General features: G+C 55.6%; 93 protein-coding genes and 1 pseudogene (1 of these 94 running past the window's edge). 51 read left to right on the top strand and 43 right to left on the bottom strand.

Annotated elements, in window-relative coordinates; genetic code table 11:
- From artQ to ACESQ2_RS22060, 4 genes are all read right to left on the bottom strand, one after another.
- Positions 1–320 carry the 5' end (the start) of an arginine ABC transporter permease ArtQ gene (artQ, locus tag ACESQ2_RS22075; RefSeq protein WP_004100599.1) on the bottom strand. Its footprint begins 397 nt before the window's first position, so the window shows 320 of its 717 coding nt (coding positions 1–320); it begins with the start codon at positions 318–320; its stop codon lies off the left edge, out of view.
- Between the two features lie 6 nt (positions 321–326).
- Positions 327–1,058, bottom strand: coding sequence for an arginine ABC transporter substrate-binding protein ArtI (artI, locus tag ACESQ2_RS22070; protein ID WP_004130868.1), 732 nt, complete (start codon positions 1,056–1,058; stop codon positions 327–329).
- Between the two features lie 19 nt (positions 1,059–1,077).
- Complete coding sequence (gene artP / locus ACESQ2_RS22065) at positions 1,078–1,806, bottom strand: arginine ABC transporter ATP-binding protein ArtP (RefSeq protein WP_004111834.1); 729 nt, start codon at positions 1,804–1,806, stop codon at positions 1,078–1,080.
- A 227-nt stretch (positions 1,807–2,033) separates the two neighbouring features.
- Positions 2,034–2,549: a lipoprotein gene (locus tag ACESQ2_RS22060; protein WP_004849391.1), complete on the bottom strand. Its 516-nt coding sequence runs from the start codon at positions 2,547–2,549 to the stop codon at positions 2,034–2,036.
- Positions 2,550–2,666: 117 nt separating this feature from the next.
- Between ACESQ2_RS22060 and ACESQ2_RS22055 the strand changes: the two genes are divergently transcribed.
- Positions 2,667–2,990, top strand: a complete 324-nt coding sequence (locus ACESQ2_RS22055; protein WP_373171285.1) for a heavy metal-binding domain-containing protein — start codon at positions 2,667–2,669, stop codon at positions 2,988–2,990.
- Positions 2,987–3,817: an N-acetylmuramoyl-L-alanine amidase gene (locus ACESQ2_RS22050; RefSeq protein WP_014228608.1), complete on the top strand. Its 831-nt coding sequence runs from the start codon at positions 2,987–2,989 to the stop codon at positions 3,815–3,817. The genes ACESQ2_RS22055 and ACESQ2_RS22050 overlap by 4 nt, the downstream gene beginning before the upstream one ends.
- Here the strand turns inward: ACESQ2_RS22050 and ACESQ2_RS22045 are convergent.
- The 4 genes from ACESQ2_RS22045 to poxB all read right to left on the bottom strand — a co-directional run bounded on the left by ACESQ2_RS22045 (position 3,814) and on the right by poxB (position 9,242).
- Positions 3,814–4,827 carry an NAD(P)-dependent oxidoreductase gene (locus ACESQ2_RS22045; RefSeq protein WP_009653274.1) on the bottom strand — a complete coding sequence of 338 codons (1,014 nt, stop codon included), beginning with the start codon at positions 4,825–4,827 and terminating at the stop codon, positions 3,814–3,816. The genes ACESQ2_RS22050 and ACESQ2_RS22045 overlap by 4 nt on opposite strands.
- A gap of 96 nt (positions 4,828–4,923) precedes the next feature.
- Entirely contained in the window at positions 4,924–6,357 is a 1,434-nt protein-coding gene (locus tag ACESQ2_RS22040; RefSeq protein WP_373171283.1) for a DUF2867 domain-containing protein, read from the bottom strand.
- A gap of 10 nt (positions 6,358–6,367) precedes the next feature.
- Positions 6,368–7,369, bottom strand: coding sequence for a low-specificity L-threonine aldolase (ltaE, locus tag ACESQ2_RS22035; protein WP_032694256.1), 1,002 nt, complete (start codon positions 7,367–7,369; stop codon positions 6,368–6,370).
- 154 nt (positions 7,370–7,523) lie between these two features.
- On the bottom strand, positions 7,524–9,242 hold the full coding sequence (gene poxB / locus ACESQ2_RS22030) for a ubiquinone-dependent pyruvate dehydrogenase (RefSeq protein WP_046877697.1): 1,719 nt from the start codon (positions 9,240–9,242) through the stop codon (positions 7,524–7,526).
- A gap of 152 nt (positions 9,243–9,394) precedes the next feature.
- Here poxB and ACESQ2_RS22025 point away from each other — a divergent pair, with 152 nt between their 5' ends.
- On the top strand, positions 9,395–9,829 hold the full coding sequence (locus tag ACESQ2_RS22025; protein WP_014228613.1) for a DoxX family protein: 435 nt from the start codon (positions 9,395–9,397) through the stop codon (positions 9,827–9,829).
- A gap of 39 nt (positions 9,830–9,868) precedes the next feature.
- Here ACESQ2_RS22025 and hcr read toward each other — a convergent pair whose 3' ends face one another.
- The 4 genes from hcr to aqpZ all read right to left on the bottom strand — a co-directional run bounded on the left by hcr (position 9,869) and on the right by aqpZ (position 14,366).
- Positions 9,869–10,837 (bottom strand): NADH oxidoreductase, encoded by a 969-nt coding sequence (hcr, locus tag ACESQ2_RS22020; protein WP_014228614.1) that lies wholly within the window; start codon positions 10,835–10,837, stop codon positions 9,869–9,871.
- Between the two features lie 10 nt (positions 10,838–10,847).
- Complete coding sequence (gene hcp, locus ACESQ2_RS22015; RefSeq protein WP_025108293.1) at positions 10,848–12,500, bottom strand: hydroxylamine reductase; 1,653 nt, start codon at positions 12,498–12,500, stop codon at positions 10,848–10,850.
- A gap of 145 nt (positions 12,501–12,645) precedes the next feature.
- On the bottom strand, positions 12,646–13,545 hold the full coding sequence (locus ACESQ2_RS22010) for a lysine exporter LysO family protein (protein ID WP_014837946.1): 900 nt from the start codon (positions 13,543–13,545) through the stop codon (positions 12,646–12,648).
- Between the two features lie 125 nt (positions 13,546–13,670).
- Positions 13,671–14,366 carry an aquaporin Z gene (gene aqpZ, locus ACESQ2_RS22005; protein WP_014228617.1) on the bottom strand — a complete coding sequence of 232 codons (696 nt, stop codon included), beginning with the start codon at positions 14,364–14,366 and terminating at the stop codon, positions 13,671–13,673.
- 382 nt (positions 14,367–14,748) lie between these two features.
- On the opposite strand from aqpZ, the gene ACESQ2_RS22000 reads away from it, so the two are divergent.
- The 3 genes from ACESQ2_RS22000 (at position 14,749) to macB (ending at position 19,641) form a co-directional block, all read left to right on the top strand.
- Positions 14,749–16,407, top strand: a complete 1,659-nt coding sequence (locus ACESQ2_RS22000; protein WP_032748892.1) for an ATP-dependent endonuclease — start codon at positions 14,749–14,751, stop codon at positions 16,405–16,407.
- 175 nt (positions 16,408–16,582) lie between these two features.
- Positions 16,583–17,698: a macrolide transporter subunit MacA gene (gene macA / locus ACESQ2_RS21995; RefSeq protein ID WP_014228619.1), complete on the top strand. Its 1,116-nt coding sequence runs from the start codon at positions 16,583–16,585 to the stop codon at positions 17,696–17,698.
- Positions 17,695–19,641: a macrolide ABC transporter ATP-binding protein/permease MacB gene (gene macB, locus ACESQ2_RS21990; RefSeq protein WP_025108294.1), complete on the top strand. Its 1,947-nt coding sequence runs from the start codon at positions 17,695–17,697 to the stop codon at positions 19,639–19,641. The genes macA and macB overlap by 4 nt, the downstream gene beginning before the upstream one ends.
- 68 nt (positions 19,642–19,709) lie before the next feature.
- On the opposite strand, the gene cspD is transcribed toward macB, so the two are convergent.
- Entirely contained in the window at positions 19,710–19,940 is a 231-nt protein-coding gene (cspD, locus tag ACESQ2_RS21985; protein ID WP_004100627.1) for a cold shock-like protein CspD, read from the bottom strand.
- Between the two features lie 324 nt (positions 19,941–20,264).
- Here cspD and clpS point away from each other — a divergent pair, with 324 nt between their 5' ends.
- Positions 20,265–20,582 carry an ATP-dependent Clp protease adapter ClpS gene (gene clpS, locus ACESQ2_RS21980; protein WP_004100628.1) on the top strand — a complete coding sequence of 106 codons (318 nt, stop codon included), beginning with the start codon at positions 20,265–20,267 and terminating at the stop codon, positions 20,580–20,582.
- A gap of 30 nt (positions 20,583–20,612) precedes the next feature.
- Positions 20,613–22,895: an ATP-dependent Clp protease ATP-binding subunit ClpA gene (clpA, locus tag ACESQ2_RS21975; RefSeq protein WP_046877699.1), complete on the top strand. Its 2,283-nt coding sequence runs from the start codon at positions 20,613–20,615 to the stop codon at positions 22,893–22,895.
- A 137-nt stretch (positions 22,896–23,032) separates the two neighbouring features.
- On the opposite strand, the gene infA is transcribed toward clpA, so the two are convergent.
- The 5 genes from infA to trxB all read right to left on the bottom strand — a co-directional run bounded on the left by infA (position 23,033) and on the right by trxB (position 28,845).
- Positions 23,033–23,251, bottom strand: a complete 219-nt coding sequence (infA, locus tag ACESQ2_RS21970) for a translation initiation factor IF-1 (RefSeq protein ID WP_002211347.1) — start codon at positions 23,249–23,251, stop codon at positions 23,033–23,035.
- 279 nt (positions 23,252–23,530) lie between these two features.
- Entirely contained in the window at positions 23,531–24,235 is a 705-nt protein-coding gene (gene aat / locus ACESQ2_RS21965) for a leucyl/phenylalanyl-tRNA--protein transferase (RefSeq protein ID WP_009653303.1), read from the bottom strand.
- Between the two features lie 38 nt (positions 24,236–24,273).
- Positions 24,274–25,995 (bottom strand): cysteine/glutathione ABC transporter ATP-binding protein/permease CydC, encoded by a 1,722-nt coding sequence (gene cydC, locus ACESQ2_RS21960; RefSeq protein WP_373171260.1) that lies wholly within the window; start codon positions 25,993–25,995, stop codon positions 24,274–24,276.
- Complete coding sequence (cydD, locus tag ACESQ2_RS21955; RefSeq protein WP_046877701.1) at positions 25,996–27,762, bottom strand: cysteine/glutathione ABC transporter permease/ATP-binding protein CydD; 1,767 nt, start codon at positions 27,760–27,762, stop codon at positions 25,996–25,998.
- 114 nt (positions 27,763–27,876) lie between these two features.
- Positions 27,877–28,845: a thioredoxin-disulfide reductase gene (gene trxB, locus ACESQ2_RS21950; protein ID WP_004849433.1), complete on the bottom strand. Its 969-nt coding sequence runs from the start codon at positions 28,843–28,845 to the stop codon at positions 27,877–27,879.
- 531 nt (positions 28,846–29,376) lie between these two features.
- Here trxB and lrp point away from each other — a divergent pair.
- From lrp to ACESQ2_RS21905, 9 genes are all read left to right on the top strand, one after another.
- Positions 29,377–29,871, top strand: coding sequence for a leucine-responsive transcriptional regulator Lrp (lrp, locus tag ACESQ2_RS21945; protein ID WP_002439523.1), 495 nt, complete (start codon positions 29,377–29,379; stop codon positions 29,869–29,871).
- A gap of 135 nt (positions 29,872–30,006) precedes the next feature.
- The gene (gene ftsK / locus ACESQ2_RS21940) at positions 30,007–33,993 is read left to right on the top strand and encodes a DNA translocase FtsK (RefSeq protein ID WP_373171257.1); all 3,987 of its coding nucleotides are present in this window, start codon (positions 30,007–30,009) and stop codon (positions 33,991–33,993) included.
- 121 nt (positions 33,994–34,114) lie between these two features.
- Positions 34,115–34,726: an outer membrane lipoprotein chaperone LolA gene (gene lolA / locus ACESQ2_RS21935; RefSeq protein WP_004130911.1), complete on the top strand. Its 612-nt coding sequence runs from the start codon at positions 34,115–34,117 to the stop codon at positions 34,724–34,726.
- 8 nt (positions 34,727–34,734) lie between these two features.
- Positions 34,735–36,078, top strand: coding sequence for a replication-associated recombination protein RarA (rarA, locus tag ACESQ2_RS21930; protein ID WP_004849446.1), 1,344 nt, complete (start codon positions 34,735–34,737; stop codon positions 36,076–36,078).
- 91 nt (positions 36,079–36,169) lie between these two features.
- Positions 36,170–37,462, top strand: a complete 1,293-nt coding sequence (gene serS / locus ACESQ2_RS21925; protein ID WP_009653254.1) for a serine--tRNA ligase — start codon at positions 36,170–36,172, stop codon at positions 37,460–37,462.
- A 200-nt stretch (positions 37,463–37,662) separates the two neighbouring features.
- Positions 37,663–40,101, top strand: a complete 2,439-nt coding sequence (gene dmsA, locus ACESQ2_RS21920; protein WP_032720981.1) for a dimethylsulfoxide reductase subunit A — start codon at positions 37,663–37,665, stop codon at positions 40,099–40,101.
- Between the two features lie 10 nt (positions 40,102–40,111).
- Entirely contained in the window at positions 40,112–40,729 is a 618-nt protein-coding gene (locus ACESQ2_RS21915) for a DMSO/selenate family reductase complex B subunit (RefSeq protein ID WP_009653301.1), read from the top strand.
- A gap of 1 nt (position 40,730) precedes the next feature.
- A complete protein-coding gene (locus tag ACESQ2_RS21910) occupies positions 40,731–41,594 on the top strand; it encodes a dimethyl sulfoxide reductase anchor subunit family protein (protein ID WP_025107512.1) in 864 nt (287 codons plus the stop codon).
- A gap of 274 nt (positions 41,595–41,868) precedes the next feature.
- A complete protein-coding gene (locus tag ACESQ2_RS21905) occupies positions 41,869–43,017 on the top strand; it encodes an MFS transporter (protein WP_009653261.1) in 1,149 nt (382 codons plus the stop codon).
- 39 nt (positions 43,018–43,056) lie between these two features.
- Here the strand turns inward: ACESQ2_RS21905 and ACESQ2_RS21900 are convergent, their stop codons facing one another.
- From ACESQ2_RS21900 to ACESQ2_RS21880, 5 genes are read right to left on the bottom strand one after another with little or no spacing between them, the layout of a single operon-like run.
- Positions 43,057–43,494 (bottom strand): PTS sugar transporter subunit IIA, encoded by a 438-nt coding sequence (locus ACESQ2_RS21900; protein ID WP_373171256.1) that lies wholly within the window; start codon positions 43,492–43,494, stop codon positions 43,057–43,059.
- Positions 43,495–43,547: 53 nt separating this feature from the next.
- Positions 43,548–44,459: a transketolase family protein gene (locus tag ACESQ2_RS21895; protein ID WP_064379254.1), complete on the bottom strand. Its 912-nt coding sequence runs from the start codon at positions 44,457–44,459 to the stop codon at positions 43,548–43,550.
- Entirely contained in the window at positions 44,459–45,256 is a 798-nt protein-coding gene (locus tag ACESQ2_RS21890; protein WP_373171255.1) for a transketolase, read from the bottom strand. The genes ACESQ2_RS21895 and ACESQ2_RS21890 overlap by 1 nt, the downstream gene beginning before the upstream one ends.
- Before the next feature lie 12 nt (positions 45,257–45,268).
- Positions 45,269–46,534, bottom strand: coding sequence for a PTS ascorbate transporter subunit IIC (locus ACESQ2_RS21885; protein WP_373171253.1), 1,266 nt, complete (start codon positions 46,532–46,534; stop codon positions 45,269–45,271).
- 17 nt (positions 46,535–46,551) lie between these two features.
- The gene (locus ACESQ2_RS21880; protein ID WP_014228635.1) at positions 46,552–46,827 is read right to left on the bottom strand and encodes a PTS sugar transporter subunit IIB; all 276 of its coding nucleotides are present in this window, start codon (positions 46,825–46,827) and stop codon (positions 46,552–46,554) included.
- 122 nt (positions 46,828–46,949) lie between these two features.
- On the opposite strand from ACESQ2_RS21880, the gene ACESQ2_RS21875 reads away from it, so the two are divergent.
- Positions 46,950–47,807, top strand: a complete 858-nt coding sequence (locus tag ACESQ2_RS21875; RefSeq protein WP_014837957.1) for a MurR/RpiR family transcriptional regulator — start codon at positions 46,950–46,952, stop codon at positions 47,805–47,807.
- Positions 47,808–47,861: 54 nt separating this feature from the next.
- Here ACESQ2_RS21875 and pflA read toward each other — a convergent pair whose 3' ends face one another.
- The 4 genes from pflA to ycaO all read right to left on the bottom strand — a co-directional run bounded on the left by pflA (position 47,862) and on the right by ycaO (position 54,143).
- Positions 47,862–48,602, bottom strand: coding sequence for a pyruvate formate lyase 1-activating protein (gene pflA / locus ACESQ2_RS21870; RefSeq protein WP_004871674.1), 741 nt, complete (start codon positions 48,600–48,602; stop codon positions 47,862–47,864).
- A 203-nt stretch (positions 48,603–48,805) separates the two neighbouring features.
- Complete coding sequence (gene pflB, locus ACESQ2_RS21865; RefSeq protein ID WP_014228637.1) at positions 48,806–51,088, bottom strand: formate C-acetyltransferase; 2,283 nt, start codon at positions 51,086–51,088, stop codon at positions 48,806–48,808.
- Between the two features lie 51 nt (positions 51,089–51,139).
- Positions 51,140–51,997 (bottom strand): formate transporter FocA, encoded by an 858-nt coding sequence (focA, locus tag ACESQ2_RS21860; protein ID WP_004849465.1) that lies wholly within the window; start codon positions 51,995–51,997, stop codon positions 51,140–51,142.
- Between the two features lie 385 nt (positions 51,998–52,382).
- Positions 52,383–54,143, bottom strand: coding sequence for a 30S ribosomal protein S12 methylthiotransferase accessory factor YcaO (gene ycaO / locus ACESQ2_RS21855; RefSeq protein ID WP_014228638.1), 1,761 nt, complete (start codon positions 54,141–54,143; stop codon positions 52,383–52,385).
- A gap of 114 nt (positions 54,144–54,257) precedes the next feature.
- Here ycaO and ACESQ2_RS21850 point away from each other — a divergent pair, with 114 nt between their 5' ends.
- From ACESQ2_RS21850 to ACESQ2_RS21790, 13 genes are all read left to right on the top strand, one after another.
- A complete protein-coding gene (locus ACESQ2_RS21850) occupies positions 54,258–54,950 on the top strand; it encodes a DUF421 domain-containing protein (protein WP_014228639.1) in 693 nt (230 codons plus the stop codon).
- A gap of 186 nt (positions 54,951–55,136) precedes the next feature.
- Positions 55,137–56,225: a 3-phosphoserine/phosphohydroxythreonine transaminase gene (gene serC / locus ACESQ2_RS21845; protein ID WP_004849472.1), complete on the top strand. Its 1,089-nt coding sequence runs from the start codon at positions 55,137–55,139 to the stop codon at positions 56,223–56,225.
- Between the two features lie 72 nt (positions 56,226–56,297).
- The gene (gene aroA, locus ACESQ2_RS21840; protein WP_373171250.1) at positions 56,298–57,581 is read left to right on the top strand and encodes a 3-phosphoshikimate 1-carboxyvinyltransferase; all 1,284 of its coding nucleotides are present in this window, start codon (positions 56,298–56,300) and stop codon (positions 57,579–57,581) included.
- A 292-nt stretch (positions 57,582–57,873) separates the two neighbouring features.
- Positions 57,874–58,557 carry a (d)CMP kinase gene (cmk, locus tag ACESQ2_RS21835; protein WP_004849475.1) on the top strand — a complete coding sequence of 228 codons (684 nt, stop codon included), beginning with the start codon at positions 57,874–57,876 and terminating at the stop codon, positions 58,555–58,557.
- Between the two features lie 137 nt (positions 58,558–58,694).
- Positions 58,695–60,368 carry a 30S ribosomal protein S1 gene (rpsA, locus tag ACESQ2_RS21830; RefSeq protein ID WP_004100702.1) on the top strand — a complete coding sequence of 558 codons (1,674 nt, stop codon included), beginning with the start codon at positions 58,695–58,697 and terminating at the stop codon, positions 60,366–60,368.
- 150 nt (positions 60,369–60,518) lie between these two features.
- Positions 60,519–60,806 carry an integration host factor subunit beta gene (gene ihfB / locus ACESQ2_RS21825; protein WP_004100704.1) on the top strand — a complete coding sequence of 96 codons (288 nt, stop codon included), beginning with the start codon at positions 60,519–60,521 and terminating at the stop codon, positions 60,804–60,806.
- 215 nt (positions 60,807–61,021) lie between these two features.
- Entirely contained in the window at positions 61,022–63,277 is a 2,256-nt protein-coding gene (locus tag ACESQ2_RS21820) for a ComEC family protein (RefSeq protein WP_046878177.1), read from the top strand.
- 45 nt (positions 63,278–63,322) lie between these two features.
- The gene (gene msbA / locus ACESQ2_RS21815; protein ID WP_014228642.1) at positions 63,323–65,071 is read left to right on the top strand and encodes a lipid A ABC transporter ATP-binding protein/permease MsbA; all 1,749 of its coding nucleotides are present in this window, start codon (positions 63,323–63,325) and stop codon (positions 65,069–65,071) included.
- Positions 65,068–66,048: a tetraacyldisaccharide 4'-kinase gene (lpxK, locus tag ACESQ2_RS21810; protein WP_046878176.1), complete on the top strand. Its 981-nt coding sequence runs from the start codon at positions 65,068–65,070 to the stop codon at positions 66,046–66,048. Before msbA ends, lpxK begins: the two co-directional genes overlap by 4 nt.
- A gap of 45 nt (positions 66,049–66,093) precedes the next feature.
- Positions 66,094–67,323, top strand: coding sequence for a winged helix-turn-helix domain-containing protein (locus tag ACESQ2_RS21805; RefSeq protein ID WP_046878175.1), 1,230 nt, complete (start codon positions 66,094–66,096; stop codon positions 67,321–67,323).
- Positions 67,324–67,375: 52 nt separating this feature from the next.
- Positions 67,376–67,558, top strand: a complete 183-nt coding sequence (ycaR, locus tag ACESQ2_RS21800; protein ID WP_004130952.1) for a protein YcaR — start codon at positions 67,376–67,378, stop codon at positions 67,556–67,558.
- Complete coding sequence (kdsB, locus tag ACESQ2_RS21795) at positions 67,555–68,301, top strand: 3-deoxy-manno-octulosonate cytidylyltransferase (RefSeq protein ID WP_032748911.1); 747 nt, start codon at positions 67,555–67,557, stop codon at positions 68,299–68,301. Before ycaR ends, kdsB begins: the two co-directional genes overlap by 4 nt.
- A 141-nt stretch (positions 68,302–68,442) precedes the next feature.
- A complete protein-coding gene (locus ACESQ2_RS21790) occupies positions 68,443–69,336 on the top strand; it encodes a YcbJ family phosphotransferase (RefSeq protein WP_014228646.1) in 894 nt (297 codons plus the stop codon).
- Here the strand turns inward: ACESQ2_RS21790 and elyC are convergent.
- Positions 69,313–70,092: an envelope biogenesis factor ElyC gene (elyC, locus tag ACESQ2_RS21785; protein ID WP_014228647.1), complete on the bottom strand. Its 780-nt coding sequence runs from the start codon at positions 70,090–70,092 to the stop codon at positions 69,313–69,315. The genes ACESQ2_RS21790 and elyC overlap by 24 nt on opposite strands.
- Before the next feature lie 121 nt (positions 70,093–70,213).
- Between elyC and cmoM the strand changes: the two genes are divergently transcribed.
- The 7 genes from cmoM (at position 70,214) to ACESQ2_RS21750 (ending at position 80,942) form a co-directional block, all read left to right on the top strand.
- Positions 70,214–70,993 carry a tRNA uridine 5-oxyacetic acid(34) methyltransferase CmoM gene (gene cmoM / locus ACESQ2_RS21780; RefSeq protein ID WP_004849490.1) on the top strand — a complete coding sequence of 260 codons (780 nt, stop codon included), beginning with the start codon at positions 70,214–70,216 and terminating at the stop codon, positions 70,991–70,993.
- Positions 70,994–70,996: 3 nt separating this feature from the next.
- The gene (gene mukF, locus ACESQ2_RS21775) at positions 70,997–72,319 is read left to right on the top strand and encodes a chromosome partition protein MukF (protein ID WP_014228648.1); all 1,323 of its coding nucleotides are present in this window, start codon (positions 70,997–70,999) and stop codon (positions 72,317–72,319) included.
- Complete coding sequence (gene mukE, locus ACESQ2_RS21770; protein WP_049083181.1) at positions 72,300–73,004, top strand: chromosome partition protein MukE; 705 nt, start codon at positions 72,300–72,302, stop codon at positions 73,002–73,004. The genes mukF and mukE overlap by 20 nt, the downstream gene beginning before the upstream one ends.
- Positions 73,004–77,452: a chromosome partition protein MukB gene (mukB, locus tag ACESQ2_RS21765; protein WP_373171248.1), complete on the top strand. Its 4,449-nt coding sequence runs from the start codon at positions 73,004–73,006 to the stop codon at positions 77,450–77,452. The genes mukE and mukB overlap by 1 nt, the downstream gene beginning before the upstream one ends.
- A gap of 183 nt (positions 77,453–77,635) precedes the next feature.
- Positions 77,636–79,429 (top strand): L,D-transpeptidase, encoded by a 1,794-nt coding sequence (gene ldtD / locus ACESQ2_RS21760; protein WP_004849493.1) that lies wholly within the window; start codon positions 77,636–77,638, stop codon positions 79,427–79,429.
- Between the two features lie 300 nt (positions 79,430–79,729).
- A complete protein-coding gene (locus ACESQ2_RS21755; protein ID WP_004130967.1) occupies positions 79,730–80,281 on the top strand; it encodes a YcbK family protein in 552 nt (183 codons plus the stop codon).
- 13 nt (positions 80,282–80,294) lie between these two features.
- The gene (locus tag ACESQ2_RS21750) at positions 80,295–80,942 is read left to right on the top strand and encodes an MBL fold metallo-hydrolase (RefSeq protein WP_014837967.1); all 648 of its coding nucleotides are present in this window, start codon (positions 80,295–80,297) and stop codon (positions 80,940–80,942) included.
- Between the two features lie 59 nt (positions 80,943–81,001).
- On the opposite strand, the gene ACESQ2_RS21745 is transcribed toward ACESQ2_RS21750, so the two are convergent.
- The 4 genes from ACESQ2_RS21745 to pncB all read right to left on the bottom strand — a co-directional run bounded on the left by ACESQ2_RS21745 (position 81,002) and on the right by pncB (position 86,963).
- The gene (locus ACESQ2_RS21745; RefSeq protein WP_373171246.1) at positions 81,002–82,192 is read right to left on the bottom strand and encodes an amino acid aminotransferase; all 1,191 of its coding nucleotides are present in this window, start codon (positions 82,190–82,192) and stop codon (positions 81,002–81,004) included.
- 187 nt (positions 82,193–82,379) lie between these two features.
- Positions 82,380–83,465: a porin gene (locus ACESQ2_RS21740; RefSeq protein WP_014228653.1), complete on the bottom strand. Its 1,086-nt coding sequence runs from the start codon at positions 83,463–83,465 to the stop codon at positions 82,380–82,382.
- Positions 83,466–84,056: 591 nt separating this feature from the next.
- Positions 84,057–85,457, bottom strand: coding sequence for an asparagine--tRNA ligase (asnS, locus tag ACESQ2_RS21735; protein WP_004849497.1), 1,401 nt, complete (start codon positions 85,455–85,457; stop codon positions 84,057–84,059).
- Between the two features lie 303 nt (positions 85,458–85,760).
- Entirely contained in the window at positions 85,761–86,963 is a 1,203-nt protein-coding gene (gene pncB, locus ACESQ2_RS21730; RefSeq protein ID WP_025107499.1) for a nicotinate phosphoribosyltransferase, read from the bottom strand.
- Between the two features lie 327 nt (positions 86,964–87,290).
- Between pncB and pepN the strand changes: the two genes are divergently transcribed.
- A complete protein-coding gene (gene pepN / locus ACESQ2_RS21725) occupies positions 87,291–89,906 on the top strand; it encodes an aminopeptidase N (protein WP_014228655.1) in 2,616 nt (871 codons plus the stop codon).
- Between the two features lie 65 nt (positions 89,907–89,971).
- Here pepN and ssuB read toward each other — a convergent pair whose 3' ends face one another.
- The 3 genes and pseudogenes from ssuB to ssuE form a co-directional block, all read right to left on the bottom strand.
- On the bottom strand, positions 89,972–90,745 hold the full coding sequence (gene ssuB / locus ACESQ2_RS21720) for an aliphatic sulfonates ABC transporter ATP-binding protein (RefSeq protein WP_014837971.1): 774 nt from the start codon (positions 90,743–90,745) through the stop codon (positions 89,972–89,974).
- Positions 90,742–91,533 (bottom strand): aliphatic sulfonate ABC transporter permease SsuC, encoded by a 792-nt coding sequence (ssuC, locus tag ACESQ2_RS21715; protein ID WP_004849501.1) that lies wholly within the window; start codon positions 91,531–91,533, stop codon positions 90,742–90,744. Before ssuC ends, ssuB begins: the two co-directional genes overlap by 4 nt.
- A 56-nt stretch (positions 91,534–91,589) precedes the next feature.
- A pseudogene (gene ssuE, locus ACESQ2_RS21710) lies at positions 91,590–92,165 on the bottom strand (NADPH-dependent FMN reductase).
- Positions 92,166–92,413: 248 nt separating this feature from the next.
- Between ssuE and pyrD the strand changes: the two are divergent.
- Positions 92,414–93,424 (top strand): quinone-dependent dihydroorotate dehydrogenase, encoded by a 1,011-nt coding sequence (gene pyrD, locus ACESQ2_RS21705; RefSeq protein WP_373171244.1) that lies wholly within the window; start codon positions 92,414–92,416, stop codon positions 93,422–93,424.
- A gap of 168 nt (positions 93,425–93,592) precedes the next feature.
- Positions 93,593–94,135 carry a cell division protein ZapC gene (gene zapC / locus ACESQ2_RS21700; protein ID WP_004849504.1) on the top strand — a complete coding sequence of 181 codons (543 nt, stop codon included), beginning with the start codon at positions 93,593–93,595 and terminating at the stop codon, positions 94,133–94,135.
- On the opposite strand, the gene ACESQ2_RS21695 is transcribed toward zapC, so the two are convergent.
- On the bottom strand, positions 94,132–95,241 hold the full coding sequence (locus tag ACESQ2_RS21695) for a YcbX family protein (protein ID WP_201162563.1): 1,110 nt from the start codon (positions 95,239–95,241) through the stop codon (positions 94,132–94,134). The two genes, zapC and ACESQ2_RS21695, sit on opposite strands and share 4 nt — an antisense overlap.
- 98 nt (positions 95,242–95,339) lie before the next feature.
- On the opposite strand from ACESQ2_RS21695, the gene rlmKL reads away from it, so the two are divergent.
- The 6 genes from rlmKL (at position 95,340) to rmf (ending at position 103,261) form a co-directional block, all read left to right on the top strand.
- Positions 95,340–97,445: a bifunctional 23S rRNA (guanine(2069)-N(7))-methyltransferase RlmK/23S rRNA (guanine(2445)-N(2))-methyltransferase RlmL gene (gene rlmKL, locus ACESQ2_RS21690; RefSeq protein WP_046878169.1), complete on the top strand. Its 2,106-nt coding sequence runs from the start codon at positions 95,340–95,342 to the stop codon at positions 97,443–97,445.
- A gap of 12 nt (positions 97,446–97,457) precedes the next feature.
- Positions 97,458–99,365 carry an ABC transporter ATP-binding protein gene (locus ACESQ2_RS21685; protein ID WP_004849507.1) on the top strand — a complete coding sequence of 636 codons (1,908 nt, stop codon included), beginning with the start codon at positions 97,458–97,460 and terminating at the stop codon, positions 99,363–99,365.
- A 14-nt stretch (positions 99,366–99,379) separates the two neighbouring features.
- Positions 99,380–100,648 (top strand): membrane integrity-associated transporter subunit PqiA, encoded by a 1,269-nt coding sequence (gene pqiA, locus ACESQ2_RS21680; protein WP_014228659.1) that lies wholly within the window; start codon positions 99,380–99,382, stop codon positions 100,646–100,648.
- Positions 100,638–102,275, top strand: coding sequence for an intermembrane transport protein PqiB (gene pqiB / locus ACESQ2_RS21675; RefSeq protein WP_046878168.1), 1,638 nt, complete (start codon positions 100,638–100,640; stop codon positions 102,273–102,275). The genes pqiA and pqiB overlap by 11 nt, the downstream gene beginning before the upstream one ends.
- Positions 102,275–102,838: a membrane integrity-associated transporter subunit PqiC gene (gene pqiC, locus ACESQ2_RS21670; RefSeq protein WP_004849513.1), complete on the top strand. Its 564-nt coding sequence runs from the start codon at positions 102,275–102,277 to the stop codon at positions 102,836–102,838. The genes pqiB and pqiC overlap by 1 nt, the downstream gene beginning before the upstream one ends.
- Positions 102,839–103,093: 255 nt before the next feature.
- Positions 103,094–103,261 (top strand): ribosome modulation factor, encoded by a 168-nt coding sequence (gene rmf, locus ACESQ2_RS21665; RefSeq protein WP_004100764.1) that lies wholly within the window; start codon positions 103,094–103,096, stop codon positions 103,259–103,261.
- 64 nt (positions 103,262–103,325) lie between these two features.
- Here the strand turns inward: rmf and fabA are convergent, their stop codons facing one another.
- Both fabA and ACESQ2_RS21655 read right to left on the bottom strand, forming a co-directional pair.
- Positions 103,326–103,844, bottom strand: a complete 519-nt coding sequence (gene fabA, locus ACESQ2_RS21660) for a bifunctional 3-hydroxydecanoyl-ACP dehydratase/trans-2-decenoyl-ACP isomerase (protein ID WP_004849514.1) — start codon at positions 103,842–103,844, stop codon at positions 103,326–103,328.
- A gap of 69 nt (positions 103,845–103,913) precedes the next feature.
- On the bottom strand, positions 103,914–105,671 hold the full coding sequence (locus tag ACESQ2_RS21655; protein ID WP_049082164.1) for a Lon protease family protein: 1,758 nt from the start codon (positions 105,669–105,671) through the stop codon (positions 103,914–103,916).
- Between the two features lie 184 nt (positions 105,672–105,855).
- Between ACESQ2_RS21655 and matP the strand changes: the two genes are divergently transcribed.
- Entirely contained in the window at positions 105,856–106,308 is a 453-nt protein-coding gene (matP, locus tag ACESQ2_RS21650; RefSeq protein WP_014228663.1) for a macrodomain Ter protein MatP, read from the top strand.
- Positions 106,309–106,410: 102 nt separating this feature from the next.
- Here the strand turns inward: matP and ompA are convergent, their stop codons facing one another.
- Complete coding sequence (ompA, locus tag ACESQ2_RS21645) at positions 106,411–107,481, bottom strand: porin OmpA (protein ID WP_004849520.1); 1,071 nt, start codon at positions 107,479–107,481, stop codon at positions 106,411–106,413.
- A 353-nt stretch (positions 107,482–107,834) separates the two neighbouring features.
- Positions 107,835–108,344 carry an SOS-induced cell division inhibitor SulA gene (gene sulA, locus ACESQ2_RS21640; protein ID WP_032720963.1) on the bottom strand — a complete coding sequence of 170 codons (510 nt, stop codon included), beginning with the start codon at positions 108,342–108,344 and terminating at the stop codon, positions 107,835–107,837.
- Between the two features lie 462 nt (positions 108,345–108,806).
- Here sulA and ACESQ2_RS21635 point away from each other — a divergent pair, with 462 nt between their 5' ends.
- The gene (locus ACESQ2_RS21635; protein WP_046878167.1) at positions 108,807–109,430 is read left to right on the top strand and encodes a TfoX/Sxy family DNA transformation protein; all 624 of its coding nucleotides are present in this window, start codon (positions 108,807–108,809) and stop codon (positions 109,428–109,430) included.
- On the opposite strand, the gene yccS is transcribed toward ACESQ2_RS21635, so the two are convergent.
- Together yccS and ACESQ2_RS21625 are read right to left on the bottom strand one after the other, a co-directional pair.
- Complete coding sequence (gene yccS / locus ACESQ2_RS21630; protein WP_046878166.1) at positions 109,418–111,553, bottom strand: YccS family putative transporter; 2,136 nt, start codon at positions 111,551–111,553, stop codon at positions 109,418–109,420. The genes ACESQ2_RS21635 and yccS overlap by 13 nt on opposite strands.
- A 17-nt stretch (positions 111,554–111,570) precedes the next feature.
- Positions 111,571–112,017, bottom strand: coding sequence for a YccF domain-containing protein (locus ACESQ2_RS21625; RefSeq protein ID WP_004849527.1), 447 nt, complete (start codon positions 112,015–112,017; stop codon positions 111,571–111,573).
- 122 nt (positions 112,018–112,139) lie between these two features.
- On the opposite strand from ACESQ2_RS21625, the gene helD reads away from it, so the two are divergent.
- On the top strand, positions 112,140–114,194 hold the full coding sequence (helD, locus tag ACESQ2_RS21620) for a DNA helicase IV (protein ID WP_032695058.1): 2,055 nt from the start codon (positions 112,140–112,142) through the stop codon (positions 114,192–114,194).
- Between the two features lie 28 nt (positions 114,195–114,222).
- On the opposite strand, the gene mgsA is transcribed toward helD, so the two are convergent.
- Entirely contained in the window at positions 114,223–114,681 is a 459-nt protein-coding gene (mgsA, locus tag ACESQ2_RS21615) for a methylglyoxal synthase (RefSeq protein ID WP_014228668.1), read from the bottom strand.
- A 154-nt stretch (positions 114,682–114,835) separates the two neighbouring features.
- Here mgsA and ACESQ2_RS21610 point away from each other — a divergent pair, with 154 nt between their 5' ends.
- Positions 114,836–115,249, top strand: a complete 414-nt coding sequence (locus ACESQ2_RS21610) for a CoA-binding protein (RefSeq protein ID WP_014228669.1) — start codon at positions 114,836–114,838, stop codon at positions 115,247–115,249.
- Positions 115,250–115,343 lie beyond the last annotated feature (94 nt).

Raw genomic sequence — 115,343 nt, 5'->3', positions numbered from 1 at the left:
CCGCAGAGGAACGGACTGACGTCGAAGTTTTCAATCTGCATCTGTACCGGGATCTGCACAATGCCGAGATTGATCGTAAAACCGTCAGAAAGGGTCAGCAGCAGCTGTGAGGAACCAAAATAGATAAACAGAACCACCAGAATTTCCGGTAGTCCGCGCAGAAGGGTGACAATGCCGGTTGCGAGCCAGGCGACCGGACGCAGCTTTACCGACTCGAGGACGGCAAACAGCATCGCCAGCACCAGGCCGATGATCAGGGCGCAAACGGCAAGGCCGACGGTCATCCCGGCGGCGCTTGCTAATGGAAAAAATTCGTTCATTCAGCGTTACTTCTGGAACCATTTGTTATAGATAGACTGGTAAGTCCCATCGCTTTTCACTTTTTCCAGCGCAGCGTTAAATTTCTGCTGCAGTTCGGTATTGCCCTGGCGCAGCGCAATGCCGAGACCGGTGCCGAAGTAGTCTTTATCGGTCACCTTGTCGCCCACCGCGGCCAGCTTCGGATTGCTCTTCAGCCATTCGGTCACCACGGCGGTATCGCCGAATACGGCATCAATACGGCCGTTCTGCAGGTCCAGCTTCGCATTCTGGTAGCTGTCGTAAGGAACGGTCGTGATTTCCGGGTGTTTGTCGGTGATGAATTTCTGGTGAGTGGTGCCGTTCTGCACGCCGACTTTCTTGCCTTTCAGGGCGTCAATGCTGGTGAATTTACCCTGCTGGCCGACGAACAGCGCGGAGTTTTCATAGTACGGGGTGGTGAACAGCACCTGTTTTTCACGCTCAGGAGTGATGTCCATCCCTGCCATGACCGCGTCGAAACGGCGGAACTTCAGGCTGGGGATCAGGCTGTCGAAAGCCTGGTTGGTAAAGGTGCAGGTGGCATCAATCTCTTTACACAGCGCGTTCGCCAGATCGACATCAAAGCCGACAATTTTGTTATTGGCGTCGATCGATTCAAACGGAGGGTAGGAGGCCTCGGTAGCGAAACGAATGGTCTGGGCTGCGGTAGCGGAGAGGCTCATGCCCGCAAGAAGAGCGGCAATCAGTACTTTTTTCATCGTCATTTCCCCGAAAACATCAATGTGAAAGATAGTTTTTAAACGCGTCGGTCTGCGGATGCGCGAAGCAGCCGGCATCACCTTGTTCAACGATATGGCCATTTTCCATATAGACCACGCGGCTGGCTGTTTTGCGCGCCACTTCCACTTCGTGGGTGACGATAACCTGCGTAATACCGGTTTCAGCCAGTTCGCGGATAATACTGACGATCTGGGCGGTGATTTCTGGATCGAGCGCCGCCGTGGGTTCATCGAACAGCAGAACCTGCGGTTCCATCATCAGGGCGCGGGCTATGGCGACGCGCTGCTGCTGGCCGCCGGAAAGATGCAGCGGGTAGCGATCGCTATAGGGTTTCAGGCGCAGACGTTCGAGCAGCTTTTCAGCGCGGGCGAGAGCCTGATCTTTGCTCAAACCGAGCACGCGGCAGGGAGCTTCAATCAGATTTTGCTGCACGGTCAGATGCGGCCACAGATTGTACTGTTGGAACACCATACCCACGTTCTGGCGCAGCTCGCGAATGGCTTTGTCAGAAGGCGCTTTGGTAAAGTCGAAATGATTTCCGGCGATATGCAGCGTACCGGAACGCGGCATCTCCAGCAGATTAAGGACGCGCAGCAGCGAGCTTTTACCGGCACCGCTTGGGCCGAGCAGCACCAGCGTTTCCCCCTGCGGGCAATCCAGCGTGATGTCGAACAGCGCCTGGTGTGCGCCGTAGAAGCAATTAATGCCGTTTAATTTTATGCTCATCTGGGCAGTCTGATACATATAGCAATTGAGGCCGCAAATAGTACCTTTGGCAGAATAGTTATGCAATATTTATGCGTTAAAAGTTAAATGTAAACCATGTTTACATTTAAAGTTAGCACAAAATATGGCTTCGTGAAGGTGGGATAAGTCAATGTCGGCATTACCAGCGGAGATGCCGACATTTTACCGGGGTTATTTCATTCGGCCCGAGCGGCCCAACGCCTGGATTAGCGTTTTTCCAGACTCTGACGCAGGGTGCCCGCCGGCGCATGGGCGTTGTTGCCGAGGTAGCGCACGTCATCCACGGCCCAGCACTGGCCTTCCTGAATCATCAGCACTTCGTCTTTCCAGCTTTGGGTGCCCTGTTTCAGCTCCACGCGCAGGGGAATATTGCGCGCGTCGCGATTAGGGATGGTGGAGGCGCTGGCGACATCGGCGCTGTCGGCTGGCGTTGTGCTACTGGAGAAAAGATTTGACTGCAGCAGGGCGTTGTTAGACGGGTCCTGACGCGCGTCGTTCAGCAGTTTTGCCAGACCGTCGCTCAGGTATGGGCGCAGCGCGGTTAAATCGCTGTTGCGGTGCTGTACCTGATAGTCATAAAACTTCTGCGCTACGTCATCCGGGCCGCCTTCGATGCAGGGGCCGCTGCGGGTGCCGTTATCTTTGTACGCAGGCGTGACGGTAGTACAGGCGCTGAGCGCCAGCGCGCAGGGGAGGACTAATGCAAGAACTTTGTAGCGCATGATGATTTCCTTATGAGCTCACTACGTTAGAATATCTTTTCAAGCATAGTGTATCAGATAGGGATTGTGCTTGACCCTTAGAGCTAACGCATTGAACGCTAAAGAAGGAGTTTCATCATGCAATTTTCCACCACTCCGACCCTCGAAGGTCAGCCCATCATTGAATACTGCGGCGTCGTCACGGGGGAGGCGATTCTGGGCGCCAACGTATTCCGCGATTTTTTCGCCAGCATCCGCGATATCGTCGGCGGTCGTTCCGGCGCCTATGAAAAGGAGCTGCGTAAGGCCCGTGAAATTGCGTTTGAAGAGCTGAGCGAGCAGGCGAAGGCGCTGGGCGCCAATGCGGTGGTCTGGATTGATATTGACTACGAAACCGTCGGTAAAGATAGCAGCATGCTGATGGTCAGCGTTAGCGGCACCGCGGTGAAGACCCGCCGATGAGAACTTGCCGGGCAGGCGTACTGCTGGCGCTGCTGCTGGCGGGCTGCGCCAGCGAAAAAGGTATTATCGATCGCGATGGCTATCAGCTGGATACGCGCCATCCGGCGCAGGCGGCATATCCGCGCATCAAAGTGCTGGTGATTCACTACACCGCCGACGATTTCGACGTTTCGCTGGCGACGCTGACGGATAATCAGGTGAGCTCTCACTACCTGATCCCGGAGAAACCGCCGCTGCACGGAGGTAAACCGCGGATCTGGCAGCTGGTGCCGGAAGAGGAACTGGCCTGGCATGCGGGCGTCAGCTTCTGGCGCGGCAGCACGCGCATTAACGACACTTCGATTGGCATCGAGCTGGAGAACCGCGGCTGGCAAAAAACGGCGGGGGTGAAAAGCTTTACGCCGTTTAATCCGGCGCAGATTGACGCCCTGATCCCGCTGGCGAAAGATATTATCGCCCGCTACCACATCGCGCCGCAGAACGTGGTCGCCCATGCGGATATCGCGCCGCAGCGCAAAGACGATCCGGGGCCGCTGTTCCCGTGGCGCAGGCTGGCCGAGCAGGGGATTGGCGCATGGCCTGATGCCCGGCGCGTGGCATTTTATCTGCAGGGCCGTCCGTCATACGAGCCGGTAGACGCCGCAGCGCTGCTGGACGTCCTGGCGCGCTACGGCTATCAGGTGACGCCGGAAATGACGCCAGCGCAGCAGAAGCGGGTCATTATGGCTTTCCAGATGCACTTCCGTCCCGCGCGCTGGGACGGGGTTGCCGATGCGCAAACCCTGGCGATAGCCGAAGCGCTGCTGGAAAAGTACGGGCGCGGTTAATAGTGCAGCTTGCCGTGGTCCTTCAACCACGCGGCGGTGCGGAGAATCCCTTCATCCATCGTGATGACCGGCTGATAGCCTAGCTCCTGCTGGGCGCGGGAGATATCAAGAGTAAAATCAAAGTTCAGCTTAGAGACGCCGTAGTGGGTAAAGGCGGGCTCTTTCGCTGACTTATTGCCAAAGCGCTCCATGCTGCGGGCGATGATATCCAGCATGGGATAGGGAACCGAACGGATGCGGCACTTAATCCCCAGCTCGTCGATGAGCTTCTGCACAATGCTGTGCAGGGTTTGCGGTTCGCCGTTAGTAATGTTGTACGCGCGGGCCGAGGGCAGAAGGTCACTCTGCGGCTGGCTGGCGAGCCACATCGCGTGTACCGCGTTTTCATAGTAGGTCATATCCACCAGCGCGCTGCCGCCGCGCGGCAACAGGACGCTGCCGTAGTGCTGCATCATCTGCGCCAGGCGCGGGATAAACACTTTATCATGCGGGCCAAACAGGCTTTGCGGACGCAGGATTGTAAAACGGGTATTTGGGTTGGCCTGCGCCAGCAGATTGATCACATCTTCGCTTGCCGCCTTGCTGCGGGCGAATTCGTTGGCGAAACGCTGCGGGCGGAAATCCTCCGCAACATCGCGATGATGGTGATAATCAAAATAGAGCGACGGCGAAGAGATATGCACGAAGTTGCGCACGCCCCAGGCAACCGCCCACTCGCCGAGACGCCGGGTCGCGCGCACGTTAGCTAAATCGAAGGCCTGCTGGGTGCCCCACGGCGAGGTAAAGCTGGAACAGTGCCACAGGGTATCGATACCGGCGAGCATCACTTTGGCCTGCGAAGAGACCAGCTCGGTTAAGTCCGCAGGGACGAACTCTGCGCCCATTTTGCTCAGAAGCTTGCCCATCGCTTCGTTGCGCCCGGTCGCTCTGACGCTAATGCCCCTGTTACGCAGATATTCCACCGCGTTGCGGCCCAATCCGCTGGTCGCACCGGTAACCAGTACCTTCATATCGATCCACTGTTTAACAAAAGAATTTCGTGCGCATTTTTCCGTGATTCTGACTACGATGCAATGAGAATCATGAAAGAATTCTGCACCTATACTCTATTTGATGGTGATTTGCTCCGCCAGGTGGGCGATGCGTCGCGCCATACCGCGAAAAATAAACAGATGCGCCGGGATCATCAGCAGCCAGTAGAAAAGCCCCGGCATACCGTGCGGGTGCCACCAGGCGCGCACGTCCAGTTCGCGATGATCGCCTTTATCGCGCAGGGTAAAGCTCAGGCGGCCAAGGCCGGGCGCTTTCATGCCGAATAACAGCGTCAGCTGCTTTTCCGGCTCGACGATAATCACTTTCCAGCTGTCCACCGCGTCGCCGGTTTGCAGATACGCCTTTTCCGGACGACCTTTTGCCAGCCGATGGCCGACCAGCAGGTCCATCGCCCCGCGCGTTTTCCACAGAGCGTTGCCGAAGAAATAGCCCTCTTTACCGCCAATTTGGTTGACCACCTGCCATAGCGCGGCAAGGCTTGCGGAAGTGTTAACGGTACAGCCTGCCTGTTTCGGGTAGTAGCCGTACTCTGGCCGCCAGCGGGCGAAGGCCTGCGCATCGTAGCCCCAGTCGCTGGAGTTCACCAGCTGCTCCTCTTCTTTAAGCGTAAGCCGCACCGCTTCATCAAACGCGATAAGCGGTTGAGGAATTAAGGCCCGCAGGGCCCGATCGTCGGCAATCAGATCGTGCTTTAGCCCCTGGATCAGCGCTTTGGCCGTGGTTGGCGGCACTGAGGTAATGACGTTGAGAAACCACACCGAAATCCAGCGGGTCGGGAAAGGGATGGGGATCAGCGGGCGGCGTTTGCCGCTGACCGCCATAAAGCGGATGAACTGCTGCTGATAGCTCAAAATTTCCGGTCCGGCGGCTTCAAACACCCGATGCTCGCGGGCCGGATGGTTTAGCAGCTGCAGCAGATAGTAGAGTAAATTTTCCAGCGCAATCGGCGTGGTGCGCGAGCGCACCCAGCGCGGCGGCGTCAGCACCGGCAGGTTGTAGACCATATCGCGCATCACTTCGAAGGCGGCGGAACCGGCGCCGACGATAATGCCGGCGCGAACTTCCGCTACCGGAACGCCTGATTCGCGCAGCAGATCGCCGGTGATCTGGCGGGCGCGCAGATGATCGGATTGCTCCTGCTTCTCCACCTGTAAGGAACCGAGAAAGATGACTTCGTTCACCGGCGACTTGCGCAGCGCGTCGCGAACGTTGAGGGCGACCCGCCGTTCGTGGCGGATAAAGTCCCCGCCTTCGCCCATCCCGTGCACCAGATAGTAAACGGTATCAGCCTGCGCCAGCAGGGCGGGTAGCGCGTCCGGCTGGTTTAAATCGAGCGAATAGCACTCGACGCCGGGGAGCTGCTGTTTTTTAAGCCTGTCGATGTGGCGTGCCGCCGCCAGCACGGTGAAGCCCTGCTCGCTGAGCCTTTTCACCAGATGCTGGCCGATATAACCGCTGGCGCCAAGCACCAGAATTCGCTGTGACACGCCGGACTCCTTAACGGTTTAAAAATGCCTGCCAGTGGCTAACCACCTCGGTGAGCTGCTGGCGGTTAACGTCAATATGCGTCACCAGGCGCACGATGGGCGAGGCGTTGATCAGCACCCCGCGTTCGCGCAGATACTCGCCCAGCGCGGCGGCGCGCGCTTCACCGACGCGAACAAACAGCATATTGGTATCATGACGCGTCACCTCGGCGCCGGCGGCGCGCAGCTGCTCCGCCATCCACGCGGCGTTGTCGTGATCCTCTTTTAAGCGCGCGACGTTGTTCTGCAAGGCATACAGGCCCGCGGCCGCCAGAATCCCGGCCTGACGCATCCCGCCGCCGACCATTTTCCGCCAGCGGATAGCGCGGTGAATGTACTCTTCGCTCCCCACCAGCAGTGAGCCTACCGGCGCGCCGAGTCCTTTAGACAGGCAGATGGTGAAGGAGTCGCAGTAGCGGGCGATCTCGCGCAGCGCGCAGCCGTATTCCACGACGGCGTTAAAAATACGCGCCCCGTCAACGTGCAGCCCCAGGCCGCGCTGGCGCGTAAACTCCCAGGCATCTTTGAGATATTCACGCGGCAGCACTTTGCCGTTATGGGTGTTTTCCAGCGACAGCAGCCGGGTAGGGGCGAAATGGATATCGTCCGGTTTGATTTTGGCCGCGACTTTATCCAGCGGCAGGGAACCGTCCGCTGCGGCATCGATTGGCTGCGGCTGGATGCTGCCAAGCACCGCCGCGCCGCCGGCTTCGTAGAGATAGTTATGCGCGCCCTGGCCGACGATATACTCTTCGCCGCGCTGGCAGTGGCTGAGCAGGGCGACCAGGTTGGCCTGGGTGCCGCTAGGCAGGAAGATAGCGGCCTCTTTGCCCGCCAGGTCGGCGGCAAAGCGCTGGAGTTCGTTAACGGTCGGGTCATCGCCATATACGTCATCCCCGACCGGGGCGGCCATCATGGCTTCCAGCATGGCGCGGCCCGGACGGGTAACGGTATCGCTGCGTAAATCTATCATGTCATATCCTTATACACTTCATCCTTCGCGCTGCCCCGGCGTTGGCTGCTCCCTCAAACCCCGGTCACAGAGTTATCTCTGCGCCCGGGGGTTTTCGGCCTTGCCGCCTTGAGGCAACACGAATAATTTTGCGTATGAATTGAAAAGGATATTTTTACCTTAGCCAGTTAGTTTTCGCCAGTTCGATAACTTCGTCGCCGCGGCCGCTGATAATCGCGCGCAGCATATAAAGGCTGAAACCTTTGGCCTGCTCCAGTTTAATTTGCGGCGGCATCGCCAGCTCTTCACTGGCGACGACCACATCTACCAGGACCGGGCCATCGGTAGCGAAAGCGGTTTGCAGCGCTTCATCAACCTCTGACGCGCTTTCAACACGTATGCCCTTGATGCCGCACGCTTCGGCGATGCGGGCAAAGTTGGTGGCGTGAAGTTCAGTGCCGTCTGTCAGATAGCCCCCGGCCTTCATCTCCATCGCCACGAAGCCCAGGACGCTGTTATTGAAGATAATGATCTTCACCGGCAGCTTCATCTGCGCCAGCGAGAGAAAATCCCCCATCAGCATGCTGAAGCCGCCGTCGCCGCACATTGCCACAACCTGACGGTCAGGGGCGGTGGCCTTCGCACCGATGGCCTGCGGCATGGCGTTAGCCATTGACCCATGGTTGAACGATCCGAGCAGGCGGCGCTTACCGTTCATCTGCAAATAGCGCGCGGCCCAGACGGTCGGCGTACCCACGTCACAGGTAAAGATGGCATCGTCGTCGGCATAGTGGCTGATGCGCTGCGCCAGATACTGCGGATGAATTGTTTTTTCGCTGGGCTTCGCCAGGTCATCAAGCCCCTTGCGCGCGTCGCGATAGTGTTCCAGCGCTTTATCGAGGAACTTACGGTCGGTTTTCTCCTCAAGATGCGGCATCAGCGCGCTGAGGGTCGATTTAATATCGCCGACCAGCGCCATATCCACTTTACTGTGGGCGCCAATACTGCCGGGATTGATATCAATCTGAATGATTTTCGCGTCCGTCGGGTAGAAAGCGCGATAGGGGAACTGGGTGCCGAGCAGCACCAGGGTGTCGGCGTTCATCATGGTGTGGAAGCCGGAGGAGAAGCCAATCAGTCCGGTCATCCCCACATCATAAGGGTTGTCGTATTCTACGTGCTCTTTGCCGCGCAGCGCGTGAACGATAGGCGCTTTGAGCTTCGCGGCGAAGTCTACCAGCTCTTTATGCGCCCCGGCGCAGCCGCTGCCGCACATCAGGGCGATGTTGCTTGAATAGCGCAGCAGCTGGGCCAGCTTTTTCAGCTCTTCTTCCGCCGGCGTCACCTGCGGCAGCGGCGCGTGGTACCAGTGGCTGCTGGCGCTTTCCGGCGCGGCTTTCAGCGCAACGTCGCCGGGAAGCACCACTACCGAGACGCCGCGGTTAATCACCGCTTTGCGCATGGCGATGGCCAGCACCTGCGGGATCTGTTCCGGGGTGGAGACCAGTTCACAGTAGTGACTGCATTCCCGGAACAGCTCCTGTGGATGCGTTTCCTGAAAATAGCCGCTGCCGATTTCGCTGGAAGGAATATGGGCGGCGATGGCCAGAACCGGAACGTGATTGCGGTGGCAGTCGAAAAGGCCGTTAATCAGATGCAGGTTGCCCGGCCCGCAGGAGCCTGCGCAGACCGCCAGTTCGCCGGTAAGCTGCGCTTCCGCCCCGGCGGCGAAGGCGGCCACTTCTTCATGGCGCGTGGGCATCCAGTCGATGGTCCCCATACGGTTCAGGCTGTCGCTTAAGCCGTTGAGCGAATCCCCGGTTACGCCCCAAATACGTTTAACGCCAGCCTGTTCAAGAGTTTTGGCAATGTATGCCGCCACGGTCTGTTTCATGGTTCTCCATCTCCTTTTTGTGATAACGCTTACAAGCTTAGATGAAACTGCCAGTTACGCTCGCTTTCACCTCTCATTTTCCGCTGGTTTTTTTCAGCGAAAACTTCGCATAATCTGAGCTCACATAAAGTGGTAAACAGGAATCATTTCAAATGGTTAAATCGCTGTTAAATGCTGTTAATAAACTGCTATCCCATGACGATTTCGGCAAACTCTTGTTACGACTTGCCGTTGGCGGGCTGATGCTGTTTCACGGGTTGCATAAGCTATTTGATGGCGTAGGGGGAATCAGCAATATGCTGGTAGCAAAAGGATTGCCGGGGTTTATCGCTTATGGGGTTTTAGTGGGCGAGGTGGTAGCGCCTTGCCTGCTGATTCTGGGAGTGCTTACGCGTCCGGCGGCGCTGGTGCTGGCGTTTACGATGGTCGTGGCCTGGCTGATGGTGGGGACGGGCAAAACCTTTGCGCTGGATGCGGTAGGCGCGTGGGCGATTGAGAGCCTGGTCTATTTCTTTGTTGGCGCGCTGGCGATTGCCTTCCTCGGGGCAGGGCGCTATGCCATCGGCGGCAATTCGGCCTGGCGGTAAACATTGCCGGACGGCGTTGCGCCATCCGGCAGCTGAGGGTTAAGCCAGTACCAAATCACCCTGCGGGTGGCAGGAGCAGGCCAGCACGTAGCCTTCAGCGATTTCCGCATCGGTTAACGTCATGGTACTGCTGACGGTATATTCTCCGGAAACCACTTTGGTTTTGCAGCAGCCGCAGACGCCTGCGCGACAGGCGACGGTAACCGGCACCTTATTGCTTTCCAGCGCTTCGAGCAGCGTGGTGCCGACCGGCGCGTAGAACGCTTTCGCCGGCTGCAGTTTGGTGAACTTCAGGCCGCTGGTAGCGGCTTCGGCTACCGGAGTAAAGAACTGCTCTTTAAAGAAACGCGTCGCGCCCAGCGCTTTCACCTCCTGCTCAACCCAATCCATATACGGCGCCGGGCCGCAGGTCATCACGGTACGAGAGGTCAGATCCGGTACGCTTTTCAGCAGATCGGTCGTCAGTCGGCCAGAAACAAAACCGTGGGTGGCATTGTTTTCAGCGACTAAGGTCACCGGATATTCGCGCCATTCGTCGGCAAAAATAACATCTTGCGGTGAACGAACGTTAAAGATCACCTGCACATCGGCCTGCGGGCGGTACTTTGCCAACCAGCGACGCATTGACATGATTGGCGTAACGCCGCAGCCAGCAGCCAGCATCAGGAACTTATCTTCAGCCTTATCTTCACAGGTAAATTCACCCATGGCATCGGACAGCCAGATATAGTCGCCGCGCTTCACGTCGCGGGTCAGCCACTGTGAGCCTGCGCCATCGTCAATCCGACGGATGGTCAGCGTGATGTACTCGCTTACTCCCGGCGTCGATGAAATGGTGTAAGCACGCAGCGTCTCCGCTGAATTACGTACGCTGACCAGTGCATACTGCCCGGCACGGTACGGATAATAGTCGTGGCACAGCAACGAAATTGTCCATACATCCGGCGTTTCCTGATGGATGTGATGAACCTGCATCCGCCATGGGCACTGATGAGTTGGCATTGTCATTCTTTACTCCTTACGCGCTCAGCAGCTGCTTCATGTCTTCTTCAACGGTGGTCACGGAACGCAGACCGAATTTCTCGTTGAGAACGGCCAGCAGGTCCGGCGTGAAGAAGCCCGGCGCCGTCGGGCCGGTGACGATATTTTTCACGCCCAGCGACAGCAGGGTCAGCAGAATAACAATCGCTTTCTGTTCAAACCAGGAGAGCACCAGAGACAGCGGCAGGTCGTTCACGCCGCAACCCAGTTTCTCAGCCAGGGTGACCGCCAGGATGATGGCAGAGTAAGCGTCGTTACACTGACCGGCATCGACCAGACGCGGTAGACCTTCGATATCGCCGAATTCGAGTTTGTTGAAACGGTATTTACCGCAGGCCAGGGTCAGGATCAGGCAGTCGTCCGGTACGCTGGTGGCGAAATCGGTGAAGTAGTTACGTTCGCCGCGCGCCCCGTCGCAGCCGCCCACCAGGAAGATATGGCGCAGTTTTTCACGGCTCACCAGGTCGATCAGCGTATCAGCCGCGCCCAGCAGGGTCTGACGACCGAAGCCAACGGTGATCAGGTGCGGGATCTCGCTGTACGGGAAGCCCGCCATCTGCTGCGCCTGGGCGATAACCGGGGCGAAATCTTCGCCTTCCAGATGATTGACGCCTGGCCAGCCGACGATGCTGCGGGTCCAGATACGGTCGTCATAGGCGCCGACGGTTGGGTCGATGATGCAGTTAGAGGTCATCACAATCGGGCCAGGGAAGCGGGCAAACTCAACCTGCTGGTTTTGCCAGCCGCTGCCGTAGTTACCAATCAGATGCTTGAATTTACGCAGTTCCGGGTAACCGTGCGCTGGCAGCATTTCACCGTGGGTGTAGACGTTAACCCCGGTACCTTCGGTTTGCTCCAGCAGGTTGTACAGATCTTTCAGGTCATGGCCGGAAATCAGAATGCATTTGCCTTCGGTCGCTTTGACGTTGACCTGAGTCGGGGTGGGGTGACCATATTTAGTGGTCTCACCAGCGTCCAGAATGCTCATCACTTTGAAGTTCATCTGGCCGATTTCCATCGAGCACTCCAGCAGCGCGTTCATATCGGCAGGCCAGGTACCGAGCCACGCCATGATTTTATGGTACTGGGCGTAGATGTCGTTGTCGTACTGACCCAGAACGTGCGCGTGCTCCATATAAGCCGCAGCGCCTTTCAGGCCGTACAGGCACAGCAGGCGCAGGCCGAGAATGTTCTCGCCGATGGCCGCTTTGTCTTTGTTCGGGGTGAATTCCGCCGCCTGGCGCTGCAGGTCGCCAAGATCGTCGCTCGCCAGCTGCAGATCGGCCATCGGGTTGTTAACCGTCGCGTGGGCATCAATGTTCAGGCACTGGGCTTTCAGCGCTTCACGCAGGGTGATGGCCTCGCGCGCATAGCCAACGATACGCGGGGAATCGAAGTTAACGTTGGTCAGCGTGGAGAAAAAAGCGCGCGGCGCAAAGCTGTCGATGTCGTGGTCGATGATGCCGTATTCACGGGCTTTAAGCGCCCAGGCGGAGAGCCCCTGCAGAGAGGCAATCAGCAGATCCTGCAGATCGGACGTTTCGGCCGTTTTCCCGCACATACCCTGCGCGTAAGAGCAGCCGTTCCCTGCCGGGGTACGGATGGTTTGTTCACATTGCACACAAAACATGGTCACACCTTTTTTAAAGTTATATTTAATATACATGTTTAAGGTTATGCCCGAGCGCGAGAAGAGAAAAGGTATTTCTGATACAACTTACGGGGAGATTGATTTAGCGCAAAATTGGCGGCAGGAGACTACCGCCAGAGAGGTATTAAGCGGAGAAGAAAGCCATCAATATGGGCACCAGCAGACTGAGAATGAAGCCATGAACGATGGCCGCCGGCACAATCTCCACCCCGCCAGAGCGTTGCAGTACCGGCAGCGTAAAGTCCATTGATGTCGCGCCGCAAAGGCCCAGCGCGGTGGAACGGCTGCGGCGCACCAGTCCGGGGATAAGCATTATCGCCAGCAGCTCGCGGGCAAGATCGTTAAAGAAGGCCGCGCTGCCAATTACCGGGCCATAGGATTCGGTCAGCAGGATCCCGGAGAGCGAATACCAGCCAAACCCGGAAGCCATGGCCAGCCCGGTTTTTAGCGGCAGGTCGAGAATAAAGGCGTTGATGATACCGCCCAGCAGTGAACTGACCATGACCACTACCGCGACAATCATTCCGCGGCGATTCAGTACGATCTGCCGCAGCGTCATGCCATTATTGCGCAGTTGAATACCGATGAGGAACAAAAGGAAGATCAGGGTATATTCGCTGGCCTCGGTGGCGTGTTGTAAAAAGGATATACCGCTCAGACCAATCATAAAACCAATAAATACCACGCCGCATAGCTGAAGGGATTCCAGAGCCATTGCCAGACGGGAGGGTAATTTTTCCTGACGATGATGATTTTGCCAGGGCATTTTTTGCTCGAGCCACATCAGGGCGGCAATATTGCACAGCAGAATAATAACGACGCTGACCGCCGCATAATGAAGGATCGCCAGGAGGTTGCTGGCCAGATTATCCAGGAAGGCCAGGCTAATACCCATAAAAAAGAGAATAACGTAGACAATCCAGCTCAGAAGTCGCGCGATGAGTTTAAGGGCTGATGGCCGATGAAGAGGAATAAGATAGCCTATAACCAACGGCAGCAGAATGATTAAAAGTCCCGAAAACATGAACGACCTGGTCCTTGCAGAATGAAAATAGCGCCCCTGACACTACCCAAATCGCCGGACTGAGTAAAGTGGTGGAAAAAAAGAAAGGCCCGGCAGCACCGGGCCTCAAGAAAAGTGGGGGAAGTTTAGCTGCGTTTTTCCAGCAGGGTGCGGTAGAGCACGCCGCCGAGAATGCCGCCGATAATCGGCATCACCCAGAATAGCCACAGCTGCTGCAGCGCCCAGCCGCCCTGAAATATCGCTACCGCGGTACTGCGCGCCGGGTTTACCGACGTGTTGGTGACCGGAATGCTGATCAGGTGGATAAGCGTTAGCGCCAGGCCAATAGCGACAGGAGCGAAGCCGGCAGGTGCGTTTTTATCCGTGGCGCCGTGAATGACCAGCAGGAAGCCGCAGGTCAGGACGATCTCAATCACAATAGCGGAGAGCATGGAGAAACCGCCGGGAGAATGTTCGCCATAGCCGTTCGATGCGAATCCGCTAGCGGCGGCGTCAAAGCCCGCTTTACCGCTGGCGACAACGTACAGAATAGCGGCGGCGATAATACCGCCGACAACCTGGGCGATAATATAACCAATCACGTCCCTGGCCGGGAAACGACCGCCGGCCCATAAACCTAAAGTTACCGCCGGGTTAAAGTGTCCGCCGGAAATATGACCGACGGCATACGCCATGGTTAATACGGTTAAACCGAAAGCCAGCGCGACGCCGGCAAAACCAATTCCCAGCTCAGGGAATGCCGCAGCCAGAACGGCGCTGCCGCAACCACCAAATACCAGCCAGAATGTACCAAAGCATTCTGCTGCTAATTTTCTAAACATAACCACCTCAATAAAAACGTAAACGCGCACGAGTTTTCGTGCCGGCCTTTATTTTCGCCACAAAGAATGACGACCAGAATAAAGCGACGCTATTCTAGGGACGATCGCCACCTTGGGACCAGTTAAATAAATTGATGTAATTTGATTTAGAACAATGCGCTGGGATTCCTTTTCATGTCGGATTTTTTAAAAGTGTAGAACAAAAACGGTTAAAAAAACGACTTTCAATGATGAATGCGTTTCTCAATTAAGTGAAGTACGGCGCATCACATTCCCCCCTGCAGCCATGAGCGATTCGCAGACGCCCGGAGTGTCATGTTGATGCTCACCTCGCTATACTGCTGATAACTGAAGGAGATAGTCGCCACTGAGCGGAGGGCATATGCATCTTGAGCGCGTAGAAATAGTCGGTTTTCGCGGCATTAACCGATTATCGTTGATGCTGGAACAAAATAACGTGCTGATTGGCGAAAATGCCTGGGGTAAATCCAGCCTGCTGGATGCCCTGACGCTGCTCCTGTCGCCGGAGTTCGACCTCTATCATTTTGTTCGGGAAGATTTTTGGTTTCCGCCCGGCGATATTCAGGGGCGCGAGCATCATCTGCATATCATCCTGACCTTCCGTGAAAATGAACCCGGTCGCCATCGGGTTCGACGCTATCGTCCTCTCAGCAGCTGCTGGGTTCCCTGCGACGATGGCTATCAGCGCGTTTTCTATCGCCTGGAGGGGGAGCTTGCCGATGACGACAGCGTGATGACTCTGCGCAGCTTTATTGATGGTGAAGGGAAAGCGCTGGAGCTTGACGATATTGATGAACTCGCCCGTCACCTGGTACGGCTGATGCCGGTTCTGCGGCTACGCGACGCCCGCTTTATGCGACGGATCCACAACGGCACCGTTCCGCACTCGCCGCAGATCGAAATTACCGCTCGCCAGCTTGATTTCCTCTCTCGCGAACTGGTACATCATCCGCAAAATTTAACCGATGGGCAGATCCGCCAGGGGCTGTCGGCTATGGTGCAGTTGTTGGAGCACTATTTTGCCGAGCAGAGCAGCGCGCAGTCGCGCCATCGTCTGATGCGCCGTCATTCACATGATGAACAGCGCAGCTGGCGCTACCTGGATATTATCAACAGGATGATCGACAAGCCCGGCGGGCGCAGCCATCGGGTGATTTTATTGGGGCTGTTTTCGACTCTGCTGCAGGCGAAAGGCACGGTAAGACTCGATCGCGATGCGCGGCCGCTCTTGTTGATTGAGGACCCGGAAACCCGGCTGCATCCTATTATGCTGTCGGTGGCCTGGCATTTGCTCAATTTACTGCCGCTGCAGCGGGTGACGACAACGAACTCCGGCGAGCTGCTGTCATTAACGCCCGTCGAGCACGTCTGTCGGCTGGTGCGTGAATCTTCACGAGTGTCGGCCTGGCGGCTGGGGCCCGGCGGGATGAATGCGGAAGACAGCCGGCGCATCGCGTTTCATATTCGCTTTAACCGCGCTTCATCGCTGTTTGCCCGCTGCTGGCTGCTGGTGGAGGGGGAGACGGAAACCTGGGTTATCAACGAGCTGGCCCGCCAGTGCGGCCATCACTTTGATGCGGAAGGGGTGAAGGTCATTGAGTTTGCCCAGTCGGGTTTGAAACCGCTGATTAAATTCGCCCGGCGAATGGGTATTGAGTGGCATGTGCTGGTGGATGGCGATGAAGCCGGGAAGAAATACGCCGCCACCGTTCGCAGTTTGTTGAATGACGATAAAATGCTGGAGCGAGACCATCTCACCGCGCTACCGGCGATGGATATGGAGCATTTTATGTACCGTCAGGGCTTCGACGATGTTTATCACCGGGTCGCGCAGCTGCCGATGAATATACCCATGAATATGCGGCGGGTGATCACCAAAGCGATTCATCGCTCGTCTAAGCCCGACCTGGCGATTGAAGTGGCGATGGAGGCCGGACGGCGCGGGGTTGACGCCATTCCGACGCTGTTGAAAAAAATGTTCTCTCGCGTGCTATGGCTGGCGCGCGGACGCGCGGATTAGCGCTGGCCGCTGTTTCTCTCTTTCTGCCGGGCTATCCATCCCGGCAGGTCTTCATCTGCATACCCTCAACTTCAGTTAAACAAAAATGAAGCGCATCTAAAAATGCGCGTTATTCTATTGCCGCATTTAGATAGAATTGTCGCGGGTTCTGCGGGTTAAAACATCAGGAATTGTTATGAAATTAAATGGAAAGCGCAGGAAAGTTTGGTGGCTGCTGGCGATTGTCGTGCTGGCCCTCGCCGTCTGGGGATGGCGAATTCTGAATGCGCCGCTGCCGCAGTATCAGACGCTGGTGGTGCGTAAAGGCGACCTTCAGCAGAGCGTGCTGGCGACCGGTAAGCTCGATGCGTTGAAAAAAGTGGACGTCGGGGCGCAGGTGAGCGGGCAGCTAAAAACGCTGCGCGTCGAGATTGGCGACAAAGTGAAAAAAGACCAGCTGCTGGGGGTTATCGACCCGGAGCAGGCGGAAAACCAGATAAAGGAAGTCGAAGCGACGTTGATGGAGCTACGGGCGCAGCTGAACCAGGCGCGCGCGGAACGTAAACTGTCTGCGGCGACGCTGGCTCGTCAGCAGCAGCTGGCGCAGCGGCAGCTGGTCTCTCGCCAGGACCTCGATACCGCCGCGACCGACTTAGCGGTCAAAGAGGCGCAAATCGGCACGATTGAAGCCCAGGTCAAACGCAATCAGGCGACCCTGGATACGGCCAAAACCAACCTCGACTACACCAAAATTCTGGCGCCGATGTCCGGAGAAGTGACGCAAATCACCACCCTGCAGGGGCAGACGGTGATTGCCGCCCAGCAGGCGCCGAATATTTTGACCCTGGCCGATCTCAGCACCATGCTGGTGAAGGCGCAGGTCTCGGAAGCGGACGTCATTCATCTTAAGCCGGGGCAAAAGGCCTGGTTTACCGTACTGGGCGATCCGCTGACGCGCTATGAAGGAACGCTGAAGGATATTCTCCCGACGCCCGAAAAGGTCAACGACGCTATTTTCTACTACGCCCGTTTTGAAGTGCCGAACCCGCAGGGCATCTTGCGTCTGGAGATGACCGCCCAGGTGCATATTCAGCTCTCAGAAGTGAAAAATGTTATTACCATCCCGCTGAGCGCGCTGGGTGAGGCCATCGGCGATAACCGCTATCACGTGCGTCTGCTGCGTACCGGTGAAGTTAAAGAGCGTGAAATCGTTATCGGCGCGCGTAACGACACCGATGTGGCGGTGGTGAAAGGGCTGGACGAGGGGGATGAAGTCATTATCGGCGAAGGTGCGGCCGGAGCGGCGAAATGACGGCGTTACTGGAACTGCGTGATATTCGCCGCAGCTACCCCTCCGGCGATGGCAACGTTGAGGTGCTGAAAGGCATTACGTTGAACATTGCCGCCGGTGAGATGGTGGCAATCGTCGGCGCGTCCGGCTCCGGGAAATCCACGCTGATGAATATTCTCGGCTGTCTGGACAAACCGACCGGCGGTACCTACCGGGTCGCGGGAACGGACGTGGCTCGCCTCAACGGCGACGAGCTGGCGCGCCTGCGGCGGGAACATTTCGGTTTTATTTTCCAGCGCTATCACCTGTTATCGCATCTCACCGCGGCGCAGAACGTGGAAGTTCCTGCGGTTTATGCTGGCGCCGAGCGCAAAGCGCGCCTGGCCCGGGCCCATGAGCTGCTGGTTCGGCTGGGGCTGGGCGACAGAGCTGAATATCAGCCTTCGCAGCTCTCCGGCGGCCAGCAGCAGCGGGTGAGTATCGCCCGCGCCCTGATGAACGGCGGGGAAGTGATTCTGGCGGATGAGCCAACCGGTGCGCTGGACAGCCGCTCCGGCGAAGAGGTCATGGGGATACTTCACCAGCTAAAAGCGCAGGGGCATACGGTGATTATCGTCACCCATGATCCGCAGGTGGCGGCCCAGGCGGAGCGGGTGATTGAGATACACGACGGTGAAATCGTGCGTAATCCGCCCGCGCTGAGTCCGGCGCAAGGCGGCGTACTGCGCCAGCGCACGGCGGCCGAACCGTCGGCGTGGCGTCAGTTCAGCAGCGGCTTTCGCGAAGCGCTGATCATGGCCTGGCGCGCGATGGCGGCGAATAAAATGCGTACGCTGCTGACGATGCTCGGGATTATTATCGGCATCGCATCTGTGGTGTCGATTGTGGTGGTGGGCGATGCCGCGAAGCAGATGGTGCTGGCCGATATCCGCGCCATCGGCACCAATACCATTGATGTATATCCCGGCAAGGATTTCGGCGATGACGATCCCCGCTATCAGCAATCGCTCAAGTACGACGATCTGCTTGCTATTCAGAAACAGCCGTGGGTGAGCTCGGCGACCCCGGCGGTATCAAAAAGCCTGCGCCTGCGGGCGGATAACATCGACGTTGCCGCCAGCGCCGAGGGCGTGGGGGCGCAGTACTTTAACGTCTACGGCATGACCTTTAGCGAAGGCAACACCTTTAACGAGCTTCAGCTAAATAGCCGCGCGCAGGTGGTGGTGCTCGACAGCAACGCGCGCCGACAGCTATTTCCGCACAAAGCGCGGGTCGTCGGCGAAGTGATTCTGGTCGGCAATATGCCCGCGACGGTGATCGGCGTGGCGGATGAAAAACAGTCAATGTTCGGCAGCAGCAAAATTCTGCGCGTCTGGTTGCCCTATACCACGATGGCTGGCCGGGTGATGGGGCAGTCGTGGCTGAATTCCATCACCGTGCGCGTCAATGAAGGCTACGACAGCGCGGTTGCCGAGCAGCAGCTGTTGCGTCTACTGGAACTGCGTCACGGTAAGAAAGATGTTTTCACCTGGAATATGGACAGCATCTTGAAAACGGCGGAACGGACCACACATACATTACAGCTGTTTCTTACGCTGGTGGCGGTGATTGCGCTGGTGGTCGGCGGGATTGGCGTGATGAATATTATGCTGGTCTCAGTCACCGAACGCACGCGGGAGATCGGTATCCGTATGGCGGTCGGGGCGCGGGCCAGCGATGTCTTACAGCAGTTTTTGATCGAGGCGGTGCTGGTTTGCCTGGTCGGCGGGGCGCTGGGCGTCACGCTTTCGCTGCTGATTGCCTTTGTATTACAGCTGTTTTTACCCGGCTGGGAGATCGGTTTTTCACCGTTGGCGCTATTGACCGCGTTTTTATGCTCCACGCTGACCGGGGTGCTGTTTGGCTGGCTACCGGCGCGCAATGCGGCTCGACTGGACCCCGTCGACGCCCTGGCGCGCGAGTAGCGATAAAAAAATGCCAGTCAGAAGGACTGGCATTTTGCTGGCGGGATGTACACAATGAAGCAAAAGAGTTATGCGGCTGTTTCTGTTTCTTCAGCTTCAACAGGGACAATCACGCTGGCGTGGTTACCTTTTGGCCCCTGGTGAACATCAAACCGAACCGCTTGTCCGGCTTTTAGCGTTCTGTAACCATCCATCTGGATGGTCGAGTAATGGGCGAAAATGTCTTCGCCGCCGCCCTCAGGGCAGATAAAACCGAACCCTTTGGCATTGTTGAACCACTTAACAGTACCCATTTCCATACTTCGACATCCTTCGTAAATCTTATAAGTAAGATGGAATGAACCGGTAGTGGAGTGACGAGTTGTTCATTTGCTCGCCAACTCTCGCCACTACAATTTAGAGAAATCAGGAAATGCGTCAAGCGATTGACGCCAGGGGACGGTGAAAAATGCGTCAAAATTTGAAGCAGTTAACGCTATTGCCGGGGAATGTGACAGACGTCGCGGATGGAAGTAATAGATGATAATTATCTATGATCTATTGTAGATTTGTGATGTGCATAGCCTCTGGTCATCGACAGGCCACCGCCTGTTGGCAACAGCAACCGATGATGAACACTGACGATGAGTAAGAGAGACTGGTTGGACTTCGATCAGCTAATTGAGGACGAAGTTAAAGATGCGCTTAAACCGCCATCTATGTATAAAGTGATATTAGTCAATGATGACTACACTCCAATGGAGTTTGTTATTGACGTGTTACAAAAATTCTTTTCTTATGATGTTGAACGTGCAACGCAACTGATGCTGACGGTTCACTATCAAGGTAAAGCGATTTGCGGGGTGTTTACCGCAGAAGTCGCAGAAACCAAAGTATCGATGGTGAACCAGTATGCGAGGGAGAACGAACATCCGTTGTTGTGTACGCTAGAAAAAGCCTGAATGCAGGCAATAAACTTGGGGGAGGTGCCTATGCTCAATCAAGAACTGGAACTCAGTTTAAACATGGCTTTCGCCAGAGCGCGCGAGCACCGTCATGAGTTCATGACCGTCGAGCACTTGTTGCTGGCGCTGCTTAGCAACCCTTCGGCCCGCGAAGCGCTTGAAGCGTGTTCAGTGGACCTGGTCGCGCTGCGTCAGGAGCTTGAAGCCTTCATCGAACAGACCACACCCGTACTGCCTGCAACGGAAGAAGAGCGCGACACTCAGCCGACGCTGAGCTTCCAGCGCGTGCTGCAACGTGCTGTTTTCCACGTCCAGTCTTCCGGCCGCAGCGAAGTCACCGGCGCCAACGTTCTGGTCGCGATTTTTAGCGAACAGGAATCTCAGGCGGCATACCTGCTGCGTAAACATGAAGTCAGCCGACTTGATGTGGTGAATTTCATCTCTCACGGTACGCGTAAAGACGAGCCGAGCCAGTCTTCCGATAACAGCGGAAGTCAGCCTGGCAGCAGCGAAGAGCAAGCAGGCGGGGAGGATCGTATGGAAAACTTCACCACCAACCTCAACCAGCTTGCCCGCGTAGGCGGTATCGATCCGCTGATCGGCCGCGAGAAAGAGCTGGAACGTGCTATTCAGGTTCTGTGCCGCCGCCGCAAGAACAACCCGCTGCTGGTGGGGGAATCCGGCGTTGGTAAAACCGCTATTGCTGAAGGTCTTGCCTGGCGTATCGTGCAGGGTGACGTGCCGGAAGTGATGGCCGATTGCACTATCTATTCACTGGATATTGGCTCGCTGCTGGCAGGTACCAAATACCGCGGCGACTTTGAAAAACGCTTTAAGGCGCTGCTTAAGCAGCTGGAGCAGGACACCAACAGTATTCTGTTCATCGATGAGATCCACACCATTATCGGTGCGGGGGCGGCTTCCGGCGGGCAGGTCGATGCCGCTAACCTGATTAAACCGCTGCTTTCCAGCGGTAAGATTCGGGTCATTGGCTCGACGACCTATCAGGAGTTCAGCAACATCTTTGAAAAAGATCGTGCCCTGGCGCGGCGTTTCCAGAAAATTGATATCACCGAACCTTCCGTGGAAGAGACGGTGCAGATTATTAACGGCCTGAAGCCGAAGTATGAAGCGCACCACGACGTTCGTTACACCGCGAAAGCGGTACGTGCGGCGGTAGAGCTGGCGGTGAAGTACATTAACGATCGTCATCTGCCGGATAAGGCGATTGACGTGATTGATGAAGCCGGAGCGCGTGCGCGCTTGATGCCGGTGAGCAAACGTAAGAAAACGGTTAACGTGGCGGATATTGAGTCCGTGGTGGCGCGGATTGCGCGTATACCTGAGAAGAGCGTTTCCCGCAGCGATCGCGATACGCTGAAAAACCTCGGCGATCGCCTGAAAATGCTGGTCTTCGGCCAGGATAAGGCGATTGAGGCCTTAACCGAAGCGATCAAGATGGCGCGCGCCGGGCTTGGCCATGAGCACAAACCCGTCGGCTCTTTCCTGTTCGCCGGGCCTACCGGGGTCGGTAAAACCGAGGTTACCGTACAGCTGGCGAAGTCGCTGGGCATTGAGCTGCTGCGTTTTGATATGTCCGAATATATGGAACGTCATACCGTCAGCCGCTTAATCGGTGCGCCTCCGGGCTACGTCGGTTTCGATCAGGGCGGGCTGCTGACCGATGCGGTTATTAAGCATCCGCACGCGGTGCTGCTGCTGGATGAAATTGAAAAAGCGCATCCGGACGTCTTTAACCTGCTGCTGCAGGTGATGGATAACGGGACGCTGACCGACAACAACGGCCGCAAAGCGGATTTCCGCAACGTGGTGCTGGTGATGACCACCAACGCCGGGGTGCGTGAAACCGAGCGTAAATCCATTGGCCTCATCCATCAGGACAACAGTCCGGATGCGATGGATGAGATCAAAAAGATCTTTACGCCGGAGTTCCGTAACCGTCTCGACAACATTATCTGGTTCGATCATCTGTCTACGACGGTTATCCATCAGGTGGTGGATAAATTTATCGTCGAGCTGCAGGTTCAGCTGGATCAGAAAGGCGTCTCTTTGGAAGTCAGCCAGGAAGCCCGCGATTGGCTGGCCGAGAAAGGCTACGACCGGGCCATGGGCGCGCGTCCGATGGCGCGGGTGATTCAGGACAACCTGAAAAAACCGCTGGCCAACGAGCTGCTGTTTGGCTCACTGGTTGACGGCGGACAGGTGACCGTTGAACTGGATAAAGAGAAAAATGCGCTGACCTACAACTTCCAGAGTGCGCAGAAGCACAAACCGGAAGCGGCGCATTAAGTTTCGGTACTCAGTGACAAAACCGGCCTCAGGGCCGGTTTTTTTATCTGCGCGCTTTAAGTTGTAAATGACGCAGAAATGAAAAGACCGGGAATTATCCCGGCCTTCAGCATCTGGCGCGCTAAGCGCGAAAACGATCAGCGACTACGGAAGACAATGCGGCCTTTGCTCAGGTCGTACGGGGTCAGCTCAACAGTCACTTTGTCGCCCGTCAGAATGCGGATGTAGTTTTTACGCATTTTACCGGAAATATGCGCAGTTACCACGTGACCGTTTTCCAGTTCTACGCGGAACATAGTGTTAGGCAGCGTATCAAGTACGGTGCCCTGCATTTCAATATTGTCTTCTTTGGCCATCTAGTCCTCTGGGGTATCACTACCGTAGTTTTGAACCGGCAAGATAATGCCGAAGTTCAGCAAGTATGTAAAGTTTTACGTCAAATCGCCGAAGTAGTTTTGGCGCATTACCCGTAATTCACGCGGATAAACCGGGTGACAGGCGCAAACGTAAAGGGGGAGTGACAGAACAATGGGTGTTATCTGACTCTTATTATTCCCAAACGGCGGCGGGGCAACGGGCAGAAGCTACTCTACCGCGCAATTATAACATCCCAACACAAAATGTGCTGAAAACATTTATGCTTCTCCTGCAAATAGCACCCTTGGTACCCAGAATCGCTCCGGCAGACGATACGTCCGCAGCACGGAAAGATAGTCGAGGTAATCGCGGCGGGGAATCTCCACTGCGCCCAGCGACGCCGTATGCTTATTCAGCACCTGACAATCGATTAATTTTCCGCCATCCTGCGAAAATATCTGGCTAAAGACCAGCAGCGCGGTTTTAGAGGCGTTTTCGGCACGGCTGAACATCGACTCTCCGCAAAACAGCGCGCCCTGCGCGACGCCGTACATCCCGCCGACTAATTCCTTTCCCTGCCATACTTCAACAGAATGAGCATGTCCCAGCTCATGCAGCTGGTGGTACGCCTGAACGATCCCCGGCGTTATCCATGTTCCCTCATCGCGGTGGTCGGCGCAGCCCTCGATAACCTGACCAAAGGCGTGATTCAGCGTGACGCGATAAGGCGAGCGCTGATGGAAACGCTTCATACTGCGGCTGAGATGAAATTTCTCTGGCCACAGTACCGCTCGCGGATCGGGGGACCACCACAAAATAGGGTCGCCGGGCGAAAACCACGGAAAAATACCGCGCTGATAGGCCATCAGTAAACGCGCCGGGCTAAGATCGCCGCCCAGCGCTAACAGGCCATTAGGTTCGCGTAAAGCGCCTTCCGGGGAGGGGAAGGCGATGGAATGATGAGAGAGCTGAACCAGCCGCATTTTTACCTCAACGCATCAGGCAATGATTCAATAGTAGCCTACAGGCGCTGCTTAAACTGGTAGTAACGCCCCTGTTCAACCAGCAGTTCTGCGTGACTACCTTGCTCAATAATCTTCCCGTTGTCCATGACTATTATCTGATTAAAACGCGCCAGTCCGCGCAGGCGATGGGTTACCATTAACACGGTTTTTTCACGCATCACTTCCGCCAGTAAATCAAGGATTTGACTTTCGGTCGTCGCATCGAGGCCTTCAGTAGGTTCATCAAGCAGCATGACCGGCGCATCGTGAAGCAGGGCGCGGGCGATAGCCAGCCTGCGCAGCTCGCCGCCGGAAAGCTGACGACCGCCTTCACCCAGCCAGCTGTTCAGACCGCTATCTTCCAGTAATTTCGCTAAGCCGACGCGTTCAAGCGTTTGCGCAAGCCGGGCATCGCTGGCTCCGGGAGAAGCCAGCAGCAGGTTGTCGCGCAGCGTAGCGCTGAACAGATGTACGCGCTGCGGCACGACGCTCATCGCCCGGCGCAGCGTCGCCTCATTAAACTGCCCCAGCGGCTGATTGTTGAGTAAGATTTCCCCTTCAGCCGGATCCCATGCACGGGTCAGCAGCTGCAGCAGGGTCGATTTACCGCAGCCTGTTCGTCCGAGGATGGCGATATGCTCTCCGGCCTCGATCTGCAATGACACTTTCTCCAGCGCGGGGGAGGGCTGCTGCGGATAGCTGAAGGTGACCTGATGTAAGCGTAACGAGACGTTCTCCAGCGTCTGGCCTTCGCCATGAGTGAAAGTCACTTCCGGCTCTTGCTCGGTAATTTGCGTGATGCGCTTTGCGGAGGCGATCACCTGCCCCAGATGCTGAAATGCGCCGGTTACCGGCGCCAGCGCTTCAAACGCCGCCAGCGCGCAGAAGACAAACAGCGCAATCAGCGCCCCTGGCTGAGTATCGCCGCCAACGCCCGCGGAGGCGAGCCACAGCATAGCGATAACCGCAATTCCGCCAATCAGCAGCATCAGCGCCTGAGAGAGCGCGGTCAGCTCAGCCTGGCGACGCTGCGCATCCAGCCAGCGCGCTTCCGTTTTTTCCATTTGCTGCCGGTAGCGGTCGCTGGCGTTGAACAGCATGAGTTCCGCCTGTCCCTGGAGCCATGAGGTCAGATGCTGGCGATATTGCCCGCGAAGCCGGGTTATGCTTTCACCTGCGGGTTTACCTGCGCGATAGAACAGCGGCGGCATCACCAGCAGGGTGAGCAGCATAATACCACCGAGGGTCAGGGCCAGAGTGGCGTCCAGCACGCTCAACCCTACGGTGACGACCAGGATCACCACCAGCGCGCCTACCAGCGGTGATATGACGCGCAAATAGAGATGATCCAGGGTATCGACATCTGCAACCACCCGGTTAAGCAGCTCGCCCTGACGAAAACGCGCCAGCCCGGCGGGGGAGAGCGGCAGCAGCTTACTGAAGGTAAAGACCCGCAGGTGCTGCAGAACGCGGAAGGTGGCGTCATGGCTGACCAGACGCTCAAAGTAGCGGCCAGCGGTGCGAATAATCGCCGCGCCGCGCACGCCTGCGGCTGGCAGCATATAGTTAAAGCTGTAGATGCCCGCCACGCCAACGACGGCTGATGCCGACAGGAACCAGCCGGATAGCGTTAATAAGCCAATGCTGGCCAGCAGCGTCACGATCGCCAGCACGATACCGAGCAGCAACAGCCATTTGTGTCGTTTGTACAGCGCCAGGTAAGGCCATAATGCGCGCATTTAAATCTCCTCCTGACGATGAGCGAGCAGGGTCGCGAAGGGGCCGCCAGCGGCCGCCAGCTGCGAATAGCTGCCTTGCTCAACAATTCGACCATCCTGCATAACCCAGATCGCATCCCAGCTCGCCAGTCCTTCCAGCTGATGGGTAACCATTAGCGTGGTTTGCTGCGTTGATGCATTGGTCAGCGCCTGCATCACGCGCTGTTCGCTATGCGCGTCAAGGCTGGCGGCAGGCTCATCAAGCAGCAGCAGACGACAGGGCACCAGCAGCGCTCGTGCGACGGCGACGCGCTGAGCCTGCCCGACCGACAGCCGGCCGGCCTGATCGCCAACAGGCGTATTAATACCCTGCGGCAGAAGAGAGACGAACTCGCTAACCCAGGCTTTATCCAGCGCAAGCTGCAGCTGCGCTTCGGTGGCTTCAGGGCAGGAGAGCAGGACGTTTTCGCGCAGCGTCGCCGCGGGCAGCTGCGGATTTTGCCCGACCCAGCTCAGGAGACGACGCCAGCGGTCGGCATCCAGACTCTTTAACTCGACGCCATTGACCTTGAGCGAGCCGTCATAGGGAAGAAAACCCGTTAACGTATTCAGTAGCGAGCTTTTTCCCGAGCCGCTTTGCCCAACCAGCACCACGCGTTCACCGGCGCGCAGGGAAAAATTCAGCGGCCCGGCCAGCACTTTCCCTTCGGGAGACTTAATCAGCAGGTCGCGAGCTTCAAGGCTTACCGTTTCATCATCTTTTAATGCCTTTTCCCCACGCTCTGCCTGCGCCAGCGGCGCTTCCATAAAGGTCTTCAGGCTATCGGCGGCGCCAATCGCCTGCGCTTTCGCATGATAAAAGGTGCCTAAATCGCGCAGTGGCTGGAAAAACTCAGGAGCCAGAATCAGGGCGAGGAAACCGGACATCAACGTCACCCCGGCGCCGTAATGGCCAAAGTTGAGCTCTCCCAGATAGGAAAAACCAAAGTAAACGGCGACCAGCGCAATCGACAGCGAGGTGAAAAACTCCAGGACACCGGAGGAGAGAAACGCCAGGCGCAGCACTTCCATTGTTCGCTGGCGGAAATCCTGCGAGGCCTCGCGTATGTTGTCCGTCTCCGCTTCGCCGCGATGAAAAATACGCAGCGTTTCCATACCGCGCAGGCGATCGAGAAAATGGCCGCTTAAACGCGCCAGAGCGAGAAAGTTGCGCCGGTTGGCATCAGCCGCGCCCATTCCCACCAGCGCCATAAACAGCGGAATAAGCGGTGCGGTACCCAGCAGAATCAGCGCCGCGGCCCAGTTGATGGGGAAAATCGTGATAACAATCAGCAACGGTACAGAGGCGGCCAGCGTCATCTGCGGCAAATAGCGAGCATAGTAGTCATGCATATCGTCGATCTGCTCAAGGATCAGCGTGGCCCAGCTACCCGCAGGTTTGCCCTGTATCCACGCCGGTCCCGCCTGCTGTAAACGATCCAGAACCTGACGGCGGATCTCAAGGCGGATATGTTGACCGGCCTGAAAACCCACTCTTTCACGCAGCCAGACCACCCAGGCGCGCAGCACAAAGACCAGCACCAGTAGCGTAAAGGGCAGCAGCAGCGCCGTCGCGGGGATATTTTCCATAATCATGCGATGGAGGATCCTCGCCAGGAACCAGGCCTGGGCGACGATCAACAGGCCGCTAACGACGCCCAATACGCGGGAAATCATCAACCAGCGACGGGAGATAATGCTTTGATCTTTTAACCAACGGGTTAACTCTTGTTGACGGGTTTTATTCATTGCGCGCTTAGCAGGTGTAGTTATGAGTTTTTTGGGCACGGCAATGTTACAACGAGGCAAAAATAAAGGCGACTTTTCGTCGCCTTCTTTACCTTTGTTACTGACTTGTAAAGATTATTTGCAAGCGTCGGCTAAACCATCCAGATAGCGCTCCGCGTCCAGCGCTGCCATGCAGCCGGTACCCGCAGAAGTTATCGCCTGACGGTAGATATGATCCATCACGTCGCCGGCGGCGAAGACGCCCGGGATGCTGGTCTGGGTGGCGTTGCCGTGGATGCCGGACTGGACTTTAATGTAGCCGTTTTCCAGCTCCAGCTGACCGGCGAAAATTGCCGTGTTCGGGCTGTGGCCGATAGCCACGAACAGCCCCGCAACCTCCAGGGATTCAACGTTATCCGCATTCTGGGTATCGCGCAGACGCAAGCCGCTTACGCCCATCTGGTCGCCGGTCACTTCTTCCAGCGTACGGTGGGTGTGCAGCACGATATTGCCGCTCTCCACTTTGTCCATCAGGCGTTTGATAAGGATTTTTTCCGCGCGGAAGCCGTCACGACGGTGGATCAAATGCACTTCGGAAGCGATATTAGACAGGTACAGCGCCTCTTCGACGGCCGTATTGCCGCCGCCGATGACGGCAACCTTCTGGTTACGATAGAAGAAACCGTCGCAGGTCGCGCAGGCAGACACGCCGCGGCCCTTAAACGCTTCTTCCGAGGGAAGACCCAGATAGCGTGCTGAAGCGCCGGTGGCAATAATCAGGGCATCGCAGGTGTATTCGCCGCTGTCGCCGACCAGACGGAACGGACGGTTTTGCAGGTCGACGCTGTTGATATGATCGAAAATAATTTCGGTTTCAAATTTGGTGGCATGTTCATGCATGCGCTCCATCAGCAGCGGTCCGGTCAGATCGTTAGGATCGCCTGGCCAGTTTTCCACTTCCGTGGTGGTGGTCAGCTGACCGCCTTTTTCCATTCCGGTAATCAGTACCGGCTGCAGATTTGCGCGCGCTGCGTAGACCGCAGCGGTGTATCCCGCAGGTCCAGAACCAAGAATAAGCAGTTTACTGTGTTTGGCCGTGCCCATGAGATCCTCATAATTTATTGGCATACATGAGCTGGATTGTAGGGAATTTGTGGACGTAAAAAAAGAGCGCGGCGGTTTTGTTAACGATATGTGCAATAGAAGCTGCCGATTAATCGGCGATTTAACGAACGAAGAATATAACTAATTCTACTGTTAGCGAGACAATTATAAGAGGAAAACATGAGAATCAACCGGGGAGGATAATGAATATCTGGCATCTTGTACTAAAAATCGATGTTTTGCTTTGACAATCCCCTGTGCTTTTGCGAAAACATTCATGGAAGAAGAAAAGCAGTGTTTCGCGTGTGGCGAATTTTCATGCACGCAAATGCCATTTTTATCCGGGTTAGCGAAATCTACGCATGGTGTGGACAGACGCCATGCGTGATGTCGGTGACTGCCGTCAGGCAACGGGCTTCTCACGTACCCCTGGGTTACCCAACGTCGTACGGGTGATAACAGGATGGACTCTGGCAGTGAAGGCTCAGAGTCGGAACAGGAGTAGGGAAGGAATACAGAGAGACAATAATAATGGTAGATAGCAAGAAGCGCCCTGGCAAAGATCTCGACCGCATTGATCGTAATATTTTGAATGAATTGCAAAAAGACGGGCGTATTTCCAACGTCGAGCTTTCTAAACGGGTGGGACTTTCTCCGACGCCTTGCCTTGAGCGCGTGCGTCGACTGGAAAGACAGGGTTTTATTCAGGGCTATACAGCGCTGCTCAACCCGCACTATCTGGATGCATCACTTCTGGTATTTGTTGAGATTACTCTGAATCGTGGCGCGCCGGATGTGTTTGAGCAATTTAACTCCGCTGTGCAAAAACTTGAAGAAATTCAAGAGTGTCATCTGGTTTCCGGGGATTTTGACTACCTGTTGAAAACCCGCGTACCGGATATGTCAGCGTATCGTAAATTACTGGGCGAGACCTTGCTGCGCCTGCCGGGCGTAAATGACACCCGTACCTATGTGGTAATGGAAGAAGTCAAGCAGAGTAATCGTCTGGTAATCAAGACGCGCTAACACGGAACAGGTGCAAAATCGATGTAGTTTGATTACACTCCTGTTAATCCATACAGCAACAGTGCCGGGGAGACCCGGCACTGTTGTCCGTTTTAGCCGAAGGCAGGAAACAGCCTGATACCTGGAGAGCCTTTCTTGAGCCAGGAATACACTGAAGACAAAGAAGTCAAATTCACAAAGCTGAGTAGCGGACGCCGGCTCCTTGAGGCGTTACTCATTCTTTGCTCCCTTTTTGCCATCTGGTTGATGGCGGCCTTACTCAGCTTTAATCCCTCGGATCCTAGCTGGTCGCAAACGGCGTGGCATGAGCCTATTCACAACATAGGCGGGACGCCGGGAGCCTGGCTTGCCGATACGCTATTTTTTATTTTTGGCGTAATGGCCTATACCATTCCGGTCATCATTATCGGCGGCTGCTGGTTTGCCTGGCGTCATCAAGAAAACGACGAGTACATCGACTATTTCGCCGTCTCGCTGCGTTTAATTGGCGCGCTGGCGCTGATCCTCACTTCCTGCGGTCTGGCGGCAATCAACGCTGATGATATCTGGTATTTCGCCTCCGGCGGCGTGATCGGCAGCCTGCTGAGCACCACCCTGCAACCGCTGCTGCACAGCAGCGGCGGCACAATCGCGCTGCTCTGCATCTGGGCGGCAGGACTGACGCTATTTACCGGCTGGTCCTGGGTTAGCATTGCTGAAAAACTCGGCGGTGCGATTCTTTCTATTCTCACGTTTGCCAGCAACCGTACCCGTCGTGACGATACCTGGGTTGATGAAGGGGAATATGAAGATGATGAAGAAGAATATGAAGATGATGAACCTGCGAAGCCGCAGGGTTCTCGACGCGCGCGAATTTTACGCAGCGCCTTAGCTCGCCGCCAGCGTCTGGCTGAGAAGTTCTCTAATCCGATGGGGCGTAAGACCGATGCGGCGCTGTTCTCGGGTAAACGGATGGATGACGCCGAAGACGAGGTCCAGTACAGCGCCGGCGGTGCGCCTGTTGCCGCTGACGATGTCCTTTTTTCTGGCTCCAGCGCAGCGCGTCCGGCAAATGCTGATGATGTTCTGTTCTCCGGCGTCAGTGCGGCACGTCCCGGCGATTTTGACCCCTACGATCCTCTGTTAAACGGTCATAGCATTGCCGATCCGGTGGCTTTGGCCGCGCAGGATACCGCTGCGCCGCAGGCATGGTCTGAACCGCTGCCAGAGTATGAGGCTCAGCCGGTCTATCATCCGGAACAGGCCCCGGTACAGCAGCCAGCATATCAGCCAGAACCGGCTTACCAGCCGCAGCATGCTTACCAGCCGGAACAGGCACCGGTACAGCAGCCAGCATATCAGTCTGAACCGGCTTATCAGCCGCAGCACGGGTATCAGTCGGAACAGGTCCCGGTACAGCAGCCAGCGTATCAGCCAGCACCGGCTTACCAGCCGCAGCATGCTTACCAGCCGGAACAGGCCCCGGTACAGCAGCCAGCATATCAGCCGGAACCGGCTTACCAGCCGCAGCATGCGTACCAGCCGGCACAGGCCTCGATACAGCAGCCAGCATATCAGCCGGAACAGGCCCCGGTACAGCAGCCTGAGCCTTACGCCGCCTCCGTTGAGCCTGAGCCTCCGCAAGAGGAGGTGAAGCCTCAGCGTCCGCCGATGTACTACTTCGAAGAAGTGGAAGAGAAACGCGCGCGTGAACGCGAGCAGCTTGCCGCATGGTATCAGCCGATTCCGGAGCCGGTCAGTCCGGTTGCGACAAAACCGATCGCGCCTCCGCCTGCTCCGGCGGCTGATGTTGCCGCGGTGAGCGCGCTGGCGGCTGGCGTCCATCAGGCCACCGGGGCGGCCTCTGCTAGCACCGCGGCGGCCTCCGTCGCATCTGCCGCATCCAGCGCCGCGCCGCTATTTAGCCCGGCGTCGGGCGGCCCGCGTGCGCAGGTAAAAGAGGGCATAGGCCCGAAATTGCCGCGTCCAAACCGCGTTCGCGTGCCCACGCGCCGTGAGCTGGCTTCCTATGGCATTAAGCTGCCTTCGCAGCGGTTGGCTGAAGAACGTGCGCGTCAGGCAGAGCATCAGCACTATGATGACGATGCGCTGACGGACGAGGAAGTTGCAGAGCTTGAGCAGGGTGAGCTGGCGCGTCAGTTCGCGGCTGCGCAAAATCAGCGCTATGGCGATAGCTACGCTGCGGAAGAGGATGATGTAGACGAGGATTCTGCCGCTGAAGCCGAACTTGCCCGTCAGTTTGCCGCTTCCCAGCAGCAGCGCTACGCCAGCGAGCAGCCGCCGGGATCGCATCCGTTCTCTGCGGCGGATTATGAATTCTCGCCAATGAAAACGTTAGTTGATGATACGCCGAGCGAGCCTGTCTTCACGCCGTTGCCGGAAGTACAGCAGCCTGCCCCGCAGTATCAGCAGCCGGCCCAGCATTCGCAGCCCGTACAGCAGCCGATGCCGCACCAGCAGATGCCTCAGCCGCCGCAACATGCGCAGCAGCAGCCGGTTCACCATCAGCCGATGCCGCAGCAGGCTCCTGGCAGCTATCCGCAGCAGCAGGCTCCGCAGCAGCCGATCCCGCAGCCGCAGGAAAGTCTCATTCACCCGCTGCTGATGCGCAATGGCGACAGTCGCCCGTTACAGAAGCCGACGACGCTGCTGCCCTCGCTTGACCTGCTCACGCCGCCACCGGCTGAAGTTGAGCCGATCGATACCTTTGCTCTAGAGCAAATGGCGCGTCTGGTTGAAGCTCGTCTGGCCGATTTCCGCATTAAAGCCGATGTGGTGAACTACTCACCTGGCCCGGTTATTACCCGCTTTGAGCTTAACCTGGCGCCGGGCGTGAAAGCGGCGCGCATTTCCAACCTGTCGCGCGATCTGGCCCGTTCTCTGTCCACTGCGGCGGTTCGCGTGGTGGAAGTGATCCCGGGTAAACCCTACGTTGGCCTGGAGCTGCCTAACAAAAAGCGCCAGACCGTTTACCTGCGCGAAGTGCTGGATAATGCGAAATTCCGCGATAATCCTTCACCGCTCACGGTGGTCCTCGGGAAAGACATCGCGGGTGAACCTGTCACTGCCGATCTGGCGAAGATGCCGCACCTGCTGGTGGCGGGTACCACCGGTTCCGGTAAATCCGTTGGGGTCAACGCCATGATCCTCAGCATGCTCTATAAAGCGCAGCCGGAAGATGTGAAATTCATCATGATTGACCCGAAAATGCTCGAGCTGTCGGTCTATGAGGGAATACCGCATCTGTTAACGGAAGTCGTGACGGACATGAAAGACGCGGCCAATGCTTTGCGCTGGAGCGTCAACGAGATGGAGCGCCGGTATAAACTGATGTCTGCGCTGGGCGTACGTAATCTCGCGGGTTATAACGAGAAGATTGCTGAAGCCGCACGTATGGGACGGCCCATTCCGGATCCTTACTGGAAGCCTGGCGACAGTATGGATGCGACGCATCCGGTACTGAAAAAAGAGCCTTACATCGTGGTGCTGGTGGACGAGTTTGCCGACCTGATGATGACCGTCGGCAAGAAAGTGGAAGAGCTGATTGCGCGCCTGGCGCAGAAAGCGCGCGCCGCTGGGATCCACCTGGTGCTGGCGACCCAGCGACCGTCGGTTGACGTTATCACCGGCCTGATTAAAGCTAACATCCCGACGCGTATCGCCTTTACCGTATCGAGTAAAATTGACTCGCGTACTATCCTTGACCAGGGCGGTGCGGAATCACTGCTGGGAATGGGCGATATGCTCTACTCCGCGCCTAACTCGACGATCCCTGTGCGCGTCCACGGCGCTTTTGTACGCGACGAGGAAGTTCACGCCGTCGTTCAGGACTGGAAGGCGCGCGGGCGTCCGCAGTATGTCGATGGCATTACCTCCGATAGCGAAAGCGAAGGCGGCGGCGGTGGCTATGAGGGCGGTGAAGAGCTCGATCCGCTGTTCGATCAGGCCGTCAACTTTGTGACGGAAAAACGCAAAGCCTCCATATCTGGGGTACAGCGTCAGTTCCGCATTGGCTATAACCGCGCCGCGCGTATCATTGAGCAAATGGAAGCTCAGGGGATCGTGAGCGAGCAGGGGCATAACGGTAACCGTGAAGTGCTGGCGCCGCCGCCTTTTGAGTAACCGCAAAGTTGGGTAAATAAGTGAAAATCAGCCTGTTCTGCTGTTTTACGGCCGTTGGCCGTTCTACATTAGCAGCAGACCAGGCTCCCGCGTCGGGAGTGACGCACATTAAGGAATAACAATGAAAAAACTCGCAATCACCTGTGCATTACTGTCCAGTTTTGTCGTCAGTCAGGTATGGGCGGATGCCGCCAGCGATTTAAAAAGCCGCCTTGATAAAGTGAGCAGCTTCCACTCCAGCTTTACGCAGAAGGTCACTGACGGCAGCGGTAATGCCGTGCAGGACGGGCAGGGGGACCTGTGGGTCAAGCGGCCTAATCTGTTCAACTGGCATATGACCCAGCCGGATGAAAGCGTGCTGGTTTCCGACGGCAAAACGCTGTGGTTTTACAACCCGTTTGTTGAGCAGGCTACCGCTACCTGGCTGAAAGATGCGACCAGCAACACGCCGTTTATGCTGATTGCCCGCAATCAGGCCAGCGACTGGCAGAACTATAATATTAAGCAGAACGGTGATGATTTTGTTCTGACGCCGAAAAACGGCAGCGGTAATCTGAAGCAGTTCACCATCAACGTGGGTCGCGACGGTACGATTCATCAGTTCAGCGCCGTGGAACAGGACGATCAACGCAGCAGCTATCAGCTGAAATCGCAACAAAATGGTGCCGTGGATGCATCTAAGTTCACCTTTACGCCGCCGCAAGGGGTTACGGTGGACGATCAACGTAAATAGAGGCGAACGTGAGCAACCTGTCGCTCGATTTTTCCGATAACGCGTTTCAACCTCTGGCCGCCCGTATGCGGCCAGAAAATTTAGCGCAGTACATTGGCCAGCAGCACCTGCTGGCGCCGGGTAAACCCTTACCGAGGGCGATTGAGGCCGGGCATCTACACTCGATGATCCTCTGGGGGCCGCCCGGGACAGGAAAAACCACCCTGGCCGAAGTGATTGCGCGCTATGCCAGCGCCGACGTTGAACGTATCTCAGCGGTGACCTCCGGGGTGAAAGAGATCCGCGAGGCCATTGAACGCGCGCGCCAAAACCGCAACGCGGGTCGCCGCACGATCCTGTTTGTCGACGAAGTGCACCGTTTCAATAAAAGCCAGCAGGACGCCTTTCTGCCGCATATTGAAGACGGGACCATCACCTTTATCGGCGCGACGACGGAAAATCCCTCCTTTGAACTCAATTCCGCTCTGTTATCCCGCGCGCGCGTTTATCTGCTCAAGTCGCTGACCAGCGACGACATCGAGCAGGTGCTCAACCAGGCGATGAGCGACAAAACTCGCGGCTACGGCGGGCAAAATATCGTCCTGCCGGACGAGACGCGCAAGGCCATCGCCGACCTTGTCAACGGTGATGCGCGCCGGGCGCTGAATACGCTGGAAATGATGGCCGATATGGCCGAAGCCGACGCCTCCGGCAATCGCGTGCTGAAAGTTGAGCTGCTGACTGAAATTGCCGGTGAGCGCAGCGCGCGTTTCGACAACAAAGGCGATCGCTTTTACGATTTAATCTCCGCGCTGCACAAATCGGTTCGCGGCAGCGCCCCGGACGCCGCCCTCTACTGGTACGCGCGGATTATTACCGCCGGCGGCGATCCGCTCTACGTTGCCCGCCGCTGCCTGGCGATTGCCTCGGAAGATGTCGGCAACGCCGATCCGCGCGCGATGCAGGTTGCGATCTCCGCATGGGACTGCTTTACCCGTGTCGGACCGGCGGAAGGCGAACGGGCAATTGCTCAGGCCATTGTCTATCTTGCCTGTGCACCCAAAAGCAACGCGGTTTACACCGCGTTTAAAGCGGCGATGGCCGACGCCCGTGAACGTCCCGATTACGACGTCCCGGTTCATTTGCGCAATGCCCCAACGAAGCTGATGAAAGAGATGGGCTACGGGCAAGAGTATCGCTATGCTCACGATGAACCGAATGCTTATGCCGCCGGGGAGCAGTACTTCCCGCAGGAAATGGCGCAAACGCGCTATTATAAGCCGACAAACCGGGGGCTGGAGGGCAAAATAGGCGAAAAGCTCGCCTGGTTAACCGAACAGGATCAAAATAGCCCGATAAAACGCTACCGATAATTGAGGCGTTGCGGTAAGGTTGTCACACTATTTCCGTGGTCGCGCTCTGCGGCCATTTTTCTTTTATTAATTCGATAAGCACAGGATAAGCATGCTCGATCCCAATCTGCTGCGTACCGAGCCAGACGCAGTCGCAGAAAAACTGGCACGCCGGGGCTTTAAGCTGGATGTAGATAAACTTCGCGCTCTGGAAGAGCGTCGTAAAGTTCTGCAGGTTCAAACTGAAAACCTGCAGGCGGAGCGCAACTCCCGATCGAAATCCATTGGCCAGGCGAAAGCGCGCGGGGAAGATATTGAGCCATTACGCCTGGAAGTGAACAAACTCGGCGAGCAGCTTGATGCCGCTAAGACCGAGCTGGACGCGCTGCTGGCGGAGATCCGCGATATCGCGCTGGCTATCCCTAATATCCCGCACGACGACGTTCCGGCCGGTCGCGACGAAAACGACAACGTTGAAGTCAGCCGCTGGGGAACCCCGCGCGAGTTCGATTTTGACGTTCGCGATCACGTCACGCTGGGCGAAATGCACGGAGGGCTGGATTTTGCCGCCGCCGTGAAGCTGACCGGTTCTCGCTTTGTGGTCATGAAGGGCCAGCTGGCACGCCTGCACCGCGCGCTGGCGCAGTTTATGCTGGATCTGCATACCGAACAGCACGGCTACAGCGAAAACTACGTCCCGTATCTGGTTAACCAGGACACGCTGTACGGTACCGGTCAGCTGCCGAAATTCGCCGGCGACCTGTTCCATACCCGTCCGCTGGAAGAAGAAGCCGACAGCAGCAACTACGCGCTGATCCCGACGGCGGAAGTTCCGCTGACCAACCTGGTTCGCGATGAAATCATTGATGAAGACGATCTGCCGATCAAAATGACCGCGCATACGCCGTGCTTCCGCTCTGAAGCCGGATCTTACGGCCGCGATACCCGCGGTCTGATCCGTATGCACCAGTTCGACAAAGTCGAGATGGTGCAGATTGTACGTCCGGAAGATTCCATGGCGGCGCTGGAAGAGATGACCGGCCACGCCGAGAAAGTGCTGCAGCTGCTGGGTCTGCCGTATCGTAAAGTGGCTCTGTGCACGGGCGATATGGGCTTCAGCGCATGCAAAACCTACGATCTGGAAGTGTGGGTGCCGGCGCAGAATACCTATCGTGAGATCTCTTCCTGCTCCAACGTCTGGGATTTCCAGGCGCGTCGCATGCAGGCACGCTGCCGCAGCAAATCTGACAAGAAAACTCGCCTCGTACACACGCTGAACGGTTCTGGCCTGGCGGTTGGACGTACGCTGGTCGCGGTGATGGAAAACTATCAGCAGGCGGATGGTCGCATCGAGATCCCGGAAGTTCTGCGCCCGTATATGCGCGGCCTTGAATTTATCGGCTGATTTTTCAACGCTCTTCTCAAAAGCGCCTGCGGGCGCTTTTTTTTTACCCCCTTCTTGATACCGGGCAATAATCGCCTTCGCGATTACGAAGATACTCCCTTTGGATTAAACAGGATAAAAAACTAATAAAGGTTAATTTCGTTGTATATATAACTATATAACGGCATTAAGTTAATTGTGAGCAACCAAAGCGAGTATCTATGAAAACCAAAACCTCCGATGCTTTACTGGCTGCTGAGGTGAGCCGGCGTGGTTTAATGAAAACCACGGCGATTGGCGGGCTGGCGATGGCCAGCAGCGCTTTTACCTTACCCTTCACGCGCATTGCCCAAGCCGCAGACAACCTCAACCCCGCCAGCGAAACGGTCACCTGGAGCGCCTGTACGGTGAACTGCGGCAGCCGCTGCCCGCTGCGGATGCATGTGGTGGGTGGTGAGATAAAATATGTTGAAACGGACAATACCGGCGACGATAGCTACGACGGTCTGCATCAGGTTCGCGCCTGTCTGCGCGGCCGCTCGATGCGTCGACGCGTCTACAACCCTGACCGCCTGAAATATCCGATGAAGCGCGTGGGCAAACGCGGCGAGGGCAAATTCGAGCAAATCAGCTGGGAAGAAGCGTTCGATACTATCGCCAGCAATATGCAGCGTCTGATAAAAGAGTACGGTAATGAGTCCATCTATCTGAACTACGGAACGGGAACCCTCGGCGGAACCTTGACTCGCTCATGGCCACCGGGGAAAACCCTGATTGCCCGCCTGATGAACTGCTGCGGCGGCTATCTCAACCATTATGGCGACTACTCCACCGCGCAAATTGCCGCGGGATTGAACTACACCTACGGCGGCTGGGCCGATGGCAATAGCCCGTCGGATATCGAAAACAGCAAGCTGGTGGTGCTGTTTGGCAACAACCCCGGGGAAACCCGCATGAGCGGCGGCGGGGTGACCTACTACCTGGAACAGGCGCGGGAGAAATCCAACGCCAGGCTGATTATTATCGATCCACGCTATACCGACACCGGCGCCGGACGCGAAGACGAGTGGATCCCTATCCGCCCGGGAACCGATGCCGCGCTGGTCTCCGCGCTGGCGTGGGTGATGATTAACGAGAACCTCGTTGACCAGCCTTTCCTCGACAAGTACTGCGTAGGCTATGACGAGAAAACGCTGCCGGAAGGGGCGCCGGCCAATGGCCACTATAAGGCCTATATTCTCGGTCAGGGCAAAGACGGTATCGCGAAGACCCCTGAGTGGGCGTCGACGATTACCGGCATTCCCCAGGCGCGTATCGTCCAGCTGGCGCGCGAAATCGCCAGCGCTAAACCTGCCTATATTTCTCAGGGGTGGGGCCCACAGCGCCATGCCAACGGTGAGCTGGTTTCCCGCGCGATTTCCATGCTGGCAATCTTAACCGGCAACGTCGGGATTAACGGCGGCAATACCGGCGCGCGTGAAGGTTCTTACTCCCTGCCTTTTGAACGTATGCCGACGCTGGATAATCCGGTGGAAACCAGTATTTCCATGTTTATGTGGACCGATGCGATTGAGCGCGGGACGGAAATGACCGCACTGCGCGACGGCGTGCGCGGCAAAGATAAGCTCGACGTGCCTATTAAAATGGTCTGGAACTATGCCGGTAACTGCCTGGTCAACCAGCATTCAGAGATTAACCGTACCCATGACATCCTTCAGGATGACAAGAAGTGCGAGATGATTGTGGTCATTGATTGCCATATGACCTCCTCGGCGAAATATGCCGATATTCTGCTGCCGGACTGTACGGCTTCGGAGCAGATGGATTTTGCCCTCGATGCCTCCTGCGGCAACATGTCATACGTGATTTTTGCCGATCGGGCCATCAAGCCGCGTTTTGAATGCAAAACCATCTATGAGATGACCACGGAGCTGGCGAAGCGCATGGGCGTTGAGCAACGTTTCACCGAAGGCCGCACTCAGGAAGAGTGGCTGCGTCACCTCTATGAGCAATCCCGTAAAGCGATCCCGGCGCTGCTGCCGTTTGATGAATTCCGCAAGCAGGGAATCTTCAAACAGCGCGATCCGGAAGGCCACCACGTTGCCTATAAAGCTTTCCGCGAAGATCCCGCCGCCAATCCGCTCACGACGCCGTCAGGGAAAATTGAAATCTACTCTGCGCAGCTGGCGGAAATTGCCGCGACCTGGGAGCTGAAAGAAGAGGATGTTATCGACCCGCTGCCGATATACAGCCCTGGGTTTGAAAACTATGACGATCCGCTGGCGAAAAAGTATCCGCTGCAGCTGACCGGTTTTCACTATAAAGCCCGCACACACTCCACCTACGGCAACGTTGACGTACTGAAAGCCGCCTGCCGTCAGGAGATGTGGATCAACCCGCTTGATGCACAGAAGCGCGGTATCGCCAATGGCGATCGGATCCGCATTTTTAACGATCGCGGTGAAGTGCATATCGAGGCCAAAGTGACCCCGCGCATGATACCGGGCGTGGTCGCGCTGGGTGAGGGGGCCTGGTATAACCCGGACGCAGGCCGCGTGGATCAGGCTGGCTGCATTAACGTGCTGACCACCCAACGCCCGTCGCCGCTGGCGAAAGGCAATCCATCGCATAGCAACCTCGTCCAGGTTGAAAAGCTGTAAGGAGTAACCGATGACAACTCAATATGGATTTTTTATTGATTCCGCCCGTTGCACCGGTTGCAAAACCTGCGAACTGGCTTGTAAAGACTATAAAAACCTCACGCCGGAAGTGAGCTTCCGTCGTATCTACGAATACGCCGGCGGCGACTGGCAGGAGGATAACGGCGTCTGGCAGCAAAACGTCTTTGCCTATTACCTCTCTATTGCCTGCAACCATTGTGAGGATCCGGCCTGCACCAAAGTTTGCCCGAGCGGGGCGATGCATAAACGTGAAGATGGCTTTGTCGTTGTCGATGAAGATGTCTGTATCGGCTGTCGCTATTGCCATATGGCCTGCCCGTACGGCGCGCCGCAGTACAATGCGACAAAAGGTCATATGACCAAATGCGACGGCTGCCACGAGCGCGTCGCCGACGGCAAAAAGCCGATTTGCGTGGAATCTTGCCCGCTGCGCGCGTTAGATTTCGGCCCGATTGAAGAGCTGCGCCAAAAACACGGCCAGCTGGCCGCCGTTGCGCCGCTGCCTTCGGCCCACTTCACTAAACCGAGTATCGTGATTAAACCTAACGCCAACAGCCGACCGTGTGGAGATACCACCGGCTACCTGGCCAACCCGAAGGAGGTGTGAGATGGGGAGTGGATGGCATGAATGGCCGCTGATTGTTTTCACGGTCTTTGGTCAGTGCGTGGTGGGCGGCTTTATTGTGCTGGCTCTGGCGCTAATGAAAGGCGACTTATCGCGTGAACAGCAACAGCGCGTCGTGTGGAGCATGTTTGGCCTGTGGGTGCTGATGGGCGTGGGCTTTATTGCCTCAACCCTGCATCTTGGGTCGCCCATGCGCGCGTTTAACTCGCTTAATCGCGTAGGCGCCTCGTCGCTCAGTAACGAAATCGCCAGCGGGGCGCTTTTCTTCGCCGTTGGCGGCATTGGCTGGCTGCTGGCGGTGGTCAATAAGCTACCGGCGGGGCTGCGTCATCTCTGGCTGGTCATTACCATGGTGCTGGGGATTATCTTCGTCTGGATGATGGTCCGCGTCTATAACACTATTGATACGGTACCCACCTGGTATACGGTCTGGACGCCGCTTAGCTTCTTCCTGACGATGTTTATCGGCGGTCCGCTGCTGGGATATCTGCTGCTGCGCGTTGCCGATGTCAACGGCTGGGCGATGCGCCTGCTGCCGGCGGTGACCCTGCTGGCGCTGGTGATTAGCGCCATCGTGGTGCTGATGCAAGGCAGCGAGCTGGCGACAATCCATAGCTCTATTCAGCAGGCCTCGGCGCTGGTGCCGGCCTACGGCTCGCTGATGGCGTGGCGCCTGGTTGCGCTGGCGTTGGCGCTGGTCTGCTGGATTGCCCCCCAGCTCAAAGGCTACCAGCCTGCGCTGCCGATGCTGGGGCTGGCTTTTGTGCTGGTGCTGATCGGCGAGACGATCGGCCGCGGCGTCTTCTACGGCCTGCATATGACCGTTGGAATGGCAATCGCCAGCTAATCGCCCTTTATCGCGCCAGAAACCCTTATTCTGGCGCGATAAAAAGTGCGGTCGATTCATGAAATATTTCTACCGATATTCCCACCGCTATTTTCCAATAAATTAATAAAAACAATGGAATAATATAAATAGCTATTCTGTTGTCGATCCGCTGGATAAAAAACTTCTATCGTTCCCCCGCAAACCGCGTCACGCCTGATTTCAGGCGGATTGACAATGTTTGCAGCAGTGGCATGATGCGCACGAAATCTGAACTCCATCACGGTTTATATCCATGACCATCTACACCCGGCCAGTGCAAATGCTGCTCTGTGGCCTGCTTTTGTTGACCCTGGCGATAGCGGTTTTAAATACGCTCGTCCCGCTTTGGCTCGCCCATGAAAATATGCCGACCTGGCAGGTCGGGATGGTGGGCTCGTCCTATTTTACCGGTAATCTGGTGGGAACATTGCTTGCCGGATGGGTAATTAAGCGTCTGGGCTTTAACCGCAGCTATTACCTGGCATCGGTTATTTTTGCCGTGGGCTGCGTGGGTCTTGGTATTACGCTGGGTTTCTGGAGCTGGTTCAGCTGGCGCTTTATCGCCGGCGTCGGCTGCGCGATGATTTGGGTGGTGGTGGAGAGCGCGCTGGTCTGTAGCGGCACTTCGCGGAGCCGGGGTCGCCTGCTGGCGGCGTATATGATGATTTATTACGTCGGCACGGTGCTGGGCCAGTTAATGGTCAGCAAGCTGCCGACGGATCTGATGAGCGTTCTGCCGTGGGTGACGGCGCTGGCGCTGGCGGCCATTCTGCCGCTGCTGTTTGCTCGCGTGGCGACTCAGGCCGATGAGCCGCACGAACCGGCGCGTATCTGGCCAATGTTAAGGCTGCGTCAGGCCCGTCATGGCGTCAACGGCTGCATTATTTCCGGCATTGTGCTCGGTTCGCTGTATGGCCTGATGCCGCTGTGGCTCAACCACCAGGGCGTTAGCGATTCCGGCATCGGCTTCTGGATGGCGGTGATGGTGAGCGCGGGTATCGTGGGGCAGTGGCCGATTGGCCGGCTCGCCGATCGCTACGGCCGTCTGCTGGTCCTGCGCGTTCAGGTGTTTGTGGTGATTCTCGGCTGTCTGGCGATGTTAAGCCAGGCCGCAATGGCGCCCGCGCTGTTCGTGCTGGGCGCTTCCGGCTTCACGCTCTATCCGGTGGCTATGGCCTGGGCCTGCGAAAAAGTTGAGCGTCATCAGCTGGTGGCGATGAACCAGGCGCTGTTAATGAGCTATACCGTGGGCAGCCTGCTTGGGCCGACGCTGACCGCCATGCTGATGCAGAACTTCTCTGACAATCTGTTGTTTATCATGATTGCCAGCGTGTCATTCATCTACCTGCTGACGCTGCTGCGCAAAGCGGGGCACCATCCTACGCCGGTGGCGCACGCCTGATTTTTCAGAACATAGCCAGGGCACGTCCCTGGCTATGGATTAATGCGACGCAAGAAGCGCAATAAACTGTGCGTGGTTTTGCACCGTGCTGTATCGCTGAAGTCTCTCCCCCTCATCCAGCCAGCAGACTAACCGCTGGATGGTCTGGATATGCTGTTCACTATCGGCCGCCGCCAGTACGACTATCAGCCGAATGCCGGGATGCTCCGGAAAATCAACGGCCTCGCTACAGCAAAGCAGCGAAAGCGCGCTGTTTCTGCTCAGCACGCCGGCTTCTGGACGCGCGTGCGGTAGCGCAAACGCCGGGCTCAATATATACCAGGGGCCATCCTGCTCCGTGGCGCTGATAATAGCCCTGGCATAGCTCCCGGTGATTTTTCCCTGCTCCTCAAGCGGGCGGCAGGCGAGATGAACGGCGCTGCGCCAGCTCAGGCAGTCGCTGGTGAACTGACAGGCGGAAAATAGCCTCTCTTCCATAAACGTTCCCTTTACGCGCGTGCCGACCGCCAACTGACCGGCTCGCCTGGTGGTTAGCGTAGCGCGTTAAACAGCGCGTCTCCCGAGATGCCATATTTCGCTTTTAGCTGCCTGCTATTACCCGATTCGGTAAATGTGTCCTGCGTTCCCAGACGCGTAAGGCGCGCCGGATGTGCCTTTTGCGCCAGGGTTTCCGCGATCAGGCCGCCGAGGCCGCCGTTGACGGTGTGATTTTCAAGCGTAGCGATAAGCGGGCAGCCTTCGACCAGCCGATAAAACGTCTGCTGGTTGAAGGGTTTGACGGTTGCAACGTGAATAAGCTTGCCCTTTTTGCCGCTGGCGAGCAGCTTTTCATAGCCGTCGGTAGCCTGTTCCAGTACCGTTCCTTCAAACAGAATCGCAAAATCCGTGCCGCTGTCGGCGATGGCGGCGATATCGCTGACCCGGGGAACGACGCTTTTGTCGCGAACCGGCATCGGCTCGCGCGCCACGCGAATATAAACGGGTCCCTTTATTTTTGCCGCCTGCTCGAAGGCCTCGGCGATTTCTTCCGCATCTGCCGGGGTCAGGACGGTTAATCCCGGAAGGACGCGGGTCAGCGCTAAATCCTCCAGCGCATGGTGCGAAGCGCCGTCCGGGCCATCATCCATACCGGGGTGGCTACCGACGAGTTTAATATTGGCTTTGGCATAGCAGGCCTGCCGCAGCTGGGTCCAGGCGGTGCCGGTGACGAACATCGCAAAGTTAACATAGAAGGGCATAAAGCCTTCCAGCGCCTGGCCGACCGCGAAGCTCATGGCGGAACCTTCCGCAATGCCCATTTCGAAAAAGGCCTCAGGATAGACGGCCTGAAACTGGTCGGTACGGGTAGAGCTGGCTAAATCGCTGTCGATAACAACAACGGGATAGCCCTTTTCTTTTAGCGCAATCAGGGCATGCCCGATCTCATCACGGGGTGCTTTCATCACTGTAACTCCTCCATCGCCTGCTGAAATTGTTCTTTGCTCGGGGTTTTTGAGTGCCAGTCGCCGTTGTTTTCCATATAGCTGACGCCGGAACCTTTGGTGGTGCGCGCCACGATGGCGACAGGTTTACCTTTCAGGTGACGGGATAGCATCAGGGTATCGGCAACCTGATGCATATCATTGCCGTTGTGCAGTTCCAGTACATGCCAGCCAAAGCTGCGGATTTTGTCCGCCAGCGGCTCGAGATTAATGACGTCATTGACCGGATCGTGGGAAGAGAAGCCGTTGTAATCGATGATGGCGACCAGATTATCCATTTTCATATGCCCGGCCTGCTGTAAGGTTTCCCAGATTTGGCCTTCATGCATTTCGCCATCGCCAACGATGGCAAATACCCGGTGCGGACCGTTGCGCCGCTTTTTGGCGACCGCCATACCAAAAGCAATCGACAGCCCCTGGCCAAGCAGTCCGGTTGTCGCATCGACTTCCGGCAGCGACTTAATGCTCGGGTGCCCCTGCAGGCGCGAGTTGATCTGTCGGAACGTATTGAACTCGCTGCGCTCGATCTTGCCTTGTTGATACAGCATGGCGTACTGCGCGGCGACGGCGTGGCCTTTACTCATCACCACGCGCGAGCGGGGAGAGGCGGCCAGATCGACTTCCTGGTAATAGAGCCAGGTAAGCACGTCGATTATCGACAGCGCCCCGCCCGGATGGCCAATTCCGGACTCGTAAATCATAGTGACGATCTCGCGGCGGGCGGCGAGCGCGTGGGATTTCAGTTCATCAATGTTCATGTTCATTCCTTCTTAGGGCAGCATTTTACCGATGTAGTACACGACCAGACCCAGAGCGACGAAGTCGGTTTCCGGGAAGCTGGTGCCTGAAAGACCGACGGATTCCATAATCGGGTAAATCAGCGCCGGGCCGATGCCGATCAGGATCCCGGTGATAAAGCTTCCGGCAATCGCGCCTTTCCAGCCGCCGGAGGCATTACCAAATACCGCTGCGGTCGCGCCAATGAAGAAGTAGGGAATGGCTACCGGGATAATCACGGTTTGGCCAAGAATCGCCAGAAAGCCCATCACCACCAGCCCGCCGACAAATGAAGAGATAAACCCCAGCACGGTGGCGGTCGGGGCGTAGGGGAAGACCACCGGGCAGTCGAGCGCGGGTTTGGCGTTAGGAATAAACTTCTCCGAGATGCCGAGGAAGGCCGGAACAATTTCTGACAGCAGCAGGCGTACGCCGGTAATGATGATGTACAGCGAAGCGGTAAAGGTCAGCGACTGAAAGAGCGGGTAAACCAGCCAGTGCATCCCGTCTGCCGCTGCGGTGACCGCGGCTTTTCCGGCAGCGAGCGCGGCGATGTAGTAGAAGATGCTCACCGAGATCGACACCGAGACGATGTAATCTTTAAAGATCCCCAGCCAGCCGGGAAGATTCAGCTTTTCGGTGGATTGTTTCGGATCGCCGACCTTTGCGCCAATCCAGCCGGAGGCGGCGTAGGCCAGCGTGACGTAGTGCCCCATCGCGATCTCATCATTACCGGTAATTTTTCGCATCCACGGTTGCGCAATGGCCGGATAGAGGCAGGCGGCGAGACCCAGCAGCACGGAGCCGACAATGATGGTCGTCATGTCGCTGTAGCCCAGCGCCTTCAGCGTTACGGTAAGCAGCGCGGAGAGATAAAGATTATGTTGCCCGGTAAGAAAGATATATTTAAACGGCGTCACGCGGGCAAAAAACAGGTTCCAGCCAAAACCAATCACCATGATTAGCGACACGCACATGGCGAATTTGGTTTGCGCCAGTCCGGTTAGCGCTTCTGCCAGCGGCATGACGCCCTTCAGGCCAAAGCCATCGCTGAATAAGGTCTGAAAGTTACCCAGGGAAGTGACTGCCAGACCGGCGCCGCCGGCAAAAACCAGAAAGCCGACGATGGTTTTGAAGGTGCCGGAAAGGACTTTTTCAATCGGCTTGCGTTGGATTAACAGGCCGATTAATGCAATAAAGCCAACTAAAAGTGGGGTTACGCCCAGAATGTCGAATACAATAAATCTGAGGAAATCCATATTGCCTCCGGGAGAGGTTAGTTGCTTTGAACGATGTCGGTGAGCGCAGACTCCATCTCTTCACTGTTCATCAGGTCGGTGATGCCGACCGCTCTGAATCCGGCGGCTTCGACTTCGTCGGTGAGATCGCGCATAGTGATGACAAAATCAATATCTCGCCAGGTGCGTAACCCTGAGAGGACGTCATGCTCCAGCTCGATATTCCAGCCGTGCTTGTCGATGATTTTTTGTGCTTTGATTTTGAGCATTAAGGAGCTGCCCATACCGGTACGACAGACTATGAGACCTTTCATTCGATGTTCTCCTGTTTGTAAAAATAATTATTTTTATTTATTTGTATGAGATAATAATTATTATCTTTGCAGCAGGACGAAAGATGTGACTGTGTTTGCATTTTGAGCAAATAAGGCAAAACATGAGCCAGATAGACAATAACTTGTTGATAAGCATAAGAAACGGAGCTTCAGGGCTAAGCCCGATACTGGAGAAAGTTGGCCGTTTTATTACGGAAAATCCTGACTTTGTGATGCGTCACACGATTTCAGAACTGGCCGACTCCATTGATACCAGTGAGGGGAGTATCACCCGTTTTTGTCGGGCCTTTGGTTTTAAAGGTTTCTCGGATTTCAGAACCGCGCTGGCGATGGAGCAGGGCGCCGCGCGCTCGGAAGACCACGGTATCAACGAGAGCGAAGAGATTGCGCCGGTGCTGGCGAGCATTCGCGACAGTAATGCCATTGTCGATAACCAGGAGCTGAAAGCCGCGGCCGACTGGCTTAACACCCTGAACAGCATTGCTATCTATGCCGTGGGCACGGCGGTGCCGGTGGCGTTATTCCTGCAGATGAATTTAATCAATATGGGTAAGGCGGCCAGCTTTATCGATCGCTCCTATCCGGCGGCGATGCCGCTGCTGGCTGACAGTCAAAAAACCGGCATCATCGTCGTTCACAGCGAACAGGCATCGGCGGATATGATGCAGGCCCTGTCGCTGGCAAAGCAGCAGGGCGTTAAAATTTTATCGCTGACCCGCGGGACGTTTGCGCCGCTGGCCCGTTTATCTGACTGGAATCTTCAGGCGGCGGTGGCTTTACAGGGGGAAGGGGAGTCGGGGTTTGCGGAAATCGCCGGTGCAATGATGGTGGCCGACCGGATCCTCAGCGCGCTGGAAGAGCAGGATGAACGCTATGCGGAATACCGAAAAGCGCATCAGAAGCGCATTTTCTCGATTGAGAGCGTGGCGAATAAGCTGTCGGAATATTTTATGTCCTGACGCTGATTTTGTTGGGGAAACACCCGGTAGCGCAATCTCTACCGGGCGGGGATTTTAGTACATCACTTTATGACCGTACTGTTCCAGAATGCCCTTCACGCGTTCCATGGTCTCTTTCTTGGGCGGATGGACGCCGTCCAGCTTGTACTCTTCGCCCATGGCTACCCATTTGTGCTTGCCCAGCTCGTGGTACGGCAGCAGTTCGATTTTCTCGACGTTGCCCATGTCACGAGTAAACTCACCCAGGCGATGCGCGGAATCATCATCGTCGGACCAGCCCGGAACCACAACGTAGCGGATCCAGACGTTGATGTTTTTGTTTGACAGGTAACGGGCAAACTCCAGCGTCCGATGGTTAGAGACGCCTACCAGATTCTGGTGAATTTCATCATTCATTTGCTTGAGATCGAGCATCACCAGATCGGTGACTTCCAGCAGTTCATCAATAACCGGGTCGTAGCGGCGCACAAAGCCGTTGGTATCGAGACAGGTATGAATACCTTCTTTCTTACAGGCGCGGAACCAGTCGCGAACAAATTCGGCCTGCAGGATAGCCTCGCCGCCGGATGCCGTCACGCCGCCGCCGGAAGCGTTCATAAAGTGGCGATAGGTCACCACCTCTTTCATCAGCTCTTCAACGGTAATCTCTTTGCCGCCGTGGGTATCCCAGGTATCGCGGTTGTGGCAATAGAGGCAGCGCATCAGGCAGCCCTGGAAGAAGGTGATAAAGCGGATCCCCGGGCCATCGACGGTGCCACAGGATTCAAAGGAGTGAATGCGACCAATTGTTGACATTGCGGTGATATCTCCGAATTTGGCCCATCCGGGGCCTATGTAGATGCACAGCTCAAAGGCTATGTCGAGTCTGTTTTGGCTGTTATCCATAAAGTATAGACAGCAGACAAAAGAGACTGGGGCAGGATGATATTGCTAAAAAGGCCCCACTTGCGTGGAGCCTTTATTGTACGCTTTTTACTGTACGATTTCAGTCAATACCATTACATGGTCTGAGTGAAGGTACGAGTAATAACGTCCTGCTGCTGCTCTTTCGTCAGGGAGTTAAAACGTACTGCGTAGCCGGATACGCGGATGGTCAGCTGCGGATATTTTTCCGGATTTTCCATCGCGTCGAGCAGCATTTCGCGGTTCATAACGTTGACGTTCAGATGCTGACCGCCTTCGATGGACGCTTCGTGGTGGAAGTAACCATCCATCAGGCCGGCGAGGTTAGTTTTACGAACTTCGTCGTCTTTACCCAGCGCGTTCGGCACGATAGAGAAGGTGTAAGAAATACCATCTTTCGCGTAAGCAAACGGCAGTTTTGCAACGGAGGTCAGAGAGGCAACAGCACCTTTCTGGTCACGGCCGTGCATCGGGTTAGCACCTGGTCCGAACGGAGCGCCAGCGCGACGACCGTCAGGGGTGTTACCGGTTTTCTTACCATACACAACGTTAGAGGTGATGGTCAGAACGGACTGAGTCGGGATAGCGTTGCGGTAGGTGTGCAGTTTCTGAATTTTCTTCATGAAACGTTCAACCAGGTCAACGGCCATATCATCGACGCGAGAGTCGTTGTTACCAAACTGCGGGTATTCGCCTTCGATTTCGAAGTCGACAGCCAGACCGTTTTCGTCACGAATCGGTTTAACTTTCGCATATTTGATTGCAGACAGGGAGTCAGCCGCAACGGACAGACCTGCGATACCACATGCCATGGTGCGGATAACATCACGGTCGTGCAGCGCCATCAGGGAAGCTTCGTAGCTGTACTTGTCGTGCATGTAGTGGATGATGTTCAGCGCAGTGACGTACTGTTTAGCCAGCCAGTCCATGAAGTGATCCATGCGGTCCATCACTTCGTCGAAGTTCAGAACGTCGCCTTTGATCGGTTCAGATTTAGGACCAACCTGCATTTTCAGTTTTTCATCAACGCCGCCGTTGATTGCGTACAGCATGGTTTTCGCCAGGTTAGCACGCGCGCCGAAGAACTGCATTTGCTTACCAACAACCATCGGGCTTACGCAGCAAGCGATAGCGTAGTCATCGTTGTTGAAGTCAGGACGCATCAGGTCATCGTTCTCGTACTGCAGAGAAGAGGTATCGATGGACACTTTCGCGGCGTATTTTTTGAAGCTCAGCGGCAGTTTTTCAGACCACAGAATGGTGATGTTCGGCTCCGGAGACGGCCCCATGGTATACAGGGTGTTCAGGAAACGGAAGCTGTTTTTGGTGACCAGAGTACGGCCGTCAACGCCCATACCGCCGATAGATTCGGTTGCCCAAATCGGGTCGCCAGAGAACAGTTCATCATATTCAGGGGTACGCAGGAAACGAACCATACGCAGTTTCATGACCAGGTGGTCAATCATTTCCTGTGCGTCTTGCTCGGTGATTTTACCGGCTTTCAGGTCACGTTCGATGAAGATGTCCAGGAAGCTGGAGGTACGACCGAAGGACATTGCCGCGCCGTTCTGAGATTTAACGGCAGCCAGGTAGCCGAAGTAGGTCCACTGGATAGCTTCCTGAGCGGTGGTTGCCGGACCAGAGATATCGCAGCCGTATTTTGCCGCCATTTCTTTGATCTGACCCAGCGCACGGTGCTGTTCAGAGATTTCTTCGCGCAGACGAATAGTTCCTTCCAGATCTTCGCCGTTTTCCAGTTTCTCTTGCAGAGAGACGAACTGAGCGTATTTATCTTTCATCAGGAAGTCGATACCGTACAGCGCAACGCGACGGTAGTCACCGATGATACGACCACGGCCATAGGCATCCGGCAGACCGGTCAGAACGCCAGATTTACGGCAGTTCAGGATGTCTTTGGTGTAAACGTCAAACACGCCCTGGTTGTGAGTTTTGCGGTATTCAGTGAAGATTTTCTTCAGCATCGGGTCCAGTTCGCGATTGTACGCTTTGCAGGAACCTTCTACCATTTTGATGCCGCCGAACGGGATAATCGCGCGTTTCAGCGGAGCTTCAGTCTGCAGACCAACGATTTTCTCGAGACCTTTCTCGATGTAGCCAGCGTCATGAGAAGTGATGGTGGATGCAAGGGAAGTATCAAAATCAACAGGCGCGTGAGTGCGGTTTTCCTGTTTAACGCCTTCCATTACGGTGTCCCACAGCTTGGTGGTCGCGTCAGTTGCGCCAGCCAGGAAGGACTCGTCACCTTCGTACGGGGTATAGTTTTTCTGGATGAAGTCGCGGACGTTGACTTCGTTCTGCCAGTCACCTTTCGCAAAACCTTCCCAGGCTGTGGCTAACTTTTCATTAAGCTCGGACATGTAACACCTACCTTCTTAAGTGGATTTTTTATTTACTGCCTGAAACAACCCTTAGTGATGGTCGTCGCCACGCAGGTAAATGACCCAGTATGTCAACCCAACCAGCAGACCACCGCCGATGATGTTCCCGATAGTTACCGGAATCAGGTTATCAGTGATGAAGTTCATGACGGTCAGGTGAGAGAAACTTTCCGGAGTTGAACCGACAGCGGTCCAGAATTCCGGGCTTGCAAAGTCGCGGATAACGATACCCAGCGGGATCATAAACATGTTCGCGATACTATGCTCAAACCCGCTGGCAACAAACATTGCCACCGGTAAAACCATAATCATGGCTTTATCCATCAGGCTGCGGCCGGAGTAGCTCATCCATACCGCAAGGCAGACCATCAGGTTTGCCAGGATACCCAGGCACACGGCTTCAACAAAAGTATGGTGCATTTTGTGGTCGGCGGTTTGCAGAACGTTAAGTCCCCATTGACCGTTGGCAGTCATATATTCGCCTGAAAGCCACATCAGCAATACAAAGAGTAAGCAACCAATCAGGTTACCAACATAGACGTTGAGCCAGTTTTTCGCCAGTTGACCCCATGTGATTCTTCCGCTGGCTTTCGCGACAACGATAAGAACGGTTGAGGTAAACAGGTCGGCACCGCAAATAACGCAGAGAATCAAACCTAGTGAGAAGCAGATGCCTCCAATCAGTTTGGCAACCCCGAATGGCATCCCGGCCGTGCCGGTTGTCGCGGTAATATAGAAAACAAAAGCGATAGAGATGAAGACACCTGCGGTGATCGCCAGATAAAACGTCTTTATCGGATGTTTTGTCGCTTTATAGACACCCGCTTCTTCGGCGACTTTCGCCATGGCAGCAGGGAGTAAAAGATCAAAAGGGTTGTCAGCTTTCACACTAACTCTCTCTTTATGTAAGTTGGCGGTGAGATACTAACAAAGCATTATAGAAGGGAATTTGATGTAGATCATATCCTACCGGAACTATAGGCCTTTTGAGTGTGTGGATTTGCCTTAATGTTGACTTAATTTATTGTTTTTTAATGAAAAAATAAATTTTAAAATTTACAAATAATGTTGATTATTTTCATTTTACCCCCGTTTTTCGGTTAATTAAAATGGGGTATTTTTATTAAAATTAACAATATTCGCGGTGGGATTTTATTATTTCTCACCACTAATTAACTTTATGGCTACAATCGGGCTTTGGGGTTGCGGAAAACATAAAAATGGGGGCCTTCGCCGGCCCCCATAATAGGGTTATTCAGGCAGTAAAGCGCGCTTATTTACCCCAGAATGCTGCTTTTGCGCGCTGCAGCTTTTCGTAGGCTTTCAGCAGCGACTGATGAGCCGGGAACGCGAGCAGGTCGCTGTCTACTGCCTGCAGGCCGTAGAAAGGCGCTTCTCCGCTCAGCGCGGCGCTGGCGGCTTCTACGGCATCGGCGCCATACATGCGTACAAAAGCGTTCAGATACTGCAGCGGCTGGCGCTCCTCTTCCTGGCTCAGCAGCAGCAGGGTTTGCAGGCAGCGGTAGTAATTAGCGCGCTCGGCGCTAAAGATGGAGGCGTTGAACTCCATGGTCCACTCGGTCCAGATTAGCGCCTGCTCGAGATCGCCGCCCGCCAGCGCGAGCATAGCTTTCAGCTCGCCAATGCGCAGCGTATACCAGCCGTTGTCTTTGCCGGTCGCCAGACCCAGCAGTTCGCGCACGCGGGTGAAGTCATCAAGGCCTTCATCATCCATTTGTTCGATAAGCGCCAGATAATCTTCTTTTTCCCACTCGCTTTCCGGCAGGGAAAGAATCGTTTCCCGCAGAGGCGCGCCCATGCTGTTATTCGCCAGCCAGAGGTCTTCCGCCGGATAAATATCAGACATGCCCGGGACAATGATTCGGCAGGCGTAGACGCTCAGGTGTTCGTAATCGGCGATGTAAACTTCTTTATCTTCTTGTTTAAAGATAGCCATCAGGGTGGCGAACTCTTCCTCCGTGGTTCCGGAGAAGCTCCAGTCCACGAACGGGTAGTCGGCATCTTGCTTAAACATATCCCAGGAGATCAGGCCGCTGGAATCGATAAAGTGCGTTTCAAGGTTCGCATGTTCAGCGACTTCTTCATCATCGAAGGTTGGCGGCGTGAAGACGTCGAGATCTTTCAGGCTGCGACCCTGGAGCAGTTCGGTAACGGTACGTTCCAGCGCCACGCCGAAATCGGGATGCGCGCCGAAAGAGGCGAAACAGGTGCCGTTAGCCGGGTTAAACAGCACGACGCAGATAACCGGATATTTGCCGCCGAGCGAACCGTCATAAGCGAAAATCGGGAAACCTTCGGCCTCCAGCTTATTGATCGATTCGACTACGCCCGGATAGCGCGCCATCACCTCCGCCGGGATCTCCGGCAGGCTGATGCTTTCGGCGATAATGCGGTTTTTAATATGCCGTTCGAACACTTCTGAGAGGCCCTGAACGCGGGCTTCGTTGCGGGTGTTGCCCGCGGACATCCCGTTAGAAACGTACAGGTTGCCGACAATATTCATCGGAATATAGACCGTTTCACCATCAGACTGGCGGGTGAACGGCAGACCGCAGACGCCGCGATCGTCATTCCCTGACTGCAGATCGACCAGCATGCTGGCGGTTAACTGATCGTCAGGATCGTAGAACGCGCGCAGGCGGGTATCCAGCAGGCCTTCCGGTACTTCGTCATCGTCGGTTAACGGGAACCATTTTTCATTCGGATAGTGAACGAAGGGACCGTTGGCGATAGTCTCGCCCAGCCAGAAGTCGGCAAAGAAATAGTTGGTCGAGAGACGCTCAAAGTACTCTCCGAGCGCGGAGGCCAGCGCGGCTTTTTTGGTGGCGCCTTTGCCGTTGGTGAAGCACAGGGCGCACTCTTTATCGCGGATATGCACTGACCAGACGTGCGGAACCGGGTTGAGCCATGAGGCCTCTTCAATATCGAATCCGAGGTCGTGCAACTTCTGCTGGAAGCGAGCGATGGAATCTTCCAGGGCGGCATCTTTGCCGGGAATAAATGTTTGAGTCATGGCAGTCACTTTTATCGTACGTAAAGCGCGCAATGATACGGGTTTTAGATGACGGGTGCTATCTCCATCGTCTGGCTATGCTTATGTCACTCAATAACTGTTCAGGCGTTAATCATGAAGACATTTGACTGGCATCGTATGGCACTGGATAAAGTGCCCGTGGAATTTCTGGCCGAGGTGGCATTACGGAGCCTCTACACCTTCGTACTGGTATTTATTTTTCTCAAGATAACCGGGCGGCGGGGCGTTCGTCAGATGTCACTGTTCGAAGTGCTCATCATTTTGACCCTCGGTTCGGCCGCGGGCGACGTCGCATTCTATGATGACGTTCCGATGCTGCCGGTACTGGCGGTTTTTATCACTCTGGCCCTGCTGTACCGATTGATTATGTGGCTGATGGGGCATAGCGAAAAACTGGAGGATCTGCTGGAGGGTAAGCCGATTATTGTTGTGGAAAACGGCGAGCTGGCCTGGGAGAAACTGCAGGCGGAAAACATGACCGAATTTGAGTTTTTTATGGAGCTGCGAATCAGCGGGGTTGAGCAACTGGGGCAGGTGCGGCTGGCTATTCTGGAAACCAACGGGCAGATCAGCCTCTATTTCTATGAGGATGACGATGTTAAAGCCGGACTCTCCATTCTTCCTTCCCGCTTTACCGATCGTTTTACCACTATACCCCGGGACGACGAGTATGCCTGCGTTCGCTGTAGCGCAATCCTTACGCTACGAGCCGGGGATAAACAATTATGCCCTCGCTGCGCAAATGCAGAATGGTCGAAGGTCAGCCGGGCAAAAAGAGTCACCTGACAGCAATTATGTCGGTTTTATGACGTCAAGCTGGCAGATTCTTTTGTGTGAGCGAGGCCGCATTTCCCCGACGCTCAGTTTTAGCCATTGCGGTGCGTGTCACTGAATGATAAAACCGATAGCCACAGGAATAACTTATGCCCGCGACGGTTCGCGGGTAAATAACATAGCAAGTGGTGAGGGGAAATGGCTCAGGTCTATAACTTCAGTTCAGGCCCGGCAATGCTGCCGGCGGAAGTACTCAAACTGGCACAAAAGGAACTGTGCGACTGGAACGGTTTGGGGACGTCGGTGATGGAAATCAGCCACCGTGGTAAAGAGTTCATTAAGGTGGCTGAAGAAGCGGAACAGGATTTTCGCTCCCTGCTCAATATTCCTTCCAACTATAAAGTTTTATTCTGCCACGGCGGCGGTCGCGGACAGTTTGCCGGTATCCCGCTGAACCTGCTTGGCGATAAAACCGTTGCCGACTACGTCGATGCCGGCTACTGGGCGGCCAGCGCGGTAAAAGAAGCGCATAAATACTGCACGCCCAACGTGATCGACGCCAAAATCACCGTTGACGGCCTGCGCGCGGTTAAGCCGATGAGCGAATGGCAGCTGACCCCTGGCGCGGCCTACCTGCACTACTGCCCGAACGAAACCATTGACGGTATTGCCATTGAAGAAGCGCCAAACTTTGGCGACGATGTGGTCGTCACGGCGGATTTGTCATCGACGATTTTATCCCGTGAAATTGACGTCAGCCGCTATGGCGTAATCTACGCGGGCGCGCAGAAAAACATCGGTCCAGCAGGTCTGACGCTGATTATTGTGCGCGAAGATCTGCTGGGTAAAGCCAGCGTAGCCTGCCCGTCGATTCTTGATTACTCCATCCTGTCCGCCAATGACTCTATGTTTAACACGCCGCCGACGTTTGCCTGGTACCTGTCAGGTCTGGTGTTTAAATGGCTGAAAGAGCAGGGCGGCGTTGCCGCTATGGATAAAATCAACCAGCAGAAAGCCGACCTGCTGTATAGCACCATCGATAACAGCGGTTTCTATCGCAACGATGTCGCTGCGGCGAACCGCTCGCGCATGAACGTGCCGTTCCAGCTGGCGGACAGCGCGCTTGATAAACTGTTCCTCGAAGAGTCCTTTGCCGCAGGTCTGCATGCGCTGAAGGGCCACCGCGTCGTGGGCGGCATGCGCGCTTCCATTTATAACGCCATGCCGCTGGCGGGCGTGAAGGCGCTGACCGACTTTATGCAGGACTTCGAACGCCGTCACGGTTAATCGCCGCCGCGTTTTTCATCCCCGCAGCCGGTCTGCGGGGTTTTTATTCTGTTTGTTTGAGAGTTGAGTTTAATGGAATCCCTGACGTTACAACCCATCGCACGCGTAGATGGCACGATTAACCTGCCCGGGTCCAAGAGTGTCTCTAACCGTGCCTTGCTGCTGGCGGCTTTGGCCCGCGGCACGACGGTGCTGACCAACCTGCTGGATAGCGACGATGTACGCCACATGCTGAATGCCCTGAGCGCGCTGGGAGTTCATTACACCCTGTCTTCCGATCGTACCCGCTGTGAAGTCACCGGCAACGGCGGCCCTCTGCAGGCGGCTGAAGCATTAGAACTGTTCCTCGGTAATGCCGGAACGGCGATGCGTCCGCTGGCGGCGGCGTTATGTTTAGGCCGTAACGATATTGTGCTGACCGGCGAGCCGCGAATGAAAGAGCGGCCGATTGGCCACCTGGTTGACGCGCTGCGTCAGGGCGGGGCCCAGATTGATTACCTGGAGCAGGAAAACTACCCGCCGCTGCGCCTGCGCGGCGGTTTCAGCGGCGGCCAGGTTGAAGTGGACGGCAGCGTTTCCAGCCAGTTTCTGACCGCGCTCCTGATGACCGCCCCACTGTCGCCTCAGGATACCGTCATCGCGATTAAAGGCGATCTGGTTTCCAAACCTTATATTGATATTACGCTGCACCTGATGAAAACCTTTGGCGTTGAGGTTGAAAATCAGTCTTACCAGCGTTTTATCGTACGCGGCAATCAACACTACCGCTCGCCGGGCGACTACCTGGTTGAAGGCGATGCCTCCTCGGCATCCTACTTCCTCGCTGCCGGCGCAATTAAGGGCGGAACGGTGAAAGTCACCGGTATTGGCCGCAACAGCGTCCAGGGCGATATCCGTTTTGCCGATGTGCTGGAAAAAATGGGCGCAACCGTCACCTGGGGCGATGACTTCATTGCCTGCACCCATGGTGAACTGAACGCCATCGATATGGATATGAATCATATTCCGGATGCGGCGATGACCATCGCCACGGCGGCCCTGTTCGCGAAGGGCACCACGACGCTGCGCAACATCTATAACTGGCGTGTCAAAGAGACCGATCGCCTGTTTGCGATGGCCACGGAGCTGCGTAAAGTGGGGGCAGAGGTGGAAGAGGGGGAGGATTACATCCGCATTACTCCGCCCGCGAAGCTCCAGTTTGCTGAGATCGGCACCTATAACGACCACCGTATGGCAATGTGCTTCTCGCTGGTGGCGCTTTCCGATACGCCGGTCACCATCCTTGATCCGAAGTGTACGGCGAAAACGTTCCCGGACTACTTTGAGCAGCTGGCGCGAATCAGTACGTTGGCCTGAATAACGCGCGTTTAAGGTAAAAACGCCGGCCATCGTGTCGGCGTTTTTTTATGCCCGCGAGTTAAACCGGCAAGCCCTGGCGCAGTACATTCGCGCTGGCATCGCCGCAGATTAACGGTAAAACGGCATCATCTTCCGGGCTGTTGCTCTGTCAGCCCGCTATAATTGCACAATTCTTCCACAGGAGATTTCCTGTTATCCGTAATTTACAAGCAATGCTCACTTTCCGTCGAAGAGATGCGTATAATGCGCGGCGTTTATATATTGATGCGCCTTGCTGAAGGAGAAAAAGATGACGGCAACAGTTCCGGTAATCACCATTGATGGGCCTGGCGGTGCGGGCAAAGGCACCTTATGCAAGGCAATGGCAGAAACGCTGGGCTGGCATCTGCTCGACTCTGGGGCGATTTATCGCGTGCTTGCTCTCGCTGCGCTACATCATCATGTGGATGTTGAATCCGAAGAGGCGCTGGTGCCGCTGGCTGCGCACCTGGATGTTCGTTTTGTCTCCACTAACGGTAGCCTGGAAGTGGTACTGGAGGGGGAGGACGTTAGCGCTGAGATTCGCACTCAGGATGTTGCCAACACGGCCTCTAAAGTAGCGGCTTTTCCCCGCGTGCGTGAAGCGTTGCTGCGCCGCCAGCGGGCCTTTCGCGAATTGCCAGGCCTGATTGCCGACGGACGCGATATGGGCACCGTCGTATTCCCTGATGCGCAGGTGAAAATTTTCCTTGACGCCTCCGCGGAGGAACGTGCTCATCGCCGCATGCTTCAGTTGCAGGAGAAGGGCTTTAGTGTTAACTTTGATCGCCTTTTATCCGAGATAAAAGAGCGCGACGATCGCGACCGCAATCGTACAGTCGCGCCGCTGATCCCGGCTGCCGATGCTTTAGTTCTTGATTCAACAGAACTAAACATTGAGCAAGTGATTGAAAAAGCGCTACACTATGCGCGCGAAAAACTGGCTTCCGCTTAATCGTCTTATCGATAAAGCACAACAGCCTCCGAATTATAGCAGTACCCCCGCAGCAATGGAGTGTTAGCGGGTATGTTAAACAACCCCATCCGGCATGGAGCCAGGTGGACGTTAAATATGAAACCTGAAGATTAAACATGACTGAATCTTTTGCTCAACTATTTGAAGAATCCTTAAAAACAATCGAAACCCGTCCGGGTTCCATCGTTCGTGGTGTTGTTGTTGCTATCGACAAAGACGTAGTACTGGTTGACGCCGGTCTGAAATCTGAGTCTGCCATTCCGGCAGAGCAGTTCAAAAACGCCCAGGGCGAGCTGGAAATCCAGGTTGGTGACGAAGTTGACGTTGCTCTGGATGCAGTAGAAGACGGCTTCGGTGAAACCCTGCTGTCCCGTGAGAAAGCTAAACGTCACGAAGCTTGGATCACGCTGGAAAAAGCTTACGAAGACGCTGAAACTGTAGTCGGTATTATCAACGGCAAAGTTAAAGGTGGCTTCACTGTTGAGCTGAATGGTATTCGTGCGTTCCTGCCGGGCTCCCTGGTAGACGTTCGTCCGGTGCGCGATACGCTGCACCTGGAAGGCAAAGAGCTTGAATTCAAAGTCATCAAGCTGGACCAGAAACGTAACAACGTTGTTGTTTCTCGTCGTGCCGTTATCGAATCCGAAAACAGCGCAGAGCGCGATCAGCTGCTGGAAAACCTGCAGGAAGGCATGGAAGTTAAAGGTATCGTTAAGAACCTCACTGACTACGGTGCATTCGTTGATCTGGGCGGCGTTGACGGCCTGCTGCACATTACCGATATGGCATGGAAACGCGTTAAGCATCCGAGCGAAATCGTAAACGTTGGCGACGAAATCACTGTTAAAGTGCTGAAGTTCGACCGCGAACGTACTCGTGTATCTCTTGGCCTGAAACAGCTGGGCGAAGATCCGTGGGTAGCTATCGCTAAGCGTTATCCGGAAGGTACCAAACTGACCGGTCGCGTGACCAACCTGACCGACTACGGCTGCTTCGTTGAAATCGAAGAAGGCGTTGAAGGCCTGGTTCACGTTTCCGAAATGGACTGGACCAACAAAAACATCCACCCGTCCAAAGTTGTTAACGTTGGCGATGTAGTGGAAGTTATGGTTCTGGATATCGACGAAGAACGTCGCCGTATCTCCCTGGGCCTGAAGCAGTGCAAAAACAACCCATGGCAGCAGTTCGCGGAAACCCACAACAAGGGCGACCGTGTTGAAGGTAAAATCAAGTCTATCACTGACTTCGGTATCTTCATCGGCCTGGACGGCGGCATCGATGGCCTGGTTCACCTGTCTGACATCTCCTGGAACGTTGCAGGCGAAGAAGCAGTTCGTGAATACAAAAAAGGCGACGAAATCGCAGCAGTTGTTCTGCAGGTTGACGCAGAGCGCGAGCGTATCTCTCTGGGCGTTAAACAGCTCGCAGAAGATCCGTTCAACAACTGGGTTGCACTGAACAAGAAAGGCGCAATCGTAAACGGTAAAGTCACTGCAGTTGACGCTAAAGGCGCAACCGTAGAGCTGGCTGACGGCGTTGAAGGTTACCTGCGCGCTTCTGAAGCTTCCCGTGACCGCGTTGAAGATGCAACTCTGGTTCTGAGCGTTGGCGACGACGTTGAAGCTAAATTCACCGGCGTTGATCGTAAAAACCGCGCAATCAGCCTGTCTGTTCGTGCGAAAGACGAAGCTGACGAGAAAGATGCAATCGCAACTGTTAACAAACAGGAAGATGCAAACTTCTCCAACAACGCAATGGCTGAAGCTTTCAAAGCAGCTAAAGGCGAGTAATCTTAGTCTTTCGGGTTACAACAACCTGAATTACGACGAGTTTACTTGACAGATTGCAGGATTCGTCCTGTAATCAAGCACAAAGGGCGGCTACGGCCGCCCTTGTTTAAGCTGTTAGCTAATTTTGCCTTGAAGGAAACCGGAGGAATAATGACCAAGTCAGAATTGATAGAAAGACTTGCCAGCCAGCAATCTCACATTCCTGCGAAAGCAGTGGAAGATGCTGTTAAAGAAATGCTGGAGCATATGGCCTCAACGCTTGCTCAAGGCGAGCGCATTGAAATCCGCGGTTTCGGCAGCTTCTCTCTGCATTATCGAGCACCCCGCACCGGGCGTAACCCAAAGACTGGCGATAAAGTTGAACTGGAAGGTAAATACGTTCCCCACTTTAAGCCGGGCAAAGAATTACGCGACCGCGCCAATATTTACGAAGAGTAAGTTTCGCCGATCGGCGACAACATACTTAAACGTTAAAAAAGCACCTTCGGGTGCTTTTTTTATGCCTTTAAATCTCTCTTTGAAGTGACCTCGCAAAACGCGGGTTCTGTTGCGTTAACGCAGTAGATTTTGCGGATGGCGCGGCGCAGTTCCTTTCCTTGCCTGGCGACACTCTCCCCGTTTAGCGTAACACTCCCTCTGACAGGGAGGTGCTAATGCGTTTACCACAACTTGCCGGCTGTGTGATTATCGGTATTCTGCCGCTGCTCTGGCTGCCAGTGCTGCCCGGGCGGTGGGTTATCTGGGGGCTCATGGCCCTGGCGCTACTTATTGCGCAATGTCGCCGCAGACCTGCGCAATACGCGGCATTGATAACGCTGTTTTTTATCTGGGGAGCCCTCAGCGCAGGCGAGGTGCTGTGGCCGACGGAGAGGTTAACGGACAGGAATCGCCAGGTTGACGTTGAGCTAACCGCAACGGACGGGCAGACAACGCATCAGGGGAAGATTATCCGTCTGGATGGGCGACGGCTGTTTCCTGCGCCAGGGATTAGCCTCTACGGCAGCTACCTGCCAGAAACGCCCTGCGCAGGTCAGGTTTGGGCGATGACGCTGCGCGCGCGTCCGGTACACGGACAGCTCAACGATGGCGGGTTTGATAGCCAGCGTCATGCATTGTCGCAGCATCGTCCGTTAACCGGACGCTTTATCACCGCTGACGTTCGGGTGCGGAACTGTAGTTTGCGGGCGCGTTATCTTGCTTCGCTGAATCAAACGCTGAACGCGTTGCCGTGGCAATCGGTGATGCTAGGGTTAGGCATGGGGGAGCGTCTGGCGATACCGCGCGAGATAAAGACCCTGATGCAGGAAACCGGGACATCGCACCTGATGGCGATTTCTGGCTTACATATCGCGCTAGGGGCTTCATTGGGCTGGTTGCTGCTCAGAGGTGTGCAGTTTTTTCTCCCGTGCCGTTGGCTTGGCTGGCGGGCGCCGCTGCTCGTTGGCCTGGCGAGCGCGATTTTTTACGCCGGGCTGACCGGCATGCAGCCACCCGCGTTGCGCACCTGCGTCGCGCTGGCCGCCGGCTGCGCGCTGCGGCTATCCGGAAAACGCTGGTCGCCATGGCAGCTATGGGTCTGCTGCATTGGCGCAATACTGTTTGCCGATCCGCTGGCGGTGCTGTCCGAAAGCCTCTGGCTCTCCGCGTTTGCCGTTGCGGCGCTTATCTTCTGGTATCAGCTGGCGCCGATGCCGGGCGGCAAAAGGAGCGGGCTACTGCGTCAAAGCCTCGCGTTATGTCATCTGCAGATCGGCTTAATGTTTTTACTTGCTCCTCTACAGATCGCACTTTTTCACGGCATCAGCCTGACGTCCGTGCTGGCCAACTTGATTGCCGTGCCGCTGGTGACCTTTGTCGTTGTCCCGCTAATTCTGACCGCGATGTTTTTACACCTCTGCGCGCCGTTTATCATTGAGATGGCGGTCTGGCAATCGGCGGACCGTGTTCTGGCCGCGCTATTCTGGTTCTTACGACAGCTGCCGCCGGGCTGGCTGTCGCTGGATGCGCGCTGGCTTGGGATAAGCTTGCTGCCGTGGCTGGCGTTAATCGTCTGGCGTTTTCATGCGTGGCGCACGTTGCCCGCGTTTTGTTTAGCATTTCTCGGGCTATTGAGCTGGCCCTTCTGGCGGAGTACGGCTGCTAACGAATGGCGAGTCACCATGCTGGATGTCGGGCAGGGGCTGGCAATGGTGATTGAACGCGAGGGCGCGGCGCTTCTCTATGATACCGGCCTGGCCTGGCCCGAGGGAGACAGCGGTCAGCAGATCATTATTCCCTGGCTACGCTGGCATCATTTGCAGCTTGAAGGCGTCGTTCTCAGCCACGAGCATCTCGATCACCGCGGCGGGCTAAATTCGGTGTTAAAGGCGTGGCCCCGGATATGGGTGCGAAGCCCTTTAGGCTGGGCGGGTCATTTAGCCTGCCAGCGCGGAGAAACCTGGCAGTGGCGGGGTTTAACCTTTCGCGCGCTCTGGCCGCTGCCCGGAGCGACAGCGCAGGGGAATAATCGCTCGTGCGTGGTGCGTATTGATGACGGTAAACACAGTATTCTGCTGACCGGGGATATCGAAACGCCCGCGGAACGGGCGATGATTAGCCGCTACTGGCAGCATCTTGCGTCTACACTTATCCAGGTCCCCCACCACGGCAGTAATACCTCGTCGGGAATCGCCCTGCTGCGTAGCGTTGGCGGAGAAGCGGCGCTGGCTTCCGCTTCGCGCTATAACGCGTGGCGCATGCCATCAACCAAAGTGATTCAGCGCTACCGAAAACAGAGTTATCAGTGGTTCGACACGCCGCATCAGGGGCAAATTACGGTGGTTTTTTCTCCGGATAGCTGGCAAATCCATGGCTTACGGGATCAAGTTTTACCGCGATGGTATCATCAGTGGTTTGGCGGGAAGGCGTAGAACGGGTAGAATATGCGGCTATTTCAACACAAGCTGGTTTATTGAATGCAGAACGATAAAGATCTCTCCACGTGGCAGACCTTCCGCCGACTCTGGCCGATTATAGCGCCGTTTAAACCCGGGCTAATCGTGGCAGCGGTAGCGTTAGTGCTTAACGCGGCTAGTGATACCTTCATGCTATCGCTTCTTAAACCGTTATTGGATGATGGTTTTGGTAAAACGGATCGCTCGGTGCTGATATGGATGCCGCTGGTGGTGATCGGGTTGATGGTTCTGCGCGGCATTACCAGCTACGTTTCGAGCTACTGTATCTCCTGGGTTTCCGGCAAGGTCGTGATGACGATGCGCCGTCGTTTATTCAGCCACATGATGGGGATGCCGGTTGCCTTCTTTGACAAACAGTCCACCGGGACGCTGCTATCGCGTATTACCTATGATTCCGAGCAGGTCGCGTCTTCTTCCTCCAGCGCGCTGATTACCGTTGTGCGCGAAGGCGCGTCGATTATTGGCCTCTTCGCGATGATGTTTTATTACAGCTGGCAGCTGTCATTGATTCTGATCGTGCTGGCGCCGATCGTGTCTATTGCGATTCGCGTGGTCTCGAAGCGTTTTCGTAATATCAGCAAGAATATGCAGAACACCATGGGCCAGGTGACGACCAGCGCAGAGCAGATGCTGAAAGGGCATAAAGAAGTGCTGATGTTTGGCGGTCAGGCCGTCGAAACCAAACGTTTTGATAAAGTCAGCAATAAAATGCGCCTGCAGGGGATGAAAATGGTCTCCGCGTCGTCAATTTCTGACCCGATTATTCAGCTGATCGCCTCTCTGGCTCTGGCTTTCGTGCTCTATGCTGCCAGCTTCCCGAGCGTAATGGAGACGCTGACGGCGGGTACCATCACCGTTGTCTTCTCTTCAATGATCGCGCTGATGCGCCCGCTGAAATCACTGACTAACGTCAACGCGCAGTTCCAGCGCGGGATGGCCGCTTGCCAGACGCTTTTCGCTATCCTTGACTCCGAGCAGGAGAAAGATGAAGGCACGCGGGTTATCGAACGTGCGAAGGGCAACCTCGAATTTAAAAACGTCACCTTCAGATACCCGGGACGTGAAGTCGCCGCGCTGCGCAATATAGACCTGAATATTCCGGAAGGGAAAACCGTGGCGCTGGTAGGGCGCTCGGGTTCGGGTAAATCGACCATCGCCAGCCTGATTACGCGTTTCTACGATGTCGATGATGGGCAGATCTTGCTGGACGGCCACGACCTGCGTGAATACACCCTGAGCTCCCTGCGCGATCAGGTTGCGCTGGTGTCGCAAAACGTTCATCTTTTCAACGATACAGTAGCGAATAACATCGCCTACGCGCGTACCGAAGAGTACAGCCGCGAGCAGATAGAAGAAGCCGCTCGTATGGCTTATGCCATGGACTTTATCAACAAAATGGACAATGGCCTGGATACGATTATCGGGGAAAACGGCGTTATGCTTTCCGGCGGTCAGCGCCAGCGTATCGCTATCGCTCGCGCCCTGCTGCGTAACAGCCCGATACTGATCCTCGACGAAGCCACGTCGGCGCTGGATACCGAATCGGAACGCGCTATTCAGGCGGCGCTGGACGAACTGCAGAAAAACCGCACCTCGCTGGTGATTGCCCACCGTCTGTCGACGATTGAGCAGGCCGACGAGATCGTGGTGGTGGAAGATGGCCAGATCGTTGAACGCGGTAGCCATACCGACCTGCTTGAGCACAGGGGCGTTTACGCCCAGCTGCATAAGATGCAGTTCGGCGCATGATTGCACGCATCTGGTCCGGTGAGTCGCCCTTATGGCGGCTGCTGCTTCCGCTCTCCTGGCTCTATGGCCTGGTGAGCGGGTTGATACGGCTGAGCTATAAACTGGGTTGGCAAAAAGCCTGGCGAGCGCCGGTGCCGGTGGTGGTGGTGGGTAATCTGACCGCGGGCGGTAATGGTAAAACGCCGGTTGTCGTCTGGCTGGTGGAACAGCTCCAGCAGCGCGGTATTCGCGTTGGCGTTGTTTCACGCGGCTACGGCGGTAAAGCGGCGAGCTATCCGCTGCTGCTGAATACGGCTACCCCCACAGCGGAAGCGGGCGATGAGCCGGTGCTGATTTACCAGCGTACTGGCGCGCCGGTTGCCGTCTCGCCGGTACGCAGCGATGCGGTACAGGCCCTGCTCGCCGCCCACGATCTGCAGCTTATCGTCACAGACGATGGCCTGCAGCACTATAAGCTGGCGCGCGACAAAGAAATTGTGGTGATTGACGGCGTGCGCCGTTTTGGCAACGGCTGGTGGCTGCCTGCCGGCCCCATGCGCGAGCGCGCTTCGCGTTTACGCAGCGTGGATGCGGTTATCGTTAACGGCGGTCTCGCCCGTCCGGGAGAGATCCCGATGCAGCTTCGCCCCGGGCAGGCGGTAAATCTGCTGACCGGCGAACGCCGGGATGTGGCGGCGTTGGACAACGTGGTGGCGATGGCCGGAATCGGCCACCCGCCGCGCTTCTTCGCCACCCTTGAAAGCTGCGGCGTCAGTCCGGTAAAAACCGTCGCCTTAGCCGATCATCAGGCATTGGCGCAGAGCGCAGTCGCCGCGCTGGCGACGTCGCAGCAAACCCTGCTGATGACCGAAAAAGATGCGGTGAAGTGCCGCGAATTTGCTCAGGCAAACTGGTGGTATCTTCCGGTCGACGCGATAATGACTGACCAACGCGCGCAGCGGTTGCTCACGGACTTAGTTACCCTGGCGCAACGCTAATCGTCGTATCACCGCTTGCGCCGGAACCCTTAACGGAGAAGCTGCATGCCGGTATTGTCCCTCTCGCTTAAAGAAGCCCGCCATCTTCACCTTGCCGCTCAGGGGCTGCTAAAAAAGCCCCGTCGCCGCGCAAAGCCCGGGGATATTCTGCAGACCATTAAGCAGATGTCCCTGCTGCAAATCGATACCATCAACGTTGTTGCGCGCAGTCCTTATCTGGTGCTGTTCAGCCGCCTCGGCCACTATCCGCAGCGCTGGCTGGACGAGGCGCTCCGCGCCGGCGAGCTGATGGAGTACTGGGCGCACGAAGCCTGCTTTTTACCGCGCAGCGACTTTTCACTGGTGCGTCACCGCATGCTGACGCCGGATAAAATGGGCTGGAAATATCACAAAGCGTGGATGACCGAACACGCCGAGGGCATTCAGGCGCTGTTGGCGCATATAGCCGAAAATGGCCCGGTTCGTTCGGCCGACTTCGAGCATCCGCGCAAAGGCGCCAGCGGATGGTGGGAGTGGAAACCGCATAAGCGCCATCTTGAAGGCTTATTCACCGCCGGTGAAGTGATGGTTATCGAGCGGCGTAATTTTCAGCGCGTTTACGATCTGACGCAGCGGGTCATGCCGGACTGGGACGATGAGCGCGACGGGCTCTCTCAGGAGCAGGCTGAAGCCATGATGTTACGTAGTAGTGCTCGCAGCCTGGGGATTTTTCGCGCGCAGTGGCTGGCGGATTATTATCGTCTGCGTCAGCCCCCGCTGCCGCTACTGTTGGCGAGCTGGCAGGAGGAGGGGCTGGTGGTGCCGGTTAACGTTGAAGCGCTGGGCGAAATGTGGCTCCACCGTGATGCTCTGGCGCTGCTGGAGTCTTCTCCCGGCGGTAGGCTCGCCGCCAGCCGCAGCGCGGTGCTTTCGCCTTTCGATCCGGTAGTCTGGGATCGCAAACGAGCGGAACAGCTGTTTAACTTTACCTATCGCCTGGAGTGCTACACGCCCGCGCCGAAACGGCAGTATGGCTATTTCGTATTACCGCTGCTGCACCAGGGGAGACTGGTTGGCAGAATGGATAGCAAAATGCACCGCAAAACCGGCGTTCTGGAAATTATCGCCCTGTGGCTGGAGGAGGGCGTCAAGGTGACGTCGGGCCTGGAGAGCGGGCTAAAACGCGCCATTGATGATTTTGCCCTCTGGCAGGACGCCACGCGGGTGAGCTGCGGGAAGCTGCCGGCGGAACTTTTTGCCGGGCGGCAACAGGGTTGGGAAATTGACGCTGCCTGAGCCCACGTGTGATATGCTGCTGAAGAATCTATTCGGTCCATCTGGAGGAATCATGGATCACCGTTTACTTGAAATTATCGCCTGTCCGGTTTGTAACGGTAAGCTGTATTACAGCCAGGATAAGCAAGAACTGATCTGCAAACTTGATCGCCTGGCTTTTCCGCTGCGTGAAGGCATTCCCGTACTGCTGGAAACCGAAGCCCGCCCGCTTCCTGTAGAAGAGAGCCAGTCATGAGTTTCGTGGTTATTATCCCCGCGCGCTTCGCTTCTACCCGCCTGCCAGGGAAACCGCTCCAGGATATCAACGGCAAGCCGATGATTGTCCATGTTCTGGAACGCGCTCGCGAATCCGGGGCCGAGCGGATTATCGTTGCTACCGACCATCCGGACGTGGCCCGCGCGGTGGAAGCCGCCGGCGGTGAAGTCTGCATGACCCGTGAAGATCATCAGTCAGGCACCGAACGCCTGGCCGAGGTGGTTGAAAAATGCGCCTTCAGCGATGACACCATCATTGTGAATATTCAGGGCGATGAGCCGATGATCCCGCCCGCGATCGTGCGCCAGGTAGCCGAGAATCTGGCTGCCAGCACCAGTGGTATGGCAACCTTAGCGGTGCCAATCCACGATGCGGAAGAGGCGTTTAATCCGAATGCGGTGAAGGTCGTCATGGATGCTGAGGGCTACGCGCTCTATTTTTCCCGCGCCACCATTCCGTGGGATCGCGATCGTTTCGCTAAATCCCGCGAGGCTATCGGTGATTCGCTGCTGCGTCATATCGGTATTTATGGCTATCGCGCCGGTTTTATTCGTCGCTATGTGAGCTGGGCGCCGAGCCCGCTGGAGCAAATAGAGATGCTCGAGCAGCTGCGCGTGCTGTGGTATGGCGAGAAAATCCATGTCGCGGTGGCGGAAGTGGTTCCCGGTACAGGTGTCGATACGCCGGAAGATCTGGAGCGCGTTCGCGCGGAGCTGCGTTAATCCCCCCATCCCCTCCGCCAGGAGGGGATATCCCCAGGCCGTTATTCCATATTTTTTTACGTCAATTTTGATCTCACCCGATGACAACCCCGGCCCAGGCGCTCATTATGAAACCGGTAGTATTCATAGGGGTAATCAGAAATGGAACAGTTGCGTACCGAGCTGAGCCACCTGCTGGGTGAAAAACTAAGCCGCGTGGAGTGCGTCAGCGAGAAACCGTCGTCGGCGCTGTGGTCGCTATATGATGCGCAGGGAAACCCAATGCCGCTGCTGGCGCGCAGCTTTACGACGCCGGGCGTGGCGCGTCAGCTGGCGTGGAAGATATCAACCCTGGCACGAAGCGGCACCGTCCGTATGCCGGTTGTCTACGGCGTGATGACGCACGACGAGCATCCGGGTCCCGATGTACTGCTGATTGAACGACTGCGCGGCGTCTCGGTTGAAGCCCCCGCCCGCACGCCGGAGCGCTGGGAGCAGCTGCAGGAGCAGATCGTGGAAGCGCTGCTGGCCTGGCATCGTCAGGATAGCGGCGGCTGCGTCGGGATGGTCGATAGCACTCAGGAAAATCTCTGGCCCTACTGGTACCGCCAGCGCGTGGAGGTGCTATGGAGTACGCTGAATCTTTATCAGGATACCGGCCTGACGATGCAGGACAAACGCATCCTGTTCCGCACGCGCGAATGCCTTATGGATTTGTTTAAAGGTTTCAATGATAACTGCGTGCTGGTACACGGTAGCTTCACGCTGCGCAGCATGCTTAAAGATCCGCGCAGCGATCAGCTGCTGGCGATGGTGGGGCCGGGCATGATGCTCTGGGCGCCGCGGGAATACGAGCTTTTCCGTCTGGCCGAGAGCGGTCAGGAAGAGGAGCTGCTGTGGCACTATCTGCGCCGGGCGCCGGTGGCGGAAGCGTTTCTCTGGCGGCGCTGGCTGTATCTGCTGTGGGACGAAGTGGATAATCTGGTGAATACCGGACGCTTTGACCGCGTCCGGTTTGACCTGGCGGCAAAATCAATCCTGCCCTGGCTCGCCTGAAGAACCTTTTAGCCACTGCCAGATGCGGCCTAACGTTTCGTAACCCACCCGATCGCTATGCATGAGCCAGACGGGCGAAGGAATAGCCCGCTCCCATGGGTTAAGCGGTGACTCAATCGCCAGCTGGTTGGCCGGCGCGGGCAGGGGAGTTAGCCCGGCGCGGCGAAAGAAAATCATCGCCCGCGGCAGATGAGAGGCGGAGGTGACCAGCAGGAACGGCGCATCGCCTATCGCCATCTTCACCGCAGCGGCTTCCTCTTCGGTATCTTTGGGTTTATCCAGGACAAGGATTTCGCTGCGCGGTATGCCCAGGCTCTCTGCCACTCTGGCCCCGGCTTCTGCCGTACTGACCGGATTTGTTTTTGCCGCTGCGCCGGTAAAGATGAGTTTCGAGCCCGGATTTTCATACCACAGGCGGATCCCCTCCGTCAGCCGCGGCAGGCTATTATTGATGAGATTGGAACTGGGCGCCCAGTCCGGGTTCCAGGTGTAGCCTCCGCCAAGCACGACCACGTACTGCACGCGCTTTTCACCTCTCCACGTCGGGTACTTATCTTCAATTGGCTTGAGCAGGCTATCGGCGACCGGTTGCAGGCTCAACAGCAGCAACAGCAGCCAGCCGAGGCTGACGCAGAGCTTGCCGGTGCGCTGGAAACGGCTAAACCACAGCAGGGCTATGCCGAGCGCAATGAGCAGCAGCAGCAGGGGAAGCGGCAGCATCATACCGCCTAAAACCTTTTTCAGCGTAAAAAGCATGCCGTACGGTTCCTTTTTTAACCATATAACCAAAGATATGCCCGGATCTTACAACAGATCGCTTCATTCTCCGCGCGGGTATGACAAAATAGCGGCTTTGTGTTGGCGTGTGGAGTCACCCGTGCAGGATCGTAATTTCGATGATATTGCTGAAAAGTTTTCGCGCAATATATACGGCACCACCAAAGGCCAGCTGCGGCAGGCGATCCTCTGGCAGGATCTGCAACCGCTGCTGGACCGGCTGGGGCCTGGGCCATTGCGAGTTCTTGACGCGGGCGGCGGCGAAGGGCAGACGGCGATCAAAGTGGCGGAAATGGGGCATCACGTCACGTTATGCGATCTCTCTGGTGAAATGGTGGCTCGTGCCCGGCAGGCGGCTGCCGATAAAGGTGTGATCGACAACATGCATTTTGTACAATGCGCGGCTCAGGATATTGAGCAGCATTTGGAAAGTCCGGTCGATCTGATACTGTTTCATGCGGTGCTGGAGTGGATAGCCGAACCACAGGCGATGTTGCGTACCCTGTGGTCGATGCTGCGCCCCGGCGGCGCGTTGTCGCTGATGTTCTACAATGCTAACGGTCTGTTGATGCACAATATGGTCGCCGGAAATCTCGACTATGTGCAAATCGGCATGCCGAAAAAGAAAAAACGCACGCTGTCGCCGGACTATCCGCGCGATCCGCAGCAGGTTTACGGCTGGCTGGAAGAGATTGGCTGGCAGATTACCGGCAAGACCGGCGTGCGGGTGTTTCATGATTATCTGCGTGAAAAACACCAACAGCACGATAAATTTGCGGCGCTGCTGGAGCTGGAAACGCGCTACTGTCGCCAGGAGCCGTATATTAGCTTAGGCCGTTATATTCACGTCACCGCGCTTAAGCCGCAGATGCAAGGATAAACTATGAGTGAATTTTCCCAGACAGTCCCCGAACTGGTTGCCTGGGCCAGGAAAAATGATTTTTCTATTTCGCTGCCGGTCGACAGACTCTCTTTTCTGCTGGCGATTGCCACGCTGAACGGCGAGCGGATGGAAGGGGAAATGACCGAGGGAGAACTGGTGGATGCGTTCCGCCACGTGAGTGATGCGTTTGAGCAGACCAGCGAAACCATCAGCCAGCGCGCCAATAATGCCATTAACGATATGGTGCGCCAGCGTCTGCTGAACCGCTTTACCAGCGAAATCACCGAGGGTAACGCTATTTATCGCCTGACGCCGCTGGGCATTGGGATCACCGACTACTATATTCGCCAGCGCGAGTTCTCCACCCTGCGACTGTCGATGCAGCTCTCCATCGTTGCCAGCGAACTCAAGCGCGCCGCCGACTCGGCAGAAGAGGGCGGCGATGAGTTCCACTGGCATCGTAACGTTTTCGCTCCGCTGAAGTACTCGGTAGCGGAAATCTTTGACAGCATTGACCTGACTCAGCGAATCATGGATGAGCAGCAGCAGCTGGTGAAAGATGATATTGCCCAGCTGCTGAACAAAGACTGGCGGGCGGCGATCTCCAGCTGCGAGCTGCTGCTGTCGGAAACGTCCGGCACCCTGCGGGAACTGCAGGATACCCTGGACGCGGCGGGCGATAAGCTGCAGGCAAACCTGCTGCGTATCCAGGATTCGACCATGGCGCGCGACGATCTGAATTTTATCGATCGTCTGGTGTTCGATCTGCAAAGCAAGCTGGACCGTATCGTCAGTTGGGGGCAGCAGGCGATTGACCTGTGGATCGGCTACGATCGCCACGTGCATAAATTTATCCGTACCGCCATTGATATGGATAAAAACCGCGTCTTCGCACAGCGTTTGCGTCAGTCGGTGCAAACCTACTTCGACGCCCCCTGGGCGCTCACCCATGCGAATGCCGATCGTCTGCTTGATATGCGCGATGAAGAGATGGCGCTGCATGATGAAGAGGTTACCGGGGAACTTCCAACGGATCTGGAGTACGAAGAGTTTAACGAAATTCGCGAACAGCTGGCGGCGCTGATTGAAGGACAGCTGGTGGTCTATAAAGAGAAGGGACTGCCGCTGGATCTTGGCCTGGTGGTACGCGAATATCTGTCGCAGTATCCGCGCGCGCGCCACTTTGACGTCGCGCGTATTGTGGTCGACCAGGCGGTACGTTTGGGCGTAGCGCAAGCAGATTTCACCGGACTGCCGGCAAAATGGCAGCCGATTAATGATTACGGAGCCAAGGTACAGGCGCATGTCATCGACAAATATTGAACAAGTGATGCCGGTTAAACTGGCGCAAGCGTTGGCTAATCCGTTATTTCCGGCGCTGGATAGCGCCCTGCGCGCGGGCCGTCATATCGGCCTTGACGAGCTGGATAATCACGCATTTTTAATGGATTTTCAGGATTACCTGGAAGAGTTTTATGCTCGCTACAACGTCGAGCTGATTCGCGCGCCGGAGGGTTTTTTCTATCTGCGCCCGCGGTCGACCACGCTGATCCCGCGCTCGGTGCTCTCCGAGCTGGATATGATGGTGGGTAAAATTCTCTGCTATCTCTACCTCAGCCCGGAGCGTCTGGCCAACGAGGGCATCTTCACTCAGCAGGAGCTTTACGACGAGCTGCTGACCCTCGCAGACGAAGCCAAGCTGCTCAAGCTGGTCAATAACCGTTCTACCGGGTCCGACCTTGACCGCCAGAAGCTGCAGGAAAAAATGCGCGCTTCGCTCAACCGCCTGCGCCGCCTCGGCATGGTGTGGTTTATGGGCCATGACAGCAGCAAATTCCGCATTACCGAATCGGTGTTTCGCTTCGGCGCCGACGTGCGCGCCGGTGACGATCCGCGCGAAGCCCAGCTGCGTATGATCCGCGACGGTGAAGCGATGGCGCTGGAAAATCGCCTGCAGCTTAATGATGAGAATGATGAGAATCAGCCGGATAGCGGGGAGGAAGAGTAATGATTGAACGCGGTAAGTTTCGCTCGCTGACGCTGGTTAACTGGAACGGTTTTTTTGCCCGCACCTTTGATCTTGATGAATTAGTGACCACGCTTTCCGGTGGTAACGGTGCCGGTAAATCCACGACCATGGCCGCCTTCGTCACCGCACTGATCCCGGACCTGACGCTGCTGCACTTTCGTAACACTACGGAAGCGGGGGCGACCAGCGGCTCGCGCGATAAAGGCCTGCACGGTAAGCTGCGCGCTGGCGTCTGCTACTCCGTGCTGGACGTGATCAACTCCCGCCACCAGCGCGTGGTGGTCGGCGTTCGTCTACAGCAGGTCGCCGGTCGCGATCGTAAAGTCGATATCAAGCCTTTTGCGATCCAGGGCCTGCCAACCTCCATCCAGCCAACTCAGCTGCTGACCGAAACCCTTAACGAGCGCCAGGCGCGCGTGGTGACGCTCAACGAGCTGAAAGATAAGCTCGAAGCGATGGAAGGGGTGCAGTTCAAGCAGTTTAACTCTATTACCGAGTATCACTCGCTGATGTTCGATCTGGGCGTGGTGGCTCGCCGCCTGCGTTCGGCTTCGGACCGTAGCAAATACTATCGCCTGATCGAAGCCTCGCTGTACGGCGGTATTTCGAGCACCATTACCCGCTCGCTGCGCGACTACCTGTTGCCGGAAAACGGCGGCGTGCGTAAGGCGTTCCAGGATATGGAAGCGGCGCTGCGTGAAAACCGCATGACGCTGGAAGCTATCCGCGTGACGCAGTCGGACCGCGACCTGTTCAAGCATCTGATCAGCGAAGCCACCAACTACGTTGCCGCCGACTATATGCGTCACGCTAACGAGCGACGCATTCATCTCGACAAGGCGCTGGAGTATCGTCGCGATCTGTTCACCTCCCGCGCTCAGCTCGCGGCGGAACAGTATAAGCACGTCGATATGGCCCGCGAGCTGCAGGAACATAACGGCGCGGAAGGCGATCTGGAAGCCGATTATCAGGCCGCCAGCGACCATCTGAACCTGGTGCAGACCGCTCTGCGCCAGCAGGAAAAAATCGAGCGCTATGAAGCGGATCTTGATGAACTGCAGATTCGCCTCGAAGAGCAAAATGAAGTCGTCGCGGAAGCGGTTGACCAGCAGGAAGAGAACGAAGCCCGCGCCGAAGCCGCCGAGCTGGAAGTGGATGAGCTGAAAAACCAGCTTGCCGACTACCAGCAGGCGCTGGACGTGCAGCAGACTCGCGCGATTCAGTACACCCAGGCGCTGCAGGCGCTGGAGCGGGCAAAAGCCCTCTGCCATCTGCCGGATCTAACGCCGGAGAGCGCCGACGAGTGGCTGGAAACTTTCCAGGCGAAAGAGCAGGAAGCGACGGAGAAAATGCTGTCGCTGGAACAGAAGATGAGCGTGGCGCAAACCGCGCACAGTCAGTTTGAACAGGCTTACCAGCTGGTGGCGGAGATCAACGGCCCGCTGGCGCGTAATGAAGCCTGGAACGTGGCGCGCGAACTGCTGCGCGAAGGCGTTAATCAACGTCATCAGGCCGAACAGGCGCACGGGCTGCGCAGTCGTCTGACGGAGCTTGAACAGCGTCTGCGTGAACAGCAGGATGCCGAACGCCAGCTCAATGAGTTCTGTAAGCGCCAGGGCAAACGCTACGATATCGATGAGCTGGAAGCCCTGCATCAGGAGCTGGAAGCCCGCATCGCATCCCTTTCCGACAGCGTTTCCACCGCCAGCGAACGGCGGATGACTCTGCGTCAGGAGCTGGAACAGCTGCAGTCGCGGACGCAAACGCTGATGCGCCGCGCGCCCATCTGGCTGGCGGCGCAGAACAGCCTCAATCAGCTGTGCGAGCAGAGCGGCGAGCAGTTTGAGTCAAGCCAGGACGTCACCGAATATCTCCAGCAGCTGCTGGAGCGTGAACGCGAAGCTATCGTGGAGCTCGATGAAGTCGGGGCCCGCAAGCGCGCTATCGACGATGAAATTGAGCGTCTTAGCCAGCCGGGCGGTTCGGAAGATCAGCGCCTGAACGCGCTGGCGGAACGTTTTGGCGGCGTACTGCTGTCGGAAATCTACGATGACGTGAGTCTCGATGATGCGCCGTATTACTCCGCGCTCTACGGTCCTTCCCGCCACGCCATTGTGGTACCGGATCTGTCGCTGATTGCCGATCAGCTGGAAGGTCTCGAAGATTGTCCCGAAGATCTCTACCTGATCGAGGGCGATCCGCAGTCGTTCGATGACAGCGTATTCAGCGTCGATGAGCTGGAAAAGGCGGTGGTCGTTAAGATTGCCGATCGTCAGTGGCGCTATTCACGCTTCCCGACGCTGCCGCTGTTTGGCCGCGCCGCGCGTGAAAGCCGCGTTGAAACGCTGCACGCCGAGCGCGAAAGCCTGTCCGAGCGCTTTGCGACCCTGTCGTTTGATGTGCAGAAAACCCAGCGCCTCCATCAGGCGTTCAGCCGCTTTATCGGCAACCATCTTGCGGTGGCCTTTGAGGACGACCCGGAAGAAGAAATCCGTAAACTGAATACGCGTCGCGGCGAACTGGAGCGGGCGCTGACCGCCCATGAGAGCGATAACCAGCAGAACCGGGTGCAGTATGAGCAGGCAAAAGAGGGCGTATCCGCACTCAACCGCCTGCTGCCGCGTCTGAATTTGCTGGCCGATGACTCGCTGGCCGATCGCGTGGATGAGATCCAGGAACGCCTTGACGAAGCGCAGGAAGCCGCGCGCTTCGTCCAGCAGCATGGGAATCAGCTGGCAAAACTGGAGCCGATCGTTTCCGTGCTTCAAAGCGACCCGGAGCAGTTTGAACAGCTGAAAGAAGATTATACATATTCGCAGCAGACTCAGCGCGACGCGCGTCAGCAGGCATTTGCGCTGACCGAAGTGGTGCAGCGTCGCGCCCACTTTAGCTACTCCGATTCCGCAGAGATGCTGAGCGGTAATAGCGATCTGAACGAGAAGCTGCGCCAGCGTCTGGAGCAGGCTGAGGCGGAGCGCGCCCGTACTCGCGAAGCGCTGCGTACCCACGCCGCGCAGCTCAACCAGTACAACCAGGTGCTGGCATCGCTGAAAAGCTCCTACGACACCAAGAAAGAGCTGCTCAACGACCTGCATAAAGAGCTTCAGGACATTGGCGTGCGCGCCGACGCCGGCGCCGAAGAGCGCGCTCGTCTGCGCCGCGATGAGCTTCATGCTCAGCTCAGCAACAACCGCGCGCGGCGGAACCAGCTCGAAAAAGCATTGACCTTCTGCGAAGCGGAAATGGATAACCTGACCCGCAGGCTGCGCAAGCTGGAGCGCGATTATTGCGAAATGCGCGAACAGGTGGTCAGCGCTAAAGCCGGCTGGTGTGCGGTCATGCGCCTGGTGAAAGACAACGGCGTGGAGCGTCGCCTGCATCGTCGCGAGCTGGCCTACCTTTCGGCAGATGAACTGCGCTCGATGTCGGATAAGGCGCTCGGCGCGCTGCGTCTGGCGGTCTCGGATAACGAACACCTGCGCGATGTACTGCGTATTTCTGAAGATCCGAAACGCCCGGAGCGTAAAATCCAGTTCTTTGTCGCCGTTTATCAGCATCTGCGCGAGCGTATTCGCCAGGATATCATCCGCACCGACGATCCGGTGGAAGCGATTGAGCAGATGGAGATCGAACTCAGCCGTCTGACGGAAGAGCTGACCAACCGCGAGCAGAAGCTGGCCATCAGCTCCCGCAGCGTGGCCAATATTATCCGCAAGACTATCCAGCGCGAGCAAAACCGTATTCGTATGCTCAACCAGGGGCTGCAGAGCGTCTCCTTCGGCCAGGTCAACAGCGTGCGTCTGAACGTCAACGTGCGGGAAACCCACTCGATGCTGCTGGACGTGCTGTCAGAACAGCATGAACAGCATCAGGACCTGTTTAACAGCAATCGTCTGACCTTCTCGGAAGCGCTGGCGAAGCTGTATCAGCGCCTCAATCCGCAGATTGATATGGGGCAGCGTACGCCGCAGACCATCGGTGAAGAGCTGCTGGACTACCGCAACTATCTGGAGATGGAAGTGGAAGTTAACCGTGGTTCCGACGGCTGGCTGCGCGCGGAATCCGGTGCGCTATCGACCGGTGAGGCTATCGGTACCGGGATGTCGATTCTGGTGATGGTAGTACAGAGCTGGGAAGATGAATCCATGCGCCTGCGCGGTAAGGACATTTCGCCGTGTCGTCTGCTGTTCCTTGATGAAGCGGCGCGTCTGGATGCTCGCTCTATCGCGACGCTGTTCGAGCTCTGCGATCGTCTGGAGATGCAGCTGATTATCGCGGCGCCGGAAAATATCAGCCCGGAAAAAGGTACCACCTATAAGCTGGTGCGTAAGGTCGTGAATAATCACGAGCACGTGCACGTCGTCGGGCTGCGTGGCTTCGCACCGCAGCTGCCCGAAACGCTGCCGGGAACGGCAAATGCTTCATAGGATGGTACAATAACCAGCCAAAGGGCGACGCGATGTCGCCCTTTTTGTTATCCGTTCCTGTACTTTAGGATTGTATAATCTTTTAACTTCTTTACCTTTGGGAAGGCAAAAGCGTTTTCGTCTTCATATACTGAAAGTAAGCCCCATTTTAGCGGGCAGCAATGTGTTAACAGGGGGCAAGGGATGTTGCTAAAGAAACGGTATGGTCGTCAATTGTCTGCGCTCAGCCTGAGCCTGGCGTTTGCATTTGCTCCACTGTTCAATGTCCAGGCTGAAGAGCCTGAAGTGGTACCATCGGATAGCTCTGCCACCATCAGCGAGCTCTCTTCCGCGCTAAGCCAAAGCGCAAACCAATCCGCGGCGGTCGCCCAAATGGCCGGCGAGCAGGCGCTTTCTGCCGATGCGGCAGCGAAGAGCCGCGCCGGGATTCAGGCGGTACTGCCGTCCGGTTATCAACCCGTATTTATGAATCCGCTGGTATCGCTGTATGCGGCCAGGGATATGAAACCGATGTGGGATAACCGCGAGGCGGTGCAGGCGTTTCAACAACAGCTGGCTGAGGTCGCTATCGCCGGTTTTCAGCCGCAGTTCACCACCTGGGTTGAGCTGTTGACCGACCCGGCAGTGAACGGTCTGGCGCGGGATGTCGTTCTGTCTGACGCCATGATGGGCTATCTGCATTTTATTAGCGGTATTCCGACTCAGGGCAACCGCTGGCTGTATGGCACGAAACCGTATGCCATGTCGACGCCGCCTCTGTCGGTAATTAACCAGTGGCAGGTGGCGCTGGATAACGGTTCGCTGCCGCAGTTTATTGCGGGTCTGGCTCCGCAGCATCCGCAGTATGCCGCAATGCATCAGGCGCTATTAGCTCAGGTTGCCGATTCCCGTCCCTGGCCGCAGCTCACCGGTAAGACGTCGCTGCGCCCGGGGGAATGGAGCAACGATGCCGGCGCGCTGCGCGAAATTTTACAGCGCACCGGTATGCTGGATGACGCGGCAAAAATTTCGTTGCCCGGCGATGAGGTGGTGAGTCCGTCCGCCGGGAAAAAGGCCAAAAGCAGCGGCCGTGGCGTTTACGATCGCCAGTTAGTGGAGGGCGTTAAGCGCTTCCAGGCGTGGCAGGGACTGGGCGCAGACGGCGTGATTGGTCAGGCGACCCGCGACTGGCTCAACGTTTCTCCTGCGCAGCGCGCCGGCGTGCTGGCATTGAATATCCAGCGTTTGCGCCTGCTGCCGGGTAATCTGGCGACCGGAATTATGGTGAATATTCCCGCCTTTTCGCTGGTCTATTACCAGGACGGTAGCCAGGTGCTGGCATCGCGGGTTATCGTTGGCCGTCCGGACCGCAAAACCCCTATGATGAGCAGTGCGCTGAACAACGTTGTGGTCAACCCGCCGTGGAACGTTCCGCCGACGCTGGCGCGCAACGATATTCTGCCGAAGGTGCGCAATAACCCAGGCTATCTTGAGCAGCACGGCTATACGATGATGCGCGGCTGGAATAGCAAAGAGACTATCGACCCGTATCAGGTGGACTGGGAAACGATAACCGCATCGAATCTGCCGTTCCGCTTCCAGCAGGCTCCCGGCGCGCGCAATTCGCTGGGGCGCTATAAATTCAATATGCCAAGTTCAGATGCGATATATTTGCACGATACGCCCAATCACAATCTGTTCCAGCGTGATGGACGCGCGCTGAGTTCCGGGTGCGTGCGCGTGAATAAAGCCTCAGAACTGGCCAATATGCTGCTTCAGGATGCTGGCTGGAATGATGCGCGTATTTCAGATGCGCTTAAACAGGGGAATACCCGCTACGTTAATATTCGCCAGAATATCCCGGTTAATCTCTATTATTTGACCGCGTTCGTCGGCGCTGATGGACGTACACAATATCGAACAGATATTTACAATTACGATCTCACCGCGCGATCCAGCGCACAAATTCTACCTAAAGCTGAACAATTAATCAGATAAATGAAGTAGTTCAACGGATTTGGTTGTCCTACCTCTGTGTGAAAACGGGCCTTGCACGCTGCAAGGCCCGAGTTTACTGGGGTTAGGCTACCTTGACGTTGGCAATAATGCCCGGTAAGGTGCCTTTCGTGCGCCAGAAGTGCATATACATATAATCCTGCAAAGGCGCTGTGGCAGTAAGCAGCCCGTTCTCCATAGCTGATATTTATTAGCCGTAGGGGAGCGAGCGCGTGCTGGCGGCTAACGGGCGCATTGCGGGAAAAGTATATTACGATTCATTTACCTGTAGACCTGATTATCATGGACAAATTTGACGCTAATCGCCGCAAACTGCTGGCGTTAGGTGGAGCGGCGCTCGGTGCTGCTGCCATTCTGCCTGCGCCGGCATTTGCCACCCTCTCGACCCCCCGACCGCGTATTTTGACGCTGAACAACCTGCATACCGGTGAATCACTCAAGGCGGAGTTTTTCGATGGCAGAGGCTATATTCAGGATGAATTAGCAAGACTTAATCATTTTTTCCGTGATTATCGCGCGAATAAGATTAAGTCCATCGATCCCGGTTTGTTCGATCAACTCTATCGTTTGCAGGGATTACTTGGTACCAACAAGCCTGTCCAGCTTATTTCCGGTTATCGTTCTGTTGATACCAATAATGAGCTTCGCGCGCGTAGCCGGGGTGTGGCAAAACACAGCTACCACACTAAAGGCCAGGCCATGGATTTTCATATTGAAGGCATTTCGTTAAGCAATGTTCGCAAAGCCGCGTTATCTATGCGCACAGGTGGTGTAGGATACTACCCACGTAGCAACTTTGTGCATATTGATACCGGGCCAGTACGGCACTGGTAACGAAAGGAGCCTCATGAACTATCGTATTATTCCGGTTACCGCGTTCGCGCAGAACTGTTCTTTAATCTGGTGTGAACAAACCAAACTGGCGGCGCTGGTCGATCCCGGCGGTGATGCTGAGCGAATCAAACAGGAAGTCGCGGCGGCAGGCGTTAGCCTGATGCAGATTCTGCTCACGCACGGTCATCTCGATCACGTTGGTGCGGCGGCGGAGCTGGCACAACATTATGGCGTGCCGATTATTGGGCCGGAAAAAGAAGATGAGTTCTGGCTGGAAGGATTACCGGCGCAGAGCCGGATGTTCGGTCTGGAAGATTGCCAGCCGCTGCAGCCGGATCGCTGGCTGAACGAAGGCGATACGGTCAGCGTGGGGAATATTTCCCTGCAGGTGCTGCACTGCCCAGGCCATACGCCGGGGCACGTGGTCTTCTTCGATCCTGCTTCCCGACTGTTGATTTCTGGCGATGTGATTTTTAAAGGCGGAGTAGGGCGTAGCGACTTCCCTCGCGGCGACCATAGCCAACTGATCGATGCGATTAAGCGCAAGCTGTTGCCGCTGGGCGATGACGTGTCGTTTATTCCGGGTCATGGACCGATGTCGACCCTTGGCTATGAGCGTCTGCACAACCCATTCCTGCAGGATGAAATGCCGGTCTGGTGACCGAAGCCAGCATATAAAAAAGGCCGCACATGCGGCCTTTTGTTTGCCCTGCGCTGAGATTACAGTACGGCAACAATCGCTTCGCACAGCGGCGCCATGTTGTCGGGCGTCATACCGGCGACGTTTATACGTCCGGACGCCACCGCATAAATTCCGAACTCTTCACGCAGACGCAGTACCTGCTCTTTGGTCAGGCCGCTGAACGAGAACATCCCGTTTTGCTGAATGATGAAAGAGAAATCGCGGCTGGCGCCTTTTTCCTGCAGGGTATTAACGAACAGCAGACGCATACGCTGGATGCGTTGACGCATGTCGGTCAACTCTTGCTCCCAGATGGCGCGCAGCGCGTCATTGCTGAGAATGGTCGCCACTACCGAGGCGCCGTGAGCGGGCGGGTTTGAGTAGTTCGCGCGGATAACCGACTTCATCTGGCTGAAAGCGCGGTCTACCGCTTCCTGGTCAGCGGCGACCAGCGTACAGGCGCCCACGCGCTCGTTGTACAGGCCGAAGTTTTTCGAGTAGGAGCTGGCAACCAGCAGCTCTTTATGCAGAGCGGCGAAAGCGCGCAGGCCTTCAGCATCTTCTTCCAGGCCGCGGGCAAAGCCCTGGTAGGCAAAGTCAAACAGCGGCAGCCAGCCTTTCTCTACGGAGAGCTGCGCCAGCTGTTGCCACTGCTCCAGCGTCGGATCGATACCGGTTGGGTTATGGCAGCAGCCGTGGAACAGAACCACGTCGCCGGCCTGCGCTTCGTTCAGGCTGGCCAGCAGCCCGTCGAAGTCGAGTTTGTGATTAGCGGCATCGTAGTAGGTGTATTCGCGCACTTCCAGCCCGGCTGAATTGAACACGCTTTTATGGTTCGGCCAGCTGGGGTTGCTCACCCAAATACGTTTAACGTCGGTGTTCTTCGCCAGAAAATCGGCGGCGACGCGCAGGCCACCTGTACCGCCGGGCGTTTGCGCGGTGCGGGCGCGTTTATCATTGATAATTGCGCTTCCTTTCCCGAACAGAAGCTCCTGGGTGCAGCGGCCAAATTCCGGAATACCATCGATACCCAGATAATTTTTAGTGGTTTCATTTTCCAGCAGATACTGCTCTGCTTTTTTCACGCTAGTCAGGACCGGTGTTTTACCCGTTTCATCTTTATAAACACCAATTCCAAGATTAATTTTTGTTGGGCGGTTATCGGCACGAAACAGATCGGCCAGGCCCAGAATTGGGTCGGCAGGGGCGGCGGTAATGTTCTCAAACATGACGAGGTTCCATTGTGATTACTGAAGGGAAATCCGCTATCAGGTTAACGGGAGTTATGTTAATTGCCAACCGTTTGCGACAAAAAGCGAGAAGGTTTTTGAAAGTTACGATCTTCCTCTCAGGAAAGCAGAAAAGCAGGACCGAAGTCCTGCTTTTTAGGCATATCACGAAGGGGTGTACTGCAGATTAGAACTGGTAAACGATACCCACTGCGGCCTGGTCGTCGGTCGCAACGCCAGCGGCTTTGGTGTAATCGTTGTCGTTCAGCTGGTTGAATTTATACGCAGCGTAGACGTTCATGTTTTTGTTGAAGTAGTACCAGGTACCCACTTCGACGTATTTAACCAGGTCAGCATCGCCGCCGGAGAAGCCAGCGCGAGAGCGCAGGTCTTTACCTTTAGTCTGTACGTAGCCGATGGACGGACGCAGGCCGAAGTCGAACTGATACTGAACAACGGCTTCGAAGTTCTGAGTTTTATTAGCGAAGTAGTTGCCTTCGTTTTCCGGCGTCATGTTGTAAGTCTGAGAGTACATGACCGCAGCATAGACGTTGTTCGCGTCATACTTAGCGGAGGTTGCCCATGCTTCAGCTTTTTCGCCCTGACGGTCAGCTTTCTGATCGCCGCTACGGTTGGAGTTCGCATAGCCTGCAGACAGCGCAATGCCGTTGTCAAACGCGTATGTTGCCGCGGTGCTGAAGCCGTCGCCGTTTTGTTTCTTAACATCACGGCTAGAAGCGTCGTTTTTACCCTGGTACTGCAGCGCGAAGCTCAGACCGTCAACCAGACCGAAGAAGTCAGAGTTACGGTAGGTGGCTACGCCGTTGGTACGCGCGGTCATGAAGTTGTCGGTGTAGCTCCAGCCGTCGCCGCCCCATTCAACCAGCATATCGGTTGCCGCTTCAACGTCGTAGATGGCGCCGTAGTTACGACCGTAGTCGAATGAACCGTATTCACCGGCTTTTAAGCCTGCGAAAGCCAGACGAGTTTTGGTGGTCTGTTTACCTTCAACATTGGACGCATCCATGTTGTATTCCCACTGACCGTAGCCAACCAGCTGATCGTTGATCTGGGTTTCGCCTTTCAGGCCGATACGGGCGTAGGTGGTATCATCGCTGCTGGTGTCGCCGTTGGTGGTCCAGACGTGCTCGCCAACCATTTTTCCGTAGAAGTCCAGTTTGTTGCCGTTTTTGTTATAGATTTCTGCAGCGTTAGCTGCACCGGCTACCAGCAGGGCAGGAATTACCGCTGCCAGAATTTTGCGCTTCATCATTATTTATTACCCTCATTTATATTTTTTTATGAACACTTGCCACTGCCGTCAATAAGTTTCGTCAATAAAAATTTACAGAACTATTGATGATAGTTTGGTGTCTGGAGGCATCTTTCCATTCAGAACAACGTTTCGCTAGCCTGAAAATGCTACCAATATCGCATATGAGTAACAAAAGGAAATTCTATGTAACTAAATATGTATTTTTGGGAACTTTGTGAACTCAATCAACATTCCGCCCCTGTTCGCCGATTAAATCACCTGTCTTTATATATCTATATGAATTAATTATGATTAATTTAGATAAGAGAGGGTTTGTGCATTTTACGTCAGCATTTTGCTTTATTTTTATTCAAATCTTGTCGTTGCAAGTTGTGCTGTGACTGGTTAAAAAACGAGCAATATAATCAGCATGTTTGCCAATTTATGAACATAAGGTGCGGTTTTAATTAGCGGTCGCTAATGAAATAGTGCGTAACATAATTGTGAATCAGGATGGTTGATGTTTAAGTTTCCTGATATTCGTTAACGTAAATTGACATAAAAAAAGGCCAGCTTGCGCTGGCCCTGGATGAAAATTGCAGAAAAAAATCAGAAAGTCGCGTTACGCGGGGTCCGCGGGAACGGAATGACGTCGCGAACGTTCTGCACGCCGGTCACGTAGGCGATAAGACGCTCAAAGCCCAGACCGAAACCGGAGTGCGGTACGGTGCCGTAACGGCGCAGGTCGCGATACCACCAGTAGTCTTCTTTATTAAGACCCATTTCCGCCATACGCGCGTCAAGCACGTCCAGTCGCTCTTCACGCTGGGAGCCACCGATAATTTCACCGATGCCCGGCGCCAGAACGTCCATTGCGGCGACGGTTTTACCATCTTCGTTAAGGCGCATATAGAACGCCTTGATGTCTTTCGGGTAGTTTTTCACCACCACCGGAGCTTTAAAGTGCTCTTCCGCCAGATAGCGTTCGTGCTCGGAGGAGAGATCCACGCCCCAGTAGACCGGGTTTTCGAACGACTTACCGCAGTTTTCCAGAATGGTGACCGCGTCAGTGTAATCAACCTGGGCAAAATCAGCGGAAACGAAACGCTGCAGGCGGTCGATAGCGTCTTTATCAACGCGTTCGGCAAAGAACTGCATGTCGTCTGCGCGCTCTTCGAGAACGGCTTTGAAGACGTACTTCAGCATCGCTTCCGCCAGACCTGCCACATCGTTCAGGTTAGCAAAGGCGACTTCCGGCTCCAGCATCCAGAACTCCGCCAGGTGACGGCTGGTGTTGGAGTTTTCCGCACGGAAGGTCGGGCCAAAGGTGTAGATTTTGGACAGCGCGCAGGCGTAGGTTTCGCCGTTCAGCTGGCCGGAAACGGTCAGGAACGACTCTTTGCCGAAGAAGTCTTTATCGAAATCGACTTTGCCCTGTTCGTTGCGCGGCAGGTTTTCCAGATCCAGCGTTGACACGCGGAACATCTCGCCGGCGCCTTCAGTGTCGGAAGCGGTAATCAGCGGAGTCGAAACCCAGAAGAAGCCCTGCTCGTCGAAGAAACGGTGCAGCGCCTGCGCCAGGGTATGGCGAACGCGCGCCACCGCGCCAATCAGGTTGGTGCGCGGGCGCAGGTGGGCAACTTCACGCAGGTACTCGATGCTATGGCGTTTAGCCGCCATCGGATAAGTATCAGGGTCTTCCACCCAGCCGCTGACTTCCACGTGGCTGGCCTGGATTTCAAAGCTCTGGCCCTGGCCCTGAGATGCCACGACTTTACCGGTCACCACGACCGAGCAGCCGGTGGTCAGGCGCAGCACTTCCTGATTGTAATTGGGAAGAGAATTACTAATAACGGCCTGTACAGGATCAAAGCAGGAACCGTCATAGACGGCGAGGAAAGAAAAGCCAGCTTTAGAATCTCGGCGGGTACGCACCCATCCGCGCACGGTGACTTCGCTGTCAACGGCAACGCGGCCCTGGAGTACGTCGGCTACAGGCACAACGCTCATAATAGTCTCTCTTGTTAGTCCAATAGAAAAATCTGTATTCCCCTGCAACAGGGGGATATCTATGTTACCTGTCATCTTCCATCAGACAAGTAGATTTCGCACAAGAAAGGGGGGTTTTAGGAAATAAATAAGGAGATAGCCTACTTTGCTGCGTGAGAGCCTGATATTCAGAGAGATTCGTTCAGCGCGATGATCCCATGCAGGGCGACCGGGGTTCTTAATGCCTGATAACGTCCCGGGGTGATAAGCGGAGGCGAATAAAAATGCGCCCGTTTTGGCGGACGCATTTTGTCTTTATATGACCTAGCTGGCTTTTTTAACCGGCGGTAGATCGAAGGCTTTGCGCAGCGCGCGGACGAAAGCTTTATCGTGACAAATCGTTTTACCCGGGCTATCCGAAAGTTTCGCCACCGGTTTACCGTTGCACTCCACCAGCTTGATAACAATATTGAGCGGCTTCACCTGAGGAATATCGCAGGTTAAACGCGTGCCGATACCGAAGCTCAGATTCACCCGCGATGAGAAGTGGCGATAGAGATCAACCGCTTTTGTCAGGTCGAGATTATCGGAAAATACCAGCACTTTGCTCAGCGGGTCGATGCCCAGCTTTTTGTAGTGGGCGATAGCCTTCTCGCCCCATTCCACCGGGTCGCCGGAGTCGTGGCGCAGCCCCTGATAGCGGGTCGCAAACTCCGGCCCGAAATCGCGCAGAAAAGCGTCCATCGTAATGCAGTCGGTCAGCGCAATCCCCAGCCGATCGGGATACTCTTCCAGCCAGGCAGCGAGAGCCGCGCGCTGGCTGCTCGCCAGGTTCGGGCTGATCTGCTGATGCGCCTGGAACCATTCGTGAGCCTGGGTCCCCATTGGGGTCAAATTCAAACGCCGCGCCAGATCGTAATTGCTGGTACCGGTGAACCAGGATTCTTGCTGAAGACGCTGAACAATCGCCTGCTGCACCTCGCGGGAGAAGCGGCGGCGGGTACCGAAATCCATCAGGCGGAAGCCCGACATATCGATATCAGCAGTGAGGCGGTTAAAGTCAGTCAGCTTATGCTCAAGGGTGTCCAGCGCGAGATCGACGCTGATTTCCGGCGAGCGATAGCGATGTACCAGCTCGCTTATCACCGCCAGCAGCGGAACTTCCCACATAATAACTTCAAGCCAGGGGCCGGAAAGGCGAATATTCAACTTGCCGTTGTCATTGATGACCGTGACCTGGCGCGGGTCGTAGCGGAAGCCGCGTAGCCACTCGAGATAGTCTGGCGCAAAGAAGGGCAGGCTCGACAACCAGTGATATTCATCGTCCTGCAGTCTCAGGTCGCGCATCGTCTCAACCTGCTCGCGAATCGCATCGGCGTAGATGCCGAGCAGATCGTCCCCGCGGCAGCGGAACTCCGCCGCAACCTGTACATCATTGTAGCGGTGGAAGACAGCCTGCTGCATGTGCAGCTTGTAGGCATCCGTATCAAGCAACGAGTGCAGTACAGGAGAAGTGAATTGGGTCATGGTGCGCAGTAGCATCCTCTCACTGGAGCGTTTCCATCAAAACCAAAGCGGTAAAAGGAGGCGGAGTATACCTGTAATACCCGACGCTGTCCCGCGGTGACGGCTGATGGCTACGCTGACGGTCATTTGCGAGGCCTAGTTTAATATATTGAACACGCATCACACCACAAGCTTTGCGCCTGGTCGAGCGCATTTCGTGCCTCTTGTGTTATCAAAATGTAGCAATTTTCATGTTTAGCATTGAAAAGATGAAGATTCTGCATAGCGAGATTTGCGCAACAGGAATAGACTGAGTCGACACTTTACAGGACACGCTAAAGGTTTTTTATGACACAACAGCCCCAAGCCAAATACCGCCACGACTACCGTGAGCCGGAGTATCTGATTAGCGATATCGATTTGACCTTTGACCTGGATGCCGCGAAAACCGTTGTGACGGCTGAGAGCAAGGTCTCCCGCCACGCGGCTACGTCTGATGTGCCATTGCGTCTGGATGGCGAAGACCTGACGTTGGTCTCTCTGCGGATTGATGGTCAGCCGTGGAGCGACTACAAGGAAGAAAATAACCAGCTGGTGATTAGCGGGTTGCCGGAACATTTCACTCTGACCATCGTCAATGAAATCAGCCCGGCGGCGAATACCGCGCTGGAAGGGCTATATCAGTCCGGCGAAGCGCTGTGTACCCAGTGCGAGGCGGAAGGCTTCCGCCACATTACCTGGTATCCGGACCGCCCGGACGTTCTGGCGCGCTTCACCACCAAAATCATCGCCGATAAAGCAAAATACCCGTTTCTGCTCTCCAACGGTAACCGCGTGGCCCAGGGCGAGCTGGAAAATGGCCGTCACTGGATCCAGTGGCAGGACCCGTTCCCAAAACCGTGCTACCTGTTTGCGCTGGTGGCCGGTGATTTTGACGTCCTGCGCGATACCTTCAAAACCCGTTCGGGGCGTGAAGTGGCGCTGGAGCTCTACGTTGACCGCGGTAACCTTGACCGCGCGCCGTGGGCGATGACCTCGCTGCAAAATTCCATGAAGTGGGACGAAACCCGCTTTGGTCTCGAGTACGACCTCGACATCTATATGATTGTCGCCGTCGATTTCTTCAACATGGGCGCCATGGAGAACAAAGGCCTTAACGTCTTTAACTCCAAATACGTACTGGCGCGTACCGATACCGCGACCGATAAAGATTACCTGGATATCGAGCGCGTGATTGGTCATGAATATTTCCATAACTGGACCGGCAATCGCGTGACCTGCCGCGACTGGTTCCAGCTCAGCCTGAAAGAGGGGCTGACCGTTTTCCGCGATCAGGAATTCAGCTCCGACCTCGGCTCGCGCGCGGTGAACCGCATCAATAACGTACGCACCATGCGCGGCCTGCAGTTTGCCGAAGACGCCAGCCCGATGGCGCATCCGATTCGCCCGGATAGCGTGATTGAGATGAACAACTTCTATACCCTGACGGTGTATGAGAAGGGAGCGGAAGTGATCCGCATGCTGCATACCCTGCTGGGCGAAGAGAATTTCCAGAAAGGCATGCAGCTCTATTTTGAGCGCCACGACGGCAGCGCCGCGACCTGCGACGACTTTGTCCAGGCGATGGAAGACGCTTCCAACGTCGATCTGTCCCACTTCCGCCGCTGGTATAGCCAGTCCGGTACGCCAATTGTCACCGTCCATGATGACTACAATCCGGAAACGGAGCAGTACACGCTGACCATCAGCCAGCGCACGCCGCCGACCGCTGAGCAGGCGGAGAAGCTGCCGCTGCATATTCCGTTCGACATCGAGCTGTACGATAACGAAGGCAAGGTAATCCCGCTGCAGAAGGGCGGTCACCCGGTGCATCACGTGCTGAACGTCACCCAGGCGGAGCAGACTTTTGTTTTCGACAACGTTTACTTCCAGCCTGTCCCGGCGCTGCTTTGCGAGTTTTCCGCGCCGGTGAAGCTGGAGTACAAATGGAGCGATCAGCAGCTGACCTTCCTGATGCGCCACGCGCGGAATGATTTCTCCCGCTGGGACGCGGCGCAGAGCCTGCTGGCGACCTATATCAAACTCAACGTCAACCGTCACCAGCAGGGGCAGCCGCTGTCTCTGCCGATTCACGTCGCCGATGCGTTCCGCGCGATTCTGCTGGATGAGAAGATCGATCCGGCGCTGGCGGCGGAGATCCTGACGCTGCCTTCAGCGAATGAAATGGCGGAGCTGTTTGCGATTATCGATCCGCTTGCCATCGCGGCGGTGCGCGAAGCGCTGACCCGCACGCTGGCGAAAGAGCTGGCTGACGAGTTCCTGGCGGTTTACAACGCCAACAAGCTCGACGGCTACCGCGTTGAGCATGCCGATATCGGTAAGCGTTCTCTGCGTAATACCTGCCTGCGCTACCTGGCGTTTGGCGATACCGAGCTGGCGGATAAACTGATTAGCGCGCAGTATCACCATGCGGACAATATGACCGACGCGCTGGCGGCGCTGGCGGCGGCCGTAGCGGCCCAGCTGCCGTGCCGCGATGCGCTGATGCAGGAATATGACGACAAGTGGCACCAGGACGGACTGGTCATGGATAAATGGTTTATCCTGCAGTCCACCAGCCCGGCGGATAACGTCCTGGAGACGGTTCGCGGCCTGTTGCATCATCGCTCGTTCAGCATGGGTAACCCGAACCGCGTCCGTTCTCTGATCGGCGCCTTTGCCGGCAGCAACCCGGCGGCGTTCCATGCAGAAGACGGCAGCGGCTATCAGTTCCTGGTCGAGATGCTGACTGAGCTGAACAGCCGCAACCCGCAGGTGGCTTCGCGTCTGATTGAGCCGCTGATTCGTCTGAAACGCTATGACGAGAAACGTCAGGCGCTGATGCGCGGGGCGCTGGAGCAGCTGAAGGGGCTGGAGAATCTTTCCGGGGATCTGTTCGAGAAAATCAGTAAAGCGCTGGCGTAACGCCAGCGCGAGTCCAAACCTGTAGCCCCGCTAAGCGCAGCGCGAGCGGGGGAACGTCGCAGTCGTTAACCGTGGCTCACTAAGCGTGGCGAGGATTCGTTCTTGCCGCGCTGCATCACCCGATTCAGTACTTCCGCTTCCAGTTCGGCCAGCTTCGCTGAACCCGTGCGTCGCGGACGGGGAATGTCCACCAGCAGATCCAGCCCTATCTTCCCCTCTTCAATCAGCAAAACGCGATCGGCCATCGCCACCGCCTCGCTGACGTCGTGGGTGACCAGCAGAACGGTAAATCCGTGCTCCTGCCACAGCGAGACAATCAGATCCTGCATCTCCAGGCGAGTGAGGGCGTCCAGCGCGCCCAGCGGTTCATCAAGCAGTAATAATCCGGGGCGATGAATTAACGCGCGAGCCAGCGCCACGCGCTGCTTTTGCCCGCCGGAAAGCGCCGCGGGCCATTCACCGGCGCGGTCTTCAAGGCCGACGCTCGCCAGCGCCTTGAGCGCCGCCTCGCGCCACTGCCCCTTCAGCCCGAGGCCGACATTGTCGATCACCGTTTTCCACGGCAGCAGGCGGGAATCCTGGAACATCATCCGGGTATCCTCCTGGATTTGCGCCAGCGGCGTCGAACCCGCCAGCAGCTGCCCGGCGTTGGGTTTTTCCAGCCCGGCGAGCAGCCGCAGCAGGGTGCTTTTACCGCCGCCGCTGCGTCCGACCACCGCGACAAATTGCCCGGTGGGAATATGCAGATCGAGTTCATTCAGAATCGTTTTGCTGCCGTAACGCTTGCTTACGCCGTTTAGCAGCAGCGGGATCCCCGGATTAAGACGCGCGGTTGTCATGCGTTGGCCTCCTGAAGGTGGTAAGCCGGATTCCAGCGCAGCCAGACGCGTTCAAGAAGCTGTGCGCTGAAGTCGGCCAGTTTGCCGAGAATAGCGTAAAGAATAATGGCGACGACCACGACATCGGTCTGCAGAAATTCGCGGGCGTTCATCGCCAGATAGCCGATACCGGCGTTAGCCGAGATGGTTTCAGCCACGATCAGCGTTAACCACATCAGGCCGAGCGCAAACCGGATGCCGACCATAATGGAGGGCAGGGCGCCCGGCAGGATCACGTGACGGAACAGAGCAAAACCCGATAAGCCATAGCTGCGGGCCATCTCCACCAGACCCCGGTCAATGTTTCGAATACCGTGCCAGGTGTTGATATAAATCGGGAACATCGTCCCCAGCGCCACGAGGAAAATTTTGGCGCTTTCATCGATGCCGAACCATAAAATCACCAGCGGAATCAGCGCGAGGTGCGGTACGTTGCGCAGCATCTGAATGGAGGTGTCCAGCAGGCGTTCGCCCCAGCGCGACAGGCCGCTGATAAGCCCGAGAACCAGGCCAATGGAACCGCCGATGCTGAAACCAATAAGCGCCCGCCATGAGCTGATGGCCAGATGTTGCCAAAGCTCGCCGCTGGCGGAGAGCGTCCAGAAGGCTTTGAGCACCCCTTCCGGTGACGGCAAAATACGGGTAGAGAGCCAACCAACGGAAGAGGCGAATTGCCATACAATCACGCTGCCAACCGGCAAAAGCCAGGGGGCTATGCGGATCAGGAGTTTTTGCGAAAGCGTCGCCATACAGTGTTCCTTTATTCTTTAGCGTTTTGCCTGGTGATGGGCATCAACGCTGAACTTTAAACGTGCTCAACCCGCTGTAAGGTTTTCAGCGCCGGCGCGCGGCTGCTGGGGCGATGCAGCGCCTGCCAGAAGGTTTCCAGCGCCTGGTCGAGGCGGCCCTGCAGATTCGGGGTAAACTGCGGTTTATGCTGATAATCCGTAACCTGGCTATCGTCAGCGAAAACGCCGTGGAGGATCTCCTAGGCTTTCAGCGCGTTGAGTACCGGTTTTAAGGCGTAATCCACCGCCAGCATATGGGCGATGGTTCCGCCGGTAGCCAGCGGCAGAACGATTTTGCCCTCCAGCGCGCGCTCCGGCAGCAGGTCCAGAAGCGTCTTTAACGCGCCGGAAAAAGAGGCCTTATAGACGGGCGTCGCGATGATCAGCCCATCGGCGCCGGCAAGCTGTTCATTTAACGCATGGAGGGCTGGGTTATCAAAGCGAGCGTAGAGCAGGTCTTCCGGAGCGAAATTCTGCAGATGCCAGTGGCAGACCTCGATATCCGCCGCCGAGAGCGTCTCTCTGGCGTATTCCAGAAGCGCGCTGGAGCGGGAAGGGTAGCGCGGGCTGCCCGCAAGTGTGATGACTCGCATACTCTCTCCTTATAACTAAATATTTGCATTTATCTATAATTGATAACATTTAGCCGCAGTGTGACAGAGCGCTTTTATTTCCCTAAATGATTTATCCGGCGTTGGATTGTCAGAAAGTGCATAACGAGCGGGAGAAAAGTAAACGTTTGCGTCGGAGGTAAGATTTTTTGTCGTAGGTCAATTCCCTTTCCGGGGTGGATCGCACATAATACGCCCCCGGTTTGCACACCGGGAATCCAGGAGAGTTCATGTACTACCCCTTCGTTCGTAAAGCCCTTTTTCAGCTCGATCCTGAGCGCGCTCATGAAGTCACTTTTCAACAATTACGCCGTGTTTCGGGTACCCCGCTGGAAATGTTGGTTCGCCAGAAGGTACCGACAAAGCCGGTAACCTGTATGGGGCTCACATTTAAGAACCCGCTAGGCCTGGCCGCCGGGCTGGATAAGAACGGCGAGTGCATTGATGCCCTCGGGGCGATGGGTTTTGGTTCCATTGAAATTGGTACCGTGACGCCGCGTCCACAGCCGGGCAACGATAAGCCAAGGATCTTCCGCCTGGTCGATGCCGAAGGTTTGATCAACCGCATGGGCTTTAATAACCACGGTGTTGATAACCTCGTGGAGAACGTAAAAAAGGCGCATTTTGACGGCATTCTGGGTATTAATATTGGCAAGAATAAAGATACACCGGTAGAACAAGGCAAAGATGATTATCTGATTTGTATGGAAAAAATCTATGCTTATGCCGGCTATATCGCCATTAATATCTCCTCGCCGAATACCCCAGGCTTGCGTACTTTACAATACGGAGATGCGCTGGACGATTTGCTTTCTGGTATTAAAAATAAGCAATGCGAGCTACAAGAGAAACATCAAAAATATGTTCCTGTGGCCGTAAAGATCGCTCCGGATCTTTCCGTCGAAGAATTGATCCAGGTAGCGGACAGTTTAGTCCGGCATAATATAGATGGCGTCATTGCCACCAATACCACTCTGGATCGATCGCTGGTGCAGGGGATGAAACATTGTGATGAAACCGGTGGCCTTAGCGGACGTCCATTGCAGCTGAAGAGTACGGAAATTATCCGCATGCTGTCTGCGGAATTAAATGGCCGCCTGCCAATTATCGGAGTCGGCGGTATTGACTCGGTGATTGCCGCCCGGGAAAAGATAGCCGCCGGAGCGACGCTGGTGCAGATTTATTCCGGATTTATTTTTAAAGGCCCGCCGCTGATTAAAGAAATTGTTACCCATATCTAATCTTTTCCCCCTCTGATACTCCTCCAGGGCTTTATTTATAGCCCTGGTTGTTTTATATTCCTTCATTGTTGCTTATTTAGACATTTTAGTCTTTTCTTAATTTTTGAAATATTCTGTAGCAGTTTACCTGTTTATTACAGACGGAAGTGGAAGAGGACGGGGGTAGAAATGCGGATCAAACCTGACGATAACTGGCGCTGGTATTACGATGAAGAGCATGACCGCATGATGCTCGATCTGGCTAATGGTATGTTATTCAGATCGCGTTTTGCTCGCCGCATGTTGACGCCCGACGCCTTCGCGCCTTCCGGATTTTGCGTTGATGACGCAGCGCTCTATTTTTCATTTGAAGAAAAGTGCCGCGATCTCGAATTATCAAAAGAACAGCGCGCTGAATTAGTACTCAATGCGCTGGTCGCTATTCGTTTTCTCAAGCCGCAAATGCCGAAAAGCTGGCATTTCAACACGCATGAAGAGAGCTGGCAGCCCGGCGTTGGCGATGCCGCCAGCGCATGGCTCAGCGATACCGGCCAGCAGGTGAATCTGCTGGTGGTTGAGCCCGGAGAAAACGCCGCGCTGTGCCTGTTAGCCCAGCCCGGTCTGACGCTTGCCGGGCGGGTGATGCAGCTCGGCGACGTGATTAAAATTATGAACGACAGGCTGCAGCCGGCGCCAGGCGTCGCCAGCTACAGCCTGGGTCAGGCGGTTTAAGGCGCCAGCCTCACCGCGGTTTTCGGCACGCAGCTACAGCATAAAATGGTGCCATCTGCGGCGACCGCGTTTTTCTTCAGCGCGCTGACTTCTCCTTCTTCCAGCCGGATGCGGCAGCTGCCGCAAATCCCAGCCCGGCAGGAGTAAGGAATACGAATTCCCTGTTGTTCCAGCTGCTCCAGCAAGATTTGCTGATTATTACCGGTAAAACTCACTCCCTGCCACGCTATTTCCACCGTCGCGTTCTCCTGCGCTTCAGGTGCCGGCGTAGTATCACTCTCGCCTGCGCCGTAGGCCTTCGCCGGCCCGCGGGCCAGCACTTCTAACGCATCGCCCACGCGGATTACGCCGCTATTTCGCGCGATCAGGTTCTGGCCAAAATCGACATCGCCGTTATCCAGAGCCGTGCGGAAACGCTGCAGCGTGCTTAAGGGCTCCCCGGAAGGATGCTTTTGCCCGCGCTCCGGGCTGACGGTAGTCAATACGCAGCGGCTGCACGGTTTGACGACATCAAAAATGACCTCGCCAATACGCACCACTTTCCACGTATCTTCTTCCCAGGCGGCCGCGCCGGTCACCAGCAGATTTGGGCGAAATTGTTCTATGCTTACGCTGGCCGGACAGCGATTTTGCAGATCGCGCAGCGAAGCTTCATTGGCCAGCAGATAGGGAAAACCGTCGGCAAAAGAGAGGGGGACGGCATCGTGACGTTTTACCCTGCGGCTAAGCGCTGGCCCCAGCCAGCGGAGCTGAACGCTGCGGTTGAAGAACCCGCTTAGCCACTGGTTCACCCGGTCCGGGGCAATCAGGGCGGTAAAATGGTTGCCCCAGACTTCGGTCGGCTCCTGCTGTATGGAGAAATCGCTGAAGCGCACCATCGCGCTGCTGCCGTCCGGCGCGGTCAGATGCAGACCATCATGGAGCGGCGCGGGAATAAATTTGACCATTTGCGGAAACTGACGGGCGGTAATGAAGGTGCCATCGGTTTCCGTCACCATAAATATACGATCGAAGGCCAGCCCGCTGCTGTCTGCATAAGCGTGGCTGAGACCGATTCCCCGCATCGATTTGACGGGATGAATGAAAAGTCGCGAAAGGGTTACCATACGCTGCCCCTGGCTTTAAAAATAAGCCTTTAACTTTATGACATGGGGCGCATATTGGCTATAATGCGCACCAATTTTCTTTTAGTAAAAGTGACGATATGAATTCTCTGTTTGCCAGTACGGCTCGTGGGCTGGAAGAGCTGTTAAAAACTGAACTGGAAGGGCTGGGCGCAGTGGACTGCCAGTTGGTCCAGGGCGGGGTCCATTTTCAGGGAGATACGCGGCTGCTGTATCAAAGCCTGATGTGGAGCCGACTGGCTTCGCGGATTATGCTGCCGCTGGGGCAGTGCAGCGTATACAGCGACCTGGATCTGTACCTTGGCGTACAGGCCATTCCATGGACGGAGATTTTCAGCGAGGATGCCACTTTTGCCGTGCATTTTAGCGGGCTGAACGAAGAGATCCGCAACAGCCAGTACGGGGCGTTGAAGGTGAAAGACGCCATCGTCGACAGCTTTACGCGTAAGAATCTGCCGCGTCCCAACGTCGATCGCGAAAATCCCGATCTGCGTATTAACGTCTGGCTGAATAAAGAGACCGCGCATATCTCCCTGGATCTTAGCGGCGAGGGGCTACACCTGCGCGGCTACCGCGACGGTACCGGTATGGCGCCAATCAAAGAAAACCTGGCTGCGGCGATAGTGATGCGTTCCGGCTGGGCTGCCGGTACGCCGCTGCTCGATCCCATGTGCGGTTCCGGTACGCTGCTGATTGAAGCGGCGATGCTTGCTACCGATCGTGCGCCGGGTTTACACCGCGGCCATTGGGGTTTCGGCGGCTGGGCGCAGCATGACGATGCTATCTGGAAAGAGGTGAAGTCCGAAGCGCAAACCCGCGCCCGTCAGGGGCTGGCGGCGTATGAGTCGCGCTTTTACGGTTCCGACGTTGACGCCCGCGTCATCGAACGCGCGCAGCGCAACGCCCGCCGAGCCGGTATTGGCGAACTGATTACCTTCGAAGTGAAAGACGTTGCCCAGCTTAGCAACCCACTGCCGAAGGGCCCTTACGGCACGGTGATAAGCAACCCGCCGTACGGCGAGCGTCTGGAGAGTGAACCGGCGCTGATTGCCCTGCATAGCCTGCTGGGGCGGATCATGAAAAATCAGTTTGGCGGCTGGAACCTGTCGCTGTTTAGCGCCTCGCCGGATCTGCTGAGCTGCCTGCAGCTGCGCGCTGATAAGCAGTTCAAAGCGAAAAATGGACCGCTCGACTGCGTCCAGAAGAACTATCATCTTGCGGAAAACGAAGGCGGCAAAACCGCGATGCTGGCGGAAGATTTCGCCAACCGTCTGCGTAAGAACCTGAAAAAATATGAGAAGTGGGCGCGTCAGGAAGGCATTGAATGCTATCGCCTGTATGATGCCGACCTCCCGGAGTACAACGTCGCTATCGACCGCTACGCCGACTGGGTGGTGGTGCAGGAGTATGCGCCGCCGAAAACCGTTGACGCGCACAAGGCCCGCCAGCGCCTGTTTGATATTATCGCCGCCACCATTGCCGTACTGGGGATTGCGCCGAACAAGCTGGTGCTGAAAACCCGCGAACGGCAGAAAGGGAAAAACCAGTATCAGAAAATGGGTGAAAAAGGTGAGTTCATTGAGGTGCAGGAGTATAACGCACGTCTGTGGGTAAACCTGACCGACTACCTGGATACCGGGCTGTTCCTCGACCACCGTATTGCTCGCCGCATGCTGGGCCAGATGAGCAAAGGCAAAGATTTCCTCAACCTTTTCTCCTACACCGGTAGCGCCAGCGTCCACGCCGGCCTTGGCGGCGCGCGTTCCACGACGACGGTCGATATGTCACGTACCTATCTTGAATGGGCTGAACGTAACCTGCGCCTCAATGGCTTAACCGGCCGCGCGCATCGCCTGATGCAGGCTGATGTGCTGGGCTGGCTGCGGGAGACCACCGAACAGTTTGATCTGATCTTTATCGATCCGCCAACCTTCTCCAACTCAAAGCGTATGGATGATGCGTTTGACGTACAGCGCGATCATTTGCGCCTGATGACCGATTTAAAACGTCTGCTGCGTAAAGGCGGCACGATTATGTTCTCGAACAACAAACGCGGTTTCCGTATGGATCATGACGGGCTGGCGCAGCTGGGCCTGAAGGCGCAGGAGATCACGCAAAAAACGCTGTCTCAGGATTTTGCCCGCAACCGTCAGATTCACAACTGCTGGCTGATTACCGCAGCCTGAAAGGAATAAAGAATGTCTTTAATTAGTATGCACGGCGCCTGGCTCTCTTTCAGCGATGCGCCGCTGCTGGATAATGCTGAACTGCATATCGAAGATAACGAACGCGTCTGCCTGGTAGGGCGCAACGGTGCGGGTAAATCGACCCTGATGAAGATCCTCAATCGTGAACAGGGTCTTGATGACGGGCGCATTATCTATGAACTGGATCTGGTTGTGGCGCGTCTACAGCAGGATCCGCCGCGTAATGTTACCGGAACCGTCTATGACTTTGTGGCGGAAGGTATTGCTGAACAAGCGGCATACCTCAAGGGTTATCACGATGTTTCGCAGCTGGTGATGACCGACCCGAGCGACAAGAATCTGAACGAACTGGCGCGCCTTCAGGAACAACTGGATAATTTAGGGCTGTGGCAGCTCGATAGCCGCATTAATGAAGTGCTGGAACAGCTGAATCTGGATCCTAACGCCGAGCTTTCCTCGCTGTCCGGCGGCTGGCTGCGTAAAGCGGCCCTCGGCCGCGCGCTGGTCAGCGGGCCGCGCGTGCTGCTGCTCGATGAACCGACCAACCACCTCGATATTGAAACTATCGACTGGCTGGAAGGTTTCCTGAAGATGTTCAAAGGCACCATTATTTTTATTTCGCACGACCGTTCCTTTATTCGCAACATGGCGACGCGAATTGTCGATCTCGATCGCGGTAAGCTGGTGACCTATCCGGGGAACTACGATCAATATCTGCTGGATAAAGAAGAAGCGCTGCGCGTGGAAGAGTTACAGAACGCGGAGTTCGATCGCAAGCTGGCGCAGGAAGAAGTGTGGATCCGTCAGGGGATCAAAGCGCGTCGCACCCGTAACGAAGGGCGCGTGCGGGCGTTGAAAGCCATGCGCCGCGAGCGCGGTGAGCGCCGTGAAGTGATGGGCAGCGCGAAGATGCAGGTGGAAGAGGCCGCGCGTTCGGGCAAGATTGTGTTCGAAATGGAGAACGTCAACTACCAGGTTGATGGCAAGGTGCTGGTTAAAGACTTCACCGCCCAAATCCAGCGCGGCGACAAAATTGCGCTGATTGGCCCGAACGGCTGCGGCAAAACTACGCTGCTGAAGCTGATGCTCGGTCAGCTGCAGGCGGATAGCGGACGTATTCATGTGGGTACCAAGCTGGAAGTGGCTTACTTCGACCAGCACCGCGCGGAACTTGATCCGGATAAAACGGTGATGGACAACCTCGCGGAAGGTAAACAGGAAGTGATGGTGAACGGCAAGCCGCGCCACGTCCTGGGCTATCTGCAGGACTTTATGTTCCATCCGAAACGCGCGATGACGCCGGTGCGGGCACTGTCGGGCGGGGAGCGTAACCGCCTGCTGCTGGCGCGCCTGTTCCTCAAGCCCAGCAACCTGTTGATACTCGATGAACCGACAAACGATCTGGATGTCGAAACCCTGGAGCTGCTGGAAGAGCTTGTCGACGGTTATCAGGGAACCGTGATGCTGGTTAGCCACGACCGTCAGTTTGTGGATAACACGGTAACGGAGTGTTGGATCTTCGAAGGCGCGGGGCAAATTGGCCAATACGTGGGCGGCTATCATGACGCACGCGGTCAGCAGGCGCAGTATCTGGCGAAAAAACAGCCGGTTTCTAAAAAGACAGTTGAAGTTGCTCAACCGAAAGCAGAAAGTGTCAAACGCGCTGCCAGCAAACTAAGCTATAACCTGCAGCGCGAGCTGGAACAGCTGCCGCAAAAACTGGAAGAACTGGAAGCCCAGCTGCAGAATTTGCAGGAGCAGGTTGCCGACCCTTCTTTCTTTGGTCAGTCGCATGACCATACGCAGCAGGTGCTCGCACAGCTGAGTGAAGCGGAGCAGGCGCTGGAAACCGCCTTCGAACGCTGGGAATATCTCGAAGGTTTAAAAAACGGCGCATAAGCTGAGGAGTTTTCATGTGCGATCATCATCATGCTGCGCGGCATATCCTGTGTCGACAATGTGATCTGCTGGTGGCTTTGCCGCAGCTGGAGCATCGCCAGAAAGCTACGTGTCCGCGTTGCGGAACGACATTGACAACGTCATGGGACGCGCCCCGGCAGCGTCCCACAGCCTACGCGCTGGTCGCGTTGTTCATGCTGCTGCTGGCCAATCTGTTCCCCTTCATCTATATGAAGGTTGGAGGGATCAGCAGCGAAATCGAGCTGCTGGAAATTCCGAACGTGCTGTTTAGCGAGGATTACGCCAGCCTCGGTACCTTCTTTTTACTTTTCGTCCAGCTGGTGCCGGCTTTCTGCCTGGTCACCATACTGCTGCTGGTCAATCGGGTGAGCATGCCTTCCGGGCTAAAGGCGTTTCTGGCGCGGATCCTGTTTCACCTTAAAACCTGGGGGATGGCGGAAATCTTTCTCGCCGGGGTGCTGGTCAGTTTCGTTAAGCTGATGGCCTACGGCGATATCGGCATCGGCCTGAGCTTCGTTCCCTGGTGTATGTTCTGCCTGTTACAGCTGAGGACGTTCCAGTGCGTGGATCGCCGCTGGTTATGGGATGATATTGCACCAATGCCGGCGATTACACAGCCGCTGAAAGTCGGCGTCTCCGGCCTGCGTCAGGGGCTACGCTCGTGCTCATGCTGCACGGCGGTTTTGCCCGTCGATGAGGCCGTTTGTCCGCGCTGTCGGACAAGGGGAACCGCCCGGCGTAAAAACAGCCTGCAGTGGACGCTTGCGCTGTTGGTGACTTCGCTGATCCTCTATATGCCCGCCAATATTCTGCCAATCATGATTACCGACCTGCTGGGCGATAAAATGCCTTCCACGATTATGGCGGGGGTGATCCTGCTGTGGAGCGAAGGATCGTATCCGGTGGCGATGGTGATATTTATTGCCAGTATTATGGTGCCGACGTTAAAAATGATCGCCATTGGCTGGCTATGCTGGAACGCCAGCGGCAAGGGAGCGCGCGACTCGGAGCGCATGCATCTGATTTATGAAGTCGTCGAGTTTGTTGGCCGCTGGTCAATGATTGATGTGTTTGTTATCGCAGTCCTCTCCGCTCTGGTTCGCATCGGTGGATTAATGAATATCTATCCGGCGATAGGAGCAGTGATGTTTGCGCTGGTCGTAGTAATGACAATGTTTTCGGCCATGACCTTTGACCCGCGTTTATTGTGGGATCGTGAGCCAGATTCAAGCCATGAGGAAAGACTGCAGCATGGAAAATAAGAGCGGAGAAGCGAAAGTGCAAAAGGTGAAGAACTGGTCACCGGTGTGGATCTTCCCGATAGTCACGGCGCTGATTGGCGCATGGATTCTCTTTTATCACTATAGCCACCAGGGGCCGGAAGTGACCCTGATAACCACTAACGCAGAAGGTATTGAAGGGGGCAAAACCCGGATAAAAAGCCGCAGCGTTGACGTCGGCGTGATTGAAAGCGCGACGCTGACGGACGACCTGACCCACGTGGAGATTAAAGCGCGGCTGAATTCAGGTATGGAAAAACTGCTGCACCAGGATTCGGTTTTTTGGGTGGTTAAACCGCAGGTCGGCCGTGAAGGGATTAGCGGTCTGGGAACGCTGTTATCCGGCGCCTATATCGAACTGCAGCCGGGTAGCAAAGGCTCTGTTCCTGCGCAGTATCCGCTGCTGGATTCACCGCCGCTGGCCTCCCCTGATGCTAAAGGTATTCGCATTCTGCTGGAAAGCAGCAAAGCGGGGCAGCTTTCACCCGGCGATCCGGTGCTTTTCCGCGGCTACCGCGTAGGTTCAGTTGAAACCAGCACCTTCGATGCGCAAAAACGCAATATTACCTATCAGCTGTTTATTAGCGCGCCTAACGATCGGTTGGTGACCAATAACGTGCGCTTCTGGAAAGATAGCGGTATTGCGGTGGATCTGACCGCTGCGGGTATGCGCGTTGAGATGGGATCGCTGTCGACGCTGTTTGGCGGCGGCGTCAGCTTTGATATTCCCGAAGGGCTACCGTTAGGTGAGCCGGTGGCGAATAAAACAGAATATCATCTATTTGACGATCAACGCAGCATCCAGGATTCGGTGTTTACCCAGCATATTGACTACGTGATGTTCTTTAAAGATTCGATTCGTGGTTTGCAGCCCGGCGCGCCGGTTGAGTTCCGCGGTATCCGTCTGGGGACCGTCGGCAAGGTGCCGTTCTTTGTTCCTGGGCTGAAGCAGAACATCAACGACGATTACCGTATCCCGGTAGAAGTGCGAATTGAACCGGAACGTCTGATCAATCAGTTAGGCGCTAATCCTGACATTCGTAAGCATATCGATGATCTAATGAATCTCGGGCTGCGCGGTTCGCTTAAAACCGGAAACCTGGTGACCGGCGCGCTGTATATCGATCTCGACTTCTACCCGAAAGCCCCTCCGCGCGGCAAGATTCAGGAGTTTGGCGGTTATCCGATTATTCCAACCGTGAGCGGTGGCCTGGCGCAGATCCAGCAGCGCCTGATGGACGCGCTGGATAAAATTAACAATCTGCCAATTAACCCGCTGCTGGAGCAGGCAACCAGTACGCTGGCGCAAAGTGAAAAAACGATGCAGCACGTACAGGCGACGCTGGACAGTTTGAACAAGATAACGTCAAGTCAGTCGATGCAGCAGCTACCGGGCGATATGCAAAATACGTTGCGCGAGCTTAATCGTAGTATGCAGGGCTTCCAGCCGGGATCTGCGGCATACAATAAGATGGTTGCGGATATGCAGCGTCTCGATCAGGTTCTTCGTGAACTGCAGCCGGTACTGAAAACGCTCAATGATAAGAGCAATGCGCTGGTATTTGAGGCGAAGGATAAAAAAGATCCGCAGCCGAAGGGAGCGAAATAATGAAGAAATGGCTAATAGCGGCGGCGGTATGCGCGCTGACGGCATGCAGCAGCGGCGGTGAGAGTAAAACTTACTATCAGCTTCCCGTGGCGCAGGGTGGCGCGCAAAGCGCCGCCCACCAAAGCAAAAACTTGCTTTGGGTCGAGCAGGTGAGCATTCCGGATTATCTTGCCGGTAACGGGGTGGTCTATCAGACCACCGATGTTCAGTATGTGATTGCGAATAACAATCTGTGGGCGAGCCCGCTCGATCAGCAGCTGAAAACGACGCTGGTGGCGAACCTTAGCAACCAGCTTCCGGGTTGGGTGGTTGCCTCTCAACCGCTGGGGAGCGAGCAGGATACGCTGAACGTGTCCGTCAGCGGTTTTCACGGCCGTTACGATGGTCGGGTCATCGTTAGCGGCGAGTGGCTGCTGAAGCATCAGGGGCAGCTGATTAAGCGGCCGTTCCATATTGAGCTTAAGCAACAAGAGGATGGCTACGACGCGATGGTGAAAACGCTCGCGCAGGCCTGGACCCAGGAAGCGACGGCGATTGCCAGCGAGATTAACCGCTTGCCATAAGTAAAATTAATAAGAATAAAAGCCGCTGCGACAGTGAAAATCGCAGCGGCTTTTTTATTTGTCTCATCAGTTTGTTACTTGTGCTGGTTCACAGTTTTTGTACAAACGAAGTTTCATGTAGCTCACAAATATGACAATGGCGTGAATTTTGCGCATTGACGCTATCCCCGATTCGCGGTATTCGTTAACCGTGGTTGCGTATTTAGTGACCATTGTTTTCTTTTCCACCAGATCAAAGTATGAGGGAAACGAGGCATGAAGAGACAAAAACGAGATCGCCTGGAGCGGGCACATCAGCGTGGGTACCAGGCCGGTATTACCGGAAGGTCTAAGGAAATGTGTCCTTACCAGACCTTAAACCAAAGGTCTTATTGGCTAGGAGGCTGGCGAGAGGCCATGGAGGACAGGGTACAAATTGCCTGACTGTCTCTTTAAAAAGAAGCCTCCGCTGCGCGGGGGCTTCGCCTTTTCTAACGCTTGATGTTTATCAGAACGCGGAAGTGTCCTGGAACAGGCCCACTTTCAGATCGGTTGCGGTGTAAATCAAACGACCGTCAACCAGCACTTCTCCATCCGCCAGCCCCATAATCAAACGACGGTTTATCACGCGTTTGAAATGAATACGGTAGGTCACTTTCTTCGCCGTTGGCAGTATCTGACCGGTGAGCTTCACTTCGCCCACGCCTAATGCACGTCCTTTACCTTCGCCGCCTAACCAGCCCAGGTAGAAGCCAACCAGCTGCCACATGGCATCCAGGCCCAGACAGCCCGGCATCACCGGGTCACCAATGAAATGGCAACCGAAGAACCACAGGTCCGGGTTAATATCGAGTTCTGCCTCAACATAACCTTTGTCATAGTTACCACCGGTTTCGGTCATTTTGATGACGCGGTCCATCATCAGCATACTTGGCGCCGGCAGCTGTGGGCCTTTGGCGCCAAAGAGTTCACCACGACCAGAGGCAAGAAGGTCTTCTTTTGTATAGGATTCGCGTTTATCTACCATGTTTTCAGTAAGCCTTATTTTGAGTTCGGGACGCAGGATAGCTAACACGTGTACGCTGAACAAGTCCGATCAGTTCGAACCTGAACCGCCTAACCAGCGTAGCGGCCACGGAAAGCGATGACGACTCTCTTGCTGTGTCGCCTGCGCAATTCGTTCCTGAATGGTTTGCCGTAACGTTTGTCCTTCGCCGTCCCAGAGTAGCTGGGTCAGAATGGGCAGCGCTTCCGTCACGTCATCGACTGCCCAGATAAAGAACTGCTCATCCGCAACGGCCTGTTGCAGTTCCTGCGCCAGGCTCAGGTGACGAACGTTGGCGGAGGGAATGATGACTCCCTGTTTACCGGTCAGCCCACGCTGCTGGCAAATAGCAAAGAAGCCCTCAATTTTCTCGTTAAGCCCGCCAACCGGCTGTACGCGACCAAACTGATCGACAGAACCGGTAATGGCGATGCTCTGATTAATCGGCACATTGGCCAGCGAGCTGATCAGCGCGCACAGCTCGGCCATGGAGGCGCTATCGCCATCCACTTCGCTGTAGGACTGCTCGAAGGTCAGAGAGGCGGTGAAGGGGAGCTGTTGTTCGAGCTCCAGCTCGGACATCAGAAACGCCTGCATGATCATCATGCCTTTTGCATGAATGTTGCCACCGAGCTCGGCCTTACGCTCAACGTCAATAAATTCGCCGTCGCCGATATGTACGACGCAGCTAATACGTGAAGGCTCGCCAAACGCACGCGGATGGCCCGGAAACTCAATGACGGAGAGTGCGTTGATTTGTCCGACGCATTCGCCTTCGGTCTCGATCAGGATTTGCTCCTGCAGTATTTCATCCTGGATGCGTTCAGCAAGGTAGCCTTCGCGCCACAAACGACGCTCCAGCATGGTTTGCATCTCTTCAGCGCTAATCTCTTCACCTTCACAGAACGCGGCGGCTTCGCGAAGCTGGCGAGCAATCCAGAGCACGCACAGCGGCAAGGTTTCCTGGTCGCCTGTATAACGCGCACCTTCCTGGATCAGCAGCGGCCAGGCGTTAGCTGACAGCCCCGGGAGTTCGAGCAGTTGAGCATTTTGCCAGACCCACTGGCACCACTGCTTCAGCGTATCGGCATCAGCGATTTGCAGATTATCTTCATATTCGCTGTAGATAGCCTGCGCAGAAAGCTCGGGTTCCATCTCCTGAAAATCAGCAAGAGATTCCCGCTCGCCGACCAGGATAACTTTCAAACTCAGGGGCATAGAGGGAATGCTGACCGGAAGAGGGCGAGACTCATCGAATGATAACCAGTCAAAACGCTGGCGGGTTACCATATTTTTCAGCCGCATCCACAGCAGGGGCTGTGCCAGTAATGCACGGAGGGAGAGAATTAATACCCCGCCGTTAGCGCGATGGACCAGACCGGGTTGTAACGTGATTTCACCATTAAACTGGCGCACGCAGCCAAAAAGCTGCTCTGCTTCGATCCAGTCCGCGGCTTCAACCGGCGCAACGCTGGCAAAATTATCTTCAGCCGTTTGCGCCGGGGAGAGCGAGATTTTTCCGCCATCAACCTGATAGCGAACGCCACAGAGCGTTTGTGCCGGTTGGTGTAAAGTACGGGTTTCGTTAGCCAGCCACTGCAGGTACTCCGGCTCTTCCGGAATTTTAACCAGCATAAACGGCGAAATGGCTGGAGTGACCAGGAGCTGCTCCAGGCCATAGAAGAGTCGGGGTTGCAGTTCGCCTGAGAGCGATGCCTCTGCGTGAGCTAAGTCGGCTTGTGCAAACAGCGCCTGATAACTTTCCGTATCAGGAGCGAGGTCGTTTCGGGTAAGTTTCGTAATGGTCAAAGTCGCTGTTTTTTAGTCAGATGTAAAACGCGCGATTATACATTATGCGGCGTCCGAGCACACGAGGGATTGCGATGTCGCGGTGATTACGAATCTACCAACATCACGAAAGATCATTTATTCTCAGCACATCAGGAAAAAACTGATATCCTGAAATGAGTTACACGGTCACATTGAGATCGCAATGAAATATCAACAACTGGAAAATCTTGAAAGCGGCTGGAAATGGACTTATCTGGTAAAAAAGCACCGGGAAGGTGAGCTTATTACCCGCTACATTGAAGCCAGCGCTGCGCAAGCCGCCGTCGATTTATTACTGACGCTCGAAAATGAACCCGTGCTGGTGAATACCTGGATTGAGCAGCATATCAATCCGGCGCTGGTGAACCGCATGAAGCAGACTATCCGCGCCCGACGTAAGCGTCATTTTAACGCGGAGCATCAGCATACGCGTAAAAAGTCTATCGACCTGGAGTTCATGGTCTGGCAGCGTCTGGCAGGTCTGGCGCAAAGACGGGGTAAAACGCTTTCTGAAACCATTGTGCAGTTGATTGAGGATGCTGAGCATAAAGAGAAGTATGCCAGCAAGATGTCCAGCCTGAAGCATGATTTGCAGGTACTGTTAGGTAAAGAGTAGCGATGCAAGCATCGGGATATATCGGTGCGCTGCTGCTTTTTGATAGCGGAATTTAAGGTAAAAAAAACCCCGCATCGCGGGGTTTTTTATTAACGAGATAACTTAAGCCTGCGGCTGAGTTACAACGTCTTTGTAGCCTTTAACTTCGATTTCTACGCGACGGTCCGGCGCCAGGCAGTCGATCAGAGCTGCGCGAGCTTTCACGTTGTCACAGGTGTTGCCAGTAACCGGGTTGGATTCGCCCATACCGCGAGCAGAGATTTTGCTAGCCGGGATACCTTTGGATACCAGGTAATCAACAACGGACTGAGCACGTTTCTCAGACAGCTGCTGGTTGTAGGCATCAGAACCGATACGGTCGGTGTAGCCCAGAACAACTGCGGAACCGTCTTTCGGATCCATGTTGCTCAGCTGGGTGTACAGCTGATCCAGAGCCTGCTGGCCTTCTGGTTTCAGAGTAGATTTGTTGAAGTTGAACAGAACGTCAGACTTCAGGGTGAAGTGCTTGGTAGTCACTTCTGGAGCCGGAGCCGGCGCCGGAGCTACAACCGGAGCAACGTCGTCCTGACCGAAGCGGTAGGATACGCCCAGGCTCAGCATGCCGTTATCAGGACGGGTACCAACGGTGCCAGCGTCGCCGATGTTGTTAACCCACTGGTATTCCAGACGGGTTGCGATGTCACGAGTAACAGCCCACTCTAAGCCGCCCGCGAATACCGGGGAGACGCCAGTGTCGTGTTCGCTACGGGAAACGCCAGTAGAAGCGTAGTTACCTTTGGAGTCAGCGCGCCAAACCATACCACCCAGACGGGTATAGATATCCAGATCGTCAGTGATCGGGTAACCCAGTTTAGCAGTCAGCTGAACGCCCTGAGCTTTGAAAGCGCCGTTGTCAACGCTGCCTTTGTAAGCCATACGGCCCAGCCAGTCGTAACCCATTTCAAAACCGAGGTACGGGTTAACCTGGTAACCACCAAACGCACCAGCACCCAGCTGATCGTTACGGGTCGGGCCGTTGTTGCCCTGGAAACCGTTACCGTAGAAACCGGTGTCGTGATACTGGGACCAGCCCAGTTTAGCACCTGCGTACCAGGTGTTATCTTTCGGAGCGGCCTGCGCTACGGTAGCGAAGCCAGCCAGTGCCACTGCAATCGCGATAGCTGTCTTTTTCATTTTTTGCGCCTCATTATCATCCAAAATTCGCCATGAAGGTTCAGAAGACCTCACGGTTAAATCCTTCACCCGGGGCGTGACTTGTTGTTAACTATGCTGATACATGCAGCGTAAGCCGATCACCCCTGGCGATGTAAAGTCTACAACTTAGTTCGAAACTTACAAGTGTGAACTCCGTCAGGCATATGAAAAAAAAGGGTTGTGTACGCTATGTTTAACAAATACGGTTGAACTTAATCGAGGCAAAAAAAGTCGCGAAGCCGCATCAGACAAGCATTTTAACAAAAATGCCGTTCCAGAAAGCCCATCTCACGCCAGGGCAAAAAAAATTCCAGGATTAATCCTAAACTCGGTTAATGATACAGGTTTGAGTGAATTTTTAGCCCAGAAAGTTGTCTGCCTGGCTGAGCGGTATTTCTTACCGGACGCATGATAAAGCCCATCGCGTGACCCTCTTCTGCAGCGGCAACCAGGCGTTCATGTTCCTCAATGCTCAGTTCTTCTGATAGCCAGCCAATAACGACGCTATAATTTCCCGTGCGCAGTGAGCGAACCATGGATTCCAGGGTGTTAGCGGGGGAGAGCTGGCTGATCTGCATCACCTTCGACAGCGGCAAACCGGACGACTGCACCCATTCGCGACTCAGCTTCTGTTGTGGCGTCAGCCAGAGCTGCCAGCGCGATTGCTGGCCAAGCTGTTGTAATAAAGGAAGCAATAGCAGCTGCGTCATCATGGGCTGGTCTTCTCGATAGACTATTTCACTGATCAGCCCATTAGCTGGCTGTTCGGCAGCGTCATGAGAGCGACGACGTACTGAAGTAGAAGTCAGTGGTGAACGATTTGCGTGAGCTGATGTAAACATAGTCTATCCCGCCTGTGGGTTACTGTATGCATATACAGTATATGCGGCCGGGTGAAAGATCAACCCTATTTTCTCTGTTGCTGGATGAAATTTGTACGTCGCCGGGAGTGAACCCGAACCGGTCGCATCGGATGTCCGCGCGTACACAATGTGAATTCATGGTTGTCGCGCTTTCTTGCTGGCTAAATTCTTCTCATAAATGATGGCATTAACGGTCTATGAGCGAACAGGGATGCCCTGCTCTCTGTACGCTACTGTGATGAATATTAATTAAGCATTTTATCTTTCCCGCGTTTAACTTCATCAAATGACTATTTTCTGAAAGCGGCTCGCAAAAAAACACGCTGATTAAAATGAACAGATAATTCATGTTGCCGCATGAAGAGAAGTCACTTATTTTCTCTTTTAACGGATCCGTTAGCACATTTATGTCTTATTTACATGATTAACAAAGGAATAATCATGAAGAAACTTATATGTCTTAGGATCCATCAGTTTCGGGCATGTTTGTCTCCATTAGGAAAAATAAGCTGTCGGCCCTTATTTGGTGGCTATAGCCTGGCGATAGATAATACCGTGTTTGCCATGATGGCTGAGGGAGAGATCTATCTTCGGGTTTGCGAGCAGAGCGCGGAGTACCGCGTGGCGCATAAAAACCCGCTGTTGAAGATGCAGAAGAATGGTCGTCTGGTCGCGCTGAAGTATTATCATATTGATGAGGAACTTTGGCGGGATAGCAAAATGCTTTTTCATTTATCGGCGCTGTCATTACAGAGCGCGCGTCATGAAAAACATCGGCAGCGACATTCCGGAAGATTAAAAAATTTGCCAAATATCAGTTTTCATATGGAACTACAGCTGATTAATTCAGGCATTACGGATGAATTGATGCTGCGTAAGATTGGGGCCAAAGAAGCCTGGTTGAGGTTACGAAAAATAAATAAAGCGCTAACGGTGAATATTCTTTATTCCTTACAGGGGGCTATTGAAGGCGTCCACGCGGCCACGCTCCCGACGCAGCAGCGTCAGGAGCTTGAGAAGTGGGCAACGGAACAGATGCGGGAGAGTGAGAGCTATTCAGGTTGAATCTCAACCTGTCGCTGTAGCCGGCAAATCTCTGGCAGCAGCGCCAGTAGCAGCCCGATTTGTTGAAGCACTAACGGCTCTTTGCTATCGGCACGAGGTTCAAGATGCTGTATCCGGGTTTGCAGGCTTGTTAGAGCTTGCTGTACCCGCTGTTCATCGGCCGGTGAGTGGTGCAGCGCGTCATCAACATAACAAACGGCATCGTCCAGCAGCGCCAGGATATCTGGCGTTGTCAGCTTTTCCCTGTGTGCGCCCAGGGCGGAGATATAGCTGGTAAAAGTGTGGTTCAGGCATAACAACCGAAAAGCGGTTTCCCGCATTTGCGAGCCCGCTCTGGGTTCCGTTGATAAGTTTGATACAACGGATGCCAGCTCACCGTCCCTGCTGTGCGCCGCTCTTCGCGCAATACGATAGGCAAGACGGTTGTCGCGCCCCTGATGATATTGCTCGAGTATGGCGTCTAAATATCGGCAGTTGGCATTGATTGCTTGTTCAAGTACTCGGGGCAGGTTGCGGAATTTCCAGTCTGGCCAAATAAAGCTGACTGCGGCCCAGGCGATAGCGCAGCCGATCAGCGTATCAAATATACGCGGTAGGGCGACTTCAAAACCTTCCCCCAGGAGGTTAAAGCACAGCAAAACCAGAAGGGTAATGAACATGGTCGCATGGGCGTACTGTACATTACGGAACGCGAAGAACAGCACGCCGGTCAGGACAATTAAAAGCAGCTGGCCTTCGACGGAAGGGACGAGAAGCAGCACCGGCAGGCCTATCGCTACGCCGATGAGCGTACCGATTATCCTTAACGCCAGCCGGTGACGAGTGGCGTTATAGTTTGGCTGGCATACGAACAGGCTGGTCAGCAATATCCAGTAACCGTGGTTCAGTCCGGTTAACTGGATAAATGCATAACCTGCGCACAGGACTAATGACATTCGAACCGCATGGCGAAACAGAGCTGACTCTGGGGTCATATTACTGCGCAGGCGCAGCCAGATATCGCTGAAACTGCCAGGTTGGTCGTCGGCTAACAGGTTTTCCGTGTTGTGACTGGACTGTACAGTCGTCTGGACGGATTCAATTGTCGCCAGCTGGGCGTCAATGGCGCGTAAGTTATTAAGCAAAAATCCCAACGCCTTAATCTGTTCTGCCGGCGCGCCGCTGGCTTTTACGCGATCGAGCGCGGCGTCAAGATGCATAAAAGCGCGCTCAAAGTGAGTGTCATGAAGGTAGGGTTCGCGTAGCAGGATGGCACGAGACAGTTTCTGGCAGGCCTGCGCCTGCATTGACAGCATACGCTGGAAGCGGAACATCACGTCACTGTAGCGAAAATGATCGCGCAGCGTTTGGTATTGAATATGCGATGAGCTTGCGCGTTCGTGGATGTCCTGCGCCACGAAGTAATACTGCAAAGTGCGACGCGTTCCGCGCTGCCCGCGATCGCCGCGCAGGCGAGTCAGCAGGGAAACTTTCGTCTGATTCAGCGTGGCCACAAGCTGGCCATTGGCTATCGCCAGGTCATACAGCGGAGCCTGGCTTTCATCTTCAATATCCGGATCGAACAGGCGTGATTTAAGCTCCAGATAGTGAGCTAACTGCTCGTAGCTGCGTGCCAGATTGTCCTGAAGAGGACGGATAGGGAAAATCAGATGTCCGGAGAGGGTAAGTAAGTTGTACCACACCGCGCCAGCCAGCAAAAACAGCGGCTGAAGATACCAGTGGCTGTAAAGCGTAACGCCCAGCATGGTATAGATGGCGATTAACAAAGCACCAAAGGCGATGGTGGCATAGCGTTGGCCCAGGCCGCCGAGCAAAATAAAACCGATTGTTGAAACGGTTAATCCCGCCGCAAATAACCACGGCCAGGGAAAAAGGAGTTCCACTGAGGCTGAAGCAATAAAAAAGCACACGAGGGTAATGGCCAGATTACGCAGACGTCCTGTCAGGCGGTCATCAAGGTCGGTCAGCGCCGCTGCCACCACCCCGAGTGTTAGAGGAATCGTGAGTTTTACTTCGCCAAGCCACCAGGGAAATGCGGTCGTGCCGCAGAGTGCGATAAATATCCTGATGTTATATAACCAGGCACTGTTCCATGTATAGCGGCGTAGCAGGGGGGTGAGCATTTCTCTATTCCATTCAATTACTGAAAGCGGCGACGCGCATTGGCTTCACGCGCGGCGCGAGCGGTCTCGACGGAGACGACTCGTCGGCCTACTGGCCATAAAGCAATAGCGGCGATTTTAAAATTGGCGATACCAACCGGGATGCCAATGATAGTCAGGCATTGGGCGATACCACAAAAGATATGCATCAGGCACAGCCACCAGCCAAAGAAAATAAACCATAAAATATTCAATAGTGTCCCACCCGCGTTTAGCAGGCTATTCTTTCCCTGAGGATCGAGTTCGTCGACATGAACGGCCTCATTCCCATAGGGAAAAAGAGAGAGTTTTGTTATCTCCCAGCAGGAGCGGGTGAGAGGCAGGGTAAAGATCAGCACAATGCTGACCAGCGTCGCCAGAAGCCAGCCGAGCGTGGTGGCGAATCCGCCAAGGATAAAGTTTAAAATATTCAGAACGGTACGCATAAACCCTCTGCTTAATACGGTGGATAATAAGGCACTGCCATTGTAGCGTTTTTTACGCTGGAGCACCCGGTCGCTGGCGGTTAAACTTAAAAACATCCAACCTGATTGAAATTCGACATTATATGGAACTTAGAGCGACAACATTGGGCAAGCGTATGGCTCAGCATCCTTATGACAGGGTGCAACTTCTTAATGCCGGAGTAAAGGTTTCCGGTGATAGCCATGAATATCTTATACCTTTCAATCAGTTATTATCAATTCATTGCAAGCGTGGGCTGGTTTGGGGGGAGCTGGAGTTTACCCTACCGGGCGAGAAAGTTGTGCGTTTGCACGGTACCGAATGGAGTGAAACCCAGCGTTTTTACCATCATCTGAACACGCTCTGGCAGCAGTGGAGCGCGGAAATGAGCGATATTGCCGCTGATGTACTTCGCCAGCAGCTGGCGGAAGTGGCGCGTTCCAGCGCGGAAGGTAAATGGTTGACGCGTCAGCAGGTAAGCGATATTCAGCGCAAAATACGCCATGCGCTGAGCGGATTACCAGTGCCGACAGTCCGTCTTGATGCTTTTGATAACTGCCGCGAGCTATGGCGGCAATGCCAGAGTTGGTTGAGTAATACGGAAAAAGCCAGGCTCGAGCATAACCAAACTTTTACGGAATCCATGCTGGAGCAATACCGCGGATTTTTTGCCGCAGTGGAATCATCGCCGTTGAATCCGGCTCAGGCACGCGCAGTCGTAAACGGCGAGCGTTCGTTATTAGTTCTGGCGGGTGCCGGAAGCGGTAAAACTTCCGTGTTAGTGGCGCGCGCAGGCTGGTTATTGACCCGTGGCGAGGCGGCGGCTGAGCAAATTCTGCTACTGGCGTTTGGTCGGCAAGCCGCGCAGGAGATGGATGAGCGCATCCGCGAGCGCCTGGGCACTGAAGAGATCTCTGCGCGTACTTTTCACTCCCTTGCCCTGCACATTATCCAGCAGGGCAGTAAAAAAGCCCCGACGATCAGCAAGCTGGAGAGCGACAGCGCTGCACGGCAAAAACTTTTAGTACAGAGCTGGCAGCAGCAGTGCCAGGAGAAAAAAGCGCAGGCGAAAGGCTGGCGATTGTGGCTGGAGGAGGAAATGGGGTGGCAGATCCCTGAAGGGGATTTCTGGCAGGACAAAAAGCTGCAACGTCGTGTTGCCAGCCGCCTTGACCGCTGGGTTAGCTTGATGCGTATGCATGGCGGCTCGCAGGCTGAGATGATTGCCGGGGCCCCTGAAGAGGTACGCGACCTTTTTGGCAAGCGCGTTAAGCTGATGGCCCCTCTGCTAAAAGCGTGGAAAACGGCGTTAAAAGATGAAAACGCCGTCGATTTCTCCGGCCTGATTCATCAGGCGATCAATATTCTGGATAAAGGGCGGTTCGTCAGCCCGTGGAAGCATATTCTGGTGGATGAGTTTCAGGATATCTCCCCGCAGCGGGCATCCCTACTCGCCGCGTTACGTCGGCAAAACACGCAGACGACGCTGTTTGCCGTTGGCGATGACTGGCAGGCCATCTACCGTTTCAGCGGTGCTCAGCTCTCTTTAACAACGGCCTTTAATCACTATTTTGGCGAAGGGGATTGCTGTGCGCTGGATACGACGTACCGATTTAATAGCCGGATAGGCGAGATAGCCAACGGGTTTATCCAGCAAAATCCGCACCAGTTAACGAAACCACTAAACAGCCTGGTCGCAGGGGACAAAAAAGCGGTGACGTTATTGGCGGAGGACAAACTCGACGATCTGCTTGATAAAATGAGCGGCTATGTCAAACGAGAGCAGCGGATTTTATTGCTAGCGCGCTATCATCATTTGAAGCCGGCGGCGCTGGAGAAAGCCGCCACGCGCTGGCCGCATCTGCAGCTCGATTTTATGACTATTCATGCCAGCAAAGGACAACAAGCTGATTACGTCATAATTCTTGGCCTTCAGGAGGGGGATGATGCGTTTCCTGCACCGGCGCGTGAGTCGATTATGGAGCAGGCGCTCTTACCGCAGCCGGAGGATTTTCCCGATGCCGAAGAGAGGCGTTTGCTGTATGTCGCCATCACCCGCGCCCGCCTGCGCGTATGGCTGTTGTTTAATAAAGAGCAACCTTCGCCGTTTGTTGAAATGCTAGAGGCGCTGGATGTGCCGGTAGCAAGAAAGCCATGATGGCTGGCGGCGTGGCCGCCAGCGGGGCTTATTTCAGACGCTCTGCAAGGTAGCGCTGATAATCAGGGATCAGGATATCAACGGGGTCGCTGAAGTGCGGGGACTGGATAATAAAGTCGGCGGTTGAGACATTGGTGGCGACGGGAATATTCCATACCGTCGCCAAACGTAATAACGCTTTAACATCCGGGTCGTGTGGCACGGCATTTAGCGGATCCCAGAAAAAAATCAATACATCGATTTTACCTTCTGAAATCAGCGCACCCACCTGCTGGTCGCCGCCCATGGGACCACTCAGCATCGCATGCACCTCCAGCCCGGTTGCGCGTGACACCAGATTTCCGGTCGTTCCTGTCGCCGAGAGCGTGTGTTGCGCCAGCAATGGCTGGTGGCGCTCGACCCACTTCATCAGCATATCTTTACAGTGATCGTGAGCAACCAGCGCAATATGCTTGCGTGCTGGCAAGGTACGTGTTGTTAGTTCCATCATTTCATTCCACATTTTGGCCTGTAGACAGATTACTGGAAGTGACTGTTGCTGCAAGCGTCGGGATGAAAAAATTTGACGCATCTGCAGGTCAGGACTCATGCGGGTTCATCCGGATTAGCATACACTTGGGCTAAATAGCAGGAGGATGATGATGAAAGAAAACGATATCGCAGGTATTTTGACCTCGACACGGACTATCGCCCTGGTGGGGGCAAGTGACAAACCTGACCGCCCAAGCTATCGGGTGATGAAGTATCTTCTGGAGCAGGGATATCACGTCATTCCCGTTTCCCCTAAGGTTGCGGGTACCACGCTGCTGGGGCAAAAAGGGTATGCCACGCTTGCTGACGTGCCGGAAAAAGTGGATATGGTCGATGTTTTCCGTAACTCAGAAGCGGCCTGGGGCGTCGCCCAGGAGGCAGTGGCTATCGGTGCGAAAACGCTATGGCTACAGCTGGGGGTAATCAATGAACAGGCGGCTGTTCTCGCCCGAGACGCCGGTCTAAACGTGGTGATGGATCGCTGTCCGGCGATAGAGATCCCGCGATTAGGATTAGCCCGTTAAACCTAAAACCCCGCCTGGCGCTGAGGGATCCCCATAAAACAGCGCTAATAAACCAGCACCATACTTCGGTAGGCTCTGGCGAGGTGGTTAAGAA

It is taken from the genome of Klebsiella sp. Q11 (assembly GCF_964241505.1).
In the GTDB taxonomy this organism is placed as follows: domain Bacteria; phylum Pseudomonadota; class Gammaproteobacteria; order Enterobacterales; family Enterobacteriaceae; genus Klebsiella; species Klebsiella michiganensis.
The sequence above is the reverse complement of the archived record's forward strand: the minus strand, read 5'-3'. Positions and strand labels throughout refer to the sequence as shown.

Coding starts and splice junctions, on each gene's coding strand:
- pepN (WP_014228655.1), top strand. CDS start 87,291: ATGACACAACAGCCCCAAGCCAAATACCGCCACGACTACCGTGAGCCG.
- poxB (WP_046877697.1), bottom strand. CDS start 9,242: ATGAAACAGACCGTGGCGGCATACATTGCCAAAACTCTTGAACAGGCT.
- ltaE (WP_032694256.1), bottom strand. CDS start 7,369: ATGATAGATTTACGCAGCGATACCGTTACCCGTCCGGGCCGCGCCATG.
- msbA (WP_014228642.1), top strand. CDS start 63,323: ATGCAGAACGATAAAGATCTCTCCACGTGGCAGACCTTCCGCCGACTC.
- ycaR (WP_004130952.1), top strand. CDS start 67,376: ATGGATCACCGTTTACTTGAAATTATCGCCTGTCCGGTTTGTAACGGT.
- pflA (WP_004871674.1), bottom strand. CDS start 48,602: ATGTCAACAATTGGTCGCATTCACTCCTTTGAATCCTGTGGCACCGTC.
- pqiA (WP_014228659.1), top strand. CDS start 99,380: ATGTGCGATCATCATCATGCTGCGCGGCATATCCTGTGTCGACAATGT.
- ACESQ2_RS21900 (WP_373171256.1), bottom strand. CDS start 43,494: ATGGAAGAGAGGCTATTTTCCGCCTGTCAGTTCACCAGCGACTGCCTG.
- aat (WP_009653303.1), bottom strand. CDS start 24,235: ATGCGGCTGGTTCAGCTCTCTCATCATTCCATCGCCTTCCCCTCCCCG.
- helD (WP_032695058.1), top strand. CDS start 112,140: ATGGAACTTAGAGCGACAACATTGGGCAAGCGTATGGCTCAGCATCCT.
- clpA (WP_046877699.1), top strand. CDS start 20,613: ATGCTCAATCAAGAACTGGAACTCAGTTTAAACATGGCTTTCGCCAGA.
- serC (WP_004849472.1), top strand. CDS start 55,137: ATGGCTCAGGTCTATAACTTCAGTTCAGGCCCGGCAATGCTGCCGGCG.
- serS (WP_009653254.1), top strand. CDS start 36,170: ATGCTCGATCCCAATCTGCTGCGTACCGAGCCAGACGCAGTCGCAGAA.
- ACESQ2_RS21805 (WP_046878175.1), top strand. CDS start 66,094: ATGCCGGTATTGTCCCTCTCGCTTAAAGAAGCCCGCCATCTTCACCTT.
- ACESQ2_RS21885 (WP_373171253.1), bottom strand. CDS start 46,534: ATGGATTTCCTCAGATTTATTGTATTCGACATTCTGGGCGTAACCCCA.
- ycaO (WP_014228638.1), bottom strand. CDS start 54,143: ATGACTCAAACATTTATTCCCGGCAAAGATGCCGCCCTGGAAGATTCC.
- ompA (WP_004849520.1), bottom strand. CDS start 107,481: ATGAAAAAGACAGCTATCGCGATTGCAGTGGCACTGGCTGGCTTCGCT.
- ACESQ2_RS21850 (WP_014228639.1), top strand. CDS start 54,258: ATGAAGACATTTGACTGGCATCGTATGGCACTGGATAAAGTGCCCGTG.
- matP (WP_014228663.1), top strand. CDS start 105,856: ATGAAATATCAACAACTGGAAAATCTTGAAAGCGGCTGGAAATGGACT.
- ACESQ2_RS21695 (WP_201162563.1), bottom strand. CDS start 95,241: ATGGTAACCCTTTCGCGACTTTTCATTCATCCCGTCAAATCGATGCGG.
- ACESQ2_RS22060 (WP_004849391.1), bottom strand. CDS start 2,549: ATGCGCTACAAAGTTCTTGCATTAGTCCTCCCCTGCGCGCTGGCGCTC.
- mukE (WP_049083181.1), top strand. CDS start 72,300: ATGTCATCGACAAATATTGAACAAGTGATGCCGGTTAAACTGGCGCAA.
- aqpZ (WP_014228617.1), bottom strand. CDS start 14,366: ATGTTTAGAAAATTAGCAGCAGAATGCTTTGGTACATTCTGGCTGGTA.
- ACESQ2_RS21890 (WP_373171255.1), bottom strand. CDS start 45,256: ATGAACATTGATGAACTGAAATCCCACGCGCTCGCCGCCCGCCGCGAG.
- ACESQ2_RS22045 (WP_009653274.1), bottom strand. CDS start 4,827: ATGAAGGTACTGGTTACCGGTGCGACCAGCGGATTGGGCCGCAACGCG.
- pyrD (WP_373171244.1), top strand. CDS start 92,414: ATGTACTACCCCTTCGTTCGTAAAGCCCTTTTTCAGCTCGATCCTGAG.
- pflB (WP_014228637.1), bottom strand. CDS start 51,088: ATGTCCGAGCTTAATGAAAAGTTAGCCACAGCCTGGGAAGGTTTTGCG.
- ACESQ2_RS21625 (WP_004849527.1), bottom strand. CDS start 112,017: ATGCGTACCGTTCTGAATATTTTAAACTTTATCCTTGGCGGATTCGCC.
- cydD (WP_046877701.1), bottom strand. CDS start 27,762: ATGAATAAAACCCGTCAACAAGAGTTAACCCGTTGGTTAAAAGATCAA.
- trxB (WP_004849433.1), bottom strand. CDS start 28,845: ATGGGCACGGCCAAACACAGTAAACTGCTTATTCTTGGTTCTGGACCT.
- cspD (WP_004100627.1), bottom strand. CDS start 19,940: ATGGAAATGGGTACTGTTAAGTGGTTCAACAATGCCAAAGGGTTCGGT.
- ACESQ2_RS21905 (WP_009653261.1), top strand. CDS start 41,869: ATGACCATCTACACCCGGCCAGTGCAAATGCTGCTCTGTGGCCTGCTT.
- clpS (WP_004100628.1), top strand. CDS start 20,265: ATGAGTAAGAGAGACTGGTTGGACTTCGATCAGCTAATTGAGGACGAA.
- ACESQ2_RS21910 (WP_025107512.1), top strand. CDS start 40,731: ATGGGGAGTGGATGGCATGAATGGCCGCTGATTGTTTTCACGGTCTTT.
- lpxK (WP_046878176.1), top strand. CDS start 65,068: ATGATTGCACGCATCTGGTCCGGTGAGTCGCCCTTATGGCGGCTGCTG.
- lolA (WP_004130911.1), top strand. CDS start 34,115: ATGAAAAAACTCGCAATCACCTGTGCATTACTGTCCAGTTTTGTCGTC.
- ACESQ2_RS21685 (WP_004849507.1), top strand. CDS start 97,458: ATGTCTTTAATTAGTATGCACGGCGCCTGGCTCTCTTTCAGCGATGCG.
- ACESQ2_RS21880 (WP_014228635.1), bottom strand. CDS start 46,827: ATGAAAGGTCTCATAGTCTGTCGTACCGGTATGGGCAGCTCCTTAATG.
- ACESQ2_RS21895 (WP_064379254.1), bottom strand. CDS start 44,459: ATGAAAGCACCCCGTGATGAGATCGGGCATGCCCTGATTGCGCTAAAA.
- hcr (WP_014228614.1), bottom strand. CDS start 10,837: ATGACAATGCCAACTCATCAGTGCCCATGGCGGATGCAGGTTCATCAC.
- ACESQ2_RS22010 (WP_014837946.1), bottom strand. CDS start 13,545: ATGTTTTCGGGACTTTTAATCATTCTGCTGCCGTTGGTTATAGGCTAT.
- ACESQ2_RS21740 (WP_014228653.1), bottom strand. CDS start 83,465: ATGATGAAGCGCAAAATTCTGGCAGCGGTAATTCCTGCCCTGCTGGTA.
- infA (WP_002211347.1), bottom strand. CDS start 23,251: ATGGCCAAAGAAGACAATATTGAAATGCAGGGCACCGTACTTGATACG.
- ACESQ2_RS21915 (WP_009653301.1), top strand. CDS start 40,112: ATGACAACTCAATATGGATTTTTTATTGATTCCGCCCGTTGCACCGGT.
- mukF (WP_014228648.1), top strand. CDS start 70,997: ATGAGTGAATTTTCCCAGACAGTCCCCGAACTGGTTGCCTGGGCCAGG.
- ACESQ2_RS22055 (WP_373171285.1), top strand. CDS start 2,667: ATGCAATTTTCCACCACTCCGACCCTCGAAGGTCAGCCCATCATTGAA.
- fabA (WP_004849514.1), bottom strand. CDS start 103,844: ATGGTAGATAAACGCGAATCCTATACAAAAGAAGACCTTCTTGCCTCT.
- ldtD (WP_004849493.1), top strand. CDS start 77,636: ATGTTGCTAAAGAAACGGTATGGTCGTCAATTGTCTGCGCTCAGCCTG.
- lrp (WP_002439523.1), top strand. CDS start 29,377: ATGGTAGATAGCAAGAAGCGCCCTGGCAAAGATCTCGACCGCATTGAT.
- aroA (WP_373171250.1), top strand. CDS start 56,298: ATGGAATCCCTGACGTTACAACCCATCGCACGCGTAGATGGCACGATT.
- ACESQ2_RS21635 (WP_046878167.1), top strand. CDS start 108,807: ATGAAGAAACTTATATGTCTTAGGATCCATCAGTTTCGGGCATGTTTG.
- ACESQ2_RS21610 (WP_014228669.1), top strand. CDS start 114,836: ATGAAAGAAAACGATATCGCAGGTATTTTGACCTCGACACGGACTATC.
- ACESQ2_RS22025 (WP_014228613.1), top strand. CDS start 9,395: ATGGTTAAATCGCTGTTAAATGCTGTTAATAAACTGCTATCCCATGAC.
- pqiC (WP_004849513.1), top strand. CDS start 102,275: ATGAAGAAATGGCTAATAGCGGCGGCGGTATGCGCGCTGACGGCATGC.
- artP (WP_004111834.1), bottom strand. CDS start 1,806: ATGAGCATAAAATTAAACGGCATTAATTGCTTCTACGGCGCACACCAG.
- ACESQ2_RS21820 (WP_046878177.1), top strand. CDS start 61,022: ATGCGTTTACCACAACTTGCCGGCTGTGTGATTATCGGTATTCTGCCG.
- ACESQ2_RS22050 (WP_014228608.1), top strand. CDS start 2,987: ATGAGAACTTGCCGGGCAGGCGTACTGCTGGCGCTGCTGCTGGCGGGC.
- macA (WP_014228619.1), top strand. CDS start 16,583: ATGAAATTAAATGGAAAGCGCAGGAAAGTTTGGTGGCTGCTGGCGATT.
- rmf (WP_004100764.1), top strand. CDS start 103,094: ATGAAGAGACAAAAACGAGATCGCCTGGAGCGGGCACATCAGCGTGGG.
- elyC (WP_014228647.1), bottom strand. CDS start 70,092: ATGCTTTTTACGCTGAAAAAGGTTTTAGGCGGTATGATGCTGCCGCTT.
- asnS (WP_004849497.1), bottom strand. CDS start 85,457: ATGAGCGTTGTGCCTGTAGCCGACGTACTCCAGGGCCGCGTTGCCGTT.
- ACESQ2_RS21745 (WP_373171246.1), bottom strand. CDS start 82,192: ATGTTTGAGAACATTACCGCCGCCCCTGCCGACCCAATTCTGGGCCTG.
- ACESQ2_RS22000 (WP_032748892.1), top strand. CDS start 14,749: ATGCATCTTGAGCGCGTAGAAATAGTCGGTTTTCGCGGCATTAACCGA.
- cydC (WP_373171260.1), bottom strand. CDS start 25,995: ATGCGCGCATTATGGCCTTACCTGGCGCTGTACAAACGACACAAATGG.
- mgsA (WP_014228668.1), bottom strand. CDS start 114,681: ATGGAACTAACAACACGTACCTTGCCAGCACGCAAGCATATTGCGCTG.
- pncB (WP_025107499.1), bottom strand. CDS start 86,963: ATGACCCAATTCACTTCTCCTGTACTGCACTCGTTGCTTGATACGGAT.
- ihfB (WP_004100704.1), top strand. CDS start 60,519: ATGACCAAGTCAGAATTGATAGAAAGACTTGCCAGCCAGCAATCTCAC.
- rlmKL (WP_046878169.1), top strand. CDS start 95,340: ATGAATTCTCTGTTTGCCAGTACGGCTCGTGGGCTGGAAGAGCTGTTA.
- artI (WP_004130868.1), bottom strand. CDS start 1,058: ATGAAAAAAGTACTGATTGCCGCTCTTCTTGCGGGCATGAGCCTCTCC.
- yccS (WP_046878166.1), bottom strand. CDS start 111,553: ATGCTCACCCCCCTGCTACGCCGCTATACATGGAACAGTGCCTGGTTA.
- dmsA (WP_032720981.1), top strand. CDS start 37,663: ATGAAAACCAAAACCTCCGATGCTTTACTGGCTGCTGAGGTGAGCCGG.
- rpsA (WP_004100702.1), top strand. CDS start 58,695: ATGACTGAATCTTTTGCTCAACTATTTGAAGAATCCTTAAAAACAATC.
- hcp (WP_025108293.1), bottom strand. CDS start 12,500: ATGTTTTGTGTGCAATGTGAACAAACCATCCGTACCCCGGCAGGGAAC.
- ssuB (WP_014837971.1), bottom strand. CDS start 90,745: ATGACAACCGCGCGTCTTAATCCGGGGATCCCGCTGCTGCTAAACGGC.
- sulA (WP_032720963.1), bottom strand. CDS start 108,344: ATGTTTACATCAGCTCACGCAAATCGTTCACCACTGACTTCTACTTCA.
- cmk (WP_004849475.1), top strand. CDS start 57,874: ATGACGGCAACAGTTCCGGTAATCACCATTGATGGGCCTGGCGGTGCG.
- ACESQ2_RS21875 (WP_014837957.1), top strand. CDS start 46,950: ATGAGCCAGATAGACAATAACTTGTTGATAAGCATAAGAAACGGAGCT.
- ACESQ2_RS21790 (WP_014228646.1), top strand. CDS start 68,443: ATGGAACAGTTGCGTACCGAGCTGAGCCACCTGCTGGGTGAAAAACTA.
- pqiB (WP_046878168.1), top strand. CDS start 100,638: ATGGAAAATAAGAGCGGAGAAGCGAAAGTGCAAAAGGTGAAGAACTGG.
- mukB (WP_373171248.1), top strand. CDS start 73,004: ATGATTGAACGCGGTAAGTTTCGCTCGCTGACGCTGGTTAACTGGAAC.
- ACESQ2_RS21755 (WP_004130967.1), top strand. CDS start 79,730: ATGGACAAATTTGACGCTAATCGCCGCAAACTGCTGGCGTTAGGTGGA.
- ssuC (WP_004849501.1), bottom strand. CDS start 91,533: ATGGCGACGCTTTCGCAAAAACTCCTGATCCGCATAGCCCCCTGGCTT.
- macB (WP_025108294.1), top strand. CDS start 17,695: ATGACGGCGTTACTGGAACTGCGTGATATTCGCCGCAGCTACCCCTCC.
- zapC (WP_004849504.1), top strand. CDS start 93,593: ATGCGGATCAAACCTGACGATAACTGGCGCTGGTATTACGATGAAGAG.
- kdsB (WP_032748911.1), top strand. CDS start 67,555: ATGAGTTTCGTGGTTATTATCCCCGCGCGCTTCGCTTCTACCCGCCTG.
- ACESQ2_RS21750 (WP_014837967.1), top strand. CDS start 80,295: ATGAACTATCGTATTATTCCGGTTACCGCGTTCGCGCAGAACTGTTCT.